We start from the raw sequence: 113,571 nt of genomic DNA on the forward strand, positions 1-113,571 counted from the left end.
CCGGCGACAACGCCGAGCTGAACGTCGAGCTGATCACCCCGATCGCCATGGAAGAGAAGCTGCGCTTCGCCATCCGTGAAGGCGGCCGCACCGTCGGCGCCGGCGTGGTGTCCAAGATCAACGAGTAATCGTTCGATCCAGTAACGCGTAACAGAAGCCCCGCCGGATCACTCCGGCGGGGTTTTTGCTGTACCGCTGGGGGCGGGGATTCGCGGGGGGCGACATGTTCAGACAGGGCAGCCTGGATACGCTGTGCGGCATCTACGCCATCATCAACAGCACCCATGAGGTCTGCGCGACCTGGGACAGCCGGCTGAAGCCCGACCATCACCGGGCGCTGTTCCGCGTGCTGTGCGAGGAACTGGCGACCGAGGGCGATCTGGCCGGCGCGCTGGCCGGCGAGGGGATGGGCGTCCAGACCCTGCGCAAGCTGCTGCGCCGCGCGCATATGTATGTCGAGGACGAGACCGGCCTGCCGTTCACCCATAAGCGGGCCTTCAACAGCGAGCCCGTGACGCTGGACTGCTACTGGGATGCTGTCCGCGATCATGTCGACGAGAACGGGCCGGGCTCTGTCCTGATCAGCCTGACCGGCCGCCACTGCCACTGGTCCTGCGTCCGCAGCGTCAGCGACGCCGGGATGGTGCTGCGGGACTCAGACGGGTTGATCCGCCTGAGCCGCGCGCGTTGCACCACGGGCGCAGGGGACGACCGGCGGCACCATGTGCTGTGGCCGACCGAGACCCTGCTGATCAGCTGACGGTCAGATAAACTGCACCACCACGCCCGGCTTGACCCCGGCGGCCAGCTGTTCGGCGTCCCAGTTGGTAAGGCGGACGCAGCCGTTCGAGGCGGTCTTGCCGATCTTGGACGGATCGGGCGAGCCGTGGATGCCGTAGGTGTCGCGCGACAGGTCGATCCAGACCGTGCCGACCGGGTTGTTGGGGCCGGCGGGGACGACGACCTTCTCGTCGCCCCGGTCATAGGTGACCCGTTTCGGATCGTAGGTGTAGTCGGGTTCGGGCGCGACGCCGGTCACGGTGACCGTGCCCGACGGAGCGGGGCGTTCGCTGGAGCCGATCGTGGCGGGATAGAAGCCCAGCAGTTTGCCGGAGGCGTCGAAGGCGCGGGCGGAGCGCTCGGTCTTGTCGATGACGATGCGGGCGACGCCGGCCAGCGGCGTATTGGTCACCGCCGGCACAACGATGGTCTGGCCGGCGCGGCGGAAATCGACGCCGGGATTGAGGCCCTGAAGCAGGGCTTCGGTGATGTGGAAACGTTCGGCCAACCGCTCGCGGGCACTGGTGAAGTTCGTCCCGGCGCGGGCGATGTCGGCCAGTTCGCCCGTCGCGGCAGGGCTGAACGGCCCGGCGACATCCTCGGCGGTCGTCACATATTGCGTCATCACCCGGGAGGTGTCGGCGGCGGCGAGATGCTGCAGCAAGGCGGCGTCGGCCGCGTCGCCCGAGCCGAGATTGTTGGCCTTGCGATAGGCGGCGATGGCCTGACGCGTGTTGTCGCCCGCCAGACCATCGATCATGCCGGGAGAGAACGGTGTCCGGTCCAGCAGGACCTGGAGCCGCACAAGACCGGGGTCGGGCGCGGTCGCGGCGGGTCCGGTCCCGGCCTCGCCGGTCGCCGGGGCGGGCGCGGTGGAGGGGGGCGCAGCGCCCGGAGCCGCCGCGGCTTGCGGCACGCCCGCCTCGATCTGGGCGGCGGTCAGGACGGCGGCGCCGGCCTGGGGCGCGGGCGCCTGTGCCGACGGCGCAGCCTGATCCGGCTGTTCGGGGTCCGGCGCGCCGCAGGCGGCAAGGACGATGAGGCTGGCGGAGGCGAGGATCAGACGAAGCGACATGGCAATCCGGGTGTTTGAGGGGGCCCGGACCCAATCCCTCACCGCGCCGCGCGTTCCATTCAGGGGTTCGGCTTGCCGGTCGCCGGGTCGGTCGCGGTCTCGCCCGAGTTGGACGAGCCTTCCGATCCGCGGGGCTCGGTCGCCGGGCGAGGCGGCTGGCCTTCGCGCGCCGGTGTGCGCTGGTCCTCGGTCTCGGTCTCGCGGGTCGGGGGACGGTTCGGATCGGTCATGGAAGGCTCCGGGCTGATGGCGGTTCTGCAAAGGCAACGCCTCGCGGGCCCCGGGGCTCCCGGTCACACGCCGTTCACCATGAACGCTCACCCGGCCGAAACGGGCGGCGGGTTAGAGACGCACGGTTGGAGGCGGTCCGTCAGGGATGCGTCACAGGACGATCGAATGGCTGCGCTTGAGGTGGAAATCGTTGCGATCGACGCGCTGGGCGAGGCCCGGTGGGCGTTGTGGTGCGACATGCTGGCGGCCGACCCGGCGCTGAACAGCCCCTATTTCCGACCCGAGTTCGCCCAGGTCGCGGGCCGCATCAGTCCGGACGCGGCTGTGGCGGTGTTCTCGCGCGGCGGGGACATCGTTGGCTTCTTCCCGCATCAGCGGCGCGGCGGGGCGCTGCAGCCGCTGGCCGCGCCGATGAACGACTATCACGGCGTCATCGCCTTCCCCGGTCAGGCGCCTTCGCTGGAGGAGGTTTCGCGAGTGCTGGGCGCGACCCGGCTGAACGTGACGGCCTGGGTCGGCGAGACCGGCCTCGGCGAGGACCGGCGTACGGTCCAGGTCGAACTGGGCGAGGGCGGCTATGCCGGCTGGTACGCCGACCGCCGGTCGAACCAGGGCAAATTCTTCAAGGACAAGGAACGCGCGCGCCGCAGCATGGAGGCCGAACTCGGGCCCCTGCGGGTCGAGCGCGGCCTGCGCGACCCCGCCCTGCTGGACTGGCTGATCGATCTGAAGCGGGACCAGTACAAACGCACGTCGCGGCACGACATCTTCGCCTGCGGCTGGACCGTGGATCTGCTGCACGCCCTGCTGAAGGAAGACCGCGACGGCTTCGGCGCCTCCATGGCGGGTCTGTGGGCCGGCGACCGGCTGACGGCGATCGAATATTCGCTGCACGCGGGCGACCAGTACCATTTCTGGTTCCCCGGCTATGACCCCGCGCTGGCGCGCTGCTCGCCGGGGATCCTGCTGAGCATGGACACCATGCGGCTGGCGTCGGAGCTGGGCTATCGCACCTTCGACTTCGGCTTCGAGGGCGAGCACTACAAGAAATACTTCTGCAACGGCGCGCGGATCGTGCGCGAGGCCGTGGTGCTGAAGCCGGGCCTCGGCGCGGCGGTCAGCGGAGCCGCGGTCGGCGTTCTGGGCGAGCGCGGCCAACGGCTGCGAACCAGCGTCCGGCGGCGCTGGGCGGCCATCGAGGCCTGTGAAACCTCCTCGGGCGCCCGCCTGAAGGGGGCGATGCAGGCGGCAGGCGCGGCGCTTGCAAAGGCCCGGGCGACGTCGACCCGACCCGTTCCGGCCTGAGACACTCCATGACCGACACGCGCACCCGCTATTCCGGCCCGATCAAACAGGCCGAGGTCCATCCGCACAGCCTGATCGAGCAAGGCTTCGCCTCGGACGAGGCGCTGGCGGCGGTGCTGGATCGCTATCCGGCCCATCTGTTCGACATCAATCTGTACGACTACGACGATGACGGACAGGTCTCGCTGCGCACGGGCGCACGCGGGCGGCTGAACGGCGAGGAACTGCTGGCGGCGATCCAGCAAGGCCGGCTGTGGGTCAATCTGCGCGAGGTCGAGACCGGCTGGCCCGAGCTGTGGGCCGCGGCCATGGAAGAGTTCCGCAAGGTGCAGGGCGCATATCCGGGCCTGAGGGCGGTGCGCAACGCCGGCCAGCTGATCCTGTCGTCGCCCAAGGCGCGGGTGCCCTATCATTTCGACGCGGCGGGGGTGGTGCTTTTCCACATGCGCGGCCGCAAGCGGATCTTCGTCTATCCGGGCGACGAGGCCCATCTGGCCGAGGCGGACATGGAACAGGTCGTGTCGCGCCAGACGACCGAGGAACTGCCTTATTCGCTGGCCTTCGAGGCCGACGCCCAGGTCATGGACCTGGAGCCGGGGCAGGCCCTGACCTGGCCGATCTATGCCCCGCACCGGGTCGAGAATCTGGACCGGTTCTGCGTCTCCCTGTCGATGGACTTCCAGACCTGGCCGTCGCGGTTCAGGAACGGGGCCCTCTATACCAACGCCGTGCTGCGCAGCCGGGGCGCCCGGCCGCGCATGACGGATCGTATGACGCCGCCCGAACTGGCCGCCCGCTGGGCCGCCTCGCTGGCGCTGAAGCGGGTCGGGGGGCTGAAAAGCCGCATCGCGCATTTCGAGCGCGACTTCGAACCCGAGATCGGCGCGGCCGACGGCGCGGGCGCGCTGCGGGCCTGAGCGCCTTTCTTACAATGGCGTCATGACCTCGATTTAAGCTGACTCGGCGCGTCGCCGGTCGCACCTTCCCGTCACATTCCGGGAGGGAACGCCGTCATGAAACTCGCCATCGCCGCCGCCGCCGCCGCCATCGCCGCCGCGCTCGCCGCCGCCGCCGGTCCCGTCGCCGCCAGTGACGGTCCGTCCGCAAAGATCGAATATGCGGTCGCGCGCGTCGTGGTCATCGTCGAGGACCGCGCCGACATCGGCGTCGAGATCGAGCAGGGAAGCTCGGGTCTTCCGGCCCTTCAGGTGCGCCGCCGCGGCGACGATGTCGTCATCCACGGCGGCCTCAAGGGCGGCCTGTTCGGCAACAGCGCCGTCCGCAACTGCCAGTCGGGCCCGGAGGGCGCGCGTCAGCCGGGCGAGGGGGCCTCGGTCGAGGTCCGTCAGATCGGAACGGTAAGACTGGCCGACGCCCCGCTTATCGTCATCCGCACGCCCCGCGCCGTCGAAGTCGATGTGAACAACGGCGCCGTGTTCGGCGCCGTCGGCCGCGACGCCTCCTCGATCGAGCTGAACAACGGCGGCTGCGGCGACTGGGCCGTGGCCAACACCGAAGGGACGATGTCCCTCTCCATCATGGGATCGGGCGACATGCGGGCCGGTACGTCCAACCGGCTGGAAGCCAGCATCATGGGTTCGGGCGATATCCAGGCCGGCGCCACGCGGGGGCTCGAGGCCAACGTCATGGGATCGGGCGACATCACCGCCACCCGCGTCGATGGCCCGGTCGAGGCGAACATCATGGGCTCGGGCGACATCAACATCCCCGGCACGGTCACGAGCATCGAGGCCAACATCATGGGCGCGGGCGACATCAACGTCGGGGGCGCCACGGGCGCCGTCACGCAGAGCATCATGGGGTCAGGCGATATCGTGGTCGCCGGCCAGGCGGTGCGCCAGAGCCGCCGCGACCGCTGATGCGCCGCCCCCGCCAGACTCATATTCCTAGAGAGACCGCTGCAATGAAACTCGCCATCGCATCCGCCGTCGCCATCGCCGCCCTGGCCGGTCCTGCCTTCGCCAAGCCCGGCCCCGAGGTCGACATCCGCCACGCCGTGGCCCGCGTCGCCGTGGTGGTCGAGGACCGCAACGACATCGCCGTCGAGATCGAGCAGGGCTCCTCCGGCCTGCCCGCCGTGCATGTGACCCGTGACGGCGCCAACGTCCGCATAGACGGCGGCCTTGGCGGACGTCGAAGCCTGTTCGGCCGCGGCGACAGCCTTCGCAACTGCCGCTCGGGCCCCGACAACGCCCGGACGCCGGGCGAGGGGGCCTCGGTCGAGGTCCGCAATGTGGGCCGCGTCAATCTGGCCGACGCGCCCCTGATCGTCATCCGCACGCCCCGCAATGTGAATGTGGAGGCCTCCGGCGCGGTCTTCGGATCGGTGGGCCGGGGGGCGGCCTCGGTCGAGCTGGGCAACGCCGGCTGCGGCGACTGGAACGTGGCCAATACGGACGGTCGCGTCTCTCTGGACGTCGCGGGCTCGGGCGACATCCGCGCCGGAACCTCCTCGGGGCTGGAAGTCAGCATCGCCGGCGCCGGAACGGTCACGGCCGGCGCCACCCGGGATCTGGAGGTCTCGCTGTCGGGGGCCGGAGACGTAATCGTCGCCCGCGTCGACGGACCGACGGAAATCAGCCTTGCCGGAGCGGGCGATGTGTCCGTCCGGGCCGGCACGGCGCCCACGCTCAGCATCGACATCGCCGGCGTGGGCGACGTGGACTTCGGGGGCGTGGCCGGCGACGTGTCGGTCTCGCTGGCCGGGGCAGGGGACGTCAACATCGCCCGGGCGACCGGTTCGGTCAGCCGGTCTGTGGCCGGCGTGGGAGACATCCACATCGGCGCCTGACCTCCCTGTCAGCCGCCGCAATGGGAAAGGCCCGGGAGCGTGGAACCCTCCGGGCCTTTTTCATGTCCCGCGTCCGCGCACGAAAAAGCCCCGGCGGATCGCTCCGCCGGGGCTTCCTTCGTCAGCAGGATGGAACGCTTACAGCGCGCCCAGCAGGCCCATGACGCCCGAGCCCGGCAGAGCTGCGCCGGCGCGGTCGCGCGCCTGCAGGCCGCCGCCGAAGCTGTAGCGCAGGCCGACCGAGACGGTGTCGACGTCGATGTCCTCGACATCGGCGTGCGAATAGCCGGCGGTGACCGAGAAGGGCGTACCGCCGATCTGGTATTCGGCGCCGGCGCCGTAGGTCATGCCGTCCACGTCGAAGCCGGCGGCGTCGGCGGTCACATAGCCGATGCCCGCGTTCAGGCGCAGGTTCGGCATGACATAGAAGGCGGCGTCCGCACCGACCGACCAGGCGTCGACATCGCTGTCATCGGCGCTGGTGTAGGCGACGACGCCGGTCAGGGTGGCCGAGCCGAGGTATTTCTGAACTTCGGCGCCCGCGGTCAGGGCCGTCTCGTCGGCGTAGTCGGACGCGCCGACGAAGCCGCCGATGCGCAGGTCCGAACCGGCCAGGGTGGTCAGGTGGGCCGTACCCGTGAAGGCGGTGTCGTCATCGGCGCCGTCGTCGGTCTGGCTGGCGTTGGCGGCGGCGGTGAAGGTCCAGCGGCCGAAGGCGGGGACAGCCACCACGCCGTCGAGGGCGTAGCTGTCGGACTCGGCGTCCAGACCACCGAACTCGATCTGGCTGTCGGAATACGTCAGGCCGACCGAACCGACCGGCTCCTGGGCCAGGGCGGGGGCGGCGGCGAAGGCAGCCACGGCGGCCGTGGCGAGGAAGAGAGACTTCATTCTTGTTTTCCATTGGCGCACGCGGGGAGTCGGTGCGGGGCGGCTCTGCTACCAACGGCAAAGCTGGACGCGCTATTACAAAGCCGTCACAAAACAGACGCTTGCGGCAACTGTATCGCTACGGCCACGCTTTGTGGCGACGCTGCGGCGAACAAGCGTAGGCATAACGGCGCACTGTGAATCCGGGGTCAGAAACGGGGGCGGAGTGGGCTTTCCGGCCCGCATAGCCGGGACCACGATCCATTTGCCCGTTATAAGGAGGGGGCGGGAGGCGGTCCGTGCGGCAGGATTCGACCGGATCGGGGTAAACCCAGCGTCCGCCACGTTTTCGCCGCTTGACCAAATCGGAATCGGCGGTCATAAGCCCCCACTCTTGTTGCGCAGGAACGACCTCGGACCTGTTCTTTGCAGTGACCCAGGACTTCAACGGCCTCCGCGGTTCGCTGCGTGGGCCGATCGTTTTTGCGGACGTGCGTACTCTGAAGGCTTCGGCCTGAAGACCTCCGGTCTTTGAAATGGTTCACAGGGACGCAGGTTCGCCTGCTTGGGAAATACGACCGATATGGATCAAAGCATCCGCATCAGGCTCAAGGCCTTCGATCACCGCGTCCTCGACTTTTCGACGCGCGAAATCGTCAACACGGCCAAGCGCACGGGCGCGACCGTTCGCGGTCCGATCCCGCTGCCGACCCTGATCGAAAAGTTCACCGTGAACCGCTCGCCGCACGTCGACAAGAAGTCGCGCGAGCAGTTTGAAATCCGCACGCACAAGCGTGTCCTCGACATCGTCGACCCCACCCCGCAGACCGTGGACGCGCTCATGAAGCTCGACCTGTCCGCCGGCGTGGACGTCGAGATCAAGATTTAATAAGAAAGAGGCGGGATCCGATGCGCACGGGCGTGATCGCCAAGAAGCTGGGCATGACCCGCGTGTTCGCCGATGACGGCGCACACGTTCCGGTCACTGTGCTTCAGCTCGACGGCTGCCAAGTCGTCGGCCAACGTACCCAGGAGCGTGACGGCTACGTCGCTCTCCAGCTGGGCGCTGGCACCAAGAAGGCCAAGAACACCAACAAGGCTCAGCGCGAATCCTTCGCCAAGCTGGAAGTGGAACCCAAGGCCTATGTCACCGAGTTCCGCATCGATGCGGACGCCATGATGGATGTGGGCTCCGAGTTCTCGGCCGACCACTTCGTCGCGGGCCAGAAGGTTGACGTCCAGGCCGAGACCATCGGCAAGGGCTTCGCCGGCGCCATGAAGCGCTGGAACTTCGGCGGTCTGCGGGCGACCCACGGCGTCTCGGTCTCGCACCGTTCGCACGGTTCGACCGGTCAGCGTCAGGATCCGGGCAAGACGTTCAAGGGCAAGAAGATGGCCGGCCACTACGGCACGGAAGTCGTCACCACCCAGAACCTCACCGTGTTCCGCGTCGACGCCGAGCGTGGCCTGCTGTTGATCAAGGGCGCTGTCCCCGGTCACGAAGGCACCTGGGTCAAGGTTCGCGACGCCATCAAGAAGGCCCGTCCGGCCGACGCCCCGTTCCCSGGCGGCGTSAAGTCCAAGGGCGGTTCGGCTGCTGCGGCTCAACCGGCTGAAACGCCGGCCGAGGAAGCCCCGGCCGTCGAAACCACCGAAGGCGGTGAAGCGTAATGAAACTCTCGGTCATCAAACTCGACGGCAAGGCCGCCGGTGACGTCGAACTGTCGGACGCCGTTTTCGGCATCACCGACATCCGCGGCGACATCCTGGCCCGTTACGTCAACTGGCAGCTGGCCAARCGCCGCGCCGGCACCCACAAGGTCCAGACCCGGAACGAGAACTCTCGCACCGGCAAGAAGATGTACAAGCAGAAGGGAACCGGCGGCGCCGCGCCCCGCAGTTCGTCGGTGGTTCGCGCGCCTTCGGCCCGGTCGTTCGCGACCACGGCTTCTCGCTGCCCAAGAAGGTCCGCGCCCTGGCCCTGCGCCATGCGCTGTCCTCCAAGGTCGTCGCCGGTGATCTGGTCATCGTCGACAACATCTCGCTGAAAGACGCCAAGACCGCCGGTCTGCGCGAAACCTTCGGCAAGCTGGGCTGGACCCGCACGCTGATCATCGGCGGACCGGAAGTCGACACCAACTTCGGCCTGGCCGCCCGCAACATCCCGATGGTCAACGTCCTGCCGAACGCCGGTCTGAACGTTTACGACATCCTGCGTGCGGACAAGCTGGTGCTGACCAAGGCGGCCCTCGAGGCCATCGAAGCCACCTACGCCGACTACAAGCCCTCGCGTAGCGAAGTGGCCCGGTCGCAAGCCGTGAAGGGAGCCGCGTAATGGCCGGCGCTCAACCCACCGCCAAACACTACGACACCATCCTGTCGCCGATCATCACCGAGAAGGCGACGATCCTGTCGGAGCAAAACAAGGTCGTGTTCCGGGTTTCCGGCACCTCGACCAAGGACGAGATCGCTGCTGCGGTCGAAAGCCTGTTCAAGGTCAACGTCCTGAAGGTCAACACCCTGGTTCAAAAGGGCAAGACCAAGCGCTTCCGCGGCATCATGGGCCGTCGGGTCGACATCAAAAAAGCGATCGTGACGCTGGCTGAAGGCCAGTCGATCGACGTCACCACGGGGCTCTGATCAGATGGCCTTGAAGACTTACAATCCGACGTCGCCGGGCCGCCGCGCCCTGGTGCTGATCGACCGTTCGGAGCTCCATAAAGGACGCCCCGAGAAGTCGCTGACCGAAGGCCTGACCAAGTCGGGCGGCCGGGGCGCTGGCGGTCGTATCGCTGTCCGCTTCCGCGGCGGCGGCGCCAAGACGCTGTACCGCAAGATCGACTTCAAGCGCCGGAAGTTCGCCACGGCGACCGTCGAGCGTCTGGAATACGANTAGGACGGCGAGGCCCGGGCAAGAACGTATCGCTGTCCGCTTCCGCGGCGGCGGCGCCAAGACGCTGTACCGCAAGATCGACTTCAAGCGCCGGAAGTTCGCCACGGCGACCGTCGAGCGTCTGGAATACGATCCGAACCGGACCGCCTTCATCGCCCTCATCGTCTATGAGGACGGCGAAAAGGCCTACATCATCGCGCCGCAACGCCTGAAGGCGGGTGACTCGGTGGTTGCCGGTGAGAAGGTCGACGTGAAGCCGGGCAATGCGATGCCGCTGCGCTCGGTGCCGGTCGGCACGATCATCCACAACGTCGAAATGAAGCCGGGCAAGGGCGCCCAGCTGGCCCGTTCGGCCGGCGCCTACGCCCAGCTGGTCGGCCGCGATCAGGGCTACGCCCAGATCCGTCTCGGCTCGGGCGAGCTTCGCATGGTYCTGGACGGCTGCATGGCCACGGTGGGCGCGGTTTCGAACCCCGACCACATGAACCAGAACCTCGGCAAGGCCGGTCGCGTCCGTCACATGGGCTTCCGTCCGCACGTTCGCGGCGTCGCCATGAACCCGATCGACCACCCGCACGGTGGTGGTGAAGGCCGGACCTCTGGCGGTCGCACCCCGGTTACGCCGTGGGGCAAGGACACCAAGGGGACCCGGACCCGCAAGAACAAGGCTACGGACAAGTACATCATCCGTACCCGCCACGTTAAGAAGGCTCGCTAAAGATGGCCCGCTCCTCCTGGAAAGGCCCGTTTGTCGACGGGTATCTGCTGAAGAAGGCCGAGACGGCAGCGTCGTCGGGCCGCAAGGACGTGATCAAGACGTGGTCGCGCCGCTCCACCATCCTGCCGCAGTTTGTCGGCCTGACCTTCGGCGTCCACAACGGCCTCAAGCACGTGCCGGTGTCCGTCTCCGAAGAAATGGTCGGCATGAAGTTCGGCGAGTTCTCCCCGACCCGGTCGTTCCCCGGGCACGCGGCGGACAAGAAGGCCAAAAGGAAATAACTGATGGCCCAGACCAAAAATGAACGTCGGGTCGCCCCGACCGAAGCGCGCGCCAAGCTGGTGAACGTCCGGATCAGCCCTCAGAAGCTGAACCTGGTCGCCCAGTCGATCCGCGGCCTGCCGGTGCAGAAGGCGCTGAACGAGCTGGAATTCAGCCGCAAGCGCATCGCCACCGACGTCCGCAAGGTGCTGTATTCGGCCGTGTCGAACGCCGAGAACAACCACAACCTCGACATCGACAACCTGGTCGTCGCCGAGGCCTTCGTGGGCAAGAACCTGGTGATGAAGCGTTTCGCGAGCCGCGCTCGTGGCCGCTCGTCGCGCATCCTGAAACCTTTCGCGGAAATCACCATCGTGGTGCGCGAAGCTGGTGAGGCCGCCTGATGGGTCAGAAAATCAATCCGATCGGTCTGCGCCTCGGCGTCAACCGGACGTGGGACAGCCGTTGGTTCGCCCGCGGCGCCGAATACGCCAGCCTGCTGCACCAGGACCTGAAGCTGCGCACGTGGCTCAAGGAACGCCTGAACGCCGCCGGCGTGTCGCGCATCATCATCGAGCGTCCGCACAAGAAGTGCCGCGTGACGATCTACGCCGCCCGTCCGGGTGTCGTGATCGGCAAGAAGGGCGCCGACATCGAGAAGCTCCGCAAGGACATCTCGGCGCGCACCGAGGGTGAAGTTCACCTGAACATCGTCGAAGTGCGCAAGCCCGAGACGGACGCCCAGCTGATCGCCGAAAACATCGCGCAGCAGCTGGAACGCCGTATCGCCTTCCGCCGCGCCATGAAGCGCGCGATGCAGTCGGCCATGCGTCTCGGCGCCAAGGGCGTCCGCATCAACGTTTCGGGCCGCCTCGGCGGCGCTGAAATCGCGCGGATGGAATGGTACCGCGAAGGCCGTGTGCCGCTGCACACCCTGCGCGCCGACATCGACTACGGCTTCATCCAGGCCAAGACGACCGATCCGATGGCGCAGGACAAGCGCTGGGCCCAGGAAGCTTCCGGCCCGTCGTCGAACGAAGGCCGTGAACGTGGCGGTCCGCGCGGTGACCGTGGTCCCCGCCGTGGTCGTGAGGGCTAAGTCATGCTGCAACCGAAGAAAACCAAGTACCGCAAGGCCTTCAAGGGCCGCATTCACGGCGCCGCCAAAGGCGGTTTCTCGCTGAACTTCGGGTCGTATGGCCTGAAGACGGTCGAGCCGGAACGCATCACCGCGCGTCAGATCGAGGCGGCCCGCCGCGCGATCACCCGCCAGATGAAGCGTCAGGGCCGCGTCTGGATCCGCGTCTTCCCCGACCTGCCCGTCACGGGCAAGCCGGCCGAAGTCCGCATGAAATCGACGGCGTGCCGGACGACATCGCCCGTGAGGCCCTGCGTCTTGGCGCCGCCAAGCTGCCGGTCCGTACGAAGGTGGTCACCCGCCTCGACGCCGGTGTCTCGCACGTGGAGCACGTCGGAGCATGACCAAGATCGCCGACCTCCGGGCCCAAACGCCCGACCAGCTGTCCGACGAGCTGCTGAAGCTCAAGAAGGAACAGTTCAACCTGCGCTTCCAGGCCGCTACCGGCCAGATGGAAAAGACCCATCGCGTATCGGAAGTGCGCAAGGACATCGCCCGTATTTCCACGCTTCTGCGTGCGAACCGCGCGGCGGGTTAAGGAAACGAAGATGCCCAAACGAGTTCTCGAAGGCGTGGTCGTCTCCGACAAGGGCGACAAGACTGTCGTCGTCGTCGTCCAACGCACGCTGCTGCACCCGGTCCTKAAAAAGATCGTGCGCCTGTCCAAGAAGTACCACGCTCACGACGAAGCCAACGCCCTCAAGGTGGGTGATCAGGCCCGCATCATCGAGTGCGCCCCCAAGTCCAAGCTGAAGCGCTGGGAAGTCCTGTCGGACTCCTCGGCCTCGGCTTCGTAATCAGAAAGATCTGATCATATGATCCAGATGCAAACTAACCTGGAGGTAGCCGACAATTCGGGTGCTCGCCGGGTCATGTGCATCAAGGTGTTGGGCGGCTCCAAGCGCCGCTACGCCTCGGTGGGCGACACGATTGTCGCTTCGGTGAAGGAAGCAATTCCGCGCGGCCGCGTGAAGAAGGGCGACGTCGTTCGCGCCATCGTCGTGCGCACCGCCAAGGACATCATGCGCAAGGACGGCTCTGTCATCCGTTTCGACAAGTCGGCCGCCGTCATCGTCAACAAGCAGAACGAGCCSGTCGGCACGCGGATCTTCGGCCCGGTTCCCCGCGAACTGCGCGCCAAGAACCACATGAAGATCATCTCTCTGGCTCCGGAGGTCCTGTAGTCATGGCCGCCAAGATCAAAACGGGCGACAACGTCGTCGTCCTGACCGGCAAGGACAAGGGCCGCACCGGCAAGGTGACCAAGGTCCTGCCGGCGACGAACCGCGTGATGGTGCAAGGCATCAACATGGTTCAGCGCCACACCCGCCCGACCCAGGCYGACCCCCAGGGCGGCATCAAGAACAAGGAAGCGTCGCTTCACCTGTCSAACGTCGCGATCGCCGACGCCAACGGCAAGGCCACCCGCGTCGGCTTCAAGATCGAAGGCGACAAGAAGGTCCGCTTCGCCAAGACGACGGGAGACGTCATCTGATGGCCGACACCAAATACACCCCGCGCCTCAAGGGCGAGTACAACGACCGCATCAAGGGCGTGCTGACCGAGAAGTTCGGCTACACCAACCCGATGCAGATGCCCAAGCTGGACAAGATCGTCCTCAACATGGGCATCGGTGAAGCCGTGGCCGACTCCAAGAAGGCCACCGCGGCCCTCAAGGAYCTGGCCGCCATCGCCGGTCAGAAGCCCGTCGCCACCAAGGCCCGTAACTCCATCGCCGGCTTCAAGCTGCGCGAAGGCATGGTCATCGGCGGCAAGGTCACCCTCCGCGGCGACCAGATGTACGAGTTCCTGGACCGCCTGATCACGATCGCGCTGCCGCGCGTGAAGGATTTCCGCGGCCTGAAGCCGACTTCGTTCGACGGTCGCGGCAACTACGCCATGGGCCTCAAGGAACACATCGTGTTCCCCGAGATCAACTACGACCAGATCGACCAGATGTGGGGCATGGACATCATCGTCTGCACCACGGCCAAGACCGATGACGAGGCACGCGCGCTTCTCACCGAGTTCAAGTTCCCGTTCGTGACGAACTGAGCGGGAAGGGAAAAGCACAATGGCTAAGAAAAGCGCCGTAAACCGCAACGAGATGGTCAAGGCCCTCGTCGCGAAGTACGCCGACAAGCGGGCCGCCCTGAAGGCGACCGCCAACGATGAATCCCTCCCGCTTGAGGAGCGTTTCGAAGCGCGCCTGAAGCTGGCCAAGCTGCCGCGCAACTCGGCCGCCAACCGGATTCGTAACCGCTGCGAAGTGACGGGCCGTCCGCGGGCCTTCTATCGCAAGCTCAARATGAGCCGTATCGCSCTKCGYGAACTCGGCAACCTGGGTCAGATCCCGGGTCTGACCAAGTCCAGCTGGTAAGGGGAGCGACAGACATGATGATCAACGATCCCCTGAGCGACATGATCGCTCGCATCCGGAACGCGCACATGCGCAAGCGTTCCAAGGTGCTCACCCCGGCTTCCCGTCTGCGTCAGCGCGTCCTCGACGTGCTGCAGGACGAAGGCTACATCCGCGGCTATTCGCTGGTTCAGAACCCCGGCGAGTTCCCGCAGTTCGAGATCGAGCTCAARTACTTCGACGGCCAGCCGGTCATCGCCGAGATCGCTCGCGTGTCCAAGCCGGGCCGCCGCGTCTACTCCGCGATCTCCGACCTGAAGCCGATCAAGAACGGCCTGGGCATCTCGATCCTCTCCACGTCCAAGGGCGTCATGTCGGACACCGCGGCTCGCGAAGCCAAGGTGGGCGGCGAAGTCCTCTGCAGGGTCTACTAAGATGTCCCGTATCGGAAAACGCACCATCGAGATCCCGAAGGGCGTGACTGTCACGCTCGACGGCCAGACCGTCTCGGTGAAGGGTCCCAAGGGCGAACGCTCCTGGACCGTTGCTGAAGAAATCGAAGTCACCCAGGGCGACGACGGCCTGAACCTGGCCATCCGCGAGGACAACCAGCGTTCGCGCGCCATGTGGGGCCTGTCCCGCACCCTGGTCGACAACATGGTCGTCGGCGTCACCACGGGCTTTGAAAAGAGCCTGGACCTGGTCGGCGTGGGTTACCGCGCTGCGATGAAGGGCAACGCCCTGTCGCTGCAGCTCGGCTTCTCGCACGACGTCGACATCCAGCCGCCTGCCGGCGTCACCTTCGCGGTGCCCAAGCAGACGGAAATCAAGATCACGGGCGCTGACAAGCAGGCCGTGGGTCAGATCGCCGCCGTCATCCGCAAGCTGCGTCCGCCGGAGCCCTACAAGGGCAAGGGCGTGCGCTACACGGGCGAAAAGGTCCGGCGCAAGGAAGGCAAGAAGAAGTAAGTCATGGCTCTYTCTCTTCGACAACAAGCCCAGCGCCGTACGGAGCGCACCCGCCGCCGCCTGAAGGCTGTCGCCAACGGTCGTCTGCGCCTGTCGGTGCACCGTTCGGACAAGAACATCTCGGCCCAGATCATCGACGACCTGAACGGCGTCACGATCGCCTCGGCCTCCTCGCTGGAAGGCGAGAAGGGCAAGAAGGCCAAGGGTTCGGACGTCGCAGCCGCCGCTCTGATCGGCAAGCTGGTCGCCGAACGCGCCCTCGAGAAGGGCATCAAGGATGTCGTCTTCGATCGCGGCGGCTACATCTATCACGGACGGGTGAAGGCGCTGGCTGATGCCGCGCGTGAAGCCGGCCTGAACTTCTAAGGGACGCGACAGATGGCGCAAACACCCCAACGCGGCGGCGGCGGCAACGATCGCAACCGTCGTGACAACCGCAACGCTCCCGCCGTCGACGGTCCGGATTCGGACATCGTCGAGAAGCTGGTTCACATCAACCGCGTCGCAGCCACCGTCAAAGGCGGCCGCCGGTTCTCGTTCGCGGCCCTGATGGTCGTCGGCGACGGCAAGGGCCGCGTCGGCTTCGGTCACGGCAAGGCGCGCGAAGTGCCGGAAGCCATCCGCAAGGCGACSGAAGAAGCCAAGAAGACCATGATCCGCGTTCCGCTSCGCGAGAACCGCACCCTGCACCACGACGGCAACGGCCGTTGGGGCGCCGGCAAGATCATGATGCGCGCCGCCCCTCCCGGGACCGGCGTCATCGCGGGCGGTCCGATGCGCGCCGTGCTCGAAACCCTCGGCGTCCAGGACGTCGTGGGCAAGTCGACCGGTTCGTCGAACCCCTACAACATGATCCGCGCCACGTTCGAGGCCCTCAAGGTCCAGTCGTCGCCCCGTCAGGTCGCGTCCAAGCGCGGCAAGAAGGTCGCCGATCTGATGGGCCGCCGCAACGACGGCGCCTCGGCTCCGGAAGCGGCGCCTGAAGCCCAGGAAGCCTGAGACCATGGCCAAGACTGAATCCAAAGCCACCGTCACCGTCCGTCAGACGGGCTCGCCCATCCGCCGCAAGTCGGACCAGCGCGCCACCCTGATGGGTCTGGGTCTCAACCGCATGGGCCGCGAGTCCACGCTGGAAGACACCCCCTCGGTTCGCGGGATGATCGCCAAGGTCGCCCACCTGACCGAGATCGTCGAAAAGTAAGCCGTTTCGCCCTCTCCCTCACGGGGGAGGGCGTCTCGCGTCTTGCGATGCTGAAGGGGGCCGCCTAGAAGCGGCCCTTCAATTATTTCAACGCCGAGTCCGGATCTGATCCGGGCGCTAGCACCCGAAAGGATCAGGCACATGAAACTGAACGAAATTCGCGACAACGAAGGCGCCCACAAGAAGCGCATGCGCGTCGGCCGCGGCCCGGGTTCGGGCAAGGGCAAGACTGCCGGTCGCGGCGTCAAGGGCCAGAAGTCCCGTTCGGGCGTCGCCATCGGCGGCTTCGAAGGCGGCCAGATGCCGCTGTACATGCGTATGCCCAAGCGCGGCTTCAACAATCCGAACGCGCTGAAGCTGGCCGAAGTGAACCTGTGGCGCCTGCAAGACGCCGTGGACGCCAAGAAGCTGGACATCAAGGGCGAGATCAAAGGCGACGCCCTGGTCGCGGCCGGCGTGATCCGTCGCGTCAAGGACGGCGTCCGCATCCTGGGCACCGGCGAGATCAAGTCCAAGCTGAACCTGGTCGTCTGGTCGGCCTCGGCCGGCGCCGTCAAGGCGTATCGCTGCTGAAGCCAAGGCCGCCGCGCGCGTCGAGAAGCGCAACGCCGCCAAGGGCAAGGTTCCGGCCGCCAAGGCTCCCCGTGGCGACGCCAACAAGATCTCGGCCCGCACGACCCGGACCGCCGCCAAAAAATAAGCTTGAGGGGCGCTCTCGCTAAGAGGGCGCCCTTCGCCTATCTGGACCGTGGCGACGGATTCCTGTCCGATGCGCCGCGTTCTGATCAGTCGGGGTGACGACATATGGCTTCGGCCGCCGAACAACTCGCAGCAAACATGAATATGGGCTCGTTCGCGAAAGCGACCGAGCTGCACAAACGTCTGCTGTTCACGATCCTGGCCCTGCTGGTCTACCGCATCGGCACCTATGTGCCGATCCCGGGGATCAACTCGGAAGCCTTCCTGCAGTTCTTCCAGAACCCGGACGGCCAACGCGGCATCCTGGACATGTTCAACATGTTCTCGGGCGGCGCCGTCGAGCGCATGGCCGTCTTCGCCCTGAACGTCATGCCCTACATCTCGGCGTCGATCATCGTCCAGCTGATGGGCGCTGTGTATCCGCCCTGGGAGAAGCTGAAGAAGGAAGGCGGCGAGAGCGGCCGCAAGCAGCTGAACCAGTACACCCGCTATCTGACCGTGGTCCTGGCGCTGTTCCAGTCGGCCGGCATCGCCATCGGTCTGAACGCCCAGCCGGGCCTGATCGACCAGCCGGGCCTGTTCTTCATCATTTCGACCGTCACCGTCCTGACCGGCGGCACCATGTTCCTGATGTGGTTGGGTGAGCAGGTCACTGCGCGCGGCGTCGGCAACGGCATCTCGCTGATCATCTTCGCCGGCATCGTCGCCGTTCTGCCGGGCACCATCGCCCGCATGTTCGGTCTGGCGCAGCAGGGCCAGATCTCGGCCTTCACCCTTCTGTTCTTCGCCGCCATGGCTATCGCCGTGGTCGTGTTCATCGTCTTCATGGAGCGCGCCCAGCGCCGCCTTCTGATCCAGTATCCGAAGCGCCAGGAAGGCAACCGGATGGCCGGGGGCGAGCGCTCGTTCCTGCCGCTGAAGGTCAACACCGCCGGCGTCATTCCGCCGATCTTCGCCTCGTCGCTGCTGATGCTGCCGACCACGGTGGCGCAGATGACCGCCAATGCCGATCTGCCGGCGTGGATGGACTGGCTGCCGCTCGTGACGGCCGAAATGCAGCACGGCCGCCCGATCTTCATGCTGCTGTACGGCGCGCTGATCGTCTTCTTCTGCTTCTTCTACACCTCGATCACCTTCAATCCCGAGGACACGGCCGAGAACCTGCGCAAAGTCCTGACCCGCCTGACCGTCATCGGCGCCGCCTACATCACCGCGGTCTGTCTGCTGCCGGAAATGCTGATGGCCAACTCGGGCATGGGCCCGGCGGTGATCGGCGGCACCTCCATCCTGATCGTGGTCTCGGTGACCATGGACACGGTGGCGCAGATCCAGTCGCAGCTGCTGGCGCACCAGTACGAAGGCCTGATCAAGAAGGCCAAGTTGCGCGGCCGCGGCCGGACCCCGGGCAAGGGCGTCACCGCCCCCGCCCGGCGCTAGGACCTTCGGGGGAGGGGCGGCGATGAACCTGATCCTGTTCGGACCGCCCGCGGCGGGCAAGGGCACGCAGGCCAAACGGCTGGTCGAGAGCCGCGGCATGGTCCAGTTGTCGACTGGCGACATGCTGCGCGAGGCGATCGCCTCGGGCTCCGACCTGGGCAAGGAGTGCCAGGCCATCATGTCGCGCGGCGACCTGGTGTCTGACGCCATCGTCATCGCCCTGATCGAGGCCCGGCTGAAAGAGGCCGAGGACGCCGGCGGGGCCATCTTCGACGGCTTCCCCCGCACCGTGGCCCAGGCCGAGGCGCTGGACGCCATGCTGGCCAAGCTCGGCAAGAAGATCGACCGCGTGGTTCGGCTGAAGGTCGACGACGCCGCCCTGCTGGAGCGGGTCGCTGTCCGCTTCGCCGATCAGGGCCGCCCGGACGACAATCCGGAGAGCTTCAGGGTCCGTCTGGACGCCTACAACCGCAACACCGCGCCCCTGCTGCCCTACTATGCCGACAAGGGTCTGCTGACCGAGATCGACGGCATGGGCGCCATCGCCGATGTCGCCGAGGCCATCGATGCGGCGCTGGACGGCTCCGCGACCTGAACGAAGCCTGACCTTTTGGCGCTCCTGCGCGTTCATGTCCCCGGTGGCATGACAGGAGCGTGAAAATCCAACCCCCCTGGCTGACGAAGAAACGACTGCGCACGGCCGGCATCGTGGCGGTCGTGACGGCCGGGCATGCGCTGGTGTTCGCCGTCGTCGCGCGCACCCAGCCCACGCCGCCGGTGCTGCCGCCGTTTCCGCCGATGAGCGTGGTGCTGTTTCGCCCGACGCCGCCTCCGCCTCCGCCACCGCCGCCCCTGAAGCCGACCCCGGATCCCGGCGGCGGCAAGCCCGCTGCGCCGTCGCGGGTTCATGTCACGCCGAAACCACCGCCCAAGGCCGAACTTCCCGCGCCTCCCCGACCGGCGCCCGAGCCCGCTCTGGTGATCGGGGCCGCTCCCGTGGCCAGTCCGACGCCGGGGATGGGGCAGGGCGGTACGGGCAATGGAACCGGCACGGGCAATGGCGACGGTGAAGGCTCCGGCTCGGGCGGCATCGGCCCCCGTTTCATTCGCGGGGCCACGCAGGACGAGATTTTCCGCGTCATTCCCCGCGGCCGCCGCTCGGGCCGCGGATCGGTCAACTGCGTGATCCGCCTTGATGAGCGGCTCGACAGCTGCCGGGTCGTCAGCGAAACACCGCCCGGACAGGGCTTCGGGCCGGCCGCGGTGACCGTGGCAGAGACCTATTTCCGCTTCCGCCCGCCGATGAGCGCCTCCGGTCGTCCCGTCGAGGGTCAGCGGGTCACGGTTTTCGTCCAGTTCGGGCGCTGATCGGCGCGTCTGCGGGGGCGTCAGGCGTTGACGCGGAGTGAATCCCCTGTATAAGGCGCGCTTCCGCGAAGGGCGTCGGCGCTCCTGGTCTGTTGACCGGAGCGTTTGTTGCGTCCGCCAACGCGTATCTGGAGAGCTTCGTGGCCCGTATCGCTGGTGTCAACATCCCGACCAACAAGCGCGTAGAGATCGCGCTGCAGTACATCCATGGCATCGGTGAACCAGCTGACCGACGCTGAAGTGCTGCAGATCCGCGAGACCATCGACCGCGATCACACCGTCGAGGGCGACCTGCGCCGCGAGACGTCGATGAACATCAAGCGTCTGATGGACCTGGCCTGCTACCGCGGCCTGCGTCACCGCAAGGGCCTKCCGGTCCGCGGTCAGCGCACGCACACCAACGCCCGCACCCGCAAGGGTCCCGCCAAGCCGATCGCCGGCAAGAAGAAGTAAGAGATAACGATGGCCAAGGAACCGGGTCGCGTAAAGAAGCGCGAGCGCAAGAACATCACCTCGGGCGTCGCCCACGTGAATGCGTCCTTCAACAACACCATGATCACGATCACCGATGCCCAGGGCAACGCGATCTCGTGGTCGTCGGCCGGACACATGGGCTTCAAGGGTTCGCGCAARTCGACCCCKTACGCCGCCCAGATGGCCGCCGARGACGCSGGCAAGAAGGCSCAGGAACACGGCGTSAAGACGCTGGAAGTCAACGTYTCGGGTCCCGGYTCCGGCCGYGAGTCGGCCCTGCGCGCCCTGCAGTCGGTCGGCCTGACCATCACCACCATCCGCGACGTCACGCCGATGCCGCACAACGGTTGCCGTCCGCCCAAGCGCCGCCGCGTCTAAGCGAATATCGACCGACTACCTATCTCCGCCGGTCCTGCCGCCCCTGACGAGGAGCGAGGGACCGGCGAACTCCGTTTTCGAGGGACACCCATGATCGAACGTAACTGGCAAGAGCTGATCCGTCCCGAGAAGCCGCAGATCGAGGCGAGCTCCGACCCGCAGCGCAAGTCGCGCCTGGTCGCCGAGCCCCTGGAACGCGGCTTCGGCGTGACGCTCGGCAACGCCCTGCGCCGCGTTCTCCTGTCGTCGCTGCAAGGCGCCGCCGTGACCGCGATCCAGATTGACGGCGTCGTCCACGAATTCTCGTCGCTGGAAGGCGTGCGGGAAGACGTCGTCGACATCGTGCTGAACATCAAGCAACTGGCGCTGCGCATGCACGCCGAAGGCCCCAAGCGCATGACCCTGCGCGCCACGGGCCCCGGCGCCGTCACGGCCGGCCAGATCGACGTCCCTTCGGACATCGAGGTGCTGAACCCCGACCACGTGATCTGCACGCTGGACGAGGGCGCTTCGGTGCGCATGGAACTGACCGTCCAGAACGGCAAGGGCTATGTCGCCTCCGAGCTGAACCGTCCGGAAGACGCCCCGATCGGCCTGATCGCCGTCGACGCCCTGTATTCGCCGGTCAAGCGCGTCGCCTATCGCGTCGAGCCGACCCGTCAGGGCCAGTCGCTGGACTATGACAAGCTGATCCTGGAAGTCGAAACCAACGGCGCGGTTTCGCCGGTTGACGCGGTGGCCTACGCCTCGCGCATCCTGCAGGACCAGCTCCAGATCTTCATCACCTTCGACGAGCCCAAGAAGGCCGTGGAAGCCGCCGACGGCAAGCCCGACCTGCCCTTCAACCCGGCCCTGCTGAAGAAGGTGGACGAGCTGGAACTGTCGGTGCGTTCGGCCAACTGCCTGAAGAACGACAACATCGTCTACATCGGCGACCTGATCCAGAAGACCGAGGGCGAAATGCTTCGCACCCCGAACTTCGGCCGCAAGTCGCTGAACGAAATCAAGGAAGTCCTGATGACGATGGGGCTCAGCCTCGGCATGGACGTGCCGAACTGGCCGCCTGAAAACATCGAAGACCTGGCCAAGAAGTTCGACGACCAGATCTAGTTTCAACCCTCCGCCCTTGATCCACCCGGATCGCGGAGCGGTTAGAATGAGAAAGCCCCAGGTCCGCGTGACGGATACCAGGGTTGAGTAGGAGAGACCCCGATGCGCCACGGCGCCGCCTATCGCAAGCTCGGACGTACGAGCGCACACCGGACCGCCATGTTCGCCAACATGGCTGCGTCGCTGATCAAGCACGAGCAGATCACGACCACGCTTCCCAAGGCGAAGGAACTGCGTCCCTTCGTCGAGAAGCTGGTCACGCTCGCCAAGAAGGGCGATCTGCACGCACGCCGTCAGGCCATCAGCCAGGTCCGCGACGTTCCGCAGGTCGGCAAGCTGTTCGAGACGATCGGCCCGCGCTACGCCGAACGGGCCGTGATCGAGTTCGTCGATCGCGACGCCGACGCCAAGGGCCTGGACTCGGGTCCGGTCTACGCCATCGAGGGCGACGACGAAGCGTAAGCCGCTTCCCGTCAGGGGCTTGAGAAAAGGGCGGCCGGTGCGAACCGGCCGCCCTTTTTCCTTGTCCGCTTCCATCCCGGATAGGGCGGGAGAGGGGTTTGCATGACCGCACACATCGAGATCGTTCCGTACGCGCCCGGCCACGCCGCGGCATGGCGGTCGCTGAACGAGGACTGGCTGATCGCGGGCGGCTATGCGCTGGAGGCCAAGGACCAGCTGGTTCTCGGCGATCCGCAGGGGTCCATCCTCGACAGGGGCGGCTTCATCTTCATCGCCGGGCGGGACGGCGAGCCGGTTGGCTGCTGCTCGCTGATGGCCATGACGGACGGCGGCTACGAGGTCGGGAAGATGGCCGTCGTCGAGGCGGCTCGCGGCCTGAACCTCGGCTGGCGATTGCTGGAAGCCTGCGAGGCGGCGGCGAGGACGGCGGGCGCGCCGCGCCTGTATCTGGAGACCAACAAGGCCCAGACCCACGCCATCGCCCTGTACCGCCGCTTCGGCTTCGTCGACCTGCCGCCGCAGCCGACGCCCTATGCGCGCTGCGACGTCTGGATGGAAAAGCGGTTCTGACCGCTACTCCTTCGACAGGTCCTGACGCCTGAACCAGGCCAGGGCGGCCGCCAGCGGAACCAGCGTCCACAGCGCGATGCTGGCCCAGGCCTTGAGCGCCAGACCCGCCGGCAGGGCCGCTGCCTCCGCGCCGCCCTTGAGCACCGTCTGGATGGCGTCGATCGCCGCGCCCGGATTGAGCAGCACGGCCACCCAGGCGTCCGGCATGACGCCCATGGGCATCAGCATCTGCGGCGAGAAGAACTGCGCGATCCCGACCACCAGCGGCACGAACAGCGCCGCCAGCAGGGACCGGGTCACCACCGCCGCCAGCATGCCCATCATGGCGAACTGGACGATGCGCAGCCACGACAGGCCCGCGAAGCCCGCGAACAGGCCGACCTTCTCGCCCGTAATGTTCATGGTCAGGGTGCGTTCGAACACCGCCGCCTTGATCAGGCTCTCGATCACCCCGGCGACCAGCATCAGCCCCATCGCCGCCAGCGCCAGCCCCGCCACCACGGCCAGCTTGGCCAGCAGCAGGTTGGTCCGGCTGTTGCGGGCGCTGATCAGCCGCCAGGTCTCCCAGCGGTAGTCGCCGGCGTAGATGGTCGCGGCGCCGATCAGGACGAACAGCAGCACCAGCGGATTGGCGAAGTTGGCGGCCGTCGTCACCAGGGCGTCGGCCATGTCCAGCGTCCCGCGTCCCAGCGCTTCCTTGAGCTGGGGCGGCATCTTCTCGTCGCCGAGGATCTTGGTCTCGCTGCCCTTGAGCACGAAATTGGTCAGGGCCCCGATCGCCACGGTGATGAGCGGGACGAAGGCGAGGCTCCAGAACACGGCGGTCCTGTTCTTCGAAAGGCGGAAGCCTTCGGCGCGGATGGCGTCAACCAGCATGGATCGTCTCCGGCGCCTGAACCGAGCCCGTCTCGGTGAAGAAGATGCTTTCCAGATCGGTCCCGACCCAGCGCGCCTCATGGATGTCGACGCCCTGTTCGACCAGACCGCGGATCAGGGCCGGGGCCTCGGCGCGGCTGACGTCGGCCAGCACGGCCTCGCCGTCGCGGACGCCCTTGGCGCCGAGGACGGCCAGCACCCTGTCGACCGGTCCGGCCATGAGGCGCAGGCGCTCGCCGATGGCCGTCAGCTCGCTGACCGCGCCTTCGCGCACCAGCTTGCCCTTGTTCATGATGGCGACGCGGTCGCAGACGCGCTGGACCTCGAGCAGCTGGTGGCTGGCGAGGACCACGGTGACGCCGTCGTGGTCGGCCAGGGACCGGATCAGGGCCCGCATCTCCTGGATGCCGGGGGGATCCATGCCGCTGGTCGGTTCATCGAGAATGATCAGCTCGGGCCGGCTCAACAGGGCGGCGGCCACGCCCAGCCGCTGCAGCATGCCGACCGAGAAGCCGCGCACCTTGCGGTCCGCCGCCTCGGTCAGGCCCACGCGCTCCAGCCAGCGGGGAACATCGGCCTCGGCCCCGACGCCATGCTCCAGCGCAAGCCAGCGCAGCACCTGACGCGCGGTCATGTAGGGCGGGAAGCGGGGCGTCTCGATCATCGAACCCATGCGGCGCATGGCGGTCAGGTCGCCGACCCCGCCGCCCATCACCGTCGCCGTCCCGTCCGACGCGCGGATCAGGCCCAGCAGGATGCGGAACAGGGTCGACTTGCCGGCCCCGTTCGGCCCCAGCACGCCATAGACGCCGCCCCGGGGGATCGACAGATCCAGCCCGTCGAGGGCGCGTACGCTTCCGTAGGTCTTGGTCAGGCCACGGGTTTCGATCACGGTTGTCATGCCGTCAGCTTGGCCTTGCGCCGTCCGTTCGCGCAAGGCGTCGCCGGATTAAGCTTTCGCAACCTCGGCTTGAGGAGAGCGCGCAGGGCTGACGGGCGCGCCGGCGTCGGCTAGAAGGCCCGTCCCCAGCAAGGCCTCCCATGTCCACTCTCGCCCGCCTCCGCAACAAGCGCGCCGCGCTCGCCTTCATCTTCGTGACGGCGGTGCTGGATATCGTGGCCATGGGGATCATCATTCCGGTCCTGCCGCGGCTGATCGAGGACTTCGTCGGCTCGAACGCCCAGGCGGGGGTCATCAACGGCGTCTTCGTGGCCCTCTGGGCGGGGATGCAGTTCGTCTGCTCGCCCATCATCGGTTCGCTGTCCGACAAGTACGGACGCCGCCCGGTTATCCTGATCAGCTGCGCGGGTCTGGCGCTGGACTATGTGTTGATGGCGCTGGCGCCCGACCTGTGGTGGCTGGCGCTGGGGCGGATCATCGCCGGGATCACCTCGTCCAGCTTCACCACCATCTACGCCTATATGGCCGACATCACCGCGCCCGAAAAACGGGCCCGGGCCTACGGCCTGATCGGTGCGGCCTTCTCGGGCGGCTTCGTCCTGGGCCCCGTTCTCGGCGGCTTCCTCGGCGAGTTCGGGCCGCGCGTGCCCTTCTGGTTCGCCGCCGGCCTGTCGACCGTGGCCTTCCTGTACGGCCTGCTGGTCCTGCCGGAGAGCCTGCCGGTCGAGAAGCGGATGGACTTCAGCTGGAAGCGGGCCAACCCGGTCGGCTCACTGATCCTGCTGCGCCGCCACCCCGAGCTCAGCGGCCTGTCGGTCGTCAACTTCCTCCTCTACTTCGCCCACCACGTCTTCTCGGCGGTGTTCGTGCTGTACGCGGCCTGGCGCTACGGCTGGGGTCCACGCGAGGTCGGCCTGCTGCTGGCGCTGGTCGGGGTGCTGGACATGATTGTGCAGGGCGTTCTGGTCGGGCCGGTCGTCAAGCGGCTGGGCGACCGGTGGACCATGGTGCTGGGGCTTGTCGGCGGCACGGTCGGAATCGCGGCCATGGGCTGGGCGCCGGACGGGCTGATGTTCATCGCCGCCATGCTGCCCAACGCCCTGTGGGGGCTGGCCATGCCGACCCTGCAATCGCTGATGACCCGTCGCGTCGGCGAGGATGAACAGGGCCAGCTTCAGGGCGCGAACATGAGCGTGGCCTCGATCGCCGGCGTGATGTCGCCGCTGTTCTTCGGCTGGATCTACTCCCTGTCCGTGGGCGAGTTCGCAGTCATCCAGATGCCGGGGCTGGCCTTCTATCTGGCGGCCGTCGTCCTGCTGCTGGCGGCGGTCATCGGCTGGCTGGTCGGACGCGGGCAGGAACGTCGCGACGCCGCACTCGTTCAGGCCCCGCCGACGCCTTGATCCGGTCCAAAAGCCGGTGCGGAATGGCTACGCCTGTGCGTTTCTGACTGAACCGGATGACCATGAAGACCCGAACGTTCGCCCTCGCCGCCGCCTTGATCTTCTCCGCCAGCGCCGCTGTGGCGCAGGACGGGGTCTTCCCCGACAGCCGCGTCGTTCCCGGCGACGCCCTGGCCATGAAGTCCAGCTTCGCTCCCGTGGTGCGCACCGCCGCCCCGGCCGTGGTCAACGTCTCTGCGCGCGGCGTGCAGCGCGTGCAGGACCCGTTCTGGTCGATGTTCGGACAGGGACCGCGCGCCCAGCAGGTCGGCTCGGTCGGTTCCGGCGTCATCGTGCGGGACACGGGCGTGGTCGTGACCAACTATCACGTCATCAACGGCATGCAGCAGATCAAGGTCGTGCTGAACGACCGGCGCGAGTTCGAGGCCCGCGTGGTCCTCGCGGACGAACGGTCCGACATCGCCGTGTTGCAGCTGGAAGGCGTCAATGAGCGCCTGCCGACCCTCAGCATCGACGACCGCGAGGAACAGCAGATCGGCGATCTGGTCCTGGCCATCGGCAACCCCTTCGGCGTCGGCCAGACGGTGACCAACGGCATCATCTCGGCCCTGAACCGGACCGATACGGGCATCTCGGACTCGGGGTCGTTTATCCAGACCGACGCGGCCATCAATCCCGGCAACTCGGGCGGGGCGCTGGTCGACATGGACGGCGACCTGATCGGCATCAATACGGCCATCTTCTCGCGTTCGGGCTCGTCGTCCGGTGTCGGCTTCGCGGTGCCGGCGGCGGCCGTGCGCCGGGTGGTGGATTCCGCGGTCGGCGGGGCCACGGCCGTGGTCCGGCCGTGGCTGGGCGTGAAGGGCGAGGCGGTCAGCGCCGACGTCGCCCGCAGCCTTGGTCTGGACCGGCCGCAGGGGCTGGTGGTCACCGAGGTCTACGCCGGCGGCCCGGGCGATCGCGCCGGCCTTCAGACGGGCGATGTCATCACCGCCATCGACGGCGCCGAGGTCAACGATCAGGGCGGTCTGAACTATCGGGTCGGCACGCACGAGCCCGATGAGACGGTGCGGGTCTCCGTCCTTCGCGACGGACGGGCCCAGACGCTCGATGCGCGGGTCCAGTCCCTGCCGGGGAACGCCGAACTGGAGAACGCCACCCTTATCCAGTCCGGTGGACTGTCGGGCGCGCAGGTGCTGGGGCTGAATCCCGCTCTGGCGGACAGTCTGGGCGGCGATCCCTTCGCCAGCGGGGTGATCGTCGGCCGGGTCGCGGGCAACAGCTACGCCAGCCGCGGCGTCGGCCTTCGCGCCGGCGACATCATCATGGCGGTGAACGAGCGGCCGGTGTCTTCGCCGCAGCAACTGGTCAATCTGCCGCGCGGCTCCCAGTTGCTGGTCGAGCGTCGCGGACAGCGTGGCGTTCTGGTCGTCCGCTAGTCCTTCCGGATCGGCGATCCGATCGACCAGGTGTGCCCGAACGGGTCCCGCAGCTGGCCGTAGCGGTCGCCCCAGAACTGGTCGGCCAGCGGGAAGACCGGCACGCCGCCTGCGAGGATCGCCCGGTTCCACCATTCGTCGGCGTCGTCGACCTGAAGGTGAAGCGTCACGGCCTTCGGCACGACGTCCTGCTCGCCGTTGTACTCGGGGAATTCGTCGGCCAGCATCACGCTGCCGCCGTTGATGAGCAGATGGGCGTGCATCAGCCGCTCGCCGTCCTCGGCCGGCATGCGGCGCAGTTCCTCGGCCCCGAAGGCGCGCTGGTAGAATTCGATCGCTGCCTGACCGCCCCGCGACGCAATGGACAGGTGCGGGGTGACGCCGCTGGTCGGGCCCTGCGCATTGTGATCGGTCATGGCGCCGTCTCCTGTGTTTCGTCCGATACTAACGCGTGAAAACTCCGGCGGTAACGCCTATCTCTGAACGTGCATGACCGACCTGTTCGAAGCCTCCGGCATCCATCCTCCCGACGCACCGCTGGCCGACCGCCTGCGCCCCCGCACCCTCGACGAGGTGGTGGGCCAGGATCATCTGCTGGGACCGGGCGGACCGATCCGGCGGATGGTCGAGGCGGGGCGTCTGGGCTCGATGATCCTGTGGGGGCCGCCCGGCACCGGAAAGACCACCATCGCCCGCCTGCTGGCCCAGGCCGCCGGCTATCAGTTCCAGCAGATCAGCGCGGTCTTCTCCGGCGTGGCCGATCTGAAGAAGGCGTTCGAGGCCGCCCGCATGCGCCGCGCCGCCGGCCAGAGCACCCTGCTGTTCGTCGACGAAATCCACCGCTTCAACCGCGCCCAGCAGGACGGATTCCTGCCGTTCGTGGAGGAGGGGATCGTCACCCTCGTCGGCGCGACGACCGAGAACCCGTCATTCGAACTCAACGGCGCGCTCCTGTCCCGGTCGCAGGTCTATGTCCTGAAACGACTGGACGACGAGGCGCTCAATCAACTGTTGATTCGTGCTGAGGAACAGGAAGCCAAGACCCTGCCGCTCACGCCGGAAGCCCGTCAGGCGCTGCTCGCCCTGGCGGACGGCGACGGCCGCTATCTGCTGACCATGTCCGAGGTCCTGTTCGACCTGACCTCGACCGATCCGCTCGATGTGCAGGCCCTCGCCGGCATCCTGCAGAAGCGCGCGCCGGCCTACGACAAGAGCCGGGAGGAGCACTACAACCTCATCTCCGCCCTGCATAAGTCGGTGCGCGGATCGGACCCCGACGCTGCCCTCTACTGGCTGGCCCGGATGCTGAACGGCGGTGAGGATCCGCTGTATCTGGCGCGCCGCATCGTGCGTATGGCGGTCGAGGACATCGGCGAGGCCGACCCCCTGTCCCTGCTGGTCGCCAATGCGGCGAAGGACACCTACGACTTCCTCGGCAGCCCCGAGGGCGAACTGGCCCTGGCCCAGGCCGTGGTCCATCTGGCCACCGCGCCCAAATCGGTGGGCGTCTACGAAGCCTTCAAGGCGGCGAAGAAGGCGGCGCATGAAACCGGCTCGCTGATGCCGCCCGCCCACATCCGCAATGCGCCCACGAAGCTGATGAAACAGCTCGGCTACGGCAAGGGCTACCAGTACGATCCGAGTACCCCCGAAGGCTTCTCCGGCGCCAACTTCTTCCCCGACGGCATGGAGCGCCGGACCTTCTACGCGCCGAAGGGGGAGGGGCATGAGGCCAAGGTGAAGGAGCGCCTCGAACGCTGGGCGGTGATGCGCGCGGCGCAGGGCGGCGCCGACGAGGGTTAGCGTTGCCGTAACACCGGTTTTGGGTCTAGCCTCCGCCCATCGATCAACCTTGGGAGGGGATGATGACCGATACGATCTCAATGACGACGCGCACGCCGTGGCACCTGTGGCTGGTCGGCGTGCTTTCGCTGCTGTGGAACGGCTACGGCGGCTACGACTCGGTGATGAGCATCACCCAGGGCGAGAGCTACTGGCGCGCCTCGGGCATGACCGATGCGATGATCACCTATTACAACGCCATGCCGACCTGGATGTACGGTCCGTGGATCATCGGCGTCTGGGGCGCGATCGCGGGCTCGATCCTGCTGCTGATGCGCAGCCGTTACGCTGTCCACGCCTTCGCCCTGTCGCTGCTGGGCGCGGTGGGAAGCCTGATCTACGGCCTGATGAACCCGATGCCGGAGCTGCCGCCGGCCATGGCCGCCATGGCCTGGATGCCGTGGGTCATCGTCGCCATCGCCGCCTTCCTGCTCTGGTATGCCTGGACCATGGGCAAGAAGGGCGTCCTGCGCTGAGGGGCTGACGGACGGTCGGTCTTTCGCCTATGCAGGCGCGTGACCGACCGTTCCCCCGTTTCCCTGTCCGATCAGGACATCGCCGCCGTCCGCTCGTGGATCATCCACGAGGACGAGGCCGTGATCGCCTTTAACAAGCCCGCGGGCCTGTCCAGCCAGGGCGGCCGCATCCAGGCGCATACGCTGGACGACCTGCTGTGGGCCTTCGCCCGCTCGAACGGCAAGCGGCCCGATCTGGTGCACCGGCTGGACCGCGACACCTCGGGCGTCATCCTGGCCGCGAAAACCAAGCCCGCCGCCGGCTTCCTCGGCAAGGCGATGCAGGCGCGCCGGTTCAAGAAGACCTATCTGGCCCTCGTCTCCGCCGCGCCCGAGCCGGCGTCAGGCGTCATCGACAAGCCCTTGATGCGTCAGGAGATCGGCCGCGAAAGCTATATGCGCGCCGTCGCCCCGGAGACGCCCGGCGCCCAGGCCGCCCTCAGCCGCTATCGCACCCTGTCGGCGTCCGACGACGGGGCGCTGGTGGAGCTGGATCCCGCCACGGGCCGGATGCATCAGCTGCGCGTCCACATGGCCTCCATCGGCCGTCCGCTGGCCGGAGACGCCCGCTACGGCGGCGCCTTGACCTTTGCCGGCCGCGCCGCCCCGCGTCTGATGCTGCATGCGGCGAAACTGGTCTTTCCGCATCCGGACGGCGGCTACCGCACGGTGGAGGCGCCGCCGCCCGAGGACTTCAGGGCGCTTTGCATGGCGGCGGGGCTCTGACCGCCTGTATCGGCTGGCGCACACAGGAACCTCCGTCAGCCCCCGGCGCTAATTCAAAAATGCCGGAGACCCTGTCATGACCCGTTTCACCCTGCCTCTGATCGCCGCCGCGGGCCTCGCCCTGTCCGCCTGCGCCAGTCTTGCGCCCTACGGCATGCAGTCCTCGCCCGGCGGCCAGGGCTATTCCGAGCAACGGATTGAATCCAATCGCTTCCGCGTCGCCTACAACGGCGTCGGCGCGCCGGGCCCGGTGGCCGACTACGCCCTGTTGCGGGCCGCAGAGCTGACGACCGCGCAGGGCCATGACTGGTTCGAGGTCACACAGCGCTGGACCGACGGACGCCCCGACAGCGCCGGCGGCATGCAGCCCAATGTCGGCGTCGGCTTCGGCTCGAGCAGCTATGGCGGCCGTTATGGCGACTATTCGGCCTCGGGCGTCGGTGTCGGCATCGGCCTGAACTTCAGCGGCCCGTCCGCCACCTCGACCACGCTCGAGGTGGTCATGGGCAGCGGGCCCAAGCCCGACCAGTCGAATGTCTACGACGCCCGCGAGGTCCAGAACGCCCTGCGGCGCTAGCGCCCCCGCGTCAGCGCCCGGTATTCCACCAGCCGTTCCTTGTCGCGTCGCACCTGTTCGCCGACCGCATTGTCGACGTCCAGCGAGGCGTAGCGGACCCAGCCCTCGACCCCCAGTTTCTGCTGGATGGCCTCCATCGGCGTGCGCCAGCGCACATAGGACACCCAGCTGACCAGCACGCCCAGCAGCACCGCCAGCCCCTGCAGGCCGCGGAAGGTCATCATGTCGCCGGCCACCGGCTCCAGCGCAAACAGCACCAGCCAGACGATCAGCACCAGCGGCGTGGCGAACCGCTGCAGCCAGCGGGTCCAGTAGCGTTCACGCCGCACCCGCCACAGCTCCATCTGGACGTATTTCTCGAGGTATTCCATCCGCGCGCCCAGCCACATGGTCAGACGCGTCAGATACATGGCGCGCGCGCCCCAGCCCTTGCCGTCCATCTGGAATTGGGTCTCGGCCTGATCGGCCATGGCCCGGGCCGAGGTGAACAGGTTCTGGAGCTCGCGCGTCCGCTGCACGATCTCGCGCGACATCTCGTAGGAATCGTTCTCCAGCCGGAACCGGTATTGGGTGAACAGCACGGACTGGATGCCCCACCACAGGCCCAGCACCCCGAGCATCGATCCGGCCGCGAGACCAAGTCCCATCGGCGCCGATCCGCTCCACCCCGTGAACCATGTCGGCCCCAGGGTCGCCAGCGCGGCGAAGGCGATCAGGGCCAGGGCCTGATTCAACCGCTTGACCCCGATGTGCACCATCAGGGCCCCGAACACCCCGCGCCCGTAGGTATGGACGTGGCTGCGGATGTCCTGGTCGATCGGGAAACGCTCCTCGATCTGGCGGTTGAACAGGACGTGGAAACGGTCCGGCTTGCGGCCGTCCTCCCAGAAGGGGAACAGGTCGAGCGGCTGGTTGAAATATTCGTCGATGTGGGCCGAGACGATCTGTTCGGCGCCCGGGGCGGTCGAGAAATACTCGCTCTCCTGAATCGGCCTCAGGATGCCGTCGCCCTCGCGCAGCGGGTTGACGGCGTGCGGCGTCGGCTGGGGCGGCGCGCGGTGGTGGCTGTCCGCGGCGCCGGGCGGCGGCGGGTTGGGCGCGGGCGGGATCGAACTGTGCAGCCGGGCGTCATGGCCCTGCCCCCCGTGCCCGCCGTCGAAGGGCGCCGCGCCATGCCCGTCGTGGCTATGACCGTGCCCGCCGTGGCCGTGCCCGTTATGTTGATCGTCGTGCGACATGCGCTTCGGCGGCCCCTGATCCCTGAGCCCGGCAGTATGGCGGAGCGCCGCCGCCGGGCCGATGGTCTTCCCTCTTGGCGCGAAGCTGCGCCGTTAGGCCCAGGTATCACCGTTAACCCTGCCTCCCGGCAAGTGAAGTTTCGGTCAGGCTGCGCGCCTTCGTTTTCGCGGCGGGTCCGGTATAAGCGCGGCCATGACCCGTTTCCTGATCGTCGCAGCCGGGGGCGCCCTCGGCGCCGTGGCCCGCTACGGCCTCGCCCGCCTGCTGCCGGCGACGGGCTGGCCGTGGGCGACGCTGACAGCCAATGTCGCGGGCGGCCTTCTGATGGGCCTGCTGGCCGGCTGGCTGGCCTTCCGGGGCGGCGTCCACGGTGAAAGCATCCGCCTGTTCGCCGCCGTGGGCGTGCTGGGCGGCTTCACCACCTTCTCGGCCTTCTCGCTGGAAACCGCCCTGATGATCGAGCGCCGTGAATTCGCCTTGGCGGGCGGCTACGTCGCCGCCTCGGTGTCGCTTTCGGTGCTCGCCCTGTTTATCGGCCTGATGGTCGCCCGCCGCGCCTTCGGAGCCGCCCTTTGACCGACGAACCCATTCAAGAGTCCGAACCGGCGCCCAAGCGCGAGGTGCTGACCCTCTACGTCGCCGAGGCCGAGGATGGCATCCGTCTGGATCGCTGGTTCCGCCGGCGCTGGCCCCACCTGTCCAACATCCAGGTGCAGAAGATGGCCCGCAGCGGCCAGATCCGCGTCGACGGCGCACGCATCAAGCCCGAAGGCCGACTGACCGCCGGCGCCGCCGTCCGCGTGCCGCCGATCCCCGACGACACCTCGCGTCAGGCCGGCGACATCCACACCCTGTCGGCGCAGGACATCAAGTTCGCCAAGTCGCTGGTCCTCTATGAGGACGACATGGTCATCGCCATCAACAAGCCGCACGGCCTCGCCGTCCAGGGCGGCACCAAGACCAGCCGCCACGTCGACCGCCTGCTGTCGGCCTGGGGGGAGGGGATGGACCGCCCGCGTCTGGTCCACCGCCTCGACCGCGACACCTCCGGCGTCCTGCTGCTGGGCAAGGGCCCCGAGGCGGCGAAGCGCCTCGCCGGCGCCTTCGCCCGGCGTCAGGCGAAGAAGACCTACTGGGCCATCATCATAGGCAATCCCAAGCCCTCGGCCGGCCAGATCGACATGCCGTTGAAGAAGACCGGCATCAATGACTTCGAGATGATGCGCCCCGCCGACCGCAAGGACCCGCGAGCCGAACCGGCCGAAACCGCCTTCGCCACCATCAGCCGCGCCGCCCACCGCGCCTCATGGATGGCCCTGCGCCCCTTCACCGGCCGGACGCACCAGCTGCGCGCCCACATGGCTGGCATCGGCCACCCGATCCTCGGCGATCCCAAATACGGGGACGAGAAGTCGAAGGAGCTGTCCGGGCCGCTGAAGCTGCAGCTCCACGCCCGCAGCATCGAGCTGGAGCATCCGCGCGGCGGCATGCTGAAAGTCGAGGCCCCGCTGAGCCCCGAAATGCGCGCGGGCTTTGCCCATTTCGGCTTCGAGGAAGCCGAGGGCAACGAGAGCGATCCGTTCGAAGGGGTGAGACGGCAGAGGTGAGTACTTTTCAATCCGCTCATCCCGGCGAAAGCCGGGACCCGGTCCTGTCCAGCTTGGCACTGGCGCTTCAGGACCTGGGTGGCAGTGACAAGCCTGAAGTGACATCACCCAAAGCACTGGGTCCCGGCATTCGCCGGGATGAGCGGTGATCTCTTGAGACCCCTCGCAGTCTTCGACATCGACGGCACGCTCGTTGACAGCCGCGCCTCGATCCACCGCGCCGCCTGCGAGGCCGCGCGCGACATCGGCCTGCCCGAACCCGACTACGACCGGGTCCGCCAGATCGTCGGCCTGTCGCTGGACCACGCCATGGCGGTGCTGGAACCCGGGCTGAACCCCGAGGAATTGGCCCGCTTCGTCGCCGGCTTCCGCGCCAGCTTCAACCGCATGTACGCCGAGGGCCATGAGGAGCCGCTCTACCCCGAGGCCATGACCACCCTGCGCCGCCTGCATCGCGACGGCTGGCGGCTGGCGCTGGCCACCGGCCAGAACCGCCGCGGCGTGGCCCGCAATCTGGCCCGCGAGGGTTGGGCCGACCTGTTCATCTCGTCCCACTGCGCCGAGGACGGCCCGGGCAAACCGGATCCCGCCATGCTCCACGCCGCCATGGCCGCCTGCGACGCCGATCCGGCCACCACCGTCATGATCGGCGACACCGCCCATGACATCACGATGGCGATCAACGCCGGTGTCCTGCCGCTGGGCGTGGCCTGGGGCTTTCACACCATCGAGGAGCAGCAGGCCGCCGGCGCCCGCCACGTCGCCCGATCCTTCTCCGAACTGACCGTGGTGCTGGACGGCTTCGCCGACCTGACCCGCGCCGCCTGAGACCCCGCATGAGCCATATCCCGCCCCTCGATCCCAACGTCGCCGCCCGCAAGGGCTTCCGCGAGTCCGAAGAGCGCCTCAAACGCTTCTGGACCACGGCTGACGTCGCGGAGCGGGAAGGGGGCTGGGCGGTGACTCTCGACGGCCGCACGCCCAAGACGCCCGCCCACGCCCAATTGGTCCTGCCGACCGAGGCCGCGGCCCGTCTGGTCACCGACGAATGGGCTGCGCAGGGCGAGTTCATCGACCCCGCGACCATGCCCGCCACCCGTCTGGCCTCCACCGCCATCGACCGCGTCAGCCAGGCCCGTGAGCCGGTGGCCGAAGAGATCGCCGCCTTCGCCGGCTCGGACCTGCTCTGCTACCTCGCGGACCATCCAACCTCGCTGGCCGTCGAACAGGCCCGCGAATGGACGCCCTGGCGCGACTGGGCGGCGCTGGAGCTGGGCGTGGTCCTTGAACCGGCTGAGGGCGTCATCCACCGGCCGCAGGATCCCGCAGCTATCGCCCGCGTGCAGGATCTGGCCCTGCGCCTCGACGATTTCGCCCTGACCGGCCTCGCGACCGCCGTGCCTCTGCTGGGCTCGGCCGTCCTCGGCCTCGCCGTCCAGCGCGGCGTGCTGTCGGGCGAGGCCGCCTTCGAGCTCAGCCGTCTCGACGAGGCCTTCCAGGAGCGCCAGTGGGGCGTGGACGAGGAGGCCGCCGAACGCACCGCCGGCCGGCGCGCCGAGGCCGTTCTTCTTGACCGGTGGTTCCGCGCCCTCGGCTAACTTTCCACATCGGAAAGTTTCCACTTGCCAAGTTGGAAAGTCTCGATCATTTTCCAATTCGGAAAGTGAGGAAGACGCGATGACCGAAGACCCGACCCCCGCCGAGGCGCTCGCCGCCATCCAGCGTTCACAACAGGACATCCAGCGCAAGGTGGCCGCCGGCTCATGGCGTTACGACATCGGCTATTCCGCGATCTGCGCCATGATGGTGGGCACGCAGGCGCTGGACCTGCCCCTGAACACCCTGGGCGTCGCCGTCGGCGTCCTGCTGCTGACCGTCCTGTTCCGGCGCGAGGCGAACCGGCTGGGCGTCAGCATCACCGGCATGTCGCCGCGCCGCGCCCGATGGGTCGCCATCGGCCTCGGCATGGTGCTGATCCCGCTGATGGTGCTCGCCATCCTGCTGAATCATTTCGCGACCTCGGGCGTCATGCTGGCGCTGGGAGCGGCGGCCCTGATGGCGGTCGCCTTCGTGTTCTGCCTCATCGGCTCGCGTCTCTGGCTGCGCGTCTACCGGCGTGAGACCGGGGTGGATCAATGAGCGTGCCGCAGTTCGACGCCGTTATTCACGCCCCCGGCCGACTGCAGATCTGCGCCATCCTTTCGGCCGCGGAAGAGGCCGAGTTCGCCACGATCCGCGAGGCCATCGCCGTCTCGGACTCGGTTCTGTCCAAACATCTGAAACAGCTCGAGGACGCCGGCTACATCAAGCTGCGCAAACAGGCCGCCGCCGGCCGCCAGCGCACCTGGGCCGCCTTCACGCCCCAAGGCCGGCGCGCCTTCGCCGCCCACGTCGCCGAACTGACCCGTCTGGCCGGCATGGTCGAGCCGACCCGGCTGGGCGAGGGTTTCTCGGGCTAGCCGCCGGGCCGGACCATCACCGGTCCGCCGGCGCCGGGTGGCGGCGGCGGGGGCGTCCAGCCGGGCGGCGCCACGGCGCGGCGCATCATCGCCGTGCCCGGCCGCTGCGCCGGGTCCTGATTGACCAGCACGATGAGGGTAATCGGCGCGGTCTCAAATACGTCCAGTTGCCCTGCAGCCCCCGGCGTGCCGCCGTTGTGCCCCCAGGTCTGCAGGCCATGCACCGTCTGGCGGCCGAAGCCGAGACCCCAGGCGTCCATCGGTCCGCCCTGCCGGGTCATCTTGCCCCGCTCGGCCGTGAACAGGGCCAGCGTTTCCGGCCGGATCAACCGCCCGGTCTTCAGCGCCTCGGTGAAGGCGTGCAGATCCCGCACCGTGCTGGCCCCGCCGCCCGCCGGTCCGCCGCGTACGCCGCTGGTCGGGCGCGCATCGACCCAGTCGCCGGGCGTGCAGACCGACGGCGGCCGGGCGAAACAACCGTTGGTGTAGGGAACCGCCAGATCGCCGGTCTCGTCCAGCGTCGGATAGCCGGTGCGCGTCATCCCGGCGGGCGCGAAGACCCGCTCCTGCATGGCCGTATAGAAGTCCTGCCCGGTCAGCCGCTCGATCACCGCACCCAGCAGGATGAAACCGGAATTGCTGTACTCGTAGCGTTCGCCCGGCGTGAACTGCGGCCGCTCGTCGATCATGGCGCGGTAGTCCGCCACGGTGCGGATCCAGGCCCGCCGCGCGTTCCAGTCCGGCGCGCCGAAATAGCTGCCCAGACCCGAGCTGTGCAGCAGCAGCTGTTCGATCGTGACGTCCGCGATCGCCGGGCTCACGTCGGGCAGATGCGCGGCCAGCCGGTCCGACAGCGTCAGCTTGCCTGCCTCCATCAACTGCGCGATCCCCACGGTGGTGAACAGCTTGCCCATCGAGGCGATGTTGAAGCGGGTGTCGACCGTGTTCGCCGCGCCGGTCGCCCGGTCCGCCTGACCCCAGGCCTTCGCCAGCAGCGGACGCCCCTCGACCGCGCCCAGCACAGCGCCGGAGAACCGCCCATCGGCGGCCAGTTCGTCGATCAACGCCTCGATCCGCCCGCCGGGCGCCAGCGCCTCGCGGGCGCGGGCCGTCAGGTCGGCGGGGGTGAGGGCGGTCGCCGCCTGGGGCGCGTGCAGCCCGGCGAGGGCAGGGGCGGCCATGAGGGCGGCGGCGACGGCGGACAGGGCGGAGCGTCGGGTCTGTGTCATGGGCCCGATCTGTCACGCCGCCCGCTCGCTTCCGTTTCAGCGCCGCAATATTCGTCGGCCTCCGTCGCATCTTCGTCGCGGGCCGGCCCCACTGGCCTCCCGCCGGGACTGACGTTAGAGTGAACGGCGTTACTTCGATCTGCGTCGGCGGGAGCGGATGATGCGCAGAATGATCGGCGGCGGCCTGGTCCTGGCCTTGGGCGTGTGCATCACGGGCTCGGCCGCGGCTCCCCCCACCTCTGGCGCAACCGCGCTCTCCCCGGCCATCCTCGAGCTGCTTGACCCGGTGCGGCAGGCCCGGGCCATGTGCGGCGCAGGCCGGGACGGCGCCTCCGCCCTCAAGATCCGCCTGCTGGCCGCGTCTGCGATCGCGGGGCCGGCGGGCAAGGCGGACGAGGACATCGCCCTCTATCCCGACCTCAGCGAACCGCGCTTCCCGGTCAGCACGGGCGACGATCAGGCCCGGCGCTATTTCAATCAGGGCCTGATGCTCAGTTACGGCTTCAATCACGCCGGGGCGGTGCGTTCCTTCCGCGAGGCCCAGCGCCTCGATCCGGACTGCGCCCTGTGCTGGTGGGGCGAGGCGGTGGCGCTGGGACCCAATATCAACGCGCCCATGGACGACCGCGACCGGCCCGCTGCGCTCGCCGCCCTGGCCCGCGCGGTCGCCCTGAAGGACAAGGCCCCGCCGATGGAGCGGGCCCTGATCGAGGCGGCTGCGGTGCGCTATTCGGCCGACGCCGCCGCCGACCGCGCCGCGCTGGACGGCGCCTACGCCGACGCCATGCTGGCCGTGGCGGCCCGCTTCCCGGACAATGACGATGTCGCCGTGCTGGCTGCCGAGGCGGCGATGAACACCACGCCATGGAACTACTGGGAGGCTGACAAACGCACTCCCATCGGCCGGACGGGGGCGGGGGTCGAACTGGTCGAGCGGGTCGTGGCCCGCAACCCCTCCCACGCCCAGGCGGCGCACCTCTACATCCACCTGCTGGAGGCCAGCGACCCCGACCGCGCCGAGGCCGCCGCAGACAGGCTGGCGACCGTCCGCTCCAGCGCCGGCCATCTCGTGCACATGCCGGCCCACATCTATCTGGTGCGGGGCCGCTACGCCGACTCCATCCGGGTCAATGTCGCCGCCGCCCGTGCCGACGAGGCGTGGATCCGCGCCTCCAACGATCAGGGGCTGGTCCGCTACGGCTACTATCCGCACAACGTCCACTTTATCGTCGCCTCGGCCCAGATGGCCGGCGACATGAGCACGGCGATCGAGGAGGCGACGCGGCTGCGGACCCTGCTGGACCCCGACACCTCGGCCCGCATCGCCTGGATCCAGGCCATCGACGCCGCCCCGTATCAGGCCATGGCCCAGTTCGCCTCGCCCGAGGCCATTCTGGCGATGCCCGAGCCCGATCCGCGCCTGAAATACGCCGGCGCGATGCGGCTCTACGCTCGCGCCGTGGCCCATGCGCAGAAGCGGGACCGGCCCGCCTTCGATGCGACCCTGAGCCGGCTCGCCGCCCTGCGGACCCCGGACGCCTTCGCCGACATGGTCGCGCAGGGCATGCCCGCCCCGGACCTGATCGCCCTGGCCGAGGCCGCCGCCCGCGGCCGTCTGGCCTTCGCCGAGGGGCGCTATGAGGACGCCGTCCGCCACTACCGCGCGGCCGTCGCCCTGGAGGGCAGGTTCGCCTACATGGAGCCGTCCTGGTGGTACTATCCGGTCAGCCAGTCGCTGGGCGCGGCCCTGTTGCGCGCCGGCCGGCCCGAGCAGGCCGCCGACGCCTTCCGTCAGGCCCTGATCCAGACCCCCAACAACGGCTGGGCCCTGTACGGCCTGGCCGAGAGCGAGACCGCCCGCGGCCGGACCGTCGAGGCCGCCGCCGCCCGCCGCGCCCTGTCGCAGGCCTGGCTCGGCGATCCGGCGTGGCTGAAGCTCGAGCGGCTGTAGGTTCTGACGCCGGGTCGCTTGCCTCCGTCCGCGCGTCTCCTTAAGCCAGCGCTCAAGGAGACGCCGCATGAAGACCATCCTCGAACAGCTGGAACAGCGCCGCGCCGGCGCCCGCCTCGGCGGCGGCGAGAAACGCATCGCCAGCCAGCACGGCTCGTTCGAGGAAACCGACATGTTCGTCGAGCACCGCTCGACCCAGTTCGGCATGGAAGCCCAGCGCATCCCCGGCGACGGCGTCGTCACCGGCCGCGGCACCATCGGCGGGCGTCTGGTCTATGTCTTCTCCAAGGATTTCACGGTCTTCGGCGGTTCTCTTTCGGGCGCGCATGCGGCCAAGATCGTCAAGATCCAGACCATGGCCCTGACCAACGGCGCCCCGATCATCGGCCTGTTCGACGCCGGCGGCGCGCGGATTCAGGAGGGCGTGGAAGCGCTGGCCGGCTACGCCGACATCTTCCTGCAGAACACCCTGGCCTCGGGCGTCATCCCCCAGATCAGCGTCATCATGGGCCCCTGCGCCGGCGGCGACGTCTATTCCCCGGCCATCACCGACTTCATCTTCATGGTGAAGGACACGAGCTACATGTACGTGACCGGCCCCGACGTGGTGAAGACGGTCACCAACGAGGTCGTCACCCATGAGGATCTGGGCGGCGCCCGCGTCCATTCGCAGAAGTCCGGCGTCGCCGACGGGGCCTTCGAAAACGATCTGGAGGCCCTCAGCGAGGTCCGCCGCCTGATCGGCTTCCTGCCCCTGTCGAACCGCGAAAAGCCGCCGGTCCGCGACAGCTACGACGACCCCGAGCGCGACGAGGCGTCCCTCGACACCCTTGTCCCCGCCAATCCGAACCAGCCCTATGACATCAAGGAACTGATCCTGAAGACGGTCGACGAGGCCGAATTCTTCGAGATCGGCCCCGACTTCGCGAAGAACATCGTCACCGGCTTCGGCCGCCTCGACGGCCAGACGGCCGCTCGCTTCGTCCGCTTCTGCGACGCCTTCGACATCCCGCTGGTGACGTTCGTCGACGTGCCCGGCTTCATGCCCGGCACGCGTCAGGAGTACGGCGGCCTGATCAAGCACGGCGCCAAGCTGCTGTTCGCCTATGCCGAGGCCACGGTGCCCAAGCTGACCGTCATCACGCGCAAGGCCTATGGCGGCGCCTATGACGTGATGAGCAGCAAACACCTGCGCGGCGACGTCAACTACGCCTGGCCCTCGGCCGAGATCGCCGTCATGGGCGCCAAGGGCGCGGTCGAGATCATCTTCCGCAAGGAGGCCGGCGACCCCGAGGCCGCCAACCCCTTCGTGGCGGCGGGCCTCGGCTACATCGACGACGTGATCATGCCGCACGGGACGCGGCGGCGGCTGATCAAGGCGCTACGGACGTTGAAGAACAAGCAGCAGAGCAATCCGTGGAAGAAGCACGATAATATTCCGCTTTAGTCCTCGTCCAATTTTGGCCGGTACAGAATATTATGGACAAAATCGTTTAATTCCGCCTGTGTCCGGTCCTTCGGAGCACGTGTCATGAAGCGAGCGTCGGGACTCAAGGCATTGTAAGTTGTCGGTAATTTTCTTGCTGTTTGGATTTCAATGTTTTGGATGCGGATCGCGAGCTTCTGAAGTTCATCCAATATCTGCGACTGCTGGTCCTTCTGCGTATGCCTAGCGGAACTGGGGGCTGGTATCGCCACCGTGAACGGACTCTCGGGTTTGTATGAAGGTCCGGAAGCGTAAATCAGGGCTTCAGCGAGCTGCTCTTGCGCCATTTCAAGGGCATCCGGATCAGTTAGATCATAGACGACAGTGCGAACGGCGGCGATGTCGAAGGGAATTTTCCCGCCCGCGTTGATTATCTGTACGGTCGGTTTTCTGAGAGCATGCCGTATCGCTAGCTCATAGAATACGTTCGGATTGCTGTCGGTAAGATCCGCCACAACGATGTCTGCGGATTCAATAAGACTTATGATCTGATTTGTTATGATTCCGGGGTCAGAGATCTTATCGGCTCTGATCGTCTTGAATCCTGCTGGCACACATTTGGAAATGAGGTGCTTGAGTACTTTGTCAGCATGAGAGCGCGTAGGTGTTCCCGTGTCACCTATCGGAGAGATTACAAAACAGATTTTGTCTGCCGTGTTTTCCTTCTCAGTCATACAAAATCTCTGCGTTTGCCGGCCAGTCTCAAATATTCCTACGTTATCTAATGCGTTCGACGCAACGACGAACCTCCCCCTCGTCTCCTCCCGCAACCGCCTCCGCTCCCCACGGCCGAGCAGGTCTTCGCGTCCCGCCCCCGGCGTCGAGACCGCCTCCGCCGGCCTGTAAGGTTGAAGCATTACCTTCACCTGCCGTCATCCCGGGGCGCGCAGCGACCCCGGGACCCAGCGGCGCGCGAGAGCGCGACCCTGTCGGGAGCGCGGCTGCGTCGAGCATCGCCTTCGGCGCCGCCGGGTCCCGGCCTTCGCCGGGATGACGACGGGTGTGGCCGGGATGACGGCGGCGAGATAAAGCTATAGGTTGTGCGGATGCCGACGCATCGCACCTTCATCGCGACCTACATCATGGCCAGCGGGCGGAACGGGACGCTCTACACCGGCATGACCGCCAACCTGACGGCCCGGGCGTGGAGGCATCGGACGGGTGCGTTCCAGGGATTCAGCAAGACATACGGCTGCACCCGCCTCGTCTGGTTCCAGCGCTTCGACTGGGTCACGGAGGCCATCCGTCGCGAGAAGCAGATCAAGGAATGGAAACGGGACTGGAAGTTGCGGCTGATCGAGGACGCCAATCCCGACTGGCTTGATCTCACGGCCGACTGGTTTCCCGAAAACGATCCCGACTGGACGCCGCCCGAGGAAGCGGACTGACGCCCACCTTGCCGTCATCCCGGCGAAGGCCGGGACCCAGCGGCGCGCGAGAGCGCGACCCTGTCGCGGAAGCCGGTGCGTGAACAGATCGCCTTCGGCGCCGCTGGGTCCCGGCCTTCGCCGGGATGACGGCAGGTGAAAGTGCGAATCTATAGTCGGGTTGGCGAAATAATCGTCCGCCCCTTCAACCACTTCCCCTTTTCCCAAACTCAATTCCCAGCACCCCTCCCGGCGCCCTTATCCTTCTCCCCATCCCGTCGCGGGGGGAGGGCGTCTGGCGCCAGGGCCAATCACGTGCGGCGGGGTGCGATCGAGCGGGAAACGTCGTCCTGTAATCGTCGCCCGGACCCTTGTGCGGTGNCTCGTGTGAACCGGTCGCGCGGAGCGCAGGCGGCGACGCCGAAAACTCTTCACGGTCCCCGTAACGCGAAAGCAGGGGGCCATTTCACGGTTCCGGGCAGACCGCCCGCGCTCCGCCACCTCCCCGCACTTTCCGGCCCATGGGCCGGAGAGGGCTTCAGCGCGCCTGCATTCTCCCTCCCCTTCATGGGGAGGGATGTCGGCGCGAAGCGACGACAGGGTGGGGTACGCCTGAACTTCCCCACCCGGTCGCTGCGCGACCACCCTCCCCATGAAGGGGAGGGAGACGCTGCTTCCGGTCTTTGAAAATCGAATCCCGGCTCGCGGCTAGTCCAGCACCGCCGCCGCCCCGACCACCAGCGCGGTCGCCAGGACATACGTCCCGACGGCCCAGCCGAAGGCCCGCCACCTGGTCATCCCCTCGACCCGCATCAGCCACCGGCGCTGGATGGCCAGATACCAGACCGTCGTCGCCACGATCAGCGCCACCCCGACGGCCGTCCAGAAATTGCTTGGATAACGGATCCCCGTCGACCCCAGCCCGACGAGGATGGAGGTCGCGCCCGACAGATAGCACTGGGCGAAGAACGGCGGCCGCAGGGTGTCGCGGTCCAGCCGCCGCCCGCCCAGCCACAGGAACACCACCGCGAACAGCAGCGGGTGGGTGCTGAACATCAGGGCGCGGAAGATCATCAGGTTCTGGTCGCTGGACACGATGCCGGCGGCCAGCGCCGCATGCATCTCGGGGGTCTTCAGGCCGGCCACCACCTCGATCCCGTGCGACAGGATGATGCTCAGCACCAGGAACAGCGGCGGGCTCAGCGTCTCCAGATACTGCTGATCGGGCTGGTCGTGCTGCTCGCTGTCCGAATAGCGCATCGTCCGCAGCGGGTGGCGCAGGGTCAGCCACAGGGTGCGCGGATAGAAGACCAGCCACGACATGACCTCGTAGAGCAGCTCCTCCACGGATCGCAGGATCTTCAGCAGGTCCATGGGCCAAGCCTGACACGACTCTCCCGGAGCGGGAAGGCGCGGTGGCGGGCGCTGCAACCAAAACGAGAAAAACGTGGCGACGTCGCACAACCTGTGATAACCAAAGGTTGTATCCACTCGAGACCAGGAGGTCATCATGCTTTACCCGAACGTAGCGGCCCGCTTCTTCACCTCGGCCGGCGACAACCGCGGCACCAGCGCCTATTTCGTCTATGCGAACGGCGTCCTGCGGGCCAAGACGGCGACGCAGACCCTGCATGTGCGGCCCGACAAGAACCTCTGCTTCGTCCGGTCCGCCGACGCCGACACCGTGCTGGACGAGGGGGTGGCCCGCGTGGCGCACAACGGCGCCGACGTGACGCTGACGCTCAACAACGCCGCCGTCGTGGCGGCGCGCAAGGCCTCCGGCGGCGGCTATGACACGCCGGTCGATTTCTTCCTCAACAACGACGGCGCCTACGCCAGCGGCCAGCACGTGGGGCACGCCATCACCAACGCCTTCGACGCCGGAAACAGCGGCATCACGGTGAACGACATCAATCGGGTCAAGGCGACCCAGGTGAATCCCGCCGACACCGCCATCACCGGGGCCAACGGCGACGTCGCCATCGACCATCAGTGAGACGGGATGGGGCCTCAGGCGACCTGTCTGAGGCCCGCCCGCAGCGCATCCCCGCCGCCGGCCAGTCCGGCCTCGATCGCGGCGTGCTCCCGGATCCAGATGGGCGTCGCCGCGGCCAGCAGGGCCCGGCCCGCTTCGGTCAGGGCCGGGCGGCGGTTGCGGCGGTCCTTCGGATCGACGCTCATGACGACCGCGCCCATCCGCTCCAGCGGCTTGAGGTTGGCCGTCACCGTCGACCGGTCCATGGCCAGCAGCGTGGCCACCGCCCCGATGGTCGGCGGCTCCGGCCGGTTCAGGCCGTTCAACAGCGAGAACTGGCCGCTGGTGATCCCCAGCGCCCGGAACGCCTCGTCGAACCGCCGAGACAGCGTCCGCGCCGCCCGCTGGGCGTGCAGGCAAAGACAGTGATCCCGTATGTGCAGGGTGTCGGCATAGGGCGACGCGTTTGACATGGCTTCAATTAGGTTGATATCAACATAACTGTCAAACGGAGGAGCCCGCCATGATCCAGGTCACCGCCTTCAAATGGGTGCCGCCCTTCGCCCAGGGCTCCGTCCGCGACATTCGGGTCCGCTGGGCGCTGGAGGAGGCGGGGCTCGGCTATGACGACGACCTGATCGGCTTCGAGGACCAGTCGACCGCCGCCTACCGCGCCCGCCAGCCCTTCGGCCAGGTCCCGGCCTTCAGCGACGGCAAGGTCGAGATGTTCGAGAGCGGCGCCATCGTCCTCTACATCGCCCAGACCTCGGACCAGCTGATGCCCGCGGACGAGGCGGGACGCGCCATCGTCCTGACCTGGCTGTTCGCGGCGATGAACAGCGTCGAGCCGTATGTCGCCGAACTGGCCACGATCGACCTGTTCAACCCCGACAAGGCCTGGGCGAAGGAGCGGCGGCCGGAGGTCGAGACCATGCTGCGCAAGCGTCTGGGCGACCTGCAGTCCGCGCTCGGCGACCGCCGCTGGTTCGCCTGCAACCGCTTCAGCGCCGCCGACATCCTGATGACCCACGTGCTGCGCGACCTGCGCCATACGAACATCCTCGCCGACTATCCGGCGCTGGCCGACTACGTGGCCCGGGCCGAGGCCCGCCCGGCCTTCCAGCGGGCGCTGGCTGACCAGCTGAAGCCGTTCCGGGCGGCGGAGGCGCGCAACCCGGAACTGGCGGCGGGCGGGGAGAACTGAGCATGGCGCGGATCGTCTTCGGGATGAACGTGTCGCTGGACGGCTATGTCGACCACGACCGGTTCGAGCCCGGCCCCGAGCTGTTCCGACACTGGATCGAGCAGGTGCGCGGCCTGACGGGCAGCGTCTATGGCCGCCGGGTCTACGAGCTCATGCGCTACTGGGACGAGGACCAGCCTGACTGGAGCCCGGACCTGCACGCCTTCGCCGCGGCCTGGCGCAACCAGCCCAAATGGGTGGCCTCCCGCTCCCTGACCGCCGTCGGCCCCAACGCCACCCTCGTCAAGGATGACATCGAGGGCGTGGTGCGCAAGTTGAAGACCGACCTCGAGGGCGAGATCGACATCAGCGGTCCGGCCCTGGCCCAGAGCCTGGGCAAGGCGGGGCTCATCGACGAATACCGGCTCTATTTCCGCCCCGTCGTCCTCGGGAGCGGCAAGCCCTTCTTCGCCGGGCCCATGCCGCCGCTCCGCCTCGTCGCCCAGGAGCTGATCGGCGAGGACGCGATGCGGCTGACCTACGTCCCCGCTGACGACTGACTCAGCCGACCAAAGCGGTCCGCTCTTCCGCCGTCAGCATCCGCCACCGGCCCTCGGGCAGATTGTCCAGCTTCAGCGGTCCGATGCGGACGCGGATCAGGTCGACGACCTCCAGATCGACCATCTCGCACATCCGGCGGATTTGGCGATTGCGGCCCTCGCGCAGGATGAATTTCAGCCGGAAGGACTCCATGCGGCTGACGTAGGCGGGCTTCAGCTGTCGCCCGTCCAGCATCAGGCCGTGGCGCAGGATCTTCAGCTTCTTCTCGGTGATGTCGCCGGTGACACGGACCAGATATTCCTTGTCCAGATCGGACTGCGGCCCGATCACCGCCTTGGCCACCACCCCGTCCGACGACAGCAGCAGCAGGCCGCGGGAATCCTCGTCGAGCCGTCCGATCGGGGGCAGGGAGGCGCCCTCGGCTGGTACCGGGCTCTCGCCGACGCGGTTGGCCTCGGTGATGAGCCGCACGGCGGGGATCTTGTCCGGCTCCGGTTGTCCCGAGACGAACCCCATCGGCTTGTGCATGACGATGGTCACGCCCTTGGCGAGGGCGGCTGTGGCTCGCTCGTTCAGGGTCAGGGTCTGGCCGGGCTCCAGCTTTCGGCCGGCGTCGGTCACCACCTCGCCGTCGACCGAGACCAGGCCGTCGGCGATCAGGGCGTCCGCCTCGCGCCGCGAACAGACGCCGGACTGGCCCAGCCACTTGTTGATCCGGACAGGCTCGGAGCCGTCATAGGTGCGGGAGAAGGCCATGCGGGGGTCCGTACCGGTCGGGCGCCCCCTACGGCAAGCGCGGCGTCAGCGCGGGGCGAGGGCCGCCCGCGCCACTTCGTCGTCCTGCGCCGCCGATGCGCCGGAGACGCCGATGGCCCCGACGATCCGCCCGTCGACCACGATAGGGATTCCGCCGGCGATCGGCAGGACGTCCTCATTGGCCAGGGTCACGGTCCGCCCGGCCAGCGTCCGCTCCTCCATGGTCGAGGTGGCGCCGCGGTACCGGGCCGCCGTCGTCGCCTTGCGCTGGGCCACGTGGATCGAGCCGTACTGGGTGTCGTCCATCCGGGCGAAGGCGACCAGTTCGCCCGACGGCTCGACGATGGCCACGGCCATGCGGAAACCCCGCTCGCCCGCCGCCGCGATGGCCCGGTCGATCAGCGCCTGCGCCGCCTCCAGCCCGATCGGCGCGCCGTAGGACGGGGCTGGCGTCGCTGCCGGGGCAGGGGCCGTCTGGCTCCATGCCGGGGCGGCCGTGGCCAGAACGGCCAGAATGACGAGGAGACGGGTCATGGCGGAGGCTCCGGTGAAGGTGGCGCGGATGCCGCCACATCCGGGCCGCAAGCACAAGGGCAACGGGTCAGACCCGCCGGAACATCAGCATCAGATTATTGGCCGGCATGGAGGTCCGCAGGGTCAGCGCCAGTCCCTCCGCCTTCGCCGCCGCCGCCACTGCGTCCCGGTCGCGAAGGCCCCAGGCCGGGTTCCGGCCCTTCAGACTTTCATCAAAGGCCGCGTTGGAAGGAGCCAGCGGAACCTCCGCCTCCCGATACGGCCCATAGAGCGCCAGCAGGCCGCCGGGCGCGAGCATCCGTCCGGCCAGCGCCATCAGCCCCCCGGTCGCCGCCCACGGGCTGATGTGGATCATGTTGATGCAGACGACGGCCTGTACAGTTCCCTCCGGCCATGTCGCAGGGTCGAGCATGTCGAGCGCAAGCGGCGCCTGCAGGTTGGGTAGCCTCGCCGTCTCCGCCCACGCTGCGATGCTGGCTCGCGCTTCCGGCGACGGATCGCTGGGCGTCCAGTCCAGTCCGGTCAGGGCGCTCGCGAAGGCGACCGCGTGCTCGCCTGATCCCGCGGCGATCTCCAGCACCGCGCCCCGGGCGGGCAAATGGGCGCGCAGGACTTCGAGAATCGGCCCGGTGTTGCGCGCCACGGCAGGCGACCTCAGGCCGCCCGAGGGAGTCGCGTCGATCGGATCCATGGTCTGCATGGCGGTTCCGATACCCCGCCCCGAGGCTCGCAGGGAATGGAAATATGCACCGGCTGCTGAGCTCCCCGCTCGCGAGAGGTTGAAACGTGCATCGGTTGACGCCGCGTCCGCTTCGGTGTCATTCCGGCTGAAACATTGCGTGATATGTACGCAGCGGAGGAGCCACGGCGGCGTCAGATCGCCGGGCGACGTTCAGGAGAATGCGCGTGACCAGTACCGTTCCCGGCCTGCTTCCGGCCCCTACCAACCATGCCGGCCTGATCGCCTGGGTCGAGCAGATCGCCGCCCTGACGAAGCCCGCCCGCGTTCACTGGTGCGACGGCTCGGAGGCCGAGAAGAAGGCCATCGTCGCCGACCTGATCGGCAAGGGCACGCTGAAGGAACTGGATCAGGCCAAACGCCCCGGCTGCTACTACGCCGCCTCGGATCCCAAGGATGTGGCCCGCGTCGAGAGCCGCACCTTCATCTGCTCGGCGAACCAGATCGACGCCGGCCCGACCAACAACTGGGCCGATCCGGTCGAGATGCGCGACCGCCTCAACGGCCTGTTCGACGGCTGCATGGCCGGCCGCACCATGTACGTCGTGCCCTTCTCCATGGGCCCGCTGGGTTCGAAGATTTCGGCCCTGGGCGTCGAGATCACCGACAGCGGCTATGTCGCCGTCTCGATGGGCATCATGACCCGCATGGGTCAGCCGGCTCTGGACGTGCTGGGCGACGACGGCGTCTTCGTGCCGGCCGTGCACACGCTCGGCGCCCCGCTGGCCGAGGGTCAGGCCGACGTGCCGTGGCCCTGCAACGACGACAAGTGGATCGTCCACTATCCCGAGACCCGCGAGATCTGGTCGTACGGCTCGGGCTATGGNATGGTTCAGCTTGCATCGCAGGCATTGGACAGCCCCGCTGGCCGAGGGTCAGGCCGACGTGCCGTGGCCCTGCAACGACGACAAGTGGATCGTCCACTATCCCGAGACCCGCGAGATCTGGTCGTACGGCTCGGGCTATGGCGGCAACGCCCTGCTGGGCAAGAAATGCTACGCCCTGCGCATCGCCTCGGTCATGGCCCGCGACGAGGGCTGGCTGGCCGAGCACATGCTGATCCTGAAGCTGACCGATCCGAAGGGCCGCGCCAAATACGTCGCCGCCGCCTTCCCCTCGGCCTGCGGCAAGACCAACCTGGCCATGCTCCAGCCGACCATCCCGGGCTGGAAGGCCGAGACCATCGGCGACGACATCGCCTGGATGCGCTTCGGCGACGACGGCCGCCTGTACGCCGTNGCCATGCTCCAGCCGACCATCCCGGGCTGGAAGGCCGAGACCATCGGCGACGACATCGCCTGGATGCGCTTCGGCGACGACGGCCGCCTGTACGCCGTCAACCCGGAAGCCGGCTTCTTCGGCGTCGCCCCCGGCACCAGCCGCAACACCAACGGCAACGCCCTGGCGACGCTGGCTACCAACACCGTCTTCACCAACACCGCCCTGACCGCCGACGGCGACGTCTGGTGGGAAGGCTTGTCGAAGGACGCGCCGGAAGGCCTGACGACCTGGAAGGGCGCGGCGCATGACCCGGCCTCGGGCGAGCCCGCCGCCCACCCCAACGCCCGCTTCGCCGCCCCGGCGTCGCAGTGCCCGACCATCGCGCCGGAATGGGAAGACCCCCGCGGCGTGCCGATCGACGCCATCCTGTTCGGCGGCCGCCGCGCCAGCGCCGTGCCGCTGGTGACGGAAGCCTTCGACTGGGAGCACGGCGTCTTCATGGGCTCGACCGTCGCCTCGGAAGGCACCGCCGCCGCCGAGAACGCCATCGGGACCCTGCGCCGCGACCCGTTCGCGATGCTGCCCTTCTGCGGCTACAATATGGGCGACTATTTCGCCCACTGGCTGTCGATGGCCGGCAAGACGGACGCGGCGAAGCTGCCGCGCCTCTACTTCGTCAACTGGTTCCGCAAGAACGACGACGGCAAGTTCGTGTGGCCGGGCTTCGGCGACAACGCCCGCGTCCTGAAGTGGATCTCGGAACGCCTCGATGGCGAAGCCGAGGCCGTCGACACGCCGGTCGGTCGCGTTCCGACGCGCGAGGCGCTGGACCTGTCGGGCCTGAGCCTGTCGGACGCGGATCTTGCGACCCTGCTGGACGTCGACGCCGAGGTCTGGGCCGAGGAAGCGGCGCTGATCCCCGAGTTCTACGCCCAGTTCGGCGACCGTCTGCCGACCCGCCTGTGGGCCCAGCATGAAGCGCTGACGGCCCGTATCGACGCCAACCGCGCGGCCGCTATCGCCGCCGAATAGGGCGCTCAAGACGCAAGCGACCGCATCGCTTGCGTCAGCGCCCTTGCAAAGACGCTCCGGGCGGTCGATCAGATCGCCCGTGGCTTCCTCTCCAGACGTGATCGTCATCGGCGCCGGCGTGCTCGGCCTCTGCACCGCCGCGGAGCTGGGCGCGCGTGGCCATGCGGTGACGGTCGTCGATCCTGGCGGCCCCAACGCCAGCGCGGTCGCGGCCGGCATGCTGGCCCCGGCTATGGAATCCCTGCTCGAAAATCTGCCGCCCGAGCGCGCCGCCCTGCTGAAGCGGGCGCGGGACCTGTGGCCCGCGGTCGCCGAGATGCATGGACTGAAGCTTCACCGGGACGGCGCCGACTGGCGCGGGCCTGACCCCGTCGACGCTCTTGAACGCCTGCGCGCTCTTGGCTTCGACGCCCAACCCGAAGACGGCGGCCTGACGTTGCCTGACGACTGGCGCATCGAGGTGGGCCAGTCCCTGACGGCTCTGGCCCGGGCGCCGGGCGTCTCGGTCGTGCGCGGAAAGGTCGTGCGTCTGTCGGGCGAAGGCCGGCGCTGGCGGGTCGAGGCCGGCGACGGACGGGTCTGGTTCAGTTCGACGGTGGTTCTGGCCAGCGGCGCCGAGCCCGCAATCGAAGGGCTTCCGGATGGAGTGAGCGCCATCGTCAGCAGCATTCTGCCCATCAGGGGCCAGCTCACCGCCGTCGCCACGGCCGCACCGCACCGCGTGATCCGGGCCCCCAACGTCTATGTCGCCCCGGGCGAGGGCGGCGTCGTCATCGGCGCCACCATGGAGCCGGGCCGCCGCGATCTTGAGCCGGACGTCGCCGAATCCGCGCGTCAGGTCGCGGCCGGACTGGCCCTGCTGGGCGCGACAGGCGAGGCAGGGCCCATCCGCGTCGGCGTTCGCGGCGCCACCGCCGACGGCCTGCCTCTGGCGGGCCCGTCAGGCGAACCCGGCCTACATCTCGCGCTGGCTCCGCGTCGCAACGGCTGGCTGATGGGGCCGCTGGTCGCCCAGGTCGTCGCCGACGGTATCGAGGGCAGGGCGCCCCTGGCGGACGCCGCCGCCCTCGACCCGCTCAGGTTCGCCTAGTCTTCCGGCAGGGTGAAGCGCAGGCCGATATTGACCCGCGCCCCTTCCGCCGCCCCGTCGACCGTCCGGGGGTTGATCCGGAAATAGCGGGACAGGCTCTGAGCCGCCCGGCCGAAGCCGTAGCCGCCCGGTGTTTCGCGCGTCACATTGCAGTCCGTCACATTCCCCTTCGGCAGGACGAGGCAGTTCAGGGACGCCGAACCAGACACATCCGCCGTCAAAGCCCGGCCGGGATAGGCCCGCATGAGCTGCTCCGGCGTCGGCTGGCGCGACCAGCTCGGGTTGGTGATCACCGCCGCCGGAGCGGGAGTCGGCTCGGCCGTCCGGACGTCCGGCGCCGGATCCCTGACCAGTGTGTCGAAGGTGAGGGCCGTGCTGTCGGTCGGTTCCGCATCGCTGGGGACGGCCGGCAAGGTGTCGGTCGGCGTCATGGGAACCGGCGTCTCGTTCACCGGCAGGTTCGGGGCCGGCGGCGTCTTCGCCTCCAGCGGCTCAGGCGGCGTGGGCCTGCGGAAGGTCACCTCGAAGGGCCGGCTCTCGGGCGGCGTAGCTACCGCCGGCATCTCGAACCGCTGATAGTAGAGCGCGACGCCCAGCCCCGCATGGGCCGCCACCACGATGCCCGTCGCGATCCAGGTCGCGCGGGAAAAGCGGGGCCGCTTCCGTTCGTTGAAGTCCAGCGGATGCACCGGTCCGGGCCCGCCAGCGGTCGTCATCATCATGGCCGTCACTCCCTGTCTCTCGCCGTCCCCACAGCGTCCCACGGGGAAGTTGAGCGCCGGGCTTGCGTCAAATTCCGGGCGAGCTTGGCCACGGAAAGGCCATGACTCGGCGGGAACGGCACAGGTTAAGGGACTGTGGATGTTAACCTCGTCATTAGGATTTGATTAACCACGGTCACCGAGCCTGATCACATGAGCATCGGAGCGATTCCATCCTCTGGCGGAGTCGAGGCGGCCATCCGGCGCGCCTCGAACGCCACCGGCGTGGATGCAGACTTCCTGGTCCGGACGGCGCGCCGCGAAAGCGCGATGAACCCCTCGGCCAAGGCCCGGACATCGTCGGCCGCGGGCCTGTTCCAGTTCATCGAACAGACCTGGCTGGGAACGGTGAAGGCGCACGGCGCGAAACACGGCTACGGCCAGTACGCCGATCTGATCTATCGCGGCGGAGACGGCCGCTGGCGGGTCGAGGGCTCGGCCCGCAACGTCGTGCTGGACCTGCGTTTCGATCCGCAGGCGGCTTCGACCATGGCCGCCGAGCTGACCGCATCCAACGCCGCCTATCTGCGCGGAAGGTCGGGGCGCGAGCCCGGGGCAGGGGATCTTTACGCCGCCCACTTCCTTGGGCCGGCGGGCGCCGCCCAGCTGATGGACGCCATGGACCGCCGTCCCGGCAGCTCCGCGGCGGCGATTTTCCCGGAGGCGGCGTCTGCCAACCGCTCCATCTTCTATCGCGACGGCCGGCCCGCAACGGTGGCTGAGGTTCACGCCAACCTGCAGCGCAGCGCGGGCGACGGTGCTCCGGCTGCGGCCTCGGGGACCCTGCAGGCGACGCCCGACCTGTCCGAACGCGACCAGATGCTGGCCGCCCGCCTCGATCGGCTGAAACAGGACCAAAGCCTGCTGGCGCTGCTGCTGGGCCAGGACGGCGACGGCAAGAACGGCGGCTTCGGCGGCGCCTTCGGGCCCGATACGGAAGCGCGCATCTGAGCCGAATCCGGTGATGGTAAACCGCCCGTTAGGGATGACGGGCCGATGTTGACCGGCAAATCCTGGATCCGCCCATGACCGCCTATCGCGCCCGCCTCACCGAGATCGATATCCATCGCCTGATCAAGGCAACCAATGAGGACGAGCGCGCGGCGGCGGCCCACAAACTGTGCCGCAGCATGGACCGGGCCGAACTGGGCGAGGACGACCGCGCGGCGGCGCAGAAGATTCTGCGCATCCTGTCCCAGGACGCGGCCGAACTGGTGCGCCGGGCCATGGCGGTGACGCTGAAGGCCTCGGACCTGATCCCCCGCGACGTGGCGCGGCGCATGGCGGCCGATGTCGACAGCGTGGCCCTGCCGATCATCAATTTTTCGCCCGTCTTCACCGACGAGGACCTGATCGAGATCGTGCGCGCGGGGTCGGCCGTACGTCAGGTCGCCGTGGCGAGCCGCCCGACGGTCGGGCGTGACGTGGCCGAGGCCGTTGCCGAGGTCGGTTGCGAACAGGCCGTGCGTGCGCTGGCGGCGAATGACAACGCCGACGTGGCCGAGGCCGCTCTCGGGCGCTGCGTCGACCGGTTTGGAACCTCGTCGGAGATCGTGGCCGCCATCGCCTATCGGCAGGTCCTGCCGCTGACGGTGACCGAACGACTGGTTGAACTGGCCTCGGACGCGGTTCGCGAGCACCTGGTGACGCGTCACGCCCTGGCCCCGGAAACGGCGATCCGCCTCGCCGCCTTCGCGCGCGAGCGAGCCACCGTGGATCTGGTGGATCAGGCGTCAAGCCAGTCCGATCTTCCGCAGTTCGTGCAAGGTCTCAACGCGCGTCGCGCCCTGACGCCGTCGCTGCTGCTGCGGGCCTTGGCCCGTGGGCAGATGGCGTTGTTCGAGCACGGCATGGCCGAACTCGCCGGGACGCCGATGGCCCGCGCCTCGCTGATGATCCACGACGCCGGTCCGCTGGGGCTGAGGGCTGTCTACGACCGCGCGGGCCTGCCGCCGCGGCTGTTCCAGGCCTATCGCGCGGGGGTCGACACCTGGCGACAGCTTCAGGCCGAGGGCGTGGACACCTCGGGCGACGACTTCCGCCACCGGATGCTCGAGCGCTTCCTGACCCAGCGCCCGAACGCGCCGCGCGAGGACCTGGCCTATCTGATGGAGCGGCTGGACCACGATCCGTTGCCGGCCAGGGCGCGGCTCAGCGCCGCCGCCTGACAGCAAAACGCCCGCCGGTCAGGCGGGCGTCAGCTTCGATCGAATAGAGGCCGGTTCAGCCCAGATGCTGCGCGACGCGGGCTTCCAGCGTCTCGGCCAGCACCTTGCCGACCGGATGGTCATCGGTCTGGATCTGGTCGCGGACCACGGCCTTGATGGCGTCAATGTGCGCGTCAAGGATGACCAACGGGGCGGCCATGCGCTTGGCGGGATCGTCCAGCATCTTGCACAGCGAGCCGGCCAGACGCGTCACCAGCGGATATTGGTAGGTCGTGCCCAGCCCCTTCAGGTCGTGGGCGCGGAAATACAGGGCCTCGGCGGTCTGCGCATTATAGCCCTGCGCGCGGATGTCGGCCTGGGCCTTGTCCAGCTTGACGATCTCGTCCTGCAGCCACTGGCCGAATTGGGACGACATGGCTTTCAGGGCCGCTTCCGCCTTGGCGATGGCGCCGGCGTCGATGCCGCCAAAGGCTCCGCCAACCTTCATGCGAAGGGTGTTGGGCGGGCGAATGACCTGGGCGGGGTTGGTCACGGCGGACTCCTGAAGACAGACGGGAGGGATTGTGGGCCCGTGTCCCTAAAAAACCGTGCACGCCCTCATGAAGCGAATTGCTCGGCCAGAACCCGTTCCTCGAACGAGCGTCCGGCGTCGAACAGCATGGTCAGGGCGATGTCGCGGCGTTCCCGGACTTCCACGCGCGCAACCCGGCGGACCTCGAAATTGTCCGCCGTGGCGCTGACAGGCCGTTTGTCCGCCTCCAGAACCTCGAAACAGACCTTTGCCTGATGCGGCAGCAGGGCGCCACGCCATCGGCGGGGACGGAAGGCGCTGATCGGGGTCAATGCCAGGACCCGGGAATCCAGCGGAATGATCGGTCCGTGGGCCGACAGGTTGTAGGCCGTTGATCCGGCCGCCGTGGACAGCAGGCAGCCGTCGCAGGACAACTCCTCCAGCCTCACCCGGTCGTCGACGCTGATGCGCAACTTGGCGCTCTGGCGAGTCTGGCGCAGCAGGGAGACCTCGTTGATGGCCAGACCGCTGTGAACCTGACCGGCCTCGGTCCAGGCGTCCATCTGCAGGGGGTGGATCACGGCCCGGCCGGCGCCGGCCAGCCGTTCCAGCAGGCCCTCTTCCTCATAGTCATTCATCAGGAAGCCGATCGAGCCCCGGTTCATCCCGAACACCGGGACCCGCCGCTCCATCACCGTGTGCAGGGTCTCGAGCATGAAGCCGTCGCCGCCGAGGGCGACGATGACATGAGCCTGATCAGGTTCGACCGAGCCGTACATGGCTGTCAGCCGTTCCCGGGCGGACTGGGCCTCGGGCCGGTCTGAAGCCACAAAGGCCACGCGCATGTCTGGGATGGGGAGGTCGCTCACCGGCCCACGCAAGCCGAGCCGGCCCGCGAAGTCAAACGGCGGCTTTTAATTCGGCGTGTCCGTCAGCAACCAGCGCACGGAATGCACGGGCCGCCGAGGTTGTGGACAGGGCGCCGCGCAGCCACACAGCCTCGCCGCGATCGCCCGGCAACGACTGGTTCAGCTTGCGCAGTTCCATCAGCAGGGTCGGGAACACCGCACGGTCGATGCCGACCGCCGCGCAGGCGTAGCAAAGCGCCTCGGGCGTCGGCGCGGTCAGAGACTGACGAATGTCATCGGCCGCGAAACCGCCCAAGGCGGCCAGCCCATGGACGAACAGGCTCAGGCGTTTTTCGCGGACGGCGCGGATCAGGAAACCGGCCCGAAGCTGTCCGGCGGATTGCAGCTTGTCGATCAGCCGGCGTTCCATCTCGTCGCGGCCGGGATCGTCCTGGACCGCCTCGTCCGCGCGTTTGTGGCGGATAACGCCCTCGACCGCGTCATAGACGGCGGCGCCCAGCGCCTGTTCGTCGACGTTGAATCGGGCGCTGATGGATTGGCGCAGGGCCGTTCCGACCCACTGGTACATCTGCTCGGCCAGAGCCTCTGTCAGGCGCGGATGGCGGGTCAGGGGCGCGCGCAGGGCGGCGATGCGGCGCGAATGCTCAACCAGCCGGCGCACGCCGTCGATGCTCAGATCGGCCGTCCGGTTGGTGGCGAGGGCCGTCAGCACAGCCGGTTCACCGCGCTCGATCACCGCGTCGGCGACCCGTCCGCTGATCTGCGGACGGCGGGCGATGGCGATCTGGTGCTCCAGAGAGGCCTCGACCATGACACGCAGCAGATCGTCGTCCTGCAGGATGGGGCTGGACGCCAGCACCGGGCGCGCGATCTCGATCTCGTCCAGCGCCAGCACATTGACGAGGGCCGCGGGGGCCCAGTCGGCGTGCGCCAGCTTTTCGGACAGAACCTTGCGCACCTCGCGCTCGGCCTGACGGGCGAGGGTCAGGAAGATTTCACTCAGAACGGGCGAAAGCTCGCCAGACGGGGGGCTGGCGTCGCAGAGGGCCAGGACGCCCATCAGCAGCCGCTGGCGCGCGTCCGGGCTGGTGTTGCGGGCAAGGGCCAGAAGGTCGCTGGCGCTCGGAGCCTCGGCACGGGCGGCAGGAACCAGTTGAACGAGGACCACGGACGTCTCCGGCGAGCCGATGGAGTTCGACGGGGCCGAGCTAACAAGCTGGACGCTAAGACGCGGTTAACGGAAGCTGAATCTTGACGCCGGCCTCGCCCGGCGCGAGCGTGCGCCGCAATCAGGAGGCGATCATGGCTGACGGCGCGACCACATCTCTCAAATCGAGGGTGTCAGAGGCGGAATGGAACGTCCGCGTCGAACTGGCCGCCCTCTACCGGCTCGTCGCCCTGCACGGCTGGGACGACATGATCTTCACCCACATCTCGGCGCGCGTGCCGGGTCCCGAGCATCATTTCCTGATCAACCCCTACGGCTGGTATTTCGAGGAGATCACCGCCTCGTCGCTGGTGAAGGTCGATCTGGAGGGGAAGATCGTCCAGGAGACGACCAGCTTCATCAATCCGGCCGGCTTCACCATCCACTCCGCCATCCACGGAGCGCGCGAGGACGCCCATTTCGTCATCCACCTGCACACGGTGGCGGGCGTGGGCGTCGCGGCGCAGCAGGAGGGGCTGCTGCCGATCGGCCAGAACGCCTGCCTGCTGCAGCACCAGGTCGCCTATCATGGCTATGAAGGTCTGGCGCTGAACCACGACGAACGTGAACGGCTGGTCGCAGATCTTGGCGACAAGCCGCTGATGCTGCTGCGCAATCACGGCACGCTCGCGGTCGGTCAGACGGCCGCGGCGGCCTGGGTCGGCATGTTCTTCCTCGAGCGCGCCTGCGCCCAGCAGGTGGCGGCGCTTTCGGGCGGGCGCGACCATGTGCTGTTCGCCCCCGACGCCGCCCAGGCCGAGACGAAGGAACAGGGCAGGGGCATCGGCTTCATCTCCGGACTCGCCTGGCCCGGCGCCCTGCGCATGCTCGACCGGAAATCTCCGGGCTACGACGCTTGAAATCGGCCGGGGGGCTGCTGACCGGACTGGCGGCCCTCGCGATGGCGAGCGCCGCTCATGCCGGTCCCTGGACCCAGCCCAAAGGGCATGGCCAGATGATCCTGAAATACGAGAACATGCACGCCGATCGCGGCTTCGACCCCGACGGCTCGCTGGCGGACCTGCCCGCCGAGCGGCGCGACGCCTCCCTCGGCGTGTTCGCGGAATACGGCCTGACCGACCGCCTGACCCTGCAATTCAAGGGCGACTGGCAATCCGGCGAGGACGCCTTCGTCGACTATGACGGGCGCGGACCGCTGGAGATCGGCGTCACATGGCAGGCATGGCGTGACGATCGGACCGCCGCCAGCCTCTACGCCGGCTATGCAGACGGCGGCGAGGGCCGGAACGCGGGCTACGCTGCGCCGGGGCAGGGCGACAGCGACTGGGAGCTGCGCGGCTCAATCGGGCGCTCTTTCAACGGCTGGAGCGGAAGCTGGGCCCCCACGGGCAGCTTCGTAGAGGTGCAGGGCGCGCGCCGCATGCGTCAGGGGTTGCCGGACGAAATCCGCATCGACGCCACGGCGGGCGCCCATTTCAGCGATGACTGGATGGTCTTGGCCCAGGCCTATGGCGGACAGGCCGACGACGGCGGCCCCCGCTGGTTGTCCGTGGAGGCTTCGGTGGTGCGCGACCTCGGCGACTGGAGCCTGCAGGCCGGTTGGCGTCAGGCCATCGCCGGTCGCGAGACGCCGGAAAGCGGCGGCCCCGTCATCGCCCTCTGGCGCCGGTTCTGACCGCGACATAGAAGCGCGGCTTCCGGCCGACGGAAACCGCCGCAACACTCGTTACAATCACTTTAGTTGCGTCGACGGCGTCAGCCGCTAAGTCGGCTCGTTCCCCCTGCCAGAGAGCGTCCCGCGTGATCAAACGCCACTTCTTCCTCGCCGCCGCCGCTGTCCTGCTGGGCCTGATGGTCGTGGCCGTCGTGCTGAAGATGGCATTCGCCGAGGACGAGAAGGGCGGCGGCGGGCCGGGCGGCCGTGGCGGTCCGGGAGGCGGACGCGGCCAGACGGTGTCCGAGGCGGTCATTGGCGCCCGCTCCTTCACCGACGAGATCCGGGTGCTGGGCGTCGCGCGCGGCCGACGCTCGGTCAACATCACCTCCTCGACCAGCGAACTGATCACCCGCGTTCTGTTCACCGACGGCCAGCGGGTCGCGGCGGGCGCCCCCCTCGTAGAACTTCAGGCGCGCGAAGAGGACGCCGGGATCATCGAGGCCCGCGCCCAGGTGGCCCAGGCCCAGCGCCAGTACGACCGCTTCAAGACCCTCGCGGATCAGGGCATCGCCCCCCGCGTCACCGCAGAAGACGCCGAGACCTCGCTAGCTACAGCCCGGGCGTCGCTGAACGCCGCACAGGCGCGTCGCGGCGACCGGCTGATCCGCGCCCCGTTCGCGGGCGTTCTGGGCCTCAGCTCGGTCACGGCCGGCACCCTGGTCAATCCGGGCGGAATCATCACCACGCTGGACGACATCGATGTTGTCCGTGTCGATTTCCCGGTGCCCGAGCGCTATCTGGGCGTGCTGCGGGCCGGAACCCCGATCCGAGCCACGATCGACGCCTACGGGAACGAGGTCTTCACCGGCCGCATCGCCCTGATCGACACGCGCATCAACGAACAGACCCGCGCCGTCACCGCTCGTGCCGAAATCCCCAACCCGGGCTATCGCATTCGTCCGGGCATGGCTGTCCGTGTCGCCGTCCAGCAGGGCCAGCGCACCGCCCCGGCCGCGCCGGAAGCGGCGGTCCAGTACGAAGGCGACGGCGCCTTCGTCTACCGCATCGCCAAGGGTGAAAAGGGCACGACCGCCCAGCGCGTCGAGGTCGAGACCGGCTCGGTCGAGGGCGGCTTCGTCGAGATCGTGTCCGGCCTCAATGCGGGCGACCGCATCGTCGGCTCGGGGCTGAACCGCATCCAGCCCGGTGCGCCGGTAAGCGTCACCGGGCAGGGCGGCGGTCGAGGGCAGGGCGCGCGCCGTCCCGCCGGCGTCGCTCCTGCGCAGGGCGCCGCCCGATGATGCTGTCCGATCTCGCCGTCCGCCGCCCCGTTTTCGCGGCGGTGGCCGCCATCGTCCTGTGCGTGATCGGCGCCGCGGCCTTCTTCTTCCTGCCGGTGCGCGAGCTGCCGGATGTGGACCCGCCGATCGTCTCGGTCAGCACCAGCTACGCGGGCGCCTCGGCCGAGGTCATCGAAAGCCGGATCACCGAGCCGATCGAACAGCAGATCGCTGGCATCCAGGGCGTCGAGCGGATCAACTCGTCCAGCCGCGACGGCCGCTCGAACGTCTCCATTGAGTTCTCGCTGGACCGGAACATCGACGACGCCGCCAACGACGTCCGCGACCGCGTCTCCCGCGTCGTCGGCCGCCTGCCGGATCAGGCCCAGCCGCCGGAGGTGTCCAAGGCCGACACCGACAGCCAGCCGATCATGATCCTGTTCCTGCGCTCGACGGCCATGAACCGGCTGGAGCTGACGGACTACGCCGACCGCTATCTAATCGACCGTCTGGCCACCGTGCCCGGCGTGGCCCAGGTGCAGATCTATGGCGAGCAGCGCTACGCCATGCGAATCTGGCTGGACGCCTCTGCCCTGGCCGCCCGCGGCCTGACCGTGACCGACGTCGAGACCGCCCTGACAGCCCAGAACGTCGAACTGCCCGCCGGCCAGCTGGAGTCGGGCCAGAAGGACTACACCGTCCGCGTCGCCCGCACCTACGCCCGCGCCGAGGACTTCCGCCAGCTGCCCATCGGCACGCGCGGCTCCAGCGGGGTCGCCGCCTCCCCGACCGGCGCGGCTTCTTCGGCCACGGCCCTCCCCAGCGGCGCCTCGGGCGCCATCCAGGGCCAGTCCGGCTATGTGACCCGTCTGGGCGACATCGCCCGCATCGAAGAGGCGCCCGCCGAGGACCGCCGCCTGTTCCGCGGCAATGGACAGGACCAGATTGGCCTCGCCGTCACGCGTCAGGCCCAGTCCAACGACCTCGCCATCTCCAAGGGCGTCGAGGACATGCTTGAGCAGGTCCGCCCCAGCCTGCCGCAGGGCACCGAACTGGTCATCGGCTCGGACAACTCGGTCTTCACATCCCACGCGATCGAGGAAGTCTGGATCACCATCGGCATCTCGCTGGCGCTGGTGGCGCTGGTCAATTTCGTCTTCCTCGGCAGCATGCGAGCGGCCTTCATCCCCTCGATCGTCGCGCCCATCTGCCTGCTGTCGACCTTCATCGTGCTGGCCCCGTTGGGCTTCTCGTTGAATCTGCTCACGCTTCTGGCGCTGGTTCTGGCCATCGGTCTGGTCGTCGACGACGCCATTGTGGTGACCGAGAACATCCAGCGCCGCCTCGATCACGGCGAGCCGCCGCTGGTGGCCGCCGAGCGCGGGACGCGGCAGGTGTTCTTCGCCGTCGTGGCCACGACCATCGTCCTGCTGGCCGTGTTCGCGCCCCTGCTGTTCCTGCCTGGCTATGTCGGCCGTCTGTTCGTCGAGCTGGCGGCGGCGATCGCGGCGGCCGTGGCCTTCTCGGCCTTCCTGGCCCTGACCCTGTCGCCCATGCTGGCTTCGCGGATTCTGAAGCCGGCCTCGGGCGGCGGCTGGCTGGCCCGCCGGGTCGACCGCGCCATGGAGGCGCTGCGCAACTCGTACCAGAACTCGCTGCAGGCCATGCTCGGCAAGCGGATCGCGGTCGTCGGGGTGTCCGTCCTCGTGCTCGCCGTCGCCGGCGGCGCGGCGGCCATGTTCTTCGCCCTGCCCAACGAACTGGTGCCGGCCGAAGACCGCGGCCGGGTGCAGGTCCGCGTTCAGGGCCCCGAGGGCGCCGGCTTCGACTACACCCGCAAGATCATGATGGGCATCGAACCCATCCTCGCCGAGTACAAGGCCAGCGGCGAGGCGGACTCCTATCTGATCTCGGCACCCGGTTTTGGCGGCGGCAGCTTCAACTCCGGCAACGGCAGCCTGATCCTCAGCGACTGGTCCGAACGCGACCGGGCCGCCGACGAGATCGCCCAGGAACTGAACGGCAAGCTGCGCGGCCAGACGGACGCACAGGTCAACGCCTCGGTTCCCGGCGCCTTCCAGCGCGGGGGCGGAAACTCCAACTCGGTCGAGATGGTCGTGACCGGCGCGGAGTACGAAGACATCTACAACTGGCTTCAGCCCGTTCTGGCGGCCTCCCTCGAGAACCCGGGCCTGTCGCGGCCGCGCCTGAACTACGAGCCGAACGCGCCGCGTCTGCTGGTCGAGGTCAACCCCGAGAAGGCCGCCGCGCTTGGCGTGTCGTCACAGGCCGTCGGCCGGACGCTGGAGACCATGTTCGGATCGCGCCGCGCCACCACCTATCTGCGCGGCGGTCAGGAATACGACGTCATCCTTCAGACCCAGCGCGACGATCGGCGGACCGTCGCCGATCTTGAATCCCTGTATGTCGCGACCGGTTCGGGCCAGCTGGTCCCCCTGTCCGCCGTGGTCACCACCCAGACCTCGGGCGACACGCCGGACCGGCGCCGGCTGGATCGTCAGCGGGCCATCTCGATCTCCGCCGACCTGAACCCCGGCACGACCCTGGCCGACGCGACCGAGTTCATGACCCGGGTGTCGCGCGAACAGCCGCAGGGCGTGGTCACCACCCAGTGGGGCGGGGCCGCCCGCGACCAGCAGGAGGCGGGCGGCGCCGTCGCCGCGGCCTTCGGTCTGGCGCTGCTACTGGTCTTCCTGGTGTTGGCGGCCCAGTTCGAGAGCTGGATCACCCCGGCGGTCATCATGCTGACCGTGCCGCTCGCGGCTGCCGGCGGCCTGTTCGGTCTGATGATGGCGGGCTCCAGCCTCAACATCTACTCGCAGATCGGTCTGATCATCCTGATCGGGGTGGCGGCCAAGAACGGCATTCTGATCGTGGAGTTCGCCAACCAGCTGCGCGATCAGGGGCGGACGATCCAGGAGGCGATCATCGAGTCGTCGACCCTGCGTCTGCGCCCGATCATCATGACCTCGATCGCCACCGCCTTCGGGGCTCTGCCCCTGGTGCTGTGGCAGGGGGCGGGCGCCGGCAGCCGCCAGACCATCGGCGTGGTCATTTTCGCCGGGGCCATGTTCGCGACCCTGCTGACCCTGTTTGTGGTGCCGGTGATCTACGGCGTGCTGGCGCGCTTCACCAAGTCGCCCGAGTACACGGCCCGCAAGATCGAGGAGTGGGAAGCCCAGGAGGTCACCGCCAACGATCCGGTGCCCGCGGCGGCGGAGTAAATCAGGCGGCCGGCGGCGTGTAGCCGGTCTCGACCTTCAGCCAGGCGATGACGTCGCGCCGATCCGTCGCGTCCGGCAGGCCGGCGAAGCTCATCTTGGTGCCGCGGAGGAAGGTGCGCGGGTTCTCCAGCCAGTGATCGAGGTGCTCGGCGTCCCAGACGAAGCCGGCGTCTTTCACCGCGGTCGAATAGTTGAACTTCGGCTGGCTTCCCGCCGGGCGGCCGAAGACGCCGTACAGATTTGGCCCGGTCATGTTCGGCCCGCCCTCGGTGACGGTGTGGCACGAACGGCATCGGGCGAAGACGCGGCGACCGTTCTCCAGATCGGCCTGATTGTAGGGTGCGGGCAGGGCGGCCAGCAGGACGGCCTTTTCGGCCGCCGTCGGCGCGGGTCTGGCGGGGGCCGCAGGTGCATCGCTTCCGCCGTCGCTCGGCCCGCAACCGGCGAGAGTTGCAGCGGCGAAGGCGGTGAGGACGAGGCGTTTCATGGTCGGCTCCGGCGATACCCGCCCTTGATAGCTGAACCGTCGCCTCCGGCAACCGGTGCGGCGTCGCGCCGGACTGGACGGCGGCGGTTCGCACCTGATAATCACTGTCAACAAGCGCGGAAGGCCGCGATGATCCCTGCGAGCGTGATGTCCGAGACCCTCAAACTGAGCCAGGCCCGTCAGGGCGACCGGGGCGTGATCGTCCAGGTCGGCAACCACGCCCATCACGACGAGCACGCGATGGAGCTGGAGCGCCGGCTGCTGGAGCTCGGCTTTGTCGAGGGTGCGCGCGTCGAGGTGCTGCACGAGGGACTGTTCGGCCGCGACCCCATCGCGATGAAGGTGGATGACATGCGTGTGGCCCTGCGCCGTCATGAGGCCGCGCGCCTGACCGTCCGCTTCGAACCGGCCGCCGCCTGATGGATATGATGGTGCGGAGCGCGCGGGTCGCGCTTGTCGGAAATCCAAACAGCGGCAAGACCGCCCTGTTCAACGCCCTGACCGGCGCCCACCAGAAGGTCGCCAACTACGCAGGCGTCACGGTGGAGCGGAAGGAGGGCCTGATCCGCTCGGCGGACGGCCGCAATCTCTCTGTCCTGGACCTGCCCGGCACCTATTCCCTGCGCGCGCGCAGCCCCGATGAGGAGGTCACCCGCGACGCCGTCCTCGGCAAGCTGGCGGGCGAGACGCCGCCTGATGTGCTGATCTGCGTCGCCGACGCCACCAACCTGCGGCTGGTCCTGCGTCTGGTGCTGGAGCTTAAGGCCGTCGGCAGGCCGATGGTGCTGGCGCTGAACATGTACGACATCGCCCAGCGTCAGGGCCTGCGTATCGATCTGGAGCGGTTGTCGGCCGAGCTGGGCGTGCCGGTCGTTCCGACGACGGCTACCCGCAAGCGCGGCATCGACGACCTGATCTCCACCGTCTCCGGCGTGCTGGACGCCGCGCCGCAGATCGCCGCCAACGCCTGGGCCGCCCCCGACGCCGCCGCCCTTCGAGGCGCCGCGCGCGAGGCCGAACGGATCATGAAGGCCTGCGTCCGCCCGCCCGAGCGGCCGGATACGCTGACAGGCAAGATCGACACTGTCTTGCTGCACCCGGTTGGCGGGCTCGTGATCCTGTTGAGCCTGTTATTCGTCATGTTCCAGGCCGTCTTCACCTGGGCCACGCCCCTGATGGACGGCATCGAGGGCCTGCTGGCGGCGCTGGGCGTCGCCGTGGCGACGATCATGCCCGACGGCATCTGGGAGAGCCTGATCGTTGACGGCCTGATCTCCGGCGTCGGCAGCGTGCTGGTCTTCCTGCCGCAGATCCTGATCCTGTTCCTCTTCATCATCCTGCTGGAAGACTTCGGCTACATGGCCCGCGCGGCCTTCCTGATGGATCGCATCATGGGCGGGGCGGGGCTGCACGGACGCGCCTTCATTCCCCTGCTCAGCAGCTTCGCCTGCGCCATTCCGGGCGTCATGGCGGCGCGGGTGATCGACAGCAAACGCGACCGGCTGACCACCATCATGGTCGCGCCGCTGATGACCTGTTCGGCGCGCATCCCGGTCTACACCCTGATCATCGCCGCCTTCATTCCCAACCAGCAGGTCTGGGGCTTCGCCAGTCTGCAGGGACTGGTGATGTTCGGCCTCTACGCCGCCGGCATCATCAGCGCGCTGGCGGTCTCCTTCGTGATCCGCAAGGTGTTCTGGAGAGGGGCCGTCGAGCCCTTCATGATGGAGCTGCCGGCCTACAAGACCCCCGACATGAAGAGCGTCCTGTTCAATCTGTGGATCCGGGCGAAGATCTTCCTCGAGCGGGCGGGGCGGATCATCCTGCCGCTGATGATCATCGTCTGGGCGCTGGCGACCTTCCCCTATCCGCCGGAAGGCGCGACCCTGCCGGCCATCGACTACAGTTTCGCCGGCATGATCGGCCATGCGCTGGAGCCGCTGTTCGCCCCCATCGGCTTCAACTGGCAGATGGTCATCGCCCTGGTCCCCGGCATGGCCGCGCGCGAGGTCGCGGTGGCGGCGCTGGGCACCGTCTACGCCGTCGCCGATCCCGAGAGCGCCACCAGCCTGCTGGGCGCGACCCTGGCGGCCCAGTGGTCGCTGGCGACGGGTTTGGCCTTCCTCGCCTGGTACGTCTTCGCGCCCCAGTGCGTGGCCACGCTGGGCGTGGTCAAGCGCGAGCTGAACTCGTGGAAATGGATGTGGGTGATGGTCGTCTACATGTTCGGCCTGGCCTATCTGGCGGCCTTCGTCGTCTACCGGATCGCGGTGGCGCTGGGAGGCGGCTGACGGGCGGTGGTGGTGCCGGCTGCAGGAATCGAACCCGCGACATCCAGTTTACAAAACTGGCGCTCTACCAACTGAGCTAAGCCGGCCGCCGTCCCGACGGGCCGCCCTTATGCTGGCCCGACATGACGGACGTCAAGACGGCGAACCGCGTCGCCGGTGCCGAAACACGATGACCCCGCCGACCAGCGACAGGGCGGCCAGCGCGAACCATGTCAGGGCGTAGACGAGGTGGTCGTTGCGGAAGCGAACCACCGTCATCCCGCCCCTCGGATAACCGCCCGGATTGGCGGCGGCGTCCGCATCGATGAAGAAGGGCGCGACCGGCTCCGCGAGGCCCCGGGCGCGCGCGATCGCCTCGACATCGCGCGAATACCAGCGACCGGCGGCCGGAGCGTTGCTGCGCAGAAAGGCCCCTCCGGGCTCGGTTGTGCGTAGCAGGCCCGTGACCCGCACCGTTCCAGCGGTCAGGCCCGACGGGCGACTGGACGGTGCGCGGAGCTCTGTCGGTACGAACCCGCGATTGACCAGAACGACCCCGGCGGCGGTTCTCAGAGGCGTCATCACCCACCAGCCGGGTCCGGCCTCGGTCACTGCAAGAACCGGCGTCTCACGGTCATGAAGGAATACACCGGTCACGCTGACCCGGGTGTAGGCCCTGTCGGTCGACCATTCGCTCCAGCGCGGCAGTGGACCCGGTGCGGCCGCCAGACGCGTGTCCACGGTGGTGATCAGTTGCCTCTTCCACGCCAGCCGCTCGACCTGCCAGACCCCCAGCGCCGAGAAGCCGGCGGTGAGCGTCAGGCACAGGGCCAGCAGCAGGCGCTTGCCTAGGCCACGGGGGCTTCGACCGGCGGGGGCGCCATCGGCATCATGTTGCCGTGCAGATGGTACATGATCCATAGCGACCCCGAGATGACGATCAGCACGATGATGGCGGTGAAGACCAGCGCCACCAGCGTCCAGCCGCCTTCTGACCGGGTGTTGACGTGCAGGAAGAAGACCGTGTGGACCACGATCTGTACGAAGGCGAGGACGACGACGATGATCGCCGTGGTCTGAACGCTGAGCAGTCCGGCCATCACCAGCCAGAAGGGAATGGCCGTCAGGATCGCCGACAGTATGAAGCCGGTCAGGTAGCCTCTGCGCGAGCCATGGCTGTGCCCGGCCTCGTGGCCAGGCACAGCCATGGCGGCGTCGGCGTGTTTGTCGTCGCGATCGGTCACTGCAGGGCTCCCAGCAGATAGACGAAGGTGAAGACGCCGATCCAGACCACGTCCAGCAGGTGCCAGAACATGCCCAGGCATGTCAGGCGACGCAGGTTATCCGGGATCAGACCCTTCCGGCTTACCTGCACCATCATCACCCCGATCCAGAGGATGCCGAAGGTGACGTGCAGGCCGTGCGTGCCGACGAGGGTGAAGAAGGCCGACAGGAAGGCGCTGCGCTGGGGCGTCGCCCCTTCGGCGAAGAGGTTTGCAAACTCGTAGAGTTCGACCCCGACGAAGCCGATGCCGAACAGGGCGGTTACGGCAAGCCAGGTCAGCACACCGCGGGTCTTGCCGTCCTGCGCATCCAGCATGGCCATGCCGTAGGTAATCGAGGAGATCAGCAGCAGGCCGGTGTTGAGCGCGACGATCGGAAGCTGGAACAACTCGGCGGGTGCGGGTCCTCCCGCCTGCGCCGTGACCAGCACGCCATAGGTGGCGAAGAGCGTCGCGAAGATCAGCGCGTCGCTCATCAGATAGATCCAGAAGCCCAGCAGGGTGGGGCTGTCGTGCTCCCCTGCATGGTCGTCCTCCTGAACCAGATAGAAGGTCGGTTCCTTGTTCACCTTGGTGCGGGACGCGCTCATGCTCCGGCCTCCATGGCGCGCCGCGCCTTTTCGTCGGCGGCGATCTCCTTCACCGGGACGAAGTAGGTGCGGTCATAGTTGAAGGTGTGGGCGATCGAATAGATCAGCAGCGCCGCGAAACTGAGCGCCGCCAGCCACCAGATGTACCAGACCATGGCGAAGCCCAGCACGAGGGCGAAGGCCGAGATGATCACGCCGGCCCCGGTGTTGCGCGGCATGTGGATCGGCTTGAAGCCGTTGGCCGGTCTCTCGTGTCCGCGGTCCTTCATGTCGTACCAGGCGTCGAGGTCGTGAATGACCGGGGTGAAGGCGAAATTGTAGGCGGGAGGCGGCGATGCCGTCGACCACTCCAGGGTCCGCCCGTCCCAGGGATCGCCGGTCGTATCGCGCAGCCGGTCGCGGTTCCGGATGCTGACGGCGATCTGGATGACGAAGGCGAGAATGCCGACGAGGATGATCAGGGCGCCGATGCCGGCGATCACGAACCACGGCTGCAGCGTCGGATCCTCGAAGAAGCGGACGCGGCGCGTCGTGCCCATCAGGCCGACGATGTAGATCGGCGTCCAGGCGACCCAGTAGCCGATGACCCATCCCCAGAAGGACACCCAGCCCCAGAAGCCGTCCAGCTTGAAGCCGAAGGCTTTCGGGAACCAGTAGGTCATGCCGGCGAACAGGCCGAACACCACGCCGCCGATGATGACGTTGTGGAAGTGCGCGACGAGGAAGAGCGAGTTGTGCAGCACGAAGTCCGCCGGCGGCACCGCCAGAAGTACTCCCGTCATGCCCCCGACGACGAAGGTGATCATGAAGGCGATCACCCATGCCATGGGCAGCTCGTAGCGGATGCGGCCGCGGTACATGGTGAAAAGCCAGTTGAATATCTTCGCGCCCGTCGGGATGGCGATCACCATGGTGGCGATTCCGAAGAACGAGTTGACGCTGGCGCCGGACCCCATGGTGAAGAAGTGGTGCAACCACACCAGATAGCTGAGGATGGTGATGACGACGGTCGCGTAGACCATCGACGAATAGCCGAACAATCGCTTGCCCGAGAAGGTCGAGGTGATCTCGGAATAGATGCCGAAGACGGGCAGGATCAGGACGTAGACCTCCGGGTGACCCCAGATCCACACCAGGTTCCAGTACATCATGGCGTTGCCGCCGAGGTCGTTGGTGAAGAAGTTCGTCCCGACATAGCGGTCCAGCATGAGCAGGGCGAAAGCGCCGGTGAGGACCGGAAAAATAGCGATGGCCAATACGTTGCTGCAGAGCGCGGTCCAGGTGAACACAGGCATCTTCATCAGGGTCATGCCCGGAGCGCGCATCTTGAACACGGTCGTGACCATGTTGATCGCGGACAGGGTCGTCCCGACCCCGGCTATCTGCAGCGCCCACAGGTAGTAGTCCGGCCCTGTCCCCGGACTGTTCTGTATGTTGGCGACGGGCACGTAGTTCAGCCATCCGGCGGTCGAGAACTCGCCGATGAACAGCGAGGCCATGACCAGCAGCGCGCCCGCCACGGTCAGCCACAGGCTGAGACTGTTGAGGAAGGGGAAGGCCACGTCGCGCGCGCCGATCTGCAGCGGCATCACGAAATTGACCACGCCCACGATCAGCGGAATGGCCACGAAGAAGATCATGATCGTGCCGTGGGCGGTGAAGACCTGATCGTAGTGGTGGGCGTTGAGATAGCCCTCGCTGCCGCCGAAGGCGATCGCTTGCTGCAGCCGCATCATCAGGGCGTCGGCGAAGCCGCGCAGCAGCATGACGATGCCGAGGATCAGATACATGATCCCGATCTTCTTGTGGTCGACGCTGGTCAGCCACTCCCGCCACAGCCAGCCCCACAGCTTGAAGTGGGTCACCACTGAAAGCAGGGCCACACCCAGCAGGACCACGACCGCGAAGGTGCCGATCAGGATCGGCTCATGGATCGGGAAGGACTCCAGCGTCAGGCGGCCGAAGATCGGGCTGAGGGGAGGAGTGGGGGAGGACATGGGTATCTCCGTCAGCCTAGCCATGCGCGGCCTGGCCGGTCACCGGCGCTGTGTGGGAGGAGGGTGCAGGGGCGTGTGCGGGGCCCTGCGGGCCGCGCTCGCCGGATGCGGCCGGGGCTTCCTGGGCCGGGTGATGCATCTGATCGACCAGACACGTCGTTCCGGGCGCCACGCAGCGGTTCACCACCCGCGCGAACAGACCCGCCGGCGCCGTGCTGTAGAGAGTGAGCGGGTGTTTCTCGGTCGGTCGCTCCAGCGCCAGATAGCCGTCGGTGGTCAGGCCGGCGCCGGTCGCCTGCACCTGCCGCACCCATTGATCAAATCCGGCCTGCGGCACGCCTCTCAGACGGAAGCGCATGTCCGAGAAGCCCGCGCCGCTGTAGTTGGCCGAGTAGCCCTCATAGTCTCCGGGGCGATTCAGCACCGCGTGAAGCTGCGACTGCATCCCGGGCATGGCGTAGATCATCCCCGCCAGGGTGGGGGCGTAGAAGGTGTTCATCATGTTGGTCGAGGTGATGTCGAAGCGCACCTCGCGGTCCACGGGCAGGACCAGTTCATTGACCGTGGCGATGTTCTGCTCGGGGTAGATGAACAGCCATTTCCAGTCCATCGCCACCACCTGAACCACCATGGGAGCGACGCTCGGATCCGTAGGTCGACCCTCGGCGATCCGGTCGAGCCGGCGGAAGGGATCCAGCAGGTGGGTGCTCGACCAGGTAAGGGCGCCGAGGCAGACAATGATCAGCAGCGGGATGGACCAGATGCCGAGTTCCAGCGCGGTCGAGTGGTGGAATTTCGGGTCGTAGTTGGCGTTGCGATTGCCGGCCCGATAGCGCCAGGCGAACAGCACGATCATGATGAGCACAGGAACGATGATCAGCAGCATCAGACCGGTCGACACATAAATCAGGTCGCGCTGCTGGAGGGCGATGTCCCCTGCCGGGTTGAGCACCGCGCGTTGGCAACCGGACAGCGCAGTGATCAGCGGAAGCAAAGTCAGGCTGACCAGTCGCCTGCGGGAGAACAGGTGTTCGCTCATGACTTCGCCGTTAGGCTGCGCCTGCGTCAGGCTACATTGGACATTTTGTCCCATACACGTTTTGCGCCTATACCGGCAGAGGTAGCAAGTGAGCCCGGGCGGCCTCGGCCCAGGCGGCCGTCATGTCTGCGAGTGGGAAATGAACGCACCAACCGGCTCCTCCACCTCCACTCCCCTCGAACGTGACGCCCGGCTGGTCAACGCCGGTGGTCATGAGGTCAAGCCGGACGAGATCGCCATCGGCGTGATCATCGGCCGCACCAGCGAGTTCTTCGATTTCTTCGTCTATGCGCTGGCTTCGGTGCTGGTCTTTCCGGCGGTCGTATTCCCCTACGCAGACCCGATCACGGGCACGCTTCTGTCATTCGCCGTCTTCTCGCTGGCGTTCGTTGCGCGGCCGTTCGGCACGCTGCTGTTCATGTGGATCGACCGCAACTACGGGCGCGGGGTGAAGCTGACGCTTGCCCTGTTCCTGCTGGGCGGATCCACCATGGCGATCGCCCTGTTGCCGAGCCACCAGAGTATCGGGACCCTGTCCGCGATCCTGTTGGGGGTGTTCCGGTTCGGACAGGGCGTGGCGCTGGGCGGGGCCTGGGACGGAATGCCGTCGCTTCTGGCGCTCAATGCGCCGAAGGATCGTCGCGGCTGGTATGCGATGCTCCCCCAGTTGGGCGCCCCTCTGGGCCTGCTCGTTGCGGCGGCCCTCTTCGCCTATTTCCTGGCCATCCTGTCGCCGGCCGACTTCCTTTCGTGGGGCTGGCGCTATCCGTTCTTCGTGGCGCTGGCGATCAACGTCGTGGCCCTGTTCGCCCGCCTTCGGCTGGTGGCGACGCCGGAGTTCGAGCGGATGTTCGAAAGCCGCGAGCTGCAGCCGTCTCCCGCCTTCGCCACCCTGTTCAAGGAATGGCGGACGATCGCCCTCGGCGCCCTCGCGCCGCTGGCGGCCTTCGCCCTGTTCCATCTGGTGACCGTGTTCCCGCTGTCCTGGGTCGTCCTGACCGGGCAGGAGGAGCCGATTCGCTTCCTGCTTATCGAGATCGTCGGAGCGGTGGTCGGGGTCATCGCCATGCTGGCCTCGGGGGTCATCTCCAACCGCGTCAGCCGCCGTCTGGTCGTCGCGGTCTCGGCGGTCCTGATCGCCGCCTTCAGCGGCTTCGCGCCGCAGTTGCTGAACGCGGGACCAGTGGGTGAGACGGTCTATATGCTCGTCGGCTTCGCCCTTCTGGGGCTGGCGTTCGGACAGGCGTCCGGCCTTGTCAATGACCGCTTCCCGCCTCAGCACCGCTACACTGGCGCCGCCATCGTCGCGAACTCGGCGTGGCTCGTCGGGGCCGGCTTCGCGCCGCTGGTCGCGCTGTTCCTGGCCCACCAGTTCGGCGTCTGGTCTGTCGGCGCCTATCTCCTCTCGGGCGCGATCTGCACGCTGATCGCCCTCGCCATCAACAGGGACTGGGGCGCGCGGACCGGCGCCTGACGCTCCACACCGAACTGTCCCGGGGCGGCAGGATTCTGATCAAACCGGTTATCGGGAGCCTCCAACCAGGTCGTTTACGCCGGTCGGCGGTACTTCATTGGGAGCCGTAGCGTTCCTCGACCGGCGCATAGCGGTCCCACACCGCACGGTCGGCCAGCGATCGCAGCAGCTTGATGTATTCGGCGTGCGTCCAGGCGAGGGGGGTGGCGGAGTTGGTGCCCTGACCGGGCTGGTAGCCGTGGGCGGTGGCGTCGCCCACGCCGTCCCAGACCTGTTCCGGCAGCAGCAGGCCGTCGTTGGCAAAGGACTCCATGCCGCGGACATAGGTCTGACGGATGAGGTTCAGCTGCGTCGTGTTCCAGTCCTGATCGGCGGACGGATGAGCCAGCAGGGCGGCCAGTTCGTAGTGGCCGCGCTCGCCGGTGAAGATGGGCCAGACCCGGCCGCGTTGGCCTGGCGTCATGCCGCCCACGCCGTAGTTGCCGCCCGTCTGGGTGTTTTCGCCGTAGCCGTCGTTGCCGTAGCGGCGGAAGCCCGGGACGCCGTTCAGGTCGTAGCGGACGCGGAAGCGGTCCTCGCGCTGCTGGTCGTCGTATTCCGGCAGGCTGGCGGTGATCGAGGCGGCGTCGGCGGCGCGGACGCCGTAGCGGACCAGTTCGAGGAAGCCGCCGTCGATGATGCGGTCCTCGGGCATGGCAGGCTGGCCGTTGTTCTCGCCCAGCGGCAGCTTGTCGTTCGGGTCCTCGTTGCGGCTGAGGCGCAGGAAGTAGCGGCCGTCGCCGTATTCGCCGGCGGTGGTGAACATCCGCGCTTCGACCTTCGACGCATAGTCGTCGGCGGCGGCCTGATAGCGGGCGGCCGAGGCCGGATCGGCCGAAGCGCGGGCGATGTCGGCAGCGACCGTGAGGCCGGTGATGACGGCGGCGGTGGTCGAGGGGGAATAGCCTTCCTGTTCCTCCCAGCGCTCCTGCTGGGTCCAGGGCGGGGTGATCTGGCGGTCGTTCCACAGAATGCCGGCCTTGCCGCCATCGACGAGGAAGTCGGCGGCGGGCTTGATCATCCGGGCGTACATCGCCGTCAGTTCGGCGTCGGTGATGAGGCCCGCCTTCCACAGCTTCCAGCCCAGCATGATGGGCATGGCGGTCTGGTCGAGCTGGACTCCTACCCATTCGATCTGGCCGTCGACGTGGGTCTTCTGCAGGAACCAGCCCGTCGCGCCGGTGTTGCCGGGCGTGTCGGCGCGGACCTGGACCTGGGGCAGGTAGCGGAAGGCCGCGACGGGCGTCTCCGCGTCGCCCAGCGCCATCAAGGCCATGGCCACCTGATAGAAGTCGCGCGGCCAGACGGCCTTGTAGCCGGTCGAGGATTCGGTGGCGTCGACGGTGTCGCCCCACGGATTGGACAGCGACGCGATCAGGGCGCCGGCGTGGGTGCGGTCCTCCTGCACCTTGAGCATAAGGGCCGAGGCGTATGCCAGTCTCCCGCCGTCGGTGGACTGTTCCGCGATGCGGGGCAGGTCGGTCAGGGAGGCGAGGTAATCCTCCCAACCGATGCGGTCGCCTTCGCCGTTGAAGCGGCGAAGGACCTCGTCGAGGCCCGTCACGAACGGTCGGGTCGCCTCGCGCGCTGCGGCGGGCTCGCTGTCGCCGAAGCCGATAACGAAATCGCGCGACAGGGATTCCCCGGCCCGGAGTTTCGGCAGGGCGCCCGTCAGCATGATGTTCCCACCCTCGGTTCCGGTGGAATCGTAGACGTGATCCAGACGGCCATCGGCGAGGTCGGTCAGGCCGTCGGAGACGCCGACGAAGCCGACGCTCTGGGCCTCGAACGCCGCGTTGGCCCACAGGGCGAGGTGAACGTCGCCTTCCGCCGCCTGGAGCATGCTGTAGCTCGTCGCGCCGTCCGCCGCAGTTTGGCTGAGGGTGGCGGTCGAATGCCAGCCCCGATCCCCGACGCCCGTATTGGCCATGTGTGGCTCAAGCAGGACGTAGGGTGTGGCGTCGCCTCGCAGGGCGCGGATGGAGGCGCGCACAACGAGCGCCTGGTCGTCGGGACTGACGTAGACGCGCTTCTCGATCTCGTAGCGTCCCTGCTTGTCCGTCGTGATGATCCGGTAGGCCGGTGACAGCGGCCGTCCCTGATCGTCCGTGTGCAGATATTCCGTGCGGCTGGTGGTGTCAGTCCCCTCGACGGACAGGCCCGTGTCGGTGACGACGGCGAAGCGCAGCTGCTTGATCTGGGCCTCGTGGATCAGGCCGTACATGGTCTCGGTCAGGACGCCGTCGGCGATAGAGAACCAGACGCGGGTGACGTCGCCGGTGCGGCCGCCGTCGCGGTACTGGCCATCGACATAGGCTTCGTACGAGGCCCCCGCGCCGGTCTTGGCGGCGTTGACCCACGTCGGTTGGTCGCCGGGGGCGCCGGGCGCGGTCTGCGCCATGGCGGCGCCGGCGAAGGCGGCGAGGGCGGCGCCGAGGGCGAGGCGGGAGATCATGCGCATGGGGGAACTCATCAGGCAGGCAGCAGAAAGGTGAGGGGGGCGTCGAGGCGCTGGTTCCACGAGGCTTCGTTGTGCTCGGCGCCGGGGAAGACGAGGCTGCGGAAGCGGTCGGGACCCCAGCCGGCGGCGCGGACGGTGTCGTCGATGCGCGACTGGAAGACGGCGTAGAAGGCGTCCAGCGTCTCGTCGCCGCGGTCGAAATACAGGCGATGGCCCCGTGGGTTCGGCAAGCCGTCGCGGACCACGCCGGTCCAGGCCGCGACCAGCCGTTCGCGCCAGGGCGCCAGGGCGGCCTCGTCCGTGATCTGGTCGATGCGGATGGGCCAGTGGGTCGAGACGCAGCCGGCGGCGCCGAAGACGCCGGGGTGTTTCATCAGGGCGTACAGCGAGATCAGTCCGCCCATGCTCGAGCCCATGACGACGGTGTCGTCGCGGCGCGTACGGGTGCGGTACGTCCGGTCGATGAAGGGCTTCAGTTCCTCGACCATGAAGCGGAGATAGCCGTCAGACAGCGGCGCGCCGCCGTAGATGGACTGGATGTCGGCGCGCATGTCTTCGGGCAGGGCGCGGATCAGGTCAGCGGGGATGTATTCGCGCAGGCGCAGCGGGGTGTTGTGGATGCCGACGACGATAGGGGTGCGGATCTGGCCGTTGGCGGACAGGCGGGCAACGTGTTCGTCGACGCCCCATTCCTTGCCATAGGCGGCGCGCGACCCGTCGAACAGGTTCTGGCCGTCGTGCATGTAGAGGACCGGGTAGCGGGCGTCCGAGGCTTCGTAGCCGGGCGGAAGCCAGACGGTGACGTCGCGCGGCCCGATGTGGGCCGAGGCCATTCGGGCGTGTTCGACCAGACGGCCCTCGGTCGGGGGGTCGGCGCGGGCAGCGGTCGCCAGCGGCAGGAGGGCAAGGCCGGTCAGAGCGGCGCGGCGGTCCAGCGTCATGCGGTCTCGGCCTTCGGCTCGGTGACCTTCAGGCTGCAGGCGGCGGCGATGAAGAAGCTGACGCCGCCGAGGACCAGGGCCCAGATGGCCTGGCCGTCGAACAGGCTCTTCAGCATCAGCCCCAGAATGGTGGCGGCCAGCAACTGGGGCACGACGATGAAGATGTTGAAGATGCCCATGTAAACGCCCATTTTCCGGCCCGGCACCGCGCCTGAAAGGATGGCGTAGGGCATGGACAGGATCGACGCCCAGGCGATGCCGACGCCGATCATCGGCAGCCACAGAAGCTGGGGATCGCGGATCAGGAAGACGCCGATGAGGCCGAAACCACCGAGCGCCAGATTGATGGCGTGCGCAGCCTTGCGGCCCGTGCGCCGGGCGATGACCGGAATGGCGAAGGCGGCGAGGGCCGCGACGCCGTTGTAGACGCCGAACAGGACGCCGACCCAGTTGGCGCCCTCGTTATAGGCGGCTGATGTGGTGTCGCTGGTTCCGTAGTGGACGGCTGTGACAGCGGCGGTGCTGTAGATCCACATGGCGAACAGGGCGAACCAGCTGAAGAACTGAACCACAGCGAGACCGCGCATGGTCTTCGGCATACGGAAGACGTCGTCGATGATCTCGGTCAGGCTGTTCGAACGGCGCGCGGCGTGCAGGGCGCCGACGGCCATCTGCAGCAGGCCGAAGCCGACAAGGAAGCCGAACAGGACGTAGAGCTCTTTTTCGAGTCCGGTGTAGGAAACCACGCCGATGCCGATGGCCCCGACGAAGCTCCAGATCAATCCGCCGATATAGTATGCACGGTGCGAGCGGGCGGGAGCCTGCCGGTCGTCGACGCCTTGGGCGGTCAGGGCGGCGGTGCGGGTGGTCTCGAAGGCGTCGATCTGTTCGGGGCTGTATTCGCGCGTCGAAAAGACGGTCCAGAGCACGGCCAGAAGCATGCCCGCGGCGCCGATGTAGAAGGACAGTTTGACCGAGTCCGGCGTCACGCCCTCGGGCGCGGTCGAGACGACGTGGAAGACGTTGGTCAGCAGCCACGGCAGGCACGACGCCAGCACGGCGCCGGCGCCGATGAAGAAGGTCTGCATGGCGTAGCCGCTGGTGCGCTGTTCGTCGGGCAGGTTGTCGCCGACGAAAGCGCGGAAGGGCTCCATGGTGACGTTGATCGCCGCGTCCATAACCCACAGGGTCGCCGCCGCCAGCCACAGGGACGGGGCATTGGGCATGTAGATCATGGCTGCCGACGTCAGGATGGCGCCGACGAGGAAGTAGGGGCGGCGGCGGCCCAGCGGGCCCCAGGTCCTGTCGCTGAAATGGCCGATGATCGGCTGGACCAGCAGGCCGGTCAGGGGCGCGGCGATCCACAGGATGGCGAGGTTGTCGACCTCGGTGGCTCAGGCGCGGGCGCGTACGCCAGACCGTGTCAGCGGCGGCGGTCATGCGCGGCGGCCCCGGCCCAGCGGAACGAAGCGGATGGCCTGGCCGCCGCCGGGGGCGAGGCGCAGGTTCAGGGTGTCGGCGGCGGTGACCTCTCGCGCCTCGATGACGATGGCCTCGCGGTTCGTCTTCCAGTGGGCGTCGGGTGCGTCGCGATAGATCTCGGCGCGGTAGCGGCGGCCGGGGTCGAGGAAGGAGAGGGGGGCGTCCAGCACGCGAGGGTGCTCGTCGGTCATGGCGCCGAGGAACCACTGGTCGGAGTTGCGGTCCTTGCGCGCGATGGTGACGAAGTCGCCGACCTCGCCGTTCAGGACCCGGGTGTCGGACCAGTCGGTGACGACGTCCTTGATGAACTTGAACGGGCCGGGGTTGGCCTCGTAGTTCTCCAGCAGGTCGGCGGCCATGACGATGGGGCTGTAGATGGTCACATAGAGGGCCAGCTGTTTCGCCCAGGTGGTGGCTATCCCGTCGGGCGCGCGCGTCTTCATGCCGAAGATGCCGGGCGTGTAGTCCATCGGCCCGGCGAGAAGGCGGGTGAAGACGAGGTTCAGTTCATGCTCGGGCGGGTTGCCGGGCTGGCCCCAGGCGCTGAACTCCATGCCGCGAGCGCCCTCGCGGGAAATCATGTTCGGATACGTGCGGCGCAACCCGGTGTCCTTGAACGGCTCATGGGCGTTGACCGCGACCTGGTGGCGGGCGGCCGCCCGGACGACGCGCAGGTGGTGCTGGGCCATCGGCTGGCTTTCGTGCCAGGCCAGCTGCGGCGAGCCGTCGGGGCCGCGCACGCGGGCGCCGCCGGCGTCGGCGACATAGCCGGTCTTCACCGAATGCCAGCCCAGCCGCTGGTACAGGGCGAAGCCGGCGTCCATCTGCTGTTCGTAGTGGAAGGCGTTGCCGCCGGTTTCGTGGTGGCCAATGATCTCCACGCCCTTCGATCGGGCGTAGGTCGCGATCCGCTCGATGTCGAAATCGGGGTAGGTCTCGGTGAAGCTGTAGTCCCAGCCGTTGCCGAACCAGTCGCCGTCCCAACCCTTGTTCCAGCCCTCGACCAGCACGCCGCCGAAGCCGTGCGCGGCGGCGAAGTCGATGTGTTTGATGACGTTTTCGGTGGTCGCCCCGTGCTTCGGACCCGAAGCCCAGGATTTGGTGTCGAGATGCATTTCCCACCAGACGCCGACGTATTTCATCGGCTTGAACCAGCTGACGTCACCCAGGGCATTGGGCTCGTTCAGGTTCAGGATCAGGCTGGAGGTGAGCAGATCGGCGGCGTTGTCGGCGATCTGGATTGTGCGCCACGGCGTCCTGAAAGGCGCGGTCAACTGGACCGCCGCATTGGTCAGGCCGGGCGTCAGGGCCGCCTTGAACCGTCCGCCCTCGACCCGGCGCAGGTTCATGCCGGAATAGTCGGTCAGGGCCGCCTCGTGGATCGAGACGTGCAGGCCGTCGTCGGTGCGCACCGTCAGCGGCGTCTGGGCCACGCCGACCGCATCGATGCGGGTGCGATTGTAGAGGTATTCCTCGCGGTTCCATTCGAAGGCGGGGATCCACCAGGCGGTGCCGGCGTCGGCGACCGCGAACTCGGTCAGTTCGGCGGCGATGTTGACGGTGGTCATGTTGGGCTGTTCGGGGACTTCGTAGCGGAAGCCGAGTCCGTCGTCGTAGAGGCGGAAGACGACGTCGAGCCGCCGGTTCGGGGCGTTGCGTTCGGTCAGGTGGACGCGCAGCTGGGTGTAGCGGTTGCGGATAAAGCGCTTCTCGCCCCACGGCTGCTCCCACGTGTCGTCATGGCTGGTCGGAGCATCGGCGGTGACGGTGAAATTGCGCTCCAGCTTCGGCGCGTCGGTCAGCAGGAAGCCGAGACGCGAGGGGGCGATCACGGTGCGGCCGAGGCGGGTGACGGTGTAGTCCGCGCGACCCTCGCCGGTGACCGAAACCTCGACGGACAGGACGCCGTCAGGAGACGAAGCGCGGGCGGCGGCAGGGGCCGGTGCGCCGCTCTGCGCGTGCGCCGCGGCGGGCAGCGTCGCCAGCAGGGCGGTGGTCGAGATCAGGAAACGGCGGGTCAGCATCGGGACGCACTCCACGTAACGGCACTTGCCAAGCGCGGCCGCAGCAGCGCAGAACAAGCAAGGTTTGCAGCAAATTTTGCAGACAGGACATCGATCGGAGCGCCCGCTTGAGCCGCAACACCCGTCTTGAAGATCTGGCCAAGCTGGCGGGCGTGTCGATCTCGACGGCGTCCCGTGCGCTGAACGACAGTCCGGCGGTCAACGCCCGGACCAAACAGCTGATCTGGAAGCTGGCGCGCGAGCACGACTATCCGTTCCGCCGCTACATGCCCGCCGGGCCCATCGGCGCCGACGGCGTGATCGCCCTGGTGACGCCGCGTCCGCAGGGGCGCGAGGGGCGGCTGAGCGACCCCTTCTTCCTCGAGCTTCTGGCCGGCGTCGGCGAGGCGGCGCGCGAACGCGGCTGCGACGTGATCATGAGCCATTTCTCGCCGACCAGTTACGACGACCTGTCGGCGGCGATGAACACGAGCCGCGCCGACGGCGTGATCTTTCTCGGACAGAGCACCCTGCATCAGAGCCTGAACCGGCTGGCCGAAACCGAGGGCCGGTTCGTCGTCTGGGGCGCCCAGATGTCGGATCAGGCCTATTGTTCGGTGGGGTCCGACAACCTCGCGGGCGGCCGACGCGCGACGCTGCATCTCGCGCGGCTGGGGCGCAAACGCATCGTCTTCCTCGGCGACCTCGACCCGCCCGAGGCCATGCAGCGGCATCGCGGCTACCTGGAAGCGCTGGCCAAATCCGGCCTCGAGGTCGATCCCGACCTGATCATGGAAGCCCATTTCGAGGTCGAGTCGGCCGAGGCTTCGGTCGACAGCCTGATCCGGCGCGGTGTGCAGTTCGACGGCGTCGTCTGCGCCTCGGACCAGATCGCCCTGGGGGCCGTGCGGGCCCTGCTGCATGCCGGAAAGCGGGTGCCCGAGGACGTCTCGGTCATCGGTTTCGACAATGTGCCGTTCAGTCGCTACAGCCGCCCCGCCCTGTCGACGATCGCACAGGACACGATGAAGGCGGGCCGTCTGCTGGTGTCCAAACTGCTCGACAACCCCGGCGATTCCGTCGGCCGGTCGGAGCGGATCCCCACCGACCTGATCGTGCGCGAGAGCTGCGGCGGCTGAGGTCATCCCGCCGCCAGAACCAGTCCGGCCATCGGCGGAAGCATGCCATCGACGGCCGAGCCGAGGTTGACCGCCTCGAGGACCTGATGGCCTTCGGGCAGGGTCCAGACAACGGGCTCGAAGCCGAGATTGAAGACGCACACCACACGTTCGCCGTCGTGGACGCGCTCGAATGCCAACAGGTCGTCGTTGCGGTCCAGCAAGGTCATTTCGCCGAGCATCAGGGCAGGGTGCGCCTTGCGGAAGGCGACGAGACGGCGCGTGGCGTGCAGCATGGATGAGGGGTCGCTCTCCTGCCGGTCGACCGACAGAGGCGCATGGCGCGGGTCGAGCGGGAGCCAGGGCTCGACCGTCGAGAAGCCGGCCTGCGGTAGATGCTCCGTCCACGGAATGGGGGTGCGGGCGCCGTCGCGGCCAAGCGTCTGCGGCCAGTTGGCGATGGCCTCGGGATCGACCAGCCGGTCGAAGGGCACGTCGGCCTGGGGCAGTGCCAGTTCCTCGCCCTGATAGATGAAGACGTTGCCGCGCAGGGTCATCAGCAGCAGCATCGCCATCTCGGCGTAGGCGCGCAGATCGCGACCCTCGGCCCAGCGCGAAATGGCGCGCGGGGCGTCGTGGTTCGAGAAGGTCCACGACGGCCAGCCCTGTCCGTCGCGTCCGTGCCACGCCTCGGCGCCTTCGCGCACCAGCGCCGCGCCCAGTGAAGGCGCGTAGAGGTAGAGGAAGCCGTAGGCGCTGTTCAGATGGTTCTCGCCCTGGGTGAAGGCCTGCATCTCGCGTTCGGCGTGGTCGCCGCCGACCTCGGCCACGCTGAAGCGGCCGCCGTAGCTGTCGGTCAGGGCGCGGATGCGGGCGATGAAGTCGACGATGCCGGGCTGGGACTGGTTGTGCACCTTGTCCTGGAAGTCGAACGGCCGCGTCCGCTTGCCGCCGGGAGGAAGGGGCGGGTTATCCGTTAGCTTCGGGTCATGCATCGAGAAGTTTATGGCGTCGAATCGGAAGCCGTCGACGCCGCGGTCCAGCCAGAAGCGGGCGGCGTCCAGCAGGGCGTCCTGCACATCCGGATTGTGCAGGTTCAGCTGCGGCTGCTCGGGCAGGAAATTGTGCATGTAGTACTGGCCGCGCCGGGCGTCCCAGGTCCATGCGGGGCCGCCGAACACGGACTGCCAGTTCGACGGCGGCGAACCGTCGGCCTTTGCGTCGGCCCAGACGAACCAGTCGGCCTTGGGCCCTGTGCGCGACTGCCGGCTTTCCTCGAACCATGCGTGCTGGTCCGAGGTGTGGGCGAAGACCAGATCGGTGATGATCTTCAGGCCCAGTTCGTGCGCCTTTTCGATCAGCCGGTCGAAGTCGGCGAGGGATCCAAAGATCGGATCGACGTCGCAATAGTTGGCGACGTCATAGCCGAAATCCTTCATCGGCGAGGTGAAGAAGGGGCTGAGCCAGACCCCGTCCACGCCCAGCGAGGCGATGTGCTCCAGATGCGCCGTGACGCCCGCCAGATCGCCGACGCCGTCGCCGTTGGTGTCGGCGAAACTGCGCGGATAGACCTGATAGATGACGGCGCCGCGCCACCATTCGGCAGCGTCGGGCAGGGGGGTCGGTTGTTCGAGAATCTGGGCGGTCACGCTGGTCTTTCGGATACGCAGACAAGATAGCCCAGGGCGGGCAGGGACACGGAGACTGAGCCCGGAGCGGCGCTGCGGGCGGGGCACGATCCAATCAGGGCGCGCCATTCGGCGGACCCGGTTTCGACGGCGACATTGACGTCGCGCGCCTCGGTCGAGGTGTTGAACACCACCAGGGTCTCGCCGTCATCATCCAGACGCGAGATGGCCAGAACGCCCGGCGTCTGGTCGGCGGTGCGCACCGCGACCCGGCCATGGCGCAGGCGTTTGTCGGCGGCGCGGGCGCGGCTCATTTCGGCGATGCGGCGGTACATGTCGGCGTTGGCGTCGAACGGGCCGGCGGCCGAACCGATGCGGCGGTCATCGGCATAGGAGGGGACGCGGGTCTCGAACATGTCCTGACGCGCGCGGCGGTCGTCGCCGTCGCCGGTGAAGCCTTGCTCGTCGCCGTAGTAGATGACCGGCACGCCGCGGCCGAGCAGGACGAGGGCGTGGGCCAGACTGGACCGGTCCAGCAGTTCGGCGTCGGAGATGTCGGGCTTCGCGTGCAGGATCAGGTGTCCGATCCGGCCCATGTCGTGGTTGCCGGTGAAGGTCGGCAGCTTCAGCGCCGTCTCGACGCCGCCGGCGTAGATGGCGTCCTCCATCAGCAGATAGCCCATAGCGTCGGGGTTCTGGACGCCCGTGACCATGTTCTGGACGACCCGCTGATAGGCGAAATCCAGCACCGTCGGCAGGCCGTCCACGACCGTGTGCATGGCCGCCGTGCCGGACTGGAAGTCGTAGGTTTCGCCGAAGATGTGGAAGTTCGGGATGCCCTTCGCCCGGGCCCGCTCGAGAATGGCGGGGACGAAGACCTGCCAGAACTCGGGGTTCACATGGCGGGCGGTGTCGATGCGGTAGCCGTCGATCCCGTAGTCGTCGATCCACTGGCCGTAGAGGTCGATGAAGCCCTGCACCACGCGGGGGTGTTCGGTGAACAGGTCGTCCAGGCCTGCGAAGTCGCCGTCCATACGGGCTTCGCTGTACCAGGCGCTGTTGCCCCGGTTGTGGTACAGGCCGACGTCGTTGAGCCAGGCCGGGGCCTTCACGGTCTGCTCGCCGGCGGGGACATACGGCGTGTACGCATAGGCCGGGCTCGTGAGGGTCGAGAAGTCGCCACCCGGCGCGCCGGTGAAGCCCGCGTTGATCGCCTCGCCCGACAGGCCGCCGCGGCGGCTGTACGGATAGTCGCCCTTCCACCGGTAGCCGCAGTCGTTCTGCGGGCACTCCCGGTAACGGATGACGTCGGCCGTGTGGTTGATGACGATGTCCAGATAGACCTTCATCCCGCGCGCATGGGCGGCGTCGACGAGGGCGCGGAATTCCGCATTGGTCCCAAGGTGCGGATCGATCTGCGTGAAGTCGGTAATCCAGTAGCCGTGGTAGGCGGCGCTCTCATGGCCGGGCGGGCCCTGAACCCATTTGTTCCGGAACGGCGGCGCGATCCACAGGGCCGTGGCGCCCATGCCCTGGACATAGTCGAGCCGTGCGGTCAGGCCCTTCAGATCGCCGCCGTGATAGAACCCCGTGTCGGTCGGGTCGTAGCCGGTGACCAGCCGGTCGCCGACGGCCCCGCCCCGGTCGTTGGCCGTGTCGCCATTCTCGAACCGGTCTGGCATGAGGAAGTAGATGACCTCGTCCTCGGCCGGTCGCTCACGCAGAGTCTCCAGAGCGGCGCCTGATTGGGCCCATGCGAGCGATCCGACGCCCGCGAGCGCGCCTCCCAGCAGGGCTGCGACACAGAATCGATTCCACCCGTTGAGGCGTCCCGTCATGGTCTGGCGTCCTCTCCATGTCCGCGAACGACGTGGCTCGCTGGATCAGTTTGCAAGATTTTGCAGCGCTAGGCGCATCTGTCAATCCATGGGCACAGATGTCTGAAATGAGGCAGTACGGGGCAGAATCGCCTTGTGCAGTGCAATAGAGCGTGACTAGTCGTCACATTTTCGCCACGCCGGCCATGGTGCGCCATGATTACCCGCTTGCGCGGTTCCCATAAGTTTGCATAACTTTGCGATGACAGACCGGACGCTTCGACAGAAATGCGCCGGCCCCAGGGAGAGAATGACGATGAAAACCCAAGTCACTCGACGCGCGCGTCTGCTTACCGGCGCGGCCATCGGTCTCGCAGGCTTCATGGCCTTCGCCGGAGGCGCCGCGGCCCAGGACACGCCGCAGGATCCCGACGCGACCGAGATCGACGAGGTCATCGTCACCGGTATTCGCGCCTCGGTCGAGCGGTCGATCGCCGCCAAGGCCAACAACACCTCGATCGTCGAGGTTATTTCGGCCGAGGACATCGGCAAGCTACCGGACGTCTCCATCGCCGAGTCCCTGGCGCGCCTGCCAGGTGTGACCTCGCAGCGCCTCGACGGCCGCAGCCAGCTGATCTCCATCCGCGGCCTCGGCCCCGACTTCACCACCGCCCTGCTGAACGGCCGCGAACTGGTCACCACCGGCGACAACCGCGGCGTCGAATTCGATCAGTTCCCATCTGAACTGCTCGGCAGCGTTGTCGTGTACAAGACCCCGGACGCGCGTCTGGTCGGCCAGGGACTGGCCGGCACCGTCGATATGCGCACGCTGCGCCCGCTGGCCTATGGCCGTCAGGCGATCGCGGCCAACTACCGGCATGAATGGAATGACATCGGCGCCCTGAACTCGGGCACGACCGACAGCGGCGACCGTTTCACCCTCTCCTACATCGACCAGTTCGCCGACAACACCATCGGGGTCGCGCTCGGCTACGCCCATATGTCGTCGCCTTATCAGTCCGAACGGTTCAATGCGTGGGGCTATCCGAACTATAGCGACGGCAATCTGCTGACGGGCGGGGTCAAGCCCTATGTCATGTCGTCGGAGTTGCAGCGCGACGGTTATATGGGTGTGCTGGAATGGCGGCCGAACGACCGCTTCCACACCACCCTCGACGCCTTCTATTCGGAGTTCGAGAACACCCAGGTCCTGCGGGGGATCGAGTTCCCGCTCGCATGGGGCGGCTCCGCCGAAGCGACGCCCGGCGCCTGCGCCGCAGGCGGCAACGTCCAGAGCCCGGTTTGCCGTCCCGGCCCCTCCCTTCGACCCGGCTATACGGTCGAGGATGGTCTGATCGTCGCCGGGACCTGGGACAACATCAAGGGCGTCGTCCGCAACGACCTGAACAAGCGCGACAGCAACATTACGGCCCTCGGCTGGAACACCGAGTTCGTCGCCAATGACGAGTGGACCTTCGGCCTGGACCTCAACTACTCGAAGGTCGAGCGCAACGACATCATCCTCGAAACCAACGCCGGCACCGGCCGTAACATCAATGGCGCGCTGGATACGCTTGGCTTCGAGCTGACCGACGACGGCGTCACCCGATTCACCAGCCAGCTGAACTATGCCGACCCGACCCTGATCCGCATCACGAGCGCCCAGGGGTGGGGCGGCGATGTGATCCCCGGCGGCCAGGTTGGCTATATGAATACGCCGGAGGTCACCGATGAGATCAAGGCGGTGCGCCTGACCGCCACGCGAACCGTCTATGACGCGCCCTTCCGCTCGGTGGAGTTCGGCGTCAATCTTCAGGAGCGCCAGAAGGACTTCGTCAACGACCAGTTCTATCTCGGCGTCCCCGGCGGCGGCGACGTGTTCGTGCCGGCCAGCCTGCTTCTGGCGCCGACAGACCTCGGCTATCTCGGCATCTCGCAGGTGATCAGTTACGACGCTCTCGGCGTCGTCAACAGCGGCTTGCTGGACCTAGTCCGCAACCCCAACGCCGACGTCATCGCCGGCAACTGGGCTGTGACCGAGCGGGTGTCGACGGCGTACGCCATCGGCGACATCGACTACACCCTGTTCGGCCTGCCCCTGACCGGCAACGTCGGCATCCAGCTTGTGTATACCGACCAGAGCTCGGACGGCTTCTCGGCCCGCCAGGTCGGCCCCGGGGTGTCTGAGACGATCGCGGTGTCCGGCGGCGACAGCTATCTGGAAATTCTGCCCAGCTCGAACTTCATCCTCGAAGTCCGGGATGACACCTTCGTCCGCTTCGCCCTGGCCCGCACGCTGGCGCGTACGCGGATGGACGACATGCGGGCGTCGAGGAACTATTCGTTCAACGTCGCCAACAACATTCCGACCGCCCAGCCTGACGTGAACTCGCCCTGGAGCGCCAGCGGCGGCAATCCGCAACTCCGCCCCTACATCGCCGACGTGGCGGACATTTCGGTCGAGAAATATTTCGCCAACCGCCGCGGCTATGTCTCGCTGGCCGGCTTCTACAAACATCTCGAGACCTTCGTTTACACCAACAACCAGATCATGGACTTCACCGGCTATCCGACCGGCGGGGTGGTCCCGGTCATCAATCAGGGGATCTCGTCGGCCCCCGACAACGGCGAGGGCGGCTGGATACAGGGGGTCGAGTTCGCGGTCTCCGCGCCGCTCGACATCTTCCATCCAGTCCTTGAAGGGTTCGGCTTCATGTTCAGCGCCTCGGCGACGGACAGCGAAATCCAGCCCGACCCAACGCAGGCGCCGACGGCCCTGCCGGGCCTCTCGGAAACGGTCGTCAATGGTACGGTCTACTATGAGCGCGGCGGCTTCGAGGCCCGGATGTCCAGCCGCTATCGGTCTGATTTCCTCGGTGAGGTGGCTGGCTTCGGCAACGGCCGCACCCTGCGTTCCGTCGCCGCCGAGACGGTCGTGGACGCCCAGATCGGCTACTCCTTCGAGTCTGGTCCTCTGGACGGTCTGTCCATCCTCGCCCAGGTCAACAATGTGACCGACGAGCCGTTCAAGACCTTCGAGAACGGAGATGAGCGCCGGACCATCGATTACCAGAGCTACGGCCGGACGTTCGCGGTCGGGATCAACTACCGCTACTGACCGTCCCAACCGGTCAGGAATGAGAGGGGCCGCTTCGGGAAACCGGAGCGGCCCTTTCGCTGTCCGGCCGCAGCATCGGTCGGACCCCCGGGTTTCGGGCGCGCCCGAGACGTCACACGACGACGCGCGTTTGATGGCCTGACGCACTTGCGGCAGGGCGATAACCGGGAAGGTCTCGACCGTTCAGTCGTATCTGGAGCGGCAGTGTCGGCCGAGTCAGTCCAGCGAGACCTTCAGGACGAATCGCCCGGAGCTCTCCCTCAAACGCGACCGGAGCATAGGCTTCTCCGCCCACGCGCGGTGGCCCTCCTCGCCGCGCTGGTCGCTGCAACCTCCACTTTTATCGACGAGCGGTCGCGTGGTGTCGGCGCTTGCAGCAAGGGCAGGCGGGGGAGGTGACGCCTGAGCGGCGCAACTCCCGTCCATTCAGTCAACCGACGCCGCTCCGCTTGAGGGTGCGGCGAGTATTGTACGGGAAAATCACGATGAACATCGGCGCGCATTCGCTTCCGTCCGTTCCGGCCAACACGACGAAGGCGGTCGCCAGCCGGCGTGCGGGTCTGCTCGCGGGCGTCGCGACCTTCACGCTGGTGTTCGCCACGGCCGCGCAGGCGCAGGTCGCCGTTCAGGCGCGCGAAGGCCGTGACCCCTCCACGGCTATCGAGCTGTCCGCGGGCAATGACCGGCTCAGCATCGACATCAGCCGGGTCAATGCGGACGGTGATCTCGACCTCACAGGGCTCGCCACGGGCATCAACGATCCCGGCGGTTCCGACTCGCTCTGGTTGACGGCGACCGGCGTGCAGACGCGGAACCTGCTGGAAGACAACATCTCCGTCGACGGCTTCGAGAATGGCGTGGTCTATGAGGCCTACGGCGCGGACTCCGTCCTGACGCTCAACTCGCCGGCCAGCGGATCCTACGACCAAACGCTACGGCTGGCGGGCAACGGAACGATCAATCTGGCGGGGTATCTGTCGCCCATCGGGACAACGCCGGCCATCTACGTGGAAGAGCTGACAACCGCGGGCCAGTTCGACGGGGTCGAGGGACGGCTGAACCTGATCCTGTCAGGGACGGTCGTAGGCGTTGACGCTGCGCGGCTGATTGACGTCTCCAACGCCGCCACGCTCAGCCTTGTCGGGGCCGATATCGACCTGCGCGACGGCATTGGAATCTATGTCGACGGCCAGTCTGTAACGATCGATGAGGACTCCACCCTGCGCGCGGTGGATAGCAGCGCCACTGACTCGGAGGGCAATCTCGTCAGGCAGAACGCCATTCTTGTGCACGTAGACGAGGGATCACTCATTAACTACGGCACCCTCCAGGAGATGGGCGATATCGGCGGGCCCGGAAGCACCAGCCCGGACAGACTGTCCACGGGCGTTCTGCTGAACGACGGGACGCTGACCAACAGCCGGCGGTCCGCCACGAGCTTCGCTCGGATCACCATGCATGGCAATGCCGTCGACATGGAGGGTTTCCGTTCAACCGTCCTCAACGACGGTCATATCGAAAGCACCACCGGGACCGCCATCGTCGCGACCGGGGGGCATCTCCACGTCGTGAGAAACGGGACGGCGGGCGTGATTTCGGGCGCCACCAACGCCTATCGGGACCTCTCCGACGGCACGGACGCGCTCATCGTCAACGCCGGGGTGATGAACGGCAATGTTCGCATGGGCGACGGTGCCGACATGTTCCTGACTTCCGCTGACGCGGCGGGCCAGGTCATCGGCGTCGTCAACGGCCTGATCGACGGCGGCAGCGGTGACAGTGACGCCTTTGGCCTTTCCTACTCTGCGGCCGGGAATTTCACCCACGCGCTCCCGGCGACCATTAACGGGGGCTCTGTCAGCGGTTTTGAACGCTATGGCGTCGAGGCGTTCGACGCCGGCACGATCGTCACCATCACGGGCGGCAGCGGCGCCGGTCCACTGACCCATGGTTTGTCTCTTTCCGGCAATGGCCGGATCATCAATCAGGCCCACATTTCGTTAACCGGTGATCCCGAAGTCGACGAGTTGGACGGAATTTATGTCACCGGGTTTTTCGGCGCCCTCGATTTTGAGAACAGCGGCGTGGTTCGTACAAACGCAGGCCATGCTTTTGCGTCTGACGGTAACGCAAGCCTGAAGAGCTTCTCCAACACCGGCGAGTTCTGGTCCCAATCCGGCGGTGCCGGGGTGAATATTACATCTGAACTGGCGGCTGGAGCTGGGCCGTTTATCTTCAGCAACAGCGGGGCCATCAGAAGTGCGGATTCGGGCGGTGTCCGACTCGACATTTATCCCGATCAAGGCGCGGGATCCGGGATCGAGTTCCTTAACACCGGGCAAATCACGGGCGCAGAAGGGAGAGGAAGCGCCAGCGTGGACGCCCAAGCCGTTGCGGCGCACTTCAACTTCGCAAACACCGGCGCGATCACGGGTGGCTCCGGCGCGATCCTTCGGGGTGACAGCCTCACGGCGACCAATAGCGGAACAGTTGACGGATTCAGCGTGGGAAGCGTCGGCCTGTCCGTCGTCGCGGCTGAAGGACCGCTAACCGTCATGAACAGCGGCATGATTCGTGCCAACGGCGGCGGTGTCGCGGTTCCCTCTGCGGCGATACTCTCCGCCGGCTTGGGGGTGACCGTTGCTCAAGATGAAAACGCGGACGCCACGAACGCGGTCGGGGGGACGATTGAGGCGACCGGCATCCTCTCCGTCGCAGTCTTCGCGAGTGGCCGGACTGCAAACGGTGAGGTTACCAGCACCTTCGCCCTGTCGAACAGCGGGACCATTCGCGGCAGCGGACAGGATACAACCGCGGACGAGCTGTACGTCGACAACCGCTTATTCACCCAATTTACTAGCATGGCCAGCGCCATCCAGACGTTCAACACGCTGGACGCGATCATCAACGACGGCGCCGGCCTGATCGTCGGCAACGTCGATCTCGCGGACGGCGCCGACCGGTTCGAAGCCCGCGGGGCCTCGGTCCTGCAGGGCGATCTGCGGATGGGCTCGGACGCTGACACGCTTGTCTGGGCCGGCGGCAGCATTACCGGAACGGCTTTCGGCGGCGCCGACGACGATACGCTGTTGATCGACCTCTCGGCCGACCGGACGATCAATTTCGACTTCTTCAGGGAGTTCGAGACGGTGCGTCAGCAGACGCCCGGCACGACAGGCATCCTGACCGCGAGCGGGACGACGGATCTCGACGTCCTGCTGCTCGACAACATCACGATGCGGGTCGCGGCCGGCACGACCCTGGCTTCCGCGGCGACCACCAGCCAGACGATCCAGGGGTCCGACAACAGCGAACGGCTGATCGTCGAAGGCGCGATCGAGGGCGACATCTCCATGGGCGGCGGTGACGACCGGGTCGACCTGGCGGGCGGCTCGATCTCCGGCTTCCTGGACGGCGGCGACGGCGACGACACGCTGGGCTTCCGCATCGACGGCGTCGCGACCGGCGTGCCGATGGCCATGTCCTTCGAGATCCTCGACGTGGTCGGAACCGCCGGCGGCGCCAATGACCTTCTCGACCTGACTTTGGACAGCGACTTCAACGAGATCCGCCTGCGGGAGGGCGCGAACCTGACGCTCTCCGACGGCGGCGGGACCGCCGGCCTCATTCGCGGCGACGATGGCGCCCAGCTTGTGACGATCCTGGACGGGGCCAGGATCGGCGGCGTCTCCCTCGGCGGCGGCAGCGATACGCTAAACATGGAGTTCTCGGGACGGCTCTCCGATGTGCTGGATGGCGGGGAGGACGCTGACGGCCTCGACAACGATACGCTTAATCTGACACTGACGGGCGCGACCACCTTTGGAAACGGCGCGGCCGGCTTCGAGCAGATCAACATCGCCGGCTCCCACAGGCTTACTGTGGATGGCCTGTTCGCGGCCGGACAGGCGCTGAACTTCCTGGGCGACGACAATCATCTCGTCATCGACGAGGCCGCGACCTTTGCCGGTTCGGCCCATGGCGGGGAGGGTGACGATACGCTGACGGCCAGACTGACCCGGACAGGCGTCACGACGATCTCGGGGTCGATTACCGGGTTTGAGGACCTCGTCGCCGAGGGCGGCAACGGGGGCGTTCTCGCGCTGACCGGCGCCGCCTATGCGTTCGACAGCGTCACAGTTACGGGCGTTGGAGGTCTTACGCTCGGGGCGAACACGTCGCTCGCTGCAACAAACGGGGTGACGTTCAACAACGCCAGTTCTTCCTCCAATATTCTGACCCTGGGCGCGGGATCGAGCATAACCGGTCGCGTCGACGGGGGTGAAGGCGGTGTCGAACGCGACATCCTGCGCTTCGTGCAGAACGCGGGCGAGATTGGTCGTTTCGGCGCGCTTGATCATGTGAACTTCGAACAGCTCGAGATCCAGGGCGCGGGTGAATTCCAGATAGATGTCGATGTCGATGGCTTCGATGAGGTCTACGTCAACGCCGGAACGCTGGTCGTTAACACCGGTGCGACGCTTGGCGATGACGTCAGAGGCGGCGTCTCGGCGGATACGGTGAGAGTGCACGGCGTCCTCGCCGGAAATATCTCGCTCGCAGGAGGCGCCGACACGGTCGACAACCGCGGCGTGATCAACGGCGACGTGCTGCTCGGCGACGGCAACGACTTCTACATTGCCCGCGACGGGGGCGTGGTGAACGGCGACATCGACGGCGGCGACGGGGACAACACCTTCGTCTTCCGTCTGGGCGGAAATCCCGATGCGTCCATCCCGGGGAATGTCCGGAACTTCAACTCGTTCGGCGTCTTCGGCACGGGCACCCTGAACATCGCGCTCAACGCGGGTCAGAACTATGCCCGTCTGGCGTTGTTCGAAGGCGCCAATCTCGTCCTTGACGACAACGGCGGCACTGTTGGCTCGATCATCGGGGACGATACCGCGCAGGAGGTGACCATCGGTTCGGCCCTCGTCGGCGGTGTCGAGCTGAATGGTGGCGACGACACGCTGAACCTGACGCTGAACGGCGCGCTCTCCGGCGATCTGAACGGCGGCACCGGCACGGATCGGATGAACCTCACCCTTGCGGGCGACTCGTCCATTGCCGACATGAACGCGTTCGAGGACGTCCGCGTCACGGCGGCCGACAACATCCGCCTGACCGTGACCGGCGAGATTGGCCGGGATCAGTCGATCACGTTCCAAGGCGCCACCAACAACCATCTGGCCCTGACCGCCGGCGCCGTACTGAACGGCTCGGTGAACGGCGGCGATGGAACCGACCGCCTCGAGGTTGAAACCGGCGGAGCCGATCAACGCACCGTCCTGGCGGCGCAGATCCGGAATTTCGAGACTCTGGAGGCGACCGGCAGCGGTTCGCTGGTGCTCAATGGCGGCGCTTACGGCTTCGACAGCGTGGCGTCCGCAGGCGGTCTGACGCTGGGCGAGAACGTCGTGCTCACCGCGGCGACCGTCAACTTCGCCGACAATGTCGATAACACTCTGGTTCTGGCCTCCGGCGCAGACATCCAGGGCGCGATCAATGGAGGCGAGGGCGGCCTCGACACCCTGTCCCTGATCCAGGCGCAAGGGTTCACCCGTGCGCTCAGTTCCCTCGACCAGACCGGTTTCGAACGGCTGGCTGCTTCGGGTGCGGGCGCGCTGGTGATCGACCAGAACGCGACCTTCGCACACGGCGTGAGCGTCGACGGCGGCCGCCTGACGGTGAACCGCGGCATCACGCTGACCGCGGATGTCACCGGTGGAGCCGGCGCGGATGTTGTCGAAGCCCTCGGTATCGTCGATGGCGATGTCAGCCTCGGCGCGGGGAATGACAGCCTCGCACTCGGCGGCGCGGGCAGTGTGACGGGCACCGTCGACGCCGGTGACGGTATCGACACCCTGACCCTGAACACGGCAGGCACCTACGCCGCGCCGACCAACTTCTCGGGCGCCGGCTTCAGCGCCTTCGAGAATCTCGAGGTCGCCGGCGGCGTGGTCAGCCTGACCGCGAACCAGAGCTGGAGGGACGTCAACGTAAACGCCGGCCGCCTTATCGGTCAGGCGGGAACCACGCTGACCTCGGCGGAACGGATCGACGTGGCCGTTGGCGCCACGTTCGGTTCGGCGGGCATCGTCAACGGCAACATCAACGTTCTCGGCACGCTGTCTCCGGGCGCTTCGCCGGGCACGATGACTGTCAACGGCAATGTCACGATGGCGGCCGGTTCGCACCTGGCCATCGAACTGACCCCGACGGCAGGCACCGACCTGCTGGATGTGAACGGCACGCTCACGATCGCCGATGGCGCGACGATGGACATCACCGGGGCGCTCGGAAATGCGGCGGGCTCGGTGCTCGACATCGTGGTCGCAGACACCATTACCGGGCGCTTCACCACGGTGAACAAGTCGGAGACGGTCTTCGGCTTCGTCGTGCAGAACGGCAACCGCATCCAGATCCGCAGCGAGTTTAACAACAGCAGCGCCTATCCAACCAACGTCCAGGCGAGCGTCGACTATGCGAACCAGGTGTTGCGGGCCAGCTATGGCGTCCAGGCCTTCACCGGCGCGCTCAACGTCCTCACCGCCGCTGACGGGACCATCAGCCAGCCGGCATTCGCCGCTTTGACGCCTGAGGCCTATGGTTCGGCCGTGCAGATCGGCGTCGAGAACGGTCTTTCGATCGTTGATGCAAGTCGCACGATCAAGCTGACCACGCCTATGCGCGATGGCCTCTACGCCTTCGGTCAGGGCCTTTTCGGCAGCGCGGAAATCGAAGGCCAGCGTGATACGGGCGCCGCCAGCGCGGACATGGACACGAGGGGCTTCTTCGCCGGCATGGGCTACGGCATGGGCGGACAGGCCCAGGTCGGCGCCTTCGTGGGCCAGATCAATACCGATCAATCGCTCTCGACGCTTGGGGCGACCACGGACACGGACGGCTATATGGCCGGCCTCTACGCCGATGCCGTTCTGGGCGGAGTCGGCGTCCATGGTCTGATCGCCTGGAACGGTTCCGACGCGACCACGACACGCGACCTGGCCGTCAGCAGCGCAAGCCCGGCTCGCGCCGACTATGGCGTGACAAGCTGGACGGCTGACCTGGCGGTTGACTACGCCTTCGACGTCGGCGGCACGACGGTCACGCCCAGGGCCGGCCTGACCTATATGGACATCCAGCGGGATGCCCTGGCCGAGCAGGGAGCGGGCGCCTTCGCCCTTGCCGTCCAAGGCGACAGCAACGACGCGTGGTTCGCAGATGCGGGCGTCGCCTTCTCCGGAACCGTTTCGACCGGCGGCGCCGTCATCAGGCCTTACGCTGAACTGGGTGTGAGGCAGATGCTGACCGACGCCGACGTCTCCGTCGTCGGCCGGTTCGGAGGCGCCCCGGGCGCGCCGATCACGGTATCGGGCGTCGAGCGCGGGGAGACCGTCGGCCGCTACGGCTTCGGTTTCAGCATGGATCTTGGAGCCAACGTCGAGATCAACGCCGGCTATACAGGGCAGTTCAAGGACGCTGACCGCTCGACCTTCACCGCCGGTATGTCGATGAGGTTCTAGGGGAAGCCGGACCAGATGGCCGCCTTGTCTTCACTGCGTTGAGGACGAGGCGGCCAGGCCGTCGGCTACCGCCTCGGGCTCGGGTGATTGATCCCGACACGGCTTCGTCAGTGGTCGACGGGCTTCAACGCCGATGCGGCCTTCAGCCTGTAAAGGCGTCCTCAAGGACGCGGATCAGGTTGTCCAGTTGCTCGCGTGATCGAGCGTCGCCGCTCCTCAGGGACATGTCGATGTCAGCGGCAATCGCGCTGATGGTGGGGAAGCCGAAGGAGCCAGCCGATCCGGCCAGTCGATGGATCGTCAAGGCGAGTTCGGCTTCGTCGGGCGCCGCCTTAAGCACAGCGAGGTCGGTCCGGCATCGCTCGATGAACCGGGCGCGCAGGGCTTCGAGCGGATCCGTCACGTCGTCTTTCCGAGCAGGCCTCGAACCTGCGCGCTCAGCGACATGGGATCGAACGGCTTGATGACCACGCCCACCGCCCCGAGCGCCAGAAGCCCTGCAAGCTCGTGATCCTGAGTTTGCGCGGTCATGAAAATCGCCGGCGTAGAGGCCAGGCCGGGCATTTCTCGAACAAGGCCGAGCAGTGTCGGCCCGTCCATGCCCGGCATCATCACGTCCAGCAGCATCAGATCCGGGTTCAACCCGTCGTTCAGCAGCCGGAGCGCTTCGGGCCCAGACGACGCGGAATGAACCGGACCCTCGCCACCCAGATCAAACGCGAGCGCGGTCAGTTCGCGGATACTCGCATCGTCGTCGACGTGCAGAACGCAGAGTTTCGCCATCAGATCACTCCGGAAGGCTGAAAGGGACTTCAAACCAGAAGGTCGAGCCCTGGCCCGGGACGCTGTTCGCGCCAATGCTGCCGCCCATCAGTTCAACCAGTTCACGAGAGATGGCCAGGCCAAGTCCGGTGCCGCCAAACCGTCGGCTGGTGGACTGGTCGGCCTGGACAAAGCGTTCGAACAGAGCCTGGGCGGCTTCGGGCTCGATGCCGACTCCCGTGTCGATAACCGAGAACCGAAGGGCGGTCTGATCAGCCGCACGCGAGGCCATGCGAACGGCGATGCTGACGCCTCCTCGCTCAGTAAATTTCACCGCATTGCCGAGAAAGTTGAGCAGAACCTGACGCAGGCGGACCGGGTCCCCGCGAAGCGCGAGCGGAACATCGGATTCGATGTCCTGCGAAAGCCACAGTGATTTCTCTTCGATCTGACCGAGCATGACTTCTGTCGCCTCACGGACCAGCAAGCGCGGCTCGAAGACCCGGTCGTCGAGCACGACGGCGCCCGCTTCAAGTTTTGAATAATCCAGGATGTCGTTGATCACCGACAGCAGAACCTCGCCGGAGAGGTGAATCCGGTCCGCGCACTTGCGTTCGACCGGGCCAAGGCCCTCGCGCGACTGAAGCACGCGCGCGAAGCCGATGACGCTGGTCAGCGGCGTGCGCAGCTCATGGCTCATGTTGGAAAGGAACCGGGACTTGGCGTCGGACGCCGCCTCGGCGCGGTCCAGGGCCTGACGGAGGTCTTCCTCCATTTCCCTGCGTCTGGAGACATCGCGTATTACCGCGATGATCTCGACCGTGTCTCCCGCCTCGTTGGCGACCGACTGGAAGCTGGTTTCCACCCATATGGCGCTTCCGTCGCGTCGGAGCGCACGCTGTTGCAAGGTGCAGCGACGGAGCCCGGCGCCCAGCTTCAGGAACGCGGCGATGAGCGCCGGCCGGTCGTCGGGATGGACGAAGTCCTGCGCCGGTCGCCCCGCCATCTCGGATGGGCGATAGCCCAGAAGCGAGGTGACGGCGGGGGATATATAGCTGCTGCGGCCGTCGGGCCGAAGGCGGGTGACCACGTCATCCATATGGTCCGCCAGCAGCCGGTAGCGTGCCTCGCTTCGCCGGAGCCGATCGACCACCGTATGACGCTCTGTGATGTCCTGAACGACCCCGAACAGAGCGTCGACGCGGCCGTCATCCGTGGTTTGACGCAGCGCGCTCAGGACGACGCGGCGAATCTCGCCGTCCGGGCGTCGGATCGACGTTTCGAATTCCTCCGGACGGCCGTCCGTCAGAACGCGCCGGATGAAGGCTTCGCGCTCGTCGCGCTCTTCCGGCGTGTAGAGTTGGGCGAGGTCGTTTCGCGAAACGCGAGCGCCGGGCGGCAGGCCGTAGATGCGGTAGACCTCGTCGGACCACGTCAACTCGTCGGTGTCGAGCTGCCAACGCCAGTGGCCGACCCGGGACACGGACTCTGCGAGTTCCAGCAACCGGCGCTTTTCCTCAGCGGCCAACCGCTCGGCCGTCAACTCGATCTGTTCCGACACCAGCTCGGCGATCTCCCGGAGCCGGGCTTGCTGAGCCTTGTCGAAGGTCCGGGGCTTCGTATCGATCAGGCAGAGGGTGCCAAGGTTGTGGCCGGACGTGCTGGTCAGGACCGCGCCTGCGTAGAACCGGACGCCGTCCGTTCCGGTGACGTAGGGATTGTCCACGAAACGCGGATCGCGGGTGGCGTCAGGAACCACCATGACGCTGCCCGCGGGCAGCTGGATTGCGCGATTGCAGAAGGCGTCCTCCCGGTGCGTCTCGCAAAGCTCGAGACCAAGGCGGGATTTGAACCACTGCCGCTCCTCGTCAATCAGCGAGATCAACGCCGTGGGAACGTCAAACAGGCTCGCTGCGAGATTGGTCAGGCGATCAAACCGGGGCTCCGGCGGCGTGTCGAGAATGCGCAGCGCATGGAGCGTGGCAAGCCGTTCGCGCTCGGGAGACGCAGTGGTTTTCAGCAGCTTGCGGGTCACTCGGGCGCTCCCTTGGTCTGTGGAGAGAAGCCTTTGCGGGTCATGGTCCCCCAGGACTGACTTCGGCGCAGATACTGCCATATGCCGCGCAGGCGCCACATGTTGTTGAGTTGCCGGTATCCGAAGTTTTCGAGCACGGCCATGGCGGTAAGGAGGACGAGGTCGCGGGCACGGGGAAAGCGTCGGAGTTCGGACTCCTCAAGGGCAAGCGCCCCCACTGAAATCACGATGCCGAAGGTGAAGCTGACCGCGATGTAGGCCAGCAGATACTCTGTGGACAGCAGCCCTGAAGCCCAGAACAGCGGGATCAGGAGATAACCGAGCACCTCCACGATCGGTCCGAGAACATCGACCAGCAGGATGTATCCGAAGCCGACCACCGCCACCCTTCCGTAACGGGGTTTGAAGAGGACATCGTGGTGCCGCTCGAATGTTTCCAGCGCCCCGCGATGCCAGCGAGACCGTTGTCGACCCAGAACGCGCAGATCCTCTGGCGCCTCGGTCCAGCAGACCGGCTCGGGGACGAAGGCGATACGGTACGGCAGGCGCTTGTCACGCATCAGGCGATGGAGCTTGACCACCAGTTCCATGTCCTCGCCGACGGTGCCGTGAGTGTAGCCGCCGACCTCGATGACCCGAACCCTCCGGAACAGACCGAAGGCGCCGGATATGATCGTGAGAGTATTGATCCGGCTGAAGGCGAGGCGGGCCATCAGGAAGGCGCGCAGGTATTCAACGGTCTGGAGCAGGGCCAGAATATTGCGGGAGGGCCGGACTTCGGTCACCCGACCGTGGGAAATGACGCAGCCGTTCACGACCCTGACGGTCCCTCCTACGGCGACTGTCCGCTCGGGGTCCTCGACGAACGGCCGGACCGCCCGGAGCAAGGCATCCGGCTCCAGCAGGGAATCGGCGTCCATCGAGCAGAAGATCGGGGCGCGCGAGACGTTGATCCCGGCGTTGAGGGCATCGGCCTTGCCGCCGTTTTCCTTGTCGATCACGATCAGTCTGGGCTGGTGCCGGGCGCCGTAGATCGTGCGGATCGGGGCATGGGCGAGAGCTGGCTCGAAGTGTCGCTGCACCGGCCGCAGTTCGAAGGTGTCGATCAGGACCTGAAGCGTCTCGTCACGCGAGCCGTCGTTGATCACGATGACCTCAAAGCTCGGATATTGCAGCGACAGGAGGGAGCGGACGCTCTCGGCGATCGTCGCGGCCTCATTGAAGGCGGGAGCAAGCAGGGCGATCGGGGGCGCCGCGTCGGCATACCGCCGCCACAGCAGGCCGCCGGAGGCGACAGGGGGCGTCTGGATGAGGGCGGCCGCAGCCAGGCCCAGCTGGATTAAATAGATCCCGTTCTGCAAAAGGCCGGTCCCGATGACGACAAGGGCGATCGCCTCGGCGAGGGCCCGGAGCACGATGACAACGAGGTCCATCAGGCGACCTCCGCCAGGCCGCGCTCTGCCAGCACGATGGCGGCGGTGCGCCGCGACAGGTCCCCGCCGGTCGCCGCGAGTTGCGCCAGCCGCTCGCGCCCGACATCTCCCAGTGCGGCCAGCGCCTCGCCTGCCCGGAAGCGAACCCACCAGACCTCGTCCTCAAGCAGGGCCGCCAACTCCGGAATGGCCTGCCTGAGACCGATCCGTCCGGCGGCTTCACTGGCCGCCACCCGCACAAACCAGGCAGTGTCGGACATGGCGTCCAGGATGACCGGCTCCGCCGCCGGATGCCCGAGAGCGGTCAAACCGCGGATGCAGGCGATGCGGAGCTCCACGTCGGGCGCACGTGCGGCGATGCATAGAGGCGCGAGCGCACGGTAGTCGCCGCTGGCGCCCAACGACTCGGCGAGGATGATGCGGGCGTCTCCGGTCAGGTTCGGGTCGCCGAACGCCTGCAGCGCCGTCAGCGGGTCACCGGCCACAAGGCGGGCGATCAGAGGCAGGTACAGCATGGAATCCGAAGCCCTCCGGCCAGACAGATCGGCAAGAACCTCCTCGAGAGACGGCGGAGCGCCGAGGTCGATCAGCGAGCCCATCAGACCCACACGAAGTTCGGCTTCACGCGCACCGCTCAGGGCTTTTCTCAGCGATTGCTTCCCGCCGGGCCCTGGAAAAATCGACAGCGCTTCGGCGGCCGCCATCCTTCCGGCGACCGAGCCCCTGAACAGCCGACGGCTGAACACCTCATCGATCCCGAAGGCCTGAAGGGCGGAGATCAGACGTTCGCGCTCTGCGCCGCGCACGAGCGCGACGACATCCAGCAGGGATTCGGCCATCACCCTGGCCCGGCGACGGACGCCGGAAAGATGGCCCACCGCGTCTCCAGACCCGGCGAGGATGTCGAGGAATGCACGGTGGATCAGTTGTCGGTCGCGCTCTCGCCGACGTTCCGTTCTTTCCCTGATGATCCGGGCGATGATCAAGCCGATCATCCATAAAACCGCAGCCGCGGTCAGCGCCAACGACACGGACCAGATCAGCATCAGGCTGGTCATCAGAACCGCCAGCCAAGTCCGACCGAAAGTTCCTCGCGATCGTAGGCGTCGCGGTCCTCGGACAGATACCCCACCCTGAGCGCCAGCCGGTCGGTGAGGGCGACCTCGGCGCCCACGTTCCACGCCGATACATCCACCGTGACGCCATTGGTGGTCTCCGGCGCGTCCGCGTATCCCATGCGCAGGGCCAGCTGATCCGTAGTCTGCCAGCGGGCCTGCGCGGCATAGCCGTTCCGGTATTCCCCCTGTTCGTCCCAGACGTTGATCCAGCGCGCCGACAGCTGGACGCGATCGGCGGCCAGATCGAGGGCCAGACCCGGATGCAGGTTGGTCACCGTGCCGGTGCGATAGCGCGCGACCGAGCCGTCCACGGTCAAGGCGACCACGGCGTCAAGGTCGATGCGCCCGCCGGCGGCGACGCCGATTTCCGGCCGATAGTCAGCGTCGGGCGCGCCGCCCACTGCGATATAGCCGGAGCGGCCTTCGACGAACTTGTCGAGCCGTGCCTCCAGATAGACGTCCTCATTTCCGAAACGCTCGGTCGCCTCGACCGCGAGAGCGATCGACGAGGTTGAATCCAGCCGTCGCGCGATCGACAGGCGGGTTTCGGTCCAGTCCGCCAGGCCGTTCGACAGCCGGCTGCGCGCTGTATGGATGTCGGCTCGCCATACGGGCGCCGGCTTCAGCGCCGCCTGAAGCGAAAGGACGTCCTGGCTGTCGGGTGCGACGCGACGCGCTTCAGCGGCCATATTCCGCGCTGCGCCGAGATTGCCGCGGCGCTGTTCGACCCGCGCCAGGCCGATCCAAGCGTCCGCATAGCCGGGAGATCGGTCCAGCACGGTCCGGAAAGCCGCCTCGGCGTCATCGAGCCGTCCGAGGGCCAACAGTGCAAGACCGAGGTTCAGTCGGGCGTCGACATCATCCGGCCGCGCGGCGAGCACCTGCTCCAGCTTGGGCACGGCGTCGGCGGGACGTCCCGCGAGGCGGTCGGCGACTGCGGAGCGATAAAGGCTTTGCGTGTCCGTCTGAACGATGGCGGCCGGCTCAGGCGCTACGATCACGGACAACTCCTCTCTCGGGGCCTTTCGCCTGGAGCAGGCGTCTTACCCGCTGGCCCAGTTCGTCGGGGATGAAGGGTTTGACGAGATAGTCCGCAGCGCCCAGCTGAAGCGCGCCGACAATGTCCTGTTCGCGCTTGAGCGCCGTAAGCATGATCACGGGCGCATCCGACAGACTGTCCGCCTGTATCCGGCGCAGGAGCTCGAACCCGTCCATAACGGGCATCAGGGCGTCGAGGACGATCAGATCCGGCTGTTGTTCCCGGATCGCGACGAGGGCCTGACCGCCATCCTCTGCCGTGTGGACCTCGTATCCGTCGGCGGAAAGGCGATGCACCAGCAGCGCCCGCAGAAGAGGATCGTCGTCGGCGATCAGAATGCGGTGAGCGGGCATGGGGGCGTCGATCTCCATATGTTCGTCCCCCGTCGGTGATTATCCGGAGGGCGAGCTAAATAAACTCCTACCAGGGGCAACGTTTCCCCCGGCCGGGTGAGACCGGCGGTTTCCGGCCTTGCTGTTAACTGGTCGCCTGTGCCTCGATCAGGCCTCGACGGAAACGGTGCAGATCGCCCTTCAGCCCTCGTGCGCGGATCGGCTGCCGCCGGCAAGGGCAGCAGCCTTCCCGGTGTTCGTCGATAGCCCGTCGCAGCGAATGAAAACCCGGCGCCGGCGCCGACTAGGCTGTTCGGTCCTGACCCGTTGCTCGCCGGCGCTCTCTTAACGCCAAACCGGATTTCGTCATGTCCATCGAACGCATCAGCACCAACTTCGCCGGCAGCCAGTCGGAGGGAAGCGCCTCCGGAGCCGACCTGTCGAGCACCGGGCGGTATGTGGTCTATGTGAGTGACGCCAGGGATATCGTGGGCGGTCAGGCCGCGTCCGGGGCGGGCGTCTACATAAGGGACATGGAGACCGGCAAGGTCGAACGGATTGACCGCGCTGTCGACGGCGGACCGGTCAATGGCTCCGCGTACAATGCGAAGGTGTCGGGGGACGGGCGCTACGTTACCTACACCTCCACCGCATCCAACCTTGTCGCGGGCGCGGCGGACAATAACGGCGAGGCCGATGTCTTCGTCTACGACCGCCTGACACAGACCACGCGACTGATCAGCACGAACGCGGATGGAAGCGCCGCGAGTGGCGGCTCTTACGTGGCCGGCATCTCGAATAACGGGCGTTACATCGCCTATGTCAGCGAAGCGAACGACATCCTCGTCACGTCTTCGGCGGATGGCGAGCTCGAAGACAGGAATACGCAGTACGGCTCAACGGATCTGTTCGTCTACGACATGGTCACGGGCGAGACGAGACGTGAAAGCTACTTGCCCGATGACCTCCTCGGAACGCCCGGCGTCCATGTCAGGATCGATGAGGTCAGTACGATCCACGACATGGGCTACGCCCAGTACTCTGCCTATTGGACGGCGGCTTCGGGCGTGACGCTGCGCCAGTCTCATCCTTCGGATGCGCACCGTGCGATTATTTGGTCGGACAGTTCAACATGGGGTTCGAGCACATCCACGACGGTGAAGTGGGGGCATGAGGGGCGCACTCTGACGGTTAAATATGCGGGAGAGGAAGGGTACGGAACAGTCATCGTCGGTGCAGGGTTTGAAAACGACGTATCCAGCGTGACCATGGCGGCCAACGGACGCTTCGTCGTTTACACCGCGGCGTTCGACCAGAATGGCAACTACAATGGCGGTCACAGCCTCTACCTCTACGACGCGCTGACTCACCAGACGGTCGTGCTGGCGCTGGCGACAGAAGGCGACCCGTTCAAGAACATCCAGATTTCGGCGGACGGCAGCTGGATCACCTTCGAAACCGACCAGCCCCTTACGGATGACGACGACAACGGCAAGTCCGACGTGTTCCGGGTCGCCAACCCCTTCGGCAGCGTCGGCAACGGCGGCGAGGGGGATTTCCCCGACGGAGATCACTGGATCCTCGGCACCAACGACGACGACGAGCTGCTGGGCACGGAAGCGAACGACCACATCAGCGCGCTCGAAGGCGACGATATCGTTGAAGGGCTGGAGGGCGATGACACCATCACCGGAGCCGGAGGAGTCGACTGGCTGTACGGCGGAGGCGGCGTCGATCACCTGTCCGGCGGCGATGGCGACGACCGAATTCACGGCGACGCCTCCATCGACAGTTCTCACGGCAACGGCGGGAGCTTCCCCAGCGACAACGTCGATCACATCGATGGCGGGGCCGGCAACGATACAATCTACGGCAACGGCGGCGGCGACCATCTTCACGGCGGCACGGGTTGGGATCACATATACGGGGGGGACGGCGAGGACTTCATTTACGGAGGCCGCAATGAGATCGGCAGCGACTGGCTGAGCGGCGGTGGGCAAGGCGATATCATTCACGGCGATGATGGAGACGATGCGGTCGGAGACAGCGACATCATCATGGGCGGCGACGGCCGCGATTTTCTGTTTGGCGACGGAGGAAACGACACCCTGTTCGGTGATGCCGACGCTGACCTTCTGTCCGGCGGCGACGGGAAGGACGCCCTGTTTGGCGGTCGTAACCTCATCGGTCGTGATGAACTGTTCGGAGGCGAAGGCGACGACACCCTCTATGGCGACGGTGAAGTAGACGACTTCCTGAACGACGGGGGCGACGACCTCGACGGTGGTGCGGGAAGCGATGTTCTCCACGGAGGCGGTGGCCATGACGTCCTGATTGGGGGGGCCAATGAGGGCGACAAGGACCGGCTGTTCGGTGGCTCCGGCGATGACACTCTCTACGGCGACCGAAAGACCCGCGATCCTGACGATGTGGCGGCCGACGATGGTCTCGACATCATCTACGGCCAGGCCGGGGCCGACACCATCTACGGCAACGGCGGCACGGATGAGCTCTGGGGCGGTCTCGACGAGGACACCATCTATGGCGGCGAGGGCGAGGACTGGCTGTTCGGTGAGCAGGCGACGCTGTTCGACACCCTCTTCGGCGGAGCTGGAAACGATCACATCTATGGCGACCTGGCGACGCTCGACTCCGATCTGAAATGGGTCGGCAGCGACACAGCACACGATTCGAACGACCTCATCTTCGGAGGCGAAGGGAACGACATCATCTATGCCGGCGGCAAAAATGATGAGGTCTGGGGAGAGGAAGGCGGCGATTTTATCAGTGGCCAATCCGGCTACGACGTTCTGATCGGAGGCGCCGGCGGGGGAACCGATGGCCTGTTCGGCGGCCAGGGCAGAGACGTGCTGATCGGCGATGGCGCCTATCGGGACGAAGACCTGAACTTTGTCGCTGTGGAGTCGGATGCTGACGACAATGACATCATTCACGGCGAGTCCGGCAGCGACGAAATATACGGCGGAGGAGGCGACGATCTGCTGGAGGGTGGATCTGAGAATGATTTCATCGTCGGCGGAAGCGGGTCGGACACGATCAACGGAGGCGACGATGATGACGTCATTTTCGCAGACGGGCCCACCGCGTCAGCTCTCCACAGGTCGGCGGCGCGCATGTCCGCCGGCGCCGATCGCGATATCCTCGACGGTGGCGCGGGCAACGACACCCTGTACGCCGGACTCGGTTCCCGCCTGATCGGCGGCACGGGGTCGGATACATTCGTGCTCGGCATCAACAGCGCCGGTTCCGTCATTGAGGACCTCACGACAGGCGCGGGCGGCGATCTCATCAGCCTGGTCGGCGTGCTCGACGGTGTGACCGCGAATTGGGACGGCGAGACCAATCTGTTTGCGACGGGTCACCTGAAGCTGGAGGCCCGGGGAGTGGACACGGTTCTGCTGTTCGACGCCGATGGGGCGGCGGGGTCCGGCGAGGCGGTTGAGCTGGCTGCGTTCACGGCGGTCGCGCCGACGGCGCTGACCGGCGCCAACATGGTCATCGGCGACTATGGCCATGTCATCATCGACCCGACCCGGACATCGGTCATTCAGGGTACGGATTCCGCTGATACCCTGGTCGGCACCGAGGGGAACGACACCATCGTCGGCCTGTTCGGCGACGACGTCATCCGGGGGCGTGGCGGCGACGATGACCTGAGCGGGGGCTACGGCTCCGACACCCTCTTCGGCGAGGGCGGGAATGATCTGTTGCGCGGCGGCTTCTTCGATGACTTGCTCGATGGCGGAGACGGCGACGACGTTCTGATCGGCGGCGACGGTGACGATACACTGGCCGGGGGATCAGGGAACGACACGCTCTACCTCGATACGGGTAGCGACACCGCATCCGGGGGCGGCGGAAATGACACCTTCGTCGCCTCCCGCTATTTCAGTCGGGAAGATGTCATCCTCGACTTCGATGCCGGTGTCGGCGCAGGCGATATTATCGACCTGACGCAGTTGTCGGACGTCCACAGCTTGCAGCAACTGCGCGCGTACCTGAGCACCGACGCCAATGGCGACGTGCGGATCGCCATGGACAGTCGCACCGGCAGTTACATCACCCTCAAGGGCGTCAAACCCGAAGACCTTGCGGCAGACGATTTCCGCTTCGCGCCGGATCCGAACAATCCTGATCCTGTCAATCAGGCGCCCCGCGCGATCTCGATCGACGGAGGAACGGTCTCCGAGAACGCGCCCGCCGGGACCGTCGTCGGCGTGGTGTCGGCCGTCGATCCGGACGGGGACGCCGTGACCTATCTGCTGGCCGACGACGCGGGCGGGCGTTTCTCCATCGACGCGACCACGGGCGTGGTCACCACCAACGCCGGGTTCGATCATGAAGCAGAAGAGTCGATCAGCCTCGTCGTCCGGGCCACGGACGCCGGGGGCCTGTACATCGAGCGCACCCTGGTGATCCAGATCGGCGACGTGAACGAGACGCCGCATTCCATCGCCATGGACCATGCCGTCGTCGCCGAGAACGCCGCGGCCGGGACGGCGGTCGGCACGGTCACGGCCGCCGATCCCGACGGCGATGCGCTCGTCTACAGCCTGGTCGACGACGCGGACGGCCTGTTCGTCATCGGGCCGCCGATCCCGACGGCGATGCGCTCGTCTACAGCCTGGTCGACGACGCGGACGGCCTGTTCGTCATCGATCCCGACACGGGCGTGGTGACCACCACGCGGCCCTTCGATCACGAAACCGAGGCTGCCTTCGACATCGTCGTCAGGGCCACGGACGCCGGCGGGCTGTTCGTCGATCACCACCAGACGGTGACGGTCGGCGATGTGAACGAGGCCCCCGCGACCATCGCCCTGGACGGCGCCCGGGTGAAGGAGAATGCGGCCGCGGGCGCCGTGGTCGGAACGGCCTCGGCCGAGGATCCGAAAGACGACGCCCTCGTCTTCTCGCTGACGGACGACGCCCAGGGCCGGTTCCGCATCGATCCGGCGACGGGCCGCATCACGACGACCCGCGCTCTCGATCACGAGGCCACGCCGAGCCTGCGGATCGTCATCCGCGCCACGGACGCAGCCGGCGCCTGGGTCGATCGCGAGGCCGCCATCGTCGTCGAGGACGTCAAGGAAGGACCGGTCGGAACCAATGACGGCCCCTTGCAGATCGATGAGGACGCGACCTCGGCCAATCTGTGGTCACTCCTGCTGGCCAACGACGCCGGCGGCGCGGGCCTGTCCATCGCGTCGGTGAACACCACCGGCACGAAGGGGAGCATCGTGTTCGACGCCGCGACCCGAACGCTCAAATACGTCGCGGACGCGGACGCGTTCGATCTGCTGACCACCGACGCGACCGCGACGGACAGCTTCACCTATACGGTGACCGACGCCAGCGGCGAGACCAGCACGGCGACGGTGACCTTCACCGTGAGGGGCGTCGCCGACGGCCGCGTGATCAAGGGCGGCTATGTCTCGGCCTAGCCGCGTGATCAAGGGCGGCAACGGCAAGGACACCCTGACCGGCACGGCGGGCGAAGACGTCATCACCGGAGAGAACGGCAATGACATCCTGTACGGCCTCGACGGGGCCGATCGCCTCGACGGCGGCAACGGGACGGACAAGCTGTACGGCGGCGCCGGCATCGACACCTTGGTGGGCGGCAACGGCGACGATCTCCTCGACGGCGGCGCGGGGAACGACTCGCTGAACGGCGGGCTCGGCCAGGACCAGCTGCTGGGCGGAGCCGGCGACGACTTCATCCTGGGCGGCGGCGGCAACGACCTGCTGACCGGCGGGGCGGGGGCGGACACTATCGTGTTCGGCATCGCCAGCGACATCGACAAGATCCTGGACTTCGAGGTGGGCAAGGACCGTCTCGAGTTCACCCAAGGCGTCCAGGTGCTGTTCCACGAGATCGGCGACAACAACAACGACGGCGTGCTCGACACGGTGCTGGTCACCAATCTCGGCGGCGTCATCATCATGCTGGGCGTCGAATACCCGGTTGGGCCCAGTCTGGAGGACTATCTCCGGCCGGTGTGGGAGCGGTCATCCCCCCACGGCCTGCTGATCGAACCCCATGAGCCCATGCTCTGCTGATCTGCAAGCTCCTCGCCCTCCGTAAAGGTCGCGATGCCCGGCGTTGCAACCGCGCAAGGCGACCTGCGATCATGGCGCGGCGATGACAAACTTCGCATCTGACGTCTTCGCCGACGTCGGTCGTTCGATGTCGCCCAGGTCGGACCTGGACGACAGGGTCCTGCCACGCGGAAGCCCGACGGAGGCGAGGATATAGCCTGCAATCGAACTTCCACTGTAGGCGACCAGCGGTGTCGGATAATCCCCCACGACCGCTGCAACAATGATCGCCAACCATGTTGCGCCGAAGGCTCCATGGATCGCCCGGTGGCCTCGATCGCATATGACCCCCAGCGTAGCAGGCACGAGCAACAGGACGGCTCCACCCCATACCGCCGCGCCTGCCGCCGGACCGACCGAGAATGCTGTGCGGAAGACCCGGTCCACAAACGGCGTCGGCGGCACAACATCGGGGCTCAGGCAGGTGATCGCGAAGCTGGCTGTCGACACCATCAGACAGAACAGGCCCAGCCGATCACGCGTCAACAGAACGACCGCAGCGAGACCGGCGACCAGCGCCCCCGCCATCGCCCTGTCGGGCTGAAGCGCCAGGGCGACGGCCGCGCTCACGACGCCGGCGGCTGTGAGCACATCGCGCGAGCGGGCGACCGCGGTGATGAGAAGCGGGAGGAGCACCAGGCTGGGTTGCAGCACGATCCCCGCGATCACGATCCAGCGCCGGGCGCCCGAGGCTTCGTTGCCCAAAAAGGCGGTCAGGAGCAACGCCGCGCCGATCGAAACGGCAAGGAGGCCCGCCACCGGAGGCTCGACGGGATCATGGCGGAAGAACGGGAGGGCGACGACGAGACCGGCGGCCAGGGCTGCAAGGTTCATGGTCAGCATGCGATCCGGCGCGCCTCCGGCGTCGAGATAGACCAGGCCGAGGAGTGTGGCTGTGATCGCGCAGACGAGTGCGAGGCCACGACCCCGCCAGCGATCATGAACCGTCACCGTGAAGTCTCCATGGGGTTGGGCGCCATCTGGCGAGAGCGCCTTTTGAACTGCGTCCGTGAAACATGCCCTGGCGGTCCAGACCGCGCATCCGAATGCGAAGAGAAGAGCCGGTCCCGGCCGATCGATTTCAGCCGCTTCTCTCGCCATCGCTTCCGTCCAATGACGTAAGTGCCCGGGCGCCCAGGACTGGCACGCCCGTACGATCCGTTCTGCCGCCGTCACGCGGGCTGGCCTGCCGGGGAGAGCGCACGTTCTGTCAACGGCGGGTTTTCCGCCGCCAGCCGGTGGCCGGCGGCCGTCAGCCGGTAGGCGTGGCGGGGAGGGCGCCCGGTTTCCGCAGGCAACCACTGCGCCTCCAGATGTCCCTGGCTCTCGAGCCGGATAAGGAGCGGGTACAGCGTGCCTGATTTGATCCCGGTGGCCCGGCACAAATCATAACCATGCGACCAATTCGAACCGACCTCGGCAAGAGACGCGAGAACGGATCGTGTAGCGGGCGAAAGCGAGCGAGAACGTATCATGGGCTTTAAATCTACATAGGTAGAGTTTGAGTCAAGGGTTTGACCGCGGATGTCGGCGCCCTCTTCCCGGCTCGGCTCGGCTCGGCTCCGCTCCAGCGCTAGTCTGCTTGAGTGAAAGTCCCTTTCGTCAGCTTGCTCGGATGCCGGGTCTTTGCCGCGAGGGGGCCTCCGGCCTGAATGCTGAATCTGGCCCCGGGGCGGCTTGGGAGGGGCTAACCGGCGGCTCGCCTCAAAGCGCCCGCTGTCCGGGCCTGGCCCGGTTATCTGCTCAAGGACGGGGCTTGGGAAAACGGTGGAGGTGCTGTCCGTCGGACCCCCTTGGCTCTCAGCCCGCGGTCCAGCCGCCGTCCACGATCAGCGAGCTTCCTGTCATCAGACTTGAGGCGTCGGACGCCAGCAGCAGGAGCGGACCGGCCAACTCTTCCATGCGGCCGAGGCGCCCGAGCTTGATCCTGCTCAGCACATGCTCGCGCGTGCCCGGAGTGTCGAGGATCGGGCGCGTCAGGGCCGTGTCGATGAAAGTCGGGCAGAGCGAGTTCACCCGAATCCCGTGGGGCGCCAGTTCGATTGCCATGCACCGGGTCAGGCCCTCCAGTCCCCACTTCGAGGCGCTGTAGAGCGACCGGCCGCCACCACCCACATGGCCCATCTGAGACGACACGTTGATGATTGATCCGGGCAGTTCCGCTTCCAGAAGCCCTTGCGCCACCGCCTGCGCGACAAACAGCGCCGCCTTGAGATTGAGGTTCAGGACGGCGTCATAGTCGTCCTCGGTCACCTCGGTGATTGTCCGGATGCGATTGACCCCGGCGTTGTTGAGCAGGATGTCGAACGGACCTCGCGCCCCGATCTCGCGGCGAACGGCGGCGATGTCGTTCAGATCCATAACAAAGGCCTCGGCCTCGAACCCTGCTTCCCGAATTTCCGCGACCCTTGCGTCCAGTTCTGCGCCGCTGCGGGCGCACAGGGTGACGGCGGCGCCGGCCTGGGCGAAGACGGCCGCCCCGGCGGCGCCGATTCCTCGTCCCGCCCCGGTGATGAGAGCCCTTTTTCCGTCGAGCCTGAATGAGGGCAGGGGTGGGGAAAGCGTCATGCGTTACCCGTTGACGGCCTGAAGCTCGAGTACGCGCCGGTCGGGATGCTGGACCTCGTGGTTATACTGGGCCGCTCCGGAGGCGGGGACGACTTCGTCCACGCGGTCGGAAATTCGCAGCCATTGCATCTGGATCTGTTCGGCCGCGTCGGGCGAGTCTCCGACATAGACGCCTCGTGTCATGGTCACGTGAGCCTGTTCGAAGGCGCCCGCGCCTGCCAGCAGAACCACCCGGGTCGGCGCGCCTTCCGCTGCCAGGGCGACGACGCCGGGGCTGACCAGGTCAGACGACAGACCCCTCAGGTCCTCTTCGGAGTAAAGGCCGGCGGTCATCTGCGTGGAGGCGCTGGGCGCCAGGCAGTTCACGCGAATGCCGGACTTCTCGCCCTCGAGCGCCAGCGTCTGCATCAGGCCGACCAGGGCCATCTTGGCGGCGGAATAGTTGGACTGGCCGAAATTTCCGTAGAGGCCCGACGACGAGGTCGTGAAAATGATGCGGCCGTAGCCCTGCTCGCGCATATGCGGCCATGCGGCCTTGGTCACGTTTACCGACCCCATCAGGTGGACATCGATCACGGTAGCGAAGTCGTCGAGGTCCATCTTTGCGAACGTCCGGTCTCGCAGGATGCCCGCGTTGTTGACCAGAATGTCTATGGATCCCCAGCGCGCGACTGCGCCGGCGACCATGGCTTCGACGGCGTCGCGGTCAGTGACACTGCATGTCCATGCCAAGGCTTCGCCGCCTGATGCCTCAATTTCGCACGCCACCGACTCGGCTCCGGCCTGCGACATGTCGTTGACGACAACCCGCGCCCCGTAGCGCGCCAGAGCCAGCGCGTGGCTGCGGCCCAGGCCGCCGCCGGCGCCTGTGACAATCGCCACGCGGCGCGTCAGATCAATGGACATGGGTCACTCCGGAAGCTTTCGCCGCTCTCTGCGAACAGTAGCGAACCTGCCCTGACATTGGCCAAATGGTCAACATTCACTCGGCGGCTAGTGAAGATTGACACGGCTGCGGTTCGGTGGGACCGTCCGGTTCATGGCGTCGCAAGAGCGCCGAGGAAACATCTCGAGGGAGGACGACCATGGGCCGCAAGCTCTGGATCACGACATCTGCCGCCGTGCTGCTGTGGGCAGGAGCCGCACAGGCCCAGCAAGCGACGCCGGCCGCGAACAATACGGCCGCCGAACAGCAGGATACGACGCTGGATGATGTCGTCGTCACCGCTGAACGCCGGACGACGAATCTGCAGGAGACCGCCGTAGCGGCGACTGTGCTGAGCGGCGAGGACCTTGAGAACAAGGGCGTGACCTCGCTGGAGCAACTCCAGTTCGTCGCTCCCTCGACCACGGTGCAGAATTTCGGTCAGGGCAATTTCTTCAATGTGCGCGGCATCGGCAAGTCCGAGCCGACCACGGCGATCGGGGTCGGCGTTACGACCTATCGTGACGGGGTGGCCGTCTTCCCGGGCTATTTCCAGACCGAGCCCTATTACGACATCGGCAGCGTCGAGCTGCTGCGTGGGCCGCAGGGGACCTTCGCCGGCACGAACGCGACAGGCGGCGCGGTCTTCATCAACGCCCGCAACCCCGATTTCACCGGCGTGAATGGCTATGCCATGGGGCAGGTCGGCAGCTACGGAAACATCAAGCTTCAGGGCGCGGTCAATCTGCCGCTGACCGACACCCTGGCGCTGCGCGTCGCCGGCAACTCGGAGGTTCGCGACAGCTTCCACGAGATCACCGGACCCTATAGGGGCCACCCCGGCGACATCACCTCCAACAGCGCGCGCGTCAGCCTGTTGTGGACGCCAACGCCCGCTCTGCGGGTGCTGCTGAAGGGCGACTACAACAACCTGGATTTCGGCGGCTACCCCGCCGATCCTGCGCTGGCCACCAACGATCCGTTCGAGATCACCGCCAACGGTCCGCACTCGGGGCAGGATGAGACCGCGCGGGTGTCGCTGAACGTCAGCTATGTGTTCGACAACGGCATCACCATCCGGTCGATCACCGGCTATCAGGACGGCATCAGCGAGTTCTCGACCGATCTGGATGGCACCCGCCTGCTGAACAACACCTTCTACGACCGCGTCGAGGAGGAGGTCTGGTCGCAGGAGTTCAACATCGTATCGCCTGACGACCAGCGCCTGACCTGGATCCTGGGCGCGTTCTGGCAGTATGACGACGTGGTCTTCCCGGTCACGAGCTTCCCGCAGGGCGCCTATCACGTCGGCTTCCCGGAGGGTGTGGTCGACTACTACATCTTCGGCGAGACGCCGAAGGAGACCCAGGCCGTCTTCGGCCAGATCAGCTACGACGTGTCGGACCGCCTGCAGGTCCAGCTGGGCGCCCGCTGGTCGGAGAGCACCTCGACCAATGACAATGTCTATACGACCTATCCGGCCTTCGGCCTGACCCTGCTCCAGAATGACGAGGTCACCGCCGAGAAGACGACCGGAAAGCTGAGCCTCAACTACAAGGTCAACGACGACAACTTCGTCTATGGCTTCGTCGCAACGGGCTTCAAGATGGGCGGGCTGAACGCGCCGAACTTCTATGTGCCGGCGAGCTCGTTCGGGCCGGAAGACGTCATCGACTACGAACTGGGCTGGAAGTCGACGATGTTCGACGGCCGTGTCCGCACCCAGCTGGGCGCGTACTACATGGCTTATGAAGGCTTCCAGGTCGTCGTGGGCGATCCGACAGTCCCGCTGTTCAACTCGATCGTGAACGTGGCCGGCGAAACGGTGCTGAAGGGAATCGAGGGCTCTGCCCAGATGCGGTTGGGGCAGTGGTCGGTTGATGTCGGCGGCTCCATCTCGAGCTCCGAGCTGGGCGAGTTCTTCGCCGTCGATCCGCGCCTGGCGCGCCGCCCCTGCAATCCCGAGACGGGGCCTGCTGGCGGCAACTGCCAGAACCTCGCGGGCAACAGTCAGAGCTATGCGCCGGAGGTCACCTTCAACTTCGGAGCCCAGTACGAGTTCGCTCTCAGCGGCGGTGCGACCCTGACGCCGCGCATCGACTACTCGCACATCGGCGAGTCCTGGACCTCCATCTTCAACAACGAAGCGCTGGGCGACCGGCTGGAGGCGCGCAATATCGTCAATCTCAAACTGACCTGGCAGAAGGGCGACTGGACGCTCGCCGCCTACGCGCTGAACGCGACGGACCAGACCTATATCGCTGCGATCAATGCGGGCCTGCGCTACGCCGGACCACCCCGGCAGATCGGTCTGAACCTGATGAAGACCTTCTGATCGGACCCGTGAGGGCGGCGGTTTCCCCTTCCGTCGCCCTCGCGGTGATCGCCGGCCCGGCGCCGGCGTCCTGTAACGCGTGGAATCCCCCTCCCATGGCCTCTGCCATCTCCCTTAACCCAGCACCGATCCGGGCATGACGACGCGCGTCT

At 67.2% G+C, this 113,571-nt stretch carries 106 protein-coding genes, 1 tRNA gene and 10 pseudogenes (1 of these 117 running past the window's edge); 75 read left to right on the plus strand and 42 right to left on the minus strand.

What is annotated here, in order from left to right; all coding sequences use genetic code 11:
* A pseudogene (gene tuf / locus ASD25_RS31650) lies at positions 1–128 on the plus strand (elongation factor Tu); the annotation flags it as partial.
* Positions 129–223: 95 nt separating this feature from the next.
* Entirely contained in the window at positions 224–760 is a 537-nt protein-coding gene (locus ASD25_RS05270) for a hypothetical protein (protein ID WP_056615213.1), read from the plus strand.
* 3 nt (positions 761–763) lie between these two features.
* Here the strand turns inward: ASD25_RS05270 and ASD25_RS05275 are convergent, their stop codons facing one another.
* Both ASD25_RS05275 and ASD25_RS31185 read right to left on the minus strand, forming a co-directional pair.
* Entirely contained in the window at positions 764–1,855 is a 1,092-nt protein-coding gene (locus tag ASD25_RS05275; RefSeq protein ID WP_056615215.1) for a L,D-transpeptidase, read from the minus strand.
* Between the two features lie 59 nt (positions 1,856–1,914).
* Positions 1,915–2,085, minus strand: coding sequence for a hypothetical protein (locus ASD25_RS31185; protein ID WP_200943555.1), 171 nt, complete (start codon positions 2,083–2,085; stop codon positions 1,915–1,917).
* Between the two features lie 166 nt (positions 2,086–2,251).
* Between ASD25_RS31185 and ASD25_RS05280 the strand changes: the two genes are divergently transcribed.
* From ASD25_RS05280 to ASD25_RS05295, 4 genes are all read left to right on the plus strand, one after another.
* Positions 2,252–3,391, plus strand: coding sequence for a GNAT family N-acetyltransferase (locus ASD25_RS05280; RefSeq protein ID WP_056615218.1), 1,140 nt, complete (start codon positions 2,252–2,254; stop codon positions 3,389–3,391).
* A gap of 8 nt (positions 3,392–3,399) precedes the next feature.
* Complete coding sequence (locus tag ASD25_RS05285; protein WP_056615220.1) at positions 3,400–4,308, plus strand: cupin-like domain-containing protein; 909 nt, start codon at positions 3,400–3,402, stop codon at positions 4,306–4,308.
* Between the two features lie 96 nt (positions 4,309–4,404).
* Complete coding sequence (locus tag ASD25_RS05290) at positions 4,405–5,271, plus strand: GIN domain-containing protein (RefSeq protein ID WP_056615222.1); 867 nt, start codon at positions 4,405–4,407, stop codon at positions 5,269–5,271.
* 44 nt (positions 5,272–5,315) lie between these two features.
* The gene (locus tag ASD25_RS05295; RefSeq protein ID WP_056615223.1) at positions 5,316–6,203 is read left to right on the plus strand and encodes a GIN domain-containing protein; all 888 of its coding nucleotides are present in this window, start codon (positions 5,316–5,318) and stop codon (positions 6,201–6,203) included.
* Positions 6,204–6,341: 138 nt separating this feature from the next.
* On the opposite strand, the gene ASD25_RS05300 is transcribed toward ASD25_RS05295, so the two are convergent.
* On the minus strand, positions 6,342–7,094 hold the full coding sequence (locus ASD25_RS05300; RefSeq protein WP_056615224.1) for a porin: 753 nt from the start codon (positions 7,092–7,094) through the stop codon (positions 6,342–6,344).
* A gap of 562 nt (positions 7,095–7,656) precedes the next feature.
* Between ASD25_RS05300 and rpsJ the strand changes: the two genes are divergently transcribed.
* The 30 genes and pseudogenes from rpsJ to ASD25_RS05450 all read left to right on the plus strand — a co-directional run bounded on the left by rpsJ (position 7,657) and on the right by ASD25_RS05450 (position 23,110).
* A complete protein-coding gene (gene rpsJ / locus ASD25_RS05305; RefSeq protein ID WP_003164367.1) occupies positions 7,657–7,962 on the plus strand; it encodes a 30S ribosomal protein S10 in 306 nt (101 codons plus the stop codon).
* Between the two features lie 20 nt (positions 7,963–7,982).
* Complete coding sequence (gene rplC / locus ASD25_RS05310) at positions 7,983–8,744, plus strand: 50S ribosomal protein L3 (protein ID WP_056615227.1); 762 nt, start codon at positions 7,983–7,985, stop codon at positions 8,742–8,744.
* Positions 8,744–9,408: pseudogene (gene rplD, locus ASD25_RS05315) on the plus strand (50S ribosomal protein L4). The gene rplC and the pseudogene rplD overlap by 1 nt, the downstream one beginning before the upstream one ends.
* Positions 9,408–9,713, plus strand: coding sequence for a 50S ribosomal protein L23 (locus ASD25_RS05320; RefSeq protein WP_056615230.1), 306 nt, complete (start codon positions 9,408–9,410; stop codon positions 9,711–9,713). Before rplD ends, ASD25_RS05320 begins: the two are co-directional and overlap by 1 nt.
* Before the next feature lie 4 nt (positions 9,714–9,717).
* Positions 9,718–9,965, plus strand: a pseudogene (rplB, locus tag ASD25_RS05325) (50S ribosomal protein L2); the annotation flags it as partial.
* Position 9,966: 1 nt separating this feature from the next.
* A pseudogene (rplB, locus tag ASD25_RS05330) lies at positions 9,967–10,684 on the plus strand (50S ribosomal protein L2); the annotation flags it as partial.
* A 2-nt stretch (positions 10,685–10,686) separates the two neighbouring features.
* Positions 10,687–10,965 (plus strand): 30S ribosomal protein S19, encoded by a 279-nt coding sequence (rpsS, locus tag ASD25_RS05335; RefSeq protein ID WP_055832138.1) that lies wholly within the window; start codon positions 10,687–10,689, stop codon positions 10,963–10,965.
* A gap of 3 nt (positions 10,966–10,968) precedes the next feature.
* A complete protein-coding gene (gene rplV, locus ASD25_RS05340; RefSeq protein WP_056615236.1) occupies positions 10,969–11,349 on the plus strand; it encodes a 50S ribosomal protein L22 in 381 nt (126 codons plus the stop codon).
* Positions 11,349–12,044 carry a 30S ribosomal protein S3 gene (rpsC, locus tag ASD25_RS05345; protein ID WP_056615239.1) on the plus strand — a complete coding sequence of 232 codons (696 nt, stop codon included), beginning with the start codon at positions 11,349–11,351 and terminating at the stop codon, positions 12,042–12,044. The genes rplV and rpsC overlap by 1 nt, the downstream gene beginning before the upstream one ends.
* Before the next feature lie 3 nt (positions 12,045–12,047).
* Positions 12,048–12,427: pseudogene (gene rplP, locus ASD25_RS29165) on the plus strand (50S ribosomal protein L16).
* Positions 12,424–12,621 (plus strand): 50S ribosomal protein L29, encoded by a 198-nt coding sequence (gene rpmC, locus ASD25_RS05355; protein WP_055832148.1) that lies wholly within the window; start codon positions 12,424–12,426, stop codon positions 12,619–12,621. Before rplP ends, rpmC begins: the two are co-directional and overlap by 4 nt.
* Before the next feature lie 10 nt (positions 12,622–12,631).
* The gene (gene rpsQ, locus ASD25_RS05360) at positions 12,632–12,880 is read left to right on the plus strand and encodes a 30S ribosomal protein S17 (protein ID WP_055832150.1); all 249 of its coding nucleotides are present in this window, start codon (positions 12,632–12,634) and stop codon (positions 12,878–12,880) included.
* A gap of 18 nt (positions 12,881–12,898) precedes the next feature.
* Complete coding sequence (gene rplN / locus ASD25_RS05365) at positions 12,899–13,267, plus strand: 50S ribosomal protein L14 (protein ID WP_055832151.1); 369 nt, start codon at positions 12,899–12,901, stop codon at positions 13,265–13,267.
* Positions 13,268–13,269: 2 nt separating this feature from the next.
* Positions 13,270–13,578 carry a 50S ribosomal protein L24 gene (gene rplX, locus ASD25_RS05370; protein WP_056615245.1) on the plus strand — a complete coding sequence of 103 codons (309 nt, stop codon included), beginning with the start codon at positions 13,270–13,272 and terminating at the stop codon, positions 13,576–13,578.
* Positions 13,578–14,138: a 50S ribosomal protein L5 gene (gene rplE / locus ASD25_RS05375; RefSeq protein WP_056615248.1), complete on the plus strand. Its 561-nt coding sequence runs from the start codon at positions 13,578–13,580 to the stop codon at positions 14,136–14,138. Before rplX ends, rplE begins: the two co-directional genes overlap by 1 nt.
* Positions 14,139–14,157: 19 nt before the next feature.
* On the plus strand, positions 14,158–14,463 hold the full coding sequence (gene rpsN / locus ASD25_RS05380; RefSeq protein ID WP_056615252.1) for a 30S ribosomal protein S14: 306 nt from the start codon (positions 14,158–14,160) through the stop codon (positions 14,461–14,463).
* Positions 14,464–14,477: 14 nt separating this feature from the next.
* Positions 14,478–14,876 carry a 30S ribosomal protein S8 gene (rpsH, locus tag ASD25_RS05385; RefSeq protein WP_055832159.1) on the plus strand — a complete coding sequence of 133 codons (399 nt, stop codon included), beginning with the start codon at positions 14,478–14,480 and terminating at the stop codon, positions 14,874–14,876.
* 1 nt (position 14,877) lies between these two features.
* Positions 14,878–15,411 (plus strand): 50S ribosomal protein L6, encoded by a 534-nt coding sequence (rplF, locus tag ASD25_RS05390; RefSeq protein ID WP_056615256.1) that lies wholly within the window; start codon positions 14,878–14,880, stop codon positions 15,409–15,411.
* A gap of 3 nt (positions 15,412–15,414) precedes the next feature.
* On the plus strand, positions 15,415–15,777 hold the full coding sequence (gene rplR, locus ASD25_RS05395) for a 50S ribosomal protein L18 (RefSeq protein ID WP_055832163.1): 363 nt from the start codon (positions 15,415–15,417) through the stop codon (positions 15,775–15,777).
* 12 nt (positions 15,778–15,789) lie between these two features.
* A complete protein-coding gene (gene rpsE / locus ASD25_RS05400; RefSeq protein ID WP_082572212.1) occupies positions 15,790–16,410 on the plus strand; it encodes a 30S ribosomal protein S5 in 621 nt (206 codons plus the stop codon).
* 4 nt (positions 16,411–16,414) lie between these two features.
* A complete protein-coding gene (gene rpmD / locus ASD25_RS05405; protein ID WP_056615260.1) occupies positions 16,415–16,612 on the plus strand; it encodes a 50S ribosomal protein L30 in 198 nt (65 codons plus the stop codon).
* 141 nt (positions 16,613–16,753) lie between these two features.
* Positions 16,754–17,185: a 50S ribosomal protein L15 gene (gene rplO, locus ASD25_RS05410; RefSeq protein WP_056615263.1), complete on the plus strand. Its 432-nt coding sequence runs from the start codon at positions 16,754–16,756 to the stop codon at positions 17,183–17,185.
* A gap of 231 nt (positions 17,186–17,416) precedes the next feature.
* Positions 17,417–18,748, plus strand: a complete 1,332-nt coding sequence (secY, locus tag ASD25_RS05415) for a preprotein translocase subunit SecY (RefSeq protein ID WP_056615266.1) — start codon at positions 17,417–17,419, stop codon at positions 18,746–18,748.
* A 22-nt stretch (positions 18,749–18,770) separates the two neighbouring features.
* The gene (locus ASD25_RS05420) at positions 18,771–19,343 is read left to right on the plus strand and encodes an adenylate kinase (protein WP_056615269.1); all 573 of its coding nucleotides are present in this window, start codon (positions 18,771–18,773) and stop codon (positions 19,341–19,343) included.
* 59 nt (positions 19,344–19,402) lie between these two features.
* Entirely contained in the window at positions 19,403–20,116 is a 714-nt protein-coding gene (locus tag ASD25_RS05425; RefSeq protein ID WP_056615272.1) for a hypothetical protein, read from the plus strand.
* 140 nt (positions 20,117–20,256) lie between these two features.
* Positions 20,257–20,569 (plus strand): annotated as a pseudogene (locus ASD25_RS05430) (30S ribosomal protein S13).
* A gap of 9 nt (positions 20,570–20,578) precedes the next feature.
* A complete protein-coding gene (gene rpsK / locus ASD25_RS05435) occupies positions 20,579–20,968 on the plus strand; it encodes a 30S ribosomal protein S11 (RefSeq protein ID WP_013268944.1) in 390 nt (129 codons plus the stop codon).
* A gap of 90 nt (positions 20,969–21,058) precedes the next feature.
* Positions 21,059–22,078 (plus strand): DNA-directed RNA polymerase subunit alpha, encoded by a 1,020-nt coding sequence (locus tag ASD25_RS05440; protein WP_056615276.1) that lies wholly within the window; start codon positions 21,059–21,061, stop codon positions 22,076–22,078.
* Positions 22,079–22,180: 102 nt separating this feature from the next.
* Positions 22,181–22,540, plus strand: coding sequence for a 50S ribosomal protein L17 (rplQ, locus tag ASD25_RS05445; RefSeq protein ID WP_056615279.1), 360 nt, complete (start codon positions 22,181–22,183; stop codon positions 22,538–22,540).
* A 102-nt stretch (positions 22,541–22,642) separates the two neighbouring features.
* The gene (locus tag ASD25_RS05450) at positions 22,643–23,110 is read left to right on the plus strand and encodes a GNAT family N-acetyltransferase (protein WP_056615284.1); all 468 of its coding nucleotides are present in this window, start codon (positions 22,643–22,645) and stop codon (positions 23,108–23,110) included.
* Between the two features lie 3 nt (positions 23,111–23,113).
* On the opposite strand, the gene ASD25_RS05455 is transcribed toward ASD25_RS05450, so the two are convergent.
* A complete protein-coding gene (locus ASD25_RS05455; RefSeq protein WP_056615289.1) occupies positions 23,114–23,986 on the minus strand; it encodes an ABC transporter permease subunit in 873 nt (290 codons plus the stop codon).
* On the minus strand, positions 23,976–24,887 hold the full coding sequence (locus ASD25_RS05460) for an ABC transporter ATP-binding protein (RefSeq protein ID WP_056615294.1): 912 nt from the start codon (positions 24,885–24,887) through the stop codon (positions 23,976–23,978). The genes ASD25_RS05455 and ASD25_RS05460 overlap by 11 nt, the downstream gene beginning before the upstream one ends.
* Positions 24,888–25,027: 140 nt before the next feature.
* Between ASD25_RS05460 and ASD25_RS05465 the strand changes: the two genes are divergently transcribed.
* Positions 25,028–26,290: a TCR/Tet family MFS transporter gene (locus tag ASD25_RS05465; protein ID WP_056615298.1), complete on the plus strand. Its 1,263-nt coding sequence runs from the start codon at positions 25,028–25,030 to the stop codon at positions 26,288–26,290.
* A gap of 62 nt (positions 26,291–26,352) precedes the next feature.
* Complete coding sequence (locus tag ASD25_RS05470; RefSeq protein WP_056615551.1) at positions 26,353–27,729, plus strand: trypsin-like peptidase domain-containing protein; 1,377 nt, start codon at positions 26,353–26,355, stop codon at positions 27,727–27,729.
* Here ASD25_RS05470 and ASD25_RS05475 read toward each other — a convergent pair.
* Entirely contained in the window at positions 27,726–28,145 is a 420-nt protein-coding gene (locus ASD25_RS05475; RefSeq protein ID WP_056615300.1) for a VOC family protein, read from the minus strand. The two genes, ASD25_RS05470 and ASD25_RS05475, sit on opposite strands and share 4 nt — an antisense overlap.
* Before the next feature lie 73 nt (positions 28,146–28,218).
* Here ASD25_RS05475 and ASD25_RS05480 point away from each other — a divergent pair, with 73 nt between their 5' ends.
* The 4 genes from ASD25_RS05480 (at position 28,219) to ASD25_RS05495 (ending at position 31,389) form a co-directional block, all read left to right on the plus strand.
* A complete protein-coding gene (locus tag ASD25_RS05480) occupies positions 28,219–29,532 on the plus strand; it encodes a replication-associated recombination protein A (RefSeq protein ID WP_056615303.1) in 1,314 nt (437 codons plus the stop codon).
* A 62-nt stretch (positions 29,533–29,594) separates the two neighbouring features.
* Entirely contained in the window at positions 29,595–30,047 is a 453-nt protein-coding gene (locus ASD25_RS05485) for a hypothetical protein (protein WP_156389193.1), read from the plus strand.
* A 39-nt stretch (positions 30,048–30,086) separates the two neighbouring features.
* Positions 30,087–30,812 (plus strand): RluA family pseudouridine synthase, encoded by a 726-nt coding sequence (locus ASD25_RS05490; protein WP_056615308.1) that lies wholly within the window; start codon positions 30,087–30,089, stop codon positions 30,810–30,812.
* A gap of 76 nt (positions 30,813–30,888) precedes the next feature.
* On the plus strand, positions 30,889–31,389 hold the full coding sequence (locus tag ASD25_RS05495) for a hypothetical protein (protein WP_056615311.1): 501 nt from the start codon (positions 30,889–30,891) through the stop codon (positions 31,387–31,389).
* On the opposite strand, the gene ASD25_RS05500 is transcribed toward ASD25_RS05495, so the two are convergent.
* Positions 31,386–32,627, minus strand: a complete 1,242-nt coding sequence (locus ASD25_RS05500) for a hypothetical protein (protein WP_156389194.1) — start codon at positions 32,625–32,627, stop codon at positions 31,386–31,388. The two genes, ASD25_RS05495 and ASD25_RS05500, sit on opposite strands and share 4 nt — an antisense overlap.
* 193 nt (positions 32,628–32,820) lie before the next feature.
* Between ASD25_RS05500 and crcB the strand changes: the two genes are divergently transcribed.
* From crcB to ASD25_RS05530, 6 genes are all read left to right on the plus strand, one after another.
* A complete protein-coding gene (gene crcB, locus ASD25_RS05505; RefSeq protein WP_056615314.1) occupies positions 32,821–33,204 on the plus strand; it encodes a fluoride efflux transporter CrcB in 384 nt (127 codons plus the stop codon).
* Positions 33,201–34,235 carry an RluA family pseudouridine synthase gene (locus ASD25_RS05510; protein ID WP_056615316.1) on the plus strand — a complete coding sequence of 345 codons (1,035 nt, stop codon included), beginning with the start codon at positions 33,201–33,203 and terminating at the stop codon, positions 34,233–34,235. The genes crcB and ASD25_RS05510 overlap by 4 nt, the downstream gene beginning before the upstream one ends.
* A 153-nt stretch (positions 34,236–34,388) precedes the next feature.
* Positions 34,389–35,063 carry an HAD-IA family hydrolase gene (locus ASD25_RS05515; protein WP_235562623.1) on the plus strand — a complete coding sequence of 225 codons (675 nt, stop codon included), beginning with the start codon at positions 34,389–34,391 and terminating at the stop codon, positions 35,061–35,063.
* 8 nt (positions 35,064–35,071) lie between these two features.
* Positions 35,072–35,833 carry an ATP12 family chaperone protein gene (locus tag ASD25_RS05520; protein WP_056615322.1) on the plus strand — a complete coding sequence of 254 codons (762 nt, stop codon included), beginning with the start codon at positions 35,072–35,074 and terminating at the stop codon, positions 35,831–35,833.
* A gap of 79 nt (positions 35,834–35,912) precedes the next feature.
* Complete coding sequence (locus ASD25_RS05525) at positions 35,913–36,374, plus strand: hypothetical protein (protein WP_056615324.1); 462 nt, start codon at positions 35,913–35,915, stop codon at positions 36,372–36,374.
* Positions 36,371–36,694, plus strand: a complete 324-nt coding sequence (locus ASD25_RS05530; RefSeq protein ID WP_056615327.1) for a transcriptional regulator — start codon at positions 36,371–36,373, stop codon at positions 36,692–36,694. The genes ASD25_RS05525 and ASD25_RS05530 overlap by 4 nt, the downstream gene beginning before the upstream one ends.
* Here the strand turns inward: ASD25_RS05530 and ASD25_RS05535 are convergent.
* Positions 36,691–37,923: a serine hydrolase gene (locus tag ASD25_RS05535; protein WP_056615330.1), complete on the minus strand. Its 1,233-nt coding sequence runs from the start codon at positions 37,921–37,923 to the stop codon at positions 36,691–36,693. The two genes, ASD25_RS05530 and ASD25_RS05535, sit on opposite strands and share 4 nt — an antisense overlap.
* Before the next feature lie 160 nt (positions 37,924–38,083).
* Between ASD25_RS05535 and ASD25_RS05540 the strand changes: the two genes are divergently transcribed.
* Entirely contained in the window at positions 38,084–39,874 is a 1,791-nt protein-coding gene (locus ASD25_RS05540) for a tetratricopeptide repeat protein (RefSeq protein ID WP_056615557.1), read from the plus strand.
* Positions 39,875–39,941: 67 nt separating this feature from the next.
* A complete protein-coding gene (locus ASD25_RS05545; protein WP_056615333.1) occupies positions 39,942–41,321 on the plus strand; it encodes an acyl-CoA carboxylase subunit beta in 1,380 nt (459 codons plus the stop codon).
* Here the strand turns inward: ASD25_RS05545 and ASD25_RS30185 are convergent.
* Complete coding sequence (locus ASD25_RS30185; protein WP_156389196.1) at positions 41,318–42,034, minus strand: hypothetical protein; 717 nt, start codon at positions 42,032–42,034, stop codon at positions 41,318–41,320. The genes ASD25_RS05545 and ASD25_RS30185 overlap by 4 nt on opposite strands.
* Before the next feature lie 372 nt (positions 42,035–42,406).
* Here ASD25_RS30185 and ASD25_RS05550 point away from each other — a divergent pair, with 372 nt between their 5' ends.
* Complete coding sequence (locus tag ASD25_RS05550) at positions 42,407–42,748, plus strand: GIY-YIG nuclease family protein (RefSeq protein WP_056615337.1); 342 nt, start codon at positions 42,407–42,409, stop codon at positions 42,746–42,748.
* Between the two features lie 687 nt (positions 42,749–43,435).
* Here ASD25_RS05550 and ASD25_RS05555 read toward each other — a convergent pair.
* Positions 43,436–44,101 (minus strand): hypothetical protein, encoded by a 666-nt coding sequence (locus tag ASD25_RS05555; RefSeq protein WP_056615341.1) that lies wholly within the window; start codon positions 44,099–44,101, stop codon positions 43,436–43,438.
* A gap of 136 nt (positions 44,102–44,237) precedes the next feature.
* On the opposite strand from ASD25_RS05555, the gene ASD25_RS05560 reads away from it, so the two are divergent.
* Positions 44,238–44,723 carry a hypothetical protein gene (locus tag ASD25_RS05560; RefSeq protein ID WP_056615346.1) on the plus strand — a complete coding sequence of 162 codons (486 nt, stop codon included), beginning with the start codon at positions 44,238–44,240 and terminating at the stop codon, positions 44,721–44,723.
* Positions 44,724–44,737: 14 nt separating this feature from the next.
* Here ASD25_RS05560 and ASD25_RS05565 read toward each other — a convergent pair whose 3' ends face one another.
* The gene (locus ASD25_RS05565) at positions 44,738–45,175 is read right to left on the minus strand and encodes a MarR family winged helix-turn-helix transcriptional regulator (protein WP_056615350.1); all 438 of its coding nucleotides are present in this window, start codon (positions 45,173–45,175) and stop codon (positions 44,738–44,740) included.
* A 50-nt stretch (positions 45,176–45,225) separates the two neighbouring features.
* On the opposite strand from ASD25_RS05565, the gene ASD25_RS05570 reads away from it, so the two are divergent.
* Both ASD25_RS05570 and ASD25_RS05575 read left to right on the plus strand, forming a co-directional pair.
* Entirely contained in the window at positions 45,226–45,906 is a 681-nt protein-coding gene (locus ASD25_RS05570) for a glutathione S-transferase family protein (protein ID WP_056615355.1), read from the plus strand.
* Between the two features lie 2 nt (positions 45,907–45,908).
* The gene (locus tag ASD25_RS05575) at positions 45,909–46,445 is read left to right on the plus strand and encodes a dihydrofolate reductase family protein (RefSeq protein WP_056615358.1); all 537 of its coding nucleotides are present in this window, start codon (positions 45,909–45,911) and stop codon (positions 46,443–46,445) included.
* A gap of 1 nt (position 46,446) precedes the next feature.
* On the opposite strand, the gene ASD25_RS05580 is transcribed toward ASD25_RS05575, so the two are convergent.
* From ASD25_RS05580 to ASD25_RS05590, 3 genes are all read right to left on the minus strand, one after another.
* Positions 46,447–47,202 carry a pseudouridine synthase gene (locus ASD25_RS05580; RefSeq protein WP_056615361.1) on the minus strand — a complete coding sequence of 252 codons (756 nt, stop codon included), beginning with the start codon at positions 47,200–47,202 and terminating at the stop codon, positions 46,447–46,449.
* A gap of 45 nt (positions 47,203–47,247) precedes the next feature.
* On the minus strand, positions 47,248–47,736 hold the full coding sequence (locus ASD25_RS05585) for a heme-binding protein (RefSeq protein WP_056615364.1): 489 nt from the start codon (positions 47,734–47,736) through the stop codon (positions 47,248–47,250).
* Positions 47,737–47,803: 67 nt separating this feature from the next.
* Entirely contained in the window at positions 47,804–48,436 is a 633-nt protein-coding gene (locus ASD25_RS05590) for a DUF938 domain-containing protein (protein ID WP_056615367.1), read from the minus strand.
* 200 nt (positions 48,437–48,636) lie between these two features.
* On the opposite strand from ASD25_RS05590, the pseudogene ASD25_RS33075 reads away from it, so the two are divergent.
* The 4 genes and pseudogenes from ASD25_RS33075 to ASD25_RS05605 form a co-directional block, all read left to right on the plus strand.
* Positions 48,637–49,301 (plus strand): annotated as a pseudogene (locus tag ASD25_RS33075) (phosphoenolpyruvate carboxykinase); the annotation flags it as partial.
* Between the two features lies 1 nt (position 49,302).
* Positions 49,303–49,713 (plus strand): annotated as a pseudogene (locus ASD25_RS31660) (phosphoenolpyruvate carboxykinase domain-containing protein); the annotation flags it as partial.
* Between the two features lies 1 nt (position 49,714).
* Positions 49,715–50,728, plus strand: a pseudogene (locus ASD25_RS05600) (phosphoenolpyruvate carboxykinase (GTP)); the annotation flags it as partial.
* Between the two features lie 79 nt (positions 50,729–50,807).
* Entirely contained in the window at positions 50,808–51,818 is a 1,011-nt protein-coding gene (locus tag ASD25_RS05605) for an FAD-binding oxidoreductase (RefSeq protein ID WP_235562626.1), read from the plus strand.
* On the opposite strand, the gene ASD25_RS05610 is transcribed toward ASD25_RS05605, so the two are convergent.
* Entirely contained in the window at positions 51,815–52,540 is a 726-nt protein-coding gene (locus ASD25_RS05610) for an energy transducer TonB (RefSeq protein ID WP_156389197.1), read from the minus strand. The genes ASD25_RS05605 and ASD25_RS05610 overlap by 4 nt on opposite strands.
* 192 nt (positions 52,541–52,732) lie before the next feature.
* Here ASD25_RS05610 and ASD25_RS05615 point away from each other — a divergent pair, with 192 nt between their 5' ends.
* Positions 52,733–53,530, plus strand: a complete 798-nt coding sequence (locus tag ASD25_RS05615; RefSeq protein ID WP_056615377.1) for a transglycosylase SLT domain-containing protein — start codon at positions 52,733–52,735, stop codon at positions 53,528–53,530.
* A 74-nt stretch (positions 53,531–53,604) separates the two neighbouring features.
* Positions 53,605–54,747 (plus strand): DUF2336 domain-containing protein, encoded by a 1,143-nt coding sequence (locus ASD25_RS05620; protein WP_056615381.1) that lies wholly within the window; start codon positions 53,605–53,607, stop codon positions 54,745–54,747.
* A gap of 55 nt (positions 54,748–54,802) precedes the next feature.
* On the opposite strand, the gene ASD25_RS05625 is transcribed toward ASD25_RS05620, so the two are convergent.
* The 3 genes from ASD25_RS05625 to ASD25_RS05635 all read right to left on the minus strand — a co-directional run bounded on the left by ASD25_RS05625 (position 54,803) and on the right by ASD25_RS05635 (position 57,295).
* Positions 54,803–55,279: a hypothetical protein gene (locus tag ASD25_RS05625; RefSeq protein WP_056615385.1), complete on the minus strand. Its 477-nt coding sequence runs from the start codon at positions 55,277–55,279 to the stop codon at positions 54,803–54,805.
* 65 nt (positions 55,280–55,344) lie between these two features.
* Positions 55,345–56,103, minus strand: coding sequence for an NAD kinase (locus ASD25_RS05630; RefSeq protein WP_056615389.1), 759 nt, complete (start codon positions 56,101–56,103; stop codon positions 55,345–55,347).
* Between the two features lie 55 nt (positions 56,104–56,158).
* Positions 56,159–57,295: a DUF2336 domain-containing protein gene (locus tag ASD25_RS05635; protein ID WP_056615390.1), complete on the minus strand. Its 1,137-nt coding sequence runs from the start codon at positions 57,293–57,295 to the stop codon at positions 56,159–56,161.
* Between the two features lie 134 nt (positions 57,296–57,429).
* On the opposite strand from ASD25_RS05635, the gene ASD25_RS05640 reads away from it, so the two are divergent.
* The 4 genes from ASD25_RS05640 to ASD25_RS05655 all read left to right on the plus strand — a co-directional run bounded on the left by ASD25_RS05640 (position 57,430) and on the right by ASD25_RS05655 (position 63,477).
* Positions 57,430–58,194: a class II aldolase/adducin family protein gene (locus tag ASD25_RS05640; protein ID WP_056615563.1), complete on the plus strand. Its 765-nt coding sequence runs from the start codon at positions 57,430–57,432 to the stop codon at positions 58,192–58,194.
* The gene (locus ASD25_RS05645) at positions 58,191–58,970 is read left to right on the plus strand and encodes a hypothetical protein (protein WP_369816551.1); all 780 of its coding nucleotides are present in this window, start codon (positions 58,191–58,193) and stop codon (positions 58,968–58,970) included. Before ASD25_RS05640 ends, ASD25_RS05645 begins: the two co-directional genes overlap by 4 nt.
* A 125-nt stretch (positions 58,971–59,095) precedes the next feature.
* Complete coding sequence (locus tag ASD25_RS05650) at positions 59,096–60,253, plus strand: efflux RND transporter periplasmic adaptor subunit (RefSeq protein WP_056615393.1); 1,158 nt, start codon at positions 59,096–59,098, stop codon at positions 60,251–60,253.
* A complete protein-coding gene (locus ASD25_RS05655; protein ID WP_056615395.1) occupies positions 60,253–63,477 on the plus strand; it encodes an efflux RND transporter permease subunit in 3,225 nt (1,074 codons plus the stop codon). Before ASD25_RS05650 ends, ASD25_RS05655 begins: the two co-directional genes overlap by 1 nt.
* 1 nt (position 63,478) lies before the next feature.
* Here the strand turns inward: ASD25_RS05655 and ASD25_RS05660 are convergent, their stop codons facing one another.
* Complete coding sequence (locus ASD25_RS05660; protein WP_056615397.1) at positions 63,479–63,964, minus strand: cytochrome c family protein; 486 nt, start codon at positions 63,962–63,964, stop codon at positions 63,479–63,481.
* Between the two features lie 147 nt (positions 63,965–64,111).
* On the opposite strand from ASD25_RS05660, the gene ASD25_RS05665 reads away from it, so the two are divergent.
* The gene (locus tag ASD25_RS05665) at positions 64,112–64,384 is read left to right on the plus strand and encodes a FeoA family protein (RefSeq protein ID WP_056615570.1); all 273 of its coding nucleotides are present in this window, start codon (positions 64,112–64,114) and stop codon (positions 64,382–64,384) included.
* Positions 64,384–66,255: a ferrous iron transporter B gene (locus ASD25_RS05670; RefSeq protein WP_056615399.1), complete on the plus strand. Its 1,872-nt coding sequence runs from the start codon at positions 64,384–64,386 to the stop codon at positions 66,253–66,255. Before ASD25_RS05665 ends, ASD25_RS05670 begins: the two co-directional genes overlap by 1 nt.
* A 10-nt stretch (positions 66,256–66,265) precedes the next feature.
* Here ASD25_RS05670 and ASD25_RS05675 read toward each other — a convergent pair.
* From ASD25_RS05675 to cyoA, 6 genes are all read right to left on the minus strand, one after another.
* Positions 66,266–66,341, minus strand: a tRNA-Thr gene (locus tag ASD25_RS05675).
* Between the two features lie 46 nt (positions 66,342–66,387).
* Positions 66,388–67,155, minus strand: a complete 768-nt coding sequence (locus ASD25_RS05680) for an SURF1 family protein (protein ID WP_082572216.1) — start codon at positions 67,153–67,155, stop codon at positions 66,388–66,390.
* Positions 67,083–67,478: a cytochrome o ubiquinol oxidase subunit IV gene (gene cyoD, locus ASD25_RS05685; RefSeq protein WP_369816552.1), complete on the minus strand. Its 396-nt coding sequence runs from the start codon at positions 67,476–67,478 to the stop codon at positions 67,083–67,085. The genes ASD25_RS05680 and cyoD overlap by 73 nt, the downstream gene beginning before the upstream one ends.
* Entirely contained in the window at positions 67,475–68,107 is a 633-nt protein-coding gene (cyoC, locus tag ASD25_RS05690; protein WP_056615401.1) for a cytochrome o ubiquinol oxidase subunit III, read from the minus strand. The genes cyoD and cyoC overlap by 4 nt, the downstream gene beginning before the upstream one ends.
* Positions 68,104–70,104 carry a cytochrome o ubiquinol oxidase subunit I gene (gene cyoB, locus ASD25_RS05695; protein ID WP_056615405.1) on the minus strand — a complete coding sequence of 667 codons (2,001 nt, stop codon included), beginning with the start codon at positions 70,102–70,104 and terminating at the stop codon, positions 68,104–68,106. Before cyoB ends, cyoC begins: the two co-directional genes overlap by 4 nt.
* 16 nt (positions 70,105–70,120) lie before the next feature.
* Complete coding sequence (cyoA, locus tag ASD25_RS05700; protein ID WP_082572220.1) at positions 70,121–71,143, minus strand: ubiquinol oxidase subunit II; 1,023 nt, start codon at positions 71,141–71,143, stop codon at positions 70,121–70,123.
* A gap of 139 nt (positions 71,144–71,282) precedes the next feature.
* On the opposite strand from cyoA, the gene ASD25_RS05705 reads away from it, so the two are divergent.
* Positions 71,283–72,617 carry an MFS transporter gene (locus ASD25_RS05705; protein WP_056615408.1) on the plus strand — a complete coding sequence of 445 codons (1,335 nt, stop codon included), beginning with the start codon at positions 71,283–71,285 and terminating at the stop codon, positions 72,615–72,617.
* A 94-nt stretch (positions 72,618–72,711) separates the two neighbouring features.
* Here the strand turns inward: ASD25_RS05705 and ASD25_RS05710 are convergent, their stop codons facing one another.
* The 4 genes and pseudogenes from ASD25_RS05710 to ASD25_RS05725 all read right to left on the minus strand — a co-directional run bounded on the left by ASD25_RS05710 (position 72,712) and on the right by ASD25_RS05725 (position 79,564).
* Positions 72,712–75,117: a glucan 1,4-alpha-glucosidase gene (locus ASD25_RS05710; protein WP_056615411.1), complete on the minus strand. Its 2,406-nt coding sequence runs from the start codon at positions 75,115–75,117 to the stop codon at positions 72,712–72,714.
* Between the two features lie 11 nt (positions 75,118–75,128).
* Positions 75,129–76,058 (minus strand): alpha/beta hydrolase, encoded by a 930-nt coding sequence (locus ASD25_RS05715; protein WP_056615414.1) that lies wholly within the window; start codon positions 76,056–76,058, stop codon positions 75,129–75,131.
* Positions 76,055–77,446: pseudogene (locus tag ASD25_RS05720) on the minus strand (MFS transporter); the annotation flags it as partial. The gene ASD25_RS05715 and the pseudogene ASD25_RS05720, both read right to left, overlap by 4 nt.
* Positions 77,447–77,494: 48 nt before the next feature.
* The gene (locus ASD25_RS05725) at positions 77,495–79,564 is read right to left on the minus strand and encodes a glycoside hydrolase family 97 protein (RefSeq protein ID WP_056615417.1); all 2,070 of its coding nucleotides are present in this window, start codon (positions 79,562–79,564) and stop codon (positions 77,495–77,497) included.
* Between the two features lie 89 nt (positions 79,565–79,653).
* Here ASD25_RS05725 and ASD25_RS05730 point away from each other — a divergent pair, with 89 nt between their 5' ends.
* Complete coding sequence (locus tag ASD25_RS05730) at positions 79,654–80,682, plus strand: LacI family DNA-binding transcriptional regulator (RefSeq protein WP_235562632.1); 1,029 nt, start codon at positions 79,654–79,656, stop codon at positions 80,680–80,682.
* A gap of 2 nt (positions 80,683–80,684) precedes the next feature.
* Here the strand turns inward: ASD25_RS05730 and ASD25_RS05735 are convergent, their stop codons facing one another.
* A complete protein-coding gene (locus ASD25_RS05735; RefSeq protein ID WP_235562628.1) occupies positions 80,685–82,310 on the minus strand; it encodes an alpha-glucosidase family protein in 1,626 nt (541 codons plus the stop codon).
* Positions 82,307–84,127, minus strand: a complete 1,821-nt coding sequence (locus ASD25_RS05740; protein ID WP_056615423.1) for an alpha-amylase family glycosyl hydrolase — start codon at positions 84,125–84,127, stop codon at positions 82,307–82,309. The genes ASD25_RS05735 and ASD25_RS05740 overlap by 4 nt, the downstream gene beginning before the upstream one ends.
* A gap of 295 nt (positions 84,128–84,422) precedes the next feature.
* Here ASD25_RS05740 and ASD25_RS05745 point away from each other — a divergent pair, with 295 nt between their 5' ends.
* Positions 84,423–87,224, plus strand: coding sequence for a TonB-dependent receptor (locus ASD25_RS05745; RefSeq protein ID WP_056615580.1), 2,802 nt, complete (start codon positions 84,423–84,425; stop codon positions 87,222–87,224).
* A gap of 485 nt (positions 87,225–87,709) precedes the next feature.
* A complete protein-coding gene (locus tag ASD25_RS05750) occupies positions 87,710–94,750 on the plus strand; it encodes an autotransporter domain-containing protein (protein WP_056615425.1) in 7,041 nt (2,346 codons plus the stop codon).
* Between the two features lie 142 nt (positions 94,751–94,892).
* Here ASD25_RS05750 and ASD25_RS05755 read toward each other — a convergent pair whose 3' ends face one another.
* The 7 genes from ASD25_RS05755 to ASD25_RS05785 are packed head-to-tail and all read right to left on the minus strand — an operon-like array spanning position 94,893 to position 101,508.
* Positions 94,893–95,153: an Hpt domain-containing protein gene (locus tag ASD25_RS05755; protein WP_056615428.1), complete on the minus strand. Its 261-nt coding sequence runs from the start codon at positions 95,151–95,153 to the stop codon at positions 94,893–94,895.
* Positions 95,150–95,533 carry a response regulator gene (locus ASD25_RS05760; protein ID WP_056615431.1) on the minus strand — a complete coding sequence of 128 codons (384 nt, stop codon included), beginning with the start codon at positions 95,531–95,533 and terminating at the stop codon, positions 95,150–95,152. Before ASD25_RS05760 ends, ASD25_RS05755 begins: the two co-directional genes overlap by 4 nt.
* 4 nt (positions 95,534–95,537) lie before the next feature.
* Positions 95,538–97,547, minus strand: a complete 2,010-nt coding sequence (locus tag ASD25_RS05765; protein ID WP_056615436.1) for a PAS domain S-box protein — start codon at positions 97,545–97,547, stop codon at positions 95,538–95,540.
* Entirely contained in the window at positions 97,544–98,980 is a 1,437-nt protein-coding gene (locus ASD25_RS05770) for a glycosyltransferase (protein ID WP_056615439.1), read from the minus strand. Before ASD25_RS05770 ends, ASD25_RS05765 begins: the two co-directional genes overlap by 4 nt.
* The gene (locus ASD25_RS05775; RefSeq protein WP_056615442.1) at positions 98,980–100,038 is read right to left on the minus strand and encodes a HEAT repeat domain-containing protein; all 1,059 of its coding nucleotides are present in this window, start codon (positions 100,036–100,038) and stop codon (positions 98,980–98,982) included. The genes ASD25_RS05770 and ASD25_RS05775 overlap by 1 nt, the downstream gene beginning before the upstream one ends.
* Positions 100,038–101,099 carry a YaiO family outer membrane beta-barrel protein gene (locus tag ASD25_RS05780; protein ID WP_056615445.1) on the minus strand — a complete coding sequence of 354 codons (1,062 nt, stop codon included), beginning with the start codon at positions 101,097–101,099 and terminating at the stop codon, positions 100,038–100,040. The genes ASD25_RS05775 and ASD25_RS05780 overlap by 1 nt, the downstream gene beginning before the upstream one ends.
* Positions 101,083–101,508, minus strand: a complete 426-nt coding sequence (locus tag ASD25_RS05785) for a response regulator transcription factor (RefSeq protein ID WP_200943557.1) — start codon at positions 101,506–101,508, stop codon at positions 101,083–101,085. Before ASD25_RS05785 ends, ASD25_RS05780 begins: the two co-directional genes overlap by 17 nt.
* Before the next feature lie 329 nt (positions 101,509–101,837).
* Here ASD25_RS05785 and ASD25_RS05790 point away from each other — a divergent pair, with 329 nt between their 5' ends.
* The 3 genes from ASD25_RS05790 to ASD25_RS05800 are packed head-to-tail and all read left to right on the plus strand — an operon-like array spanning position 101,838 to position 107,552.
* Positions 101,838–106,169 (plus strand): cadherin domain-containing protein, encoded by a 4,332-nt coding sequence (locus ASD25_RS05790; RefSeq protein ID WP_056615448.1) that lies wholly within the window; start codon positions 101,838–101,840, stop codon positions 106,167–106,169.
* A complete protein-coding gene (locus ASD25_RS05795; RefSeq protein ID WP_235562633.1) occupies positions 106,115–106,933 on the plus strand; it encodes a cadherin repeat domain-containing protein in 819 nt (272 codons plus the stop codon). Before ASD25_RS05790 ends, ASD25_RS05795 begins: the two co-directional genes overlap by 55 nt.
* Before the next feature lie 4 nt (positions 106,934–106,937).
* Positions 106,938–107,552, plus strand: a complete 615-nt coding sequence (locus tag ASD25_RS05800) for a calcium-binding protein (RefSeq protein WP_056615453.1) — start codon at positions 106,938–106,940, stop codon at positions 107,550–107,552.
* A 69-nt stretch (positions 107,553–107,621) separates the two neighbouring features.
* Here the strand turns inward: ASD25_RS05800 and ASD25_RS05805 are convergent, their stop codons facing one another.
* The 4 genes from ASD25_RS05805 to ASD25_RS05815 all read right to left on the minus strand — a co-directional run bounded on the left by ASD25_RS05805 (position 107,622) and on the right by ASD25_RS05815 (position 111,065).
* Complete coding sequence (locus ASD25_RS05805; protein WP_056615456.1) at positions 107,622–108,542, minus strand: FtsW/RodA/SpoVE family cell cycle protein; 921 nt, start codon at positions 108,540–108,542, stop codon at positions 107,622–107,624.
* Between the two features lie 221 nt (positions 108,543–108,763).
* Positions 108,764–109,066 (minus strand): PadR family transcriptional regulator, encoded by a 303-nt coding sequence (locus ASD25_RS29175; protein ID WP_082572233.1) that lies wholly within the window; start codon positions 109,064–109,066, stop codon positions 108,764–108,766.
* Between the two features lie 325 nt (positions 109,067–109,391).
* On the minus strand, positions 109,392–110,159 hold the full coding sequence (locus tag ASD25_RS05810; RefSeq protein ID WP_056615457.1) for an SDR family NAD(P)-dependent oxidoreductase: 768 nt from the start codon (positions 110,157–110,159) through the stop codon (positions 109,392–109,394).
* Positions 110,160–110,162: 3 nt separating this feature from the next.
* A complete protein-coding gene (locus ASD25_RS05815; RefSeq protein ID WP_056615460.1) occupies positions 110,163–111,065 on the minus strand; it encodes an SDR family NAD(P)-dependent oxidoreductase in 903 nt (300 codons plus the stop codon).
* 179 nt (positions 111,066–111,244) lie between these two features.
* On the opposite strand from ASD25_RS05815, the gene ASD25_RS05820 reads away from it, so the two are divergent.
* Positions 111,245–113,419: a TonB-dependent receptor gene (locus ASD25_RS05820; protein ID WP_056615463.1), complete on the plus strand. Its 2,175-nt coding sequence runs from the start codon at positions 111,245–111,247 to the stop codon at positions 113,417–113,419.
* 136 nt (positions 113,420–113,555) lie between these two features.
* Positions 113,556–113,571 carry the 5' end (the start) of an AMP-binding protein gene (locus ASD25_RS05825; RefSeq protein WP_235562629.1) on the plus strand. It continues 1,577 nt past the right edge of the window, so the window shows 16 of its 1,593 coding nt (coding positions 1–16); its start codon is at positions 113,556–113,558; its stop codon lies beyond the right edge, outside the window.

The sequence above is a fragment of the Brevundimonas sp. Root1423 genome (assembly GCF_001426805.1).

Excerpts from the sequence above, each read along its gene's own strand:
- ASD25_RS30185 (WP_156389196.1), bottom strand. The coding sequence starts at position 42,034 with ATGACTGAGAAGGAAAACACGGCAGACAAAATCTGTTTTGTAATCTCT.
- rpsS (WP_055832138.1), top strand. The coding sequence starts at position 10,687 with ATGGCCCGCTCCTCCTGGAAAGGCCCGTTTGTCGACGGGTATCTGCTG.
- ASD25_RS05565 (WP_056615350.1), bottom strand. The coding sequence starts at position 45,175 with ATGTCAAACGCGTCGCCCTATGCCGACACCCTGCACATACGGGATCAC.
- ASD25_RS05495 (WP_056615311.1), top strand. The coding sequence starts at position 30,889 with ATGACCCGTTTCACCCTGCCTCTGATCGCCGCCGCGGGCCTCGCCCTG.
- ASD25_RS05500 (WP_156389194.1), bottom strand. The coding sequence starts at position 32,627 with ATGTCGCACGACGATCAACATAACGGGCACGGCCACGGCGGGCACGGT.
- ASD25_RS05295 (WP_056615223.1), top strand. The coding sequence starts at position 5,316 with ATGAAACTCGCCATCGCATCCGCCGTCGCCATCGCCGCCCTGGCCGGT.
- ASD25_RS05745 (WP_056615580.1), top strand. The coding sequence starts at position 84,423 with ATGAAAACCCAAGTCACTCGACGCGCGCGTCTGCTTACCGGCGCGGCC.
- ASD25_RS05475 (WP_056615300.1), bottom strand. The coding sequence starts at position 28,145 with ATGACCGATCACAATGCGCAGGGCCCGACCAGCGGCGTCACCCCGCAC.
- ASD25_RS05540 (WP_056615557.1), top strand. The coding sequence starts at position 38,084 with ATGCGCAGAATGATCGGCGGCGGCCTGGTCCTGGCCTTGGGCGTGTGC.
- ASD25_RS05450 (WP_056615284.1), top strand. The coding sequence starts at position 22,643 with ATGACCGCACACATCGAGATCGTTCCGTACGCGCCCGGCCACGCCGCG.
- ASD25_RS05300 (WP_056615224.1), bottom strand. The coding sequence starts at position 7,094 with ATGAAGTCTCTCTTCCTCGCCACGGCCGCCGTGGCTGCCTTCGCCGCC.
- ASD25_RS05610 (WP_156389197.1), bottom strand. The coding sequence starts at position 52,540 with ATGATGATGACGACCGCTGGCGGGCCCGGACCGGTGCATCCGCTGGAC.
- rplF (WP_056615256.1), top strand. The coding sequence starts at position 14,878 with ATGTCCCGTATCGGAAAACGCACCATCGAGATCCCGAAGGGCGTGACT.
- ASD25_RS05775 (WP_056615442.1), bottom strand. The coding sequence starts at position 100,038 with ATGACCAGCCTGATGCTGATCTGGTCCGTGTCGTTGGCGCTGACCGCG.
- ASD25_RS05535 (WP_056615330.1), bottom strand. The coding sequence starts at position 37,923 with ATGACACAGACCCGACGCTCCGCCCTGTCCGCCGTCGCCGCCGCCCTC.
- ASD25_RS31185 (WP_200943555.1), bottom strand. The coding sequence starts at position 2,085 with ATGACCGATCCGAACCGTCCCCCGACCCGCGAGACCGAGACCGAGGAC.
- rplO (WP_056615263.1), top strand. The coding sequence starts at position 16,754 with ATGAAACTGAACGAAATTCGCGACAACGAAGGCGCCCACAAGAAGCGC.
- ASD25_RS05705 (WP_056615408.1), top strand. The coding sequence starts at position 71,283 with ATGAACGCACCAACCGGCTCCTCCACCTCCACTCCCCTCGAACGTGAC.
- ASD25_RS29175 (WP_082572233.1), bottom strand. The coding sequence starts at position 109,066 with ATGATACGTTCTCGCTCGCTTTCGCCCGCTACACGATCCGTTCTCGCG.
- ASD25_RS05555 (WP_056615341.1), bottom strand. The coding sequence starts at position 44,101 with ATGGACCTGCTGAAGATCCTGCGATCCGTGGAGGAGCTGCTCTACGAG.
- ASD25_RS05660 (WP_056615397.1), bottom strand. The coding sequence starts at position 63,964 with ATGAAACGCCTCGTCCTCACCGCCTTCGCCGCTGCAACTCTCGCCGGT.
- ASD25_RS05810 (WP_056615457.1), bottom strand. The coding sequence starts at position 110,159 with ATGACGCTTTCCCCACCCCTGCCCTCATTCAGGCTCGACGGAAAAAGG.
- ASD25_RS05575 (WP_056615358.1), top strand. The coding sequence starts at position 45,909 with ATGGCGCGGATCGTCTTCGGGATGAACGTGTCGCTGGACGGCTATGTC.
- rpmD (WP_056615260.1), top strand. The coding sequence starts at position 16,415 with ATGGCCAAGACTGAATCCAAAGCCACCGTCACCGTCCGTCAGACGGGC.
- ASD25_RS05280 (WP_056615218.1), top strand. The coding sequence starts at position 2,252 with ATGGCTGCGCTTGAGGTGGAAATCGTTGCGATCGACGCGCTGGGCGAG.
- ASD25_RS05815 (WP_056615460.1), bottom strand. The coding sequence starts at position 111,065 with ATGTCCATTGATCTGACGCGCCGCGTGGCGATTGTCACAGGCGCCGGC.
- ASD25_RS05275 (WP_056615215.1), bottom strand. The coding sequence starts at position 1,855 with ATGTCGCTTCGTCTGATCCTCGCCTCCGCCAGCCTCATCGTCCTTGCC.
- ASD25_RS05480 (WP_056615303.1), top strand. The coding sequence starts at position 28,219 with ATGACCGACCTGTTCGAAGCCTCCGGCATCCATCCTCCCGACGCACCG.
- ASD25_RS05465 (WP_056615298.1), top strand. The coding sequence starts at position 25,028 with ATGTCCACTCTCGCCCGCCTCCGCAACAAGCGCGCCGCGCTCGCCTTC.
- ASD25_RS05470 (WP_056615551.1), top strand. The coding sequence starts at position 26,353 with ATGAAGACCCGAACGTTCGCCCTCGCCGCCGCCTTGATCTTCTCCGCC.
- ASD25_RS05770 (WP_056615439.1), bottom strand. The coding sequence starts at position 98,980 with ATGGACCTCGTTGTCATCGTGCTCCGGGCCCTCGCCGAGGCGATCGCC.
- rplV (WP_056615236.1), top strand. The coding sequence starts at position 10,969 with ATGGCCCAGACCAAAAATGAACGTCGGGTCGCCCCGACCGAAGCGCGC.
- ASD25_RS05655 (WP_056615395.1), top strand. The coding sequence starts at position 60,253 with ATGCTGTCCGATCTCGCCGTCCGCCGCCCCGTTTTCGCGGCGGTGGCC.
- ASD25_RS05520 (WP_056615322.1), top strand. The coding sequence starts at position 35,072 with ATGAGCCATATCCCGCCCCTCGATCCCAACGTCGCCGCCCGCAAGGGC.
- ASD25_RS05665 (WP_056615570.1), top strand. The coding sequence starts at position 64,112 with ATGTCCGAGACCCTCAAACTGAGCCAGGCCCGTCAGGGCGACCGGGGC.
- cyoA (WP_082572220.1), bottom strand. The coding sequence starts at position 71,143 with ATGAGCGAACACCTGTTCTCCCGCAGGCGACTGGTCAGCCTGACTTTG.
- ASD25_RS05460 (WP_056615294.1), bottom strand. The coding sequence starts at position 24,887 with ATGACAACCGTGATCGAAACCCGTGGCCTGACCAAGACCTACGGAAGC.
- ASD25_RS05455 (WP_056615289.1), bottom strand. The coding sequence starts at position 23,986 with ATGCTGGTTGACGCCATCCGCGCCGAAGGCTTCCGCCTTTCGAAGAAC.
- ASD25_RS05590 (WP_056615367.1), bottom strand. The coding sequence starts at position 48,436 with ATGCAGACCATGGATCCGATCGACGCGACTCCCTCGGGCGGCCTGAGG.
- ASD25_RS05640 (WP_056615563.1), top strand. The coding sequence starts at position 57,430 with ATGGCTGACGGCGCGACCACATCTCTCAAATCGAGGGTGTCAGAGGCG.
- ASD25_RS05820 (WP_056615463.1), top strand. The coding sequence starts at position 111,245 with ATGGGCCGCAAGCTCTGGATCACGACATCTGCCGCCGTGCTGCTGTGG.
- secY (WP_056615266.1), top strand. The coding sequence starts at position 17,417 with ATGGCTTCGGCCGCCGAACAACTCGCAGCAAACATGAATATGGGCTCG.
- ASD25_RS05570 (WP_056615355.1), top strand. The coding sequence starts at position 45,226 with ATGATCCAGGTCACCGCCTTCAAATGGGTGCCGCCCTTCGCCCAGGGC.
- ASD25_RS05750 (WP_056615425.1), top strand. The coding sequence starts at position 87,710 with ATGAACATCGGCGCGCATTCGCTTCCGTCCGTTCCGGCCAACACGACG.
- ASD25_RS05790 (WP_056615448.1), top strand. The coding sequence starts at position 101,838 with ATGTCCATCGAACGCATCAGCACCAACTTCGCCGGCAGCCAGTCGGAG.
- ASD25_RS05680 (WP_082572216.1), bottom strand. The coding sequence starts at position 67,155 with ATGGATCATGTACCATCTGCACGGCAACATGATGCCGATGGCGCCCCC.
- rpsJ (WP_003164367.1), top strand. The coding sequence starts at position 7,657 with ATGGATCAAAGCATCCGCATCAGGCTCAAGGCCTTCGATCACCGCGTC.
- ASD25_RS05710 (WP_056615411.1), bottom strand. The coding sequence starts at position 75,117 with ATGCGCATGATCTCCCGCCTCGCCCTCGGCGCCGCCCTCGCCGCCTTC.
- ASD25_RS05580 (WP_056615361.1), bottom strand. The coding sequence starts at position 47,202 with ATGGCCTTCTCCCGCACCTATGACGGCTCCGAGCCTGTCCGGATCAAC.
- crcB (WP_056615314.1), top strand. The coding sequence starts at position 32,821 with ATGACCCGTTTCCTGATCGTCGCAGCCGGGGGCGCCCTCGGCGCCGTG.
- ASD25_RS05525 (WP_056615324.1), top strand. The coding sequence starts at position 35,913 with ATGACCGAAGACCCGACCCCCGCCGAGGCGCTCGCCGCCATCCAGCGT.
- ASD25_RS05740 (WP_056615423.1), bottom strand. The coding sequence starts at position 84,127 with ATGACGGGACGCCTCAACGGGTGGAATCGATTCTGTGTCGCAGCCCTG.
- ASD25_RS05585 (WP_056615364.1), bottom strand. The coding sequence starts at position 47,736 with ATGACCCGTCTCCTCGTCATTCTGGCCGTTCTGGCCACGGCCGCCCCG.
- ASD25_RS05725 (WP_056615417.1), bottom strand. The coding sequence starts at position 79,564 with ATGCTGACCCGCCGTTTCCTGATCTCGACCACCGCCCTGCTGGCGACG.
- rpmC (WP_055832148.1), top strand. The coding sequence starts at position 12,424 with ATGACCAAGATCGCCGACCTCCGGGCCCAAACGCCCGACCAGCTGTCC.
- ASD25_RS05785 (WP_200943557.1), bottom strand. The coding sequence starts at position 101,508 with ATGGAGATCGACGCCCCCATGCCCGCTCACCGCATTCTGATCGCCGAC.
- ASD25_RS05715 (WP_056615414.1), bottom strand. The coding sequence starts at position 76,058 with ATGACGCTGGACCGCCGCGCCGCTCTGACCGGCCTTGCCCTCCTGCCG.
- rplQ (WP_056615279.1), top strand. The coding sequence starts at position 22,181 with ATGCGCCACGGCGCCGCCTATCGCAAGCTCGGACGTACGAGCGCACAC.
- ASD25_RS05615 (WP_056615377.1), top strand. The coding sequence starts at position 52,733 with ATGAGCATCGGAGCGATTCCATCCTCTGGCGGAGTCGAGGCGGCCATC.
- cyoB (WP_056615405.1), bottom strand. The coding sequence starts at position 70,104 with ATGTCCTCCCCCACTCCTCCCCTCAGCCCGATCTTCGGCCGCCTGACG.
- ASD25_RS05530 (WP_056615327.1), top strand. The coding sequence starts at position 36,371 with ATGAGCGTGCCGCAGTTCGACGCCGTTATTCACGCCCCCGGCCGACTG.
- ASD25_RS05630 (WP_056615389.1), bottom strand. The coding sequence starts at position 56,103 with ATGCGCGTGGCCTTTGTGGCTTCAGACCGGCCCGAGGCCCAGTCCGCC.
- ASD25_RS05285 (WP_056615220.1), top strand. The coding sequence starts at position 3,400 with ATGACCGACACGCGCACCCGCTATTCCGGCCCGATCAAACAGGCCGAG.
- ASD25_RS05290 (WP_056615222.1), top strand. The coding sequence starts at position 4,405 with ATGAAACTCGCCATCGCCGCCGCCGCCGCCGCCATCGCCGCCGCGCTC.
- ASD25_RS05545 (WP_056615333.1), top strand. The coding sequence starts at position 39,942 with ATGAAGACCATCCTCGAACAGCTGGAACAGCGCCGCGCCGGCGCCCGC.
- ASD25_RS05485 (WP_156389193.1), top strand. The coding sequence starts at position 29,595 with ATGACCGATACGATCTCAATGACGACGCGCACGCCGTGGCACCTGTGG.
- ASD25_RS05270 (WP_056615213.1), top strand. The coding sequence starts at position 224 with ATGTTCAGACAGGGCAGCCTGGATACGCTGTGCGGCATCTACGCCATC.
- ASD25_RS05550 (WP_056615337.1), top strand. The coding sequence starts at position 42,407 with ATGCCGACGCATCGCACCTTCATCGCGACCTACATCATGGCCAGCGGG.
- cyoC (WP_056615401.1), bottom strand. The coding sequence starts at position 68,107 with ATGAGCGCGTCCCGCACCAAGGTGAACAAGGAACCGACCTTCTATCTG.
- ASD25_RS05760 (WP_056615431.1), bottom strand. The coding sequence starts at position 95,533 with ATGGCGAAACTCTGCGTTCTGCACGTCGACGACGATGCGAGTATCCGC.
- ASD25_RS05440 (WP_056615276.1), top strand. The coding sequence starts at position 21,059 with ATGATCGAACGTAACTGGCAAGAGCTGATCCGTCCCGAGAAGCCGCAG.
- ASD25_RS05620 (WP_056615381.1), top strand. The coding sequence starts at position 53,605 with ATGACCGCCTATCGCGCCCGCCTCACCGAGATCGATATCCATCGCCTG.
- ASD25_RS05320 (WP_056615230.1), top strand. The coding sequence starts at position 9,408 with ATGGCCGGCGCTCAACCCACCGCCAAACACTACGACACCATCCTGTCG.
- rpsC (WP_056615239.1), top strand. The coding sequence starts at position 11,349 with ATGGGTCAGAAAATCAATCCGATCGGTCTGCGCCTCGGCGTCAACCGG.
- ASD25_RS05560 (WP_056615346.1), top strand. The coding sequence starts at position 44,238 with ATGCTTTACCCGAACGTAGCGGCCCGCTTCTTCACCTCGGCCGGCGAC.
- ASD25_RS05420 (WP_056615269.1), top strand. The coding sequence starts at position 18,771 with ATGAACCTGATCCTGTTCGGACCGCCCGCGGCGGGCAAGGGCACGCAG.
- ASD25_RS05670 (WP_056615399.1), top strand. The coding sequence starts at position 64,384 with ATGGATATGATGGTGCGGAGCGCGCGGGTCGCGCTTGTCGGAAATCCA.